This window comes from Roseivivax jejudonensis, assembly GCF_900172265.1.
In the GTDB taxonomy this organism is placed as follows: Bacteria; Pseudomonadota; Alphaproteobacteria; order Rhodobacterales; family Rhodobacteraceae; genus Roseivivax; species Roseivivax jejudonensis.
In genome coordinates, this window is record NZ_FWFK01000003.1 from 170,298 (window position 1) to 282,815 (window position 112,518).

104 protein-coding genes and 2 tRNA genes (2 of these 106 running past the window's edge) are annotated in these 112,518 nt (G+C 68.2%); 53 read left to right on the forward strand and 53 right to left on the reverse strand.

From position 1 onward, the window contains the following. From ROJ8625_RS08740 to ROJ8625_RS08755, 4 genes are all read right to left on the reverse strand, one after another. Positions 1–1,251: the 5' portion of an MFS transporter gene (locus ROJ8625_RS08740; RefSeq protein WP_085791509.1), read on the reverse strand. It extends 84 nt beyond the left edge of the window; only the first 1,251 of its 1,335 coding nucleotides appear in the window; the start codon lies at positions 1,249–1,251; its stop codon lies off the left edge, out of view. Positions 1,252–1,515: 264 nt separating this feature from the next. Beyond that, a complete protein-coding gene (locus tag ROJ8625_RS20635) occupies positions 1,516–3,762 on the reverse strand; it encodes an OmpA family protein (protein WP_143535084.1) in 2,247 nt (748 codons plus the stop codon). A 112-nt stretch (positions 3,763–3,874) separates the two neighbouring features. Further along, positions 3,875–5,131 (reverse strand): vWA domain-containing protein, encoded by a 1,257-nt coding sequence (locus ROJ8625_RS08750; RefSeq protein ID WP_085791510.1) that lies wholly within the window; start codon positions 5,129–5,131, stop codon positions 3,875–3,877. A 93-nt stretch (positions 5,132–5,224) separates the two neighbouring features. Continuing rightward, positions 5,225–6,130 (reverse strand): AAA family ATPase, encoded by a 906-nt coding sequence (locus ROJ8625_RS08755; protein WP_085791511.1) that lies wholly within the window; start codon positions 6,128–6,130, stop codon positions 5,225–5,227. A gap of 466 nt (positions 6,131–6,596) precedes the next feature. On the opposite strand from ROJ8625_RS08755, the gene ROJ8625_RS08760 reads away from it, so the two are divergent. The 14 genes from ROJ8625_RS08760 (at position 6,597) to ROJ8625_RS08825 (ending at position 21,661) form a co-directional block, all read left to right on the forward strand. After that, positions 6,597–7,625, forward strand: a complete 1,029-nt coding sequence (locus ROJ8625_RS08760; RefSeq protein ID WP_085791512.1) for a glycosyltransferase family 2 protein — start codon at positions 6,597–6,599, stop codon at positions 7,623–7,625. After that, positions 7,622–8,269, forward strand: a complete 648-nt coding sequence (locus tag ROJ8625_RS08765; protein ID WP_085791513.1) for a sulfotransferase — start codon at positions 7,622–7,624, stop codon at positions 8,267–8,269. Before ROJ8625_RS08760 ends, ROJ8625_RS08765 begins: the two co-directional genes overlap by 4 nt. 1 nt (position 8,270) lies before the next feature. Beyond that, complete coding sequence (locus tag ROJ8625_RS08770) at positions 8,271–10,613, forward strand: glycosyltransferase family 2 protein (RefSeq protein WP_085791514.1); 2,343 nt, start codon at positions 8,271–8,273, stop codon at positions 10,611–10,613. An 8-nt stretch (positions 10,614–10,621) separates the two neighbouring features. Then, the gene (locus tag ROJ8625_RS08775) at positions 10,622–11,692 is read left to right on the forward strand and encodes a glycosyltransferase family 2 protein (protein WP_085791515.1); all 1,071 of its coding nucleotides are present in this window, start codon (positions 10,622–10,624) and stop codon (positions 11,690–11,692) included. A gap of 179 nt (positions 11,693–11,871) precedes the next feature. Then, the gene (locus ROJ8625_RS08780) at positions 11,872–12,822 is read left to right on the forward strand and encodes a phosphoadenosine phosphosulfate reductase (RefSeq protein WP_234984235.1); all 951 of its coding nucleotides are present in this window, start codon (positions 11,872–11,874) and stop codon (positions 12,820–12,822) included. Between the two features lie 138 nt (positions 12,823–12,960). Then, a complete protein-coding gene (gene pyrC / locus ROJ8625_RS08785) occupies positions 12,961–14,001 on the forward strand; it encodes a dihydroorotase (RefSeq protein ID WP_085791517.1) in 1,041 nt (346 codons plus the stop codon). Positions 14,002–14,089: 88 nt separating this feature from the next. Then, a complete protein-coding gene (locus tag ROJ8625_RS08790; protein ID WP_085791518.1) occupies positions 14,090–14,770 on the forward strand; it encodes an orotate phosphoribosyltransferase in 681 nt (226 codons plus the stop codon). A 214-nt stretch (positions 14,771–14,984) separates the two neighbouring features. Continuing rightward, the gene (locus ROJ8625_RS08795) at positions 14,985–16,499 is read left to right on the forward strand and encodes a replicative DNA helicase (RefSeq protein ID WP_085791519.1); all 1,515 of its coding nucleotides are present in this window, start codon (positions 14,985–14,987) and stop codon (positions 16,497–16,499) included. A gap of 263 nt (positions 16,500–16,762) precedes the next feature. Next, positions 16,763–17,800 carry an alanine racemase gene (gene alr, locus ROJ8625_RS08800; protein WP_085791520.1) on the forward strand — a complete coding sequence of 346 codons (1,038 nt, stop codon included), beginning with the start codon at positions 16,763–16,765 and terminating at the stop codon, positions 17,798–17,800. Positions 17,801–17,805: 5 nt separating this feature from the next. Then, a complete protein-coding gene (locus tag ROJ8625_RS08805; RefSeq protein WP_085791521.1) occupies positions 17,806–18,198 on the forward strand; it encodes a hypothetical protein in 393 nt (130 codons plus the stop codon). Between the two features lie 5 nt (positions 18,199–18,203). Continuing rightward, positions 18,204–18,632: a paraquat-inducible protein A gene (locus ROJ8625_RS08810; RefSeq protein WP_085791895.1), complete on the forward strand. Its 429-nt coding sequence runs from the start codon at positions 18,204–18,206 to the stop codon at positions 18,630–18,632. A gap of 174 nt (positions 18,633–18,806) precedes the next feature. Continuing rightward, complete coding sequence (locus ROJ8625_RS08815) at positions 18,807–19,640, forward strand: DNA repair protein (RefSeq protein WP_085791522.1); 834 nt, start codon at positions 18,807–18,809, stop codon at positions 19,638–19,640. Between the two features lie 41 nt (positions 19,641–19,681). Next, complete coding sequence (gene radA / locus ROJ8625_RS08820) at positions 19,682–21,049, forward strand: DNA repair protein RadA (RefSeq protein ID WP_085791523.1); 1,368 nt, start codon at positions 19,682–19,684, stop codon at positions 21,047–21,049. Between the two features lie 39 nt (positions 21,050–21,088). After that, positions 21,089–21,661: a CvpA family protein gene (locus ROJ8625_RS08825; protein ID WP_085791524.1), complete on the forward strand. Its 573-nt coding sequence runs from the start codon at positions 21,089–21,091 to the stop codon at positions 21,659–21,661. Positions 21,662–21,782: 121 nt separating this feature from the next. Here ROJ8625_RS08825 and ROJ8625_RS08830 read toward each other — a convergent pair whose 3' ends face one another. From ROJ8625_RS08830 to ROJ8625_RS08840, 3 genes are read right to left on the reverse strand one after another with little or no spacing between them, the layout of a single operon-like run. Beyond that, a complete protein-coding gene (locus ROJ8625_RS08830; RefSeq protein ID WP_085791525.1) occupies positions 21,783–21,887 on the reverse strand; it encodes a DUF2474 family protein in 105 nt (34 codons plus the stop codon). Then, a complete protein-coding gene (cydB, locus tag ROJ8625_RS08835; protein WP_085791526.1) occupies positions 21,887–22,915 on the reverse strand; it encodes a cytochrome d ubiquinol oxidase subunit II in 1,029 nt (342 codons plus the stop codon). Before cydB ends, ROJ8625_RS08830 begins: the two co-directional genes overlap by 1 nt. 8 nt (positions 22,916–22,923) lie before the next feature. Then, positions 22,924–24,363, reverse strand: coding sequence for a cytochrome ubiquinol oxidase subunit I (locus ROJ8625_RS08840; RefSeq protein ID WP_085791527.1), 1,440 nt, complete (start codon positions 24,361–24,363; stop codon positions 22,924–22,926). A 201-nt stretch (positions 24,364–24,564) separates the two neighbouring features. On the opposite strand from ROJ8625_RS08840, the gene purF reads away from it, so the two are divergent. From purF to ROJ8625_RS08870, 6 genes are all read left to right on the forward strand, one after another. Further along, complete coding sequence (gene purF / locus ROJ8625_RS08845) at positions 24,565–26,037, forward strand: amidophosphoribosyltransferase (RefSeq protein ID WP_085791896.1); 1,473 nt, start codon at positions 24,565–24,567, stop codon at positions 26,035–26,037. A 140-nt stretch (positions 26,038–26,177) separates the two neighbouring features. After that, on the forward strand, positions 26,178–26,432 hold the full coding sequence (locus tag ROJ8625_RS08850; RefSeq protein WP_085791528.1) for a hypothetical protein: 255 nt from the start codon (positions 26,178–26,180) through the stop codon (positions 26,430–26,432). A 33-nt stretch (positions 26,433–26,465) separates the two neighbouring features. After that, positions 26,466–27,122: an SDR family NAD(P)-dependent oxidoreductase gene (locus ROJ8625_RS08855; RefSeq protein ID WP_085791529.1), complete on the forward strand. Its 657-nt coding sequence runs from the start codon at positions 26,466–26,468 to the stop codon at positions 27,120–27,122. Between the two features lie 113 nt (positions 27,123–27,235). After that, positions 27,236–28,021 carry a 5'/3'-nucleotidase SurE gene (gene surE, locus ROJ8625_RS08860; RefSeq protein WP_085791530.1) on the forward strand — a complete coding sequence of 262 codons (786 nt, stop codon included), beginning with the start codon at positions 27,236–27,238 and terminating at the stop codon, positions 28,019–28,021. After that, the gene (locus tag ROJ8625_RS08865) at positions 28,018–28,662 is read left to right on the forward strand and encodes a protein-L-isoaspartate(D-aspartate) O-methyltransferase (RefSeq protein WP_085791531.1); all 645 of its coding nucleotides are present in this window, start codon (positions 28,018–28,020) and stop codon (positions 28,660–28,662) included. Before surE ends, ROJ8625_RS08865 begins: the two co-directional genes overlap by 4 nt. 103 nt (positions 28,663–28,765) lie before the next feature. Beyond that, positions 28,766–30,013 carry a peptidoglycan DD-metalloendopeptidase family protein gene (locus ROJ8625_RS08870; RefSeq protein WP_234984219.1) on the forward strand — a complete coding sequence of 416 codons (1,248 nt, stop codon included), beginning with the start codon at positions 28,766–28,768 and terminating at the stop codon, positions 30,011–30,013. A gap of 78 nt (positions 30,014–30,091) precedes the next feature. Here the strand turns inward: ROJ8625_RS08870 and ROJ8625_RS08875 are convergent, their stop codons facing one another. Genes ROJ8625_RS08875 through ROJ8625_RS08890 form a run of 4 tightly spaced genes read right to left on the reverse strand, consistent with a single transcriptional unit; the run spans position 30,092 to position 32,486 of the window. Continuing rightward, complete coding sequence (locus tag ROJ8625_RS08875) at positions 30,092–30,931, reverse strand: ATP-binding protein (protein ID WP_085791533.1); 840 nt, start codon at positions 30,929–30,931, stop codon at positions 30,092–30,094. Next, complete coding sequence (gene tatC, locus ROJ8625_RS08880) at positions 30,928–31,809, reverse strand: twin-arginine translocase subunit TatC (protein WP_085791534.1); 882 nt, start codon at positions 31,807–31,809, stop codon at positions 30,928–30,930. The genes ROJ8625_RS08875 and tatC overlap by 4 nt, the downstream gene beginning before the upstream one ends. Beyond that, positions 31,806–32,267 carry a Sec-independent protein translocase protein TatB gene (gene tatB, locus ROJ8625_RS08885; RefSeq protein ID WP_085791535.1) on the reverse strand — a complete coding sequence of 154 codons (462 nt, stop codon included), beginning with the start codon at positions 32,265–32,267 and terminating at the stop codon, positions 31,806–31,808. The genes tatC and tatB overlap by 4 nt, the downstream gene beginning before the upstream one ends. After that, positions 32,268–32,486, reverse strand: coding sequence for a twin-arginine translocase TatA/TatE family subunit (locus ROJ8625_RS08890; RefSeq protein ID WP_043841699.1), 219 nt, complete (start codon positions 32,484–32,486; stop codon positions 32,268–32,270). It lies immediately after the preceding gene. A gap of 225 nt (positions 32,487–32,711) precedes the next feature. On the opposite strand from ROJ8625_RS08890, the gene ROJ8625_RS08895 reads away from it, so the two are divergent. Beyond that, positions 32,712–33,386 (forward strand): helix-turn-helix transcriptional regulator, encoded by a 675-nt coding sequence (locus ROJ8625_RS08895; protein ID WP_085791536.1) that lies wholly within the window; start codon positions 32,712–32,714, stop codon positions 33,384–33,386. Between the two features lie 155 nt (positions 33,387–33,541). Here the strand turns inward: ROJ8625_RS08895 and ROJ8625_RS08900 are convergent, their stop codons facing one another. The 4 genes from ROJ8625_RS08900 to ROJ8625_RS08915 all read right to left on the reverse strand — a co-directional run bounded on the left by ROJ8625_RS08900 (position 33,542) and on the right by ROJ8625_RS08915 (position 37,223). After that, entirely contained in the window at positions 33,542–34,633 is a 1,092-nt protein-coding gene (locus ROJ8625_RS08900; RefSeq protein WP_085791537.1) for an ABC transporter ATP-binding protein, read from the reverse strand. 94 nt (positions 34,634–34,727) lie between these two features. Beyond that, positions 34,728–35,267, reverse strand: coding sequence for an RSP_2648 family PIN domain-containing protein (locus ROJ8625_RS08905; RefSeq protein ID WP_085791538.1), 540 nt, complete (start codon positions 35,265–35,267; stop codon positions 34,728–34,730). After that, complete coding sequence (locus tag ROJ8625_RS08910) at positions 35,264–36,511, reverse strand: RSP_2647 family RNA methyltransferase (RefSeq protein ID WP_085791539.1); 1,248 nt, start codon at positions 36,509–36,511, stop codon at positions 35,264–35,266. Before ROJ8625_RS08910 ends, ROJ8625_RS08905 begins: the two co-directional genes overlap by 4 nt. A 70-nt stretch (positions 36,512–36,581) precedes the next feature. Continuing rightward, positions 36,582–37,223: a DUF6778 family protein gene (locus ROJ8625_RS08915; protein WP_085791540.1), complete on the reverse strand. Its 642-nt coding sequence runs from the start codon at positions 37,221–37,223 to the stop codon at positions 36,582–36,584. A gap of 293 nt (positions 37,224–37,516) precedes the next feature. Here ROJ8625_RS08915 and edd point away from each other — a divergent pair, with 293 nt between their 5' ends. After that, positions 37,517–39,322, forward strand: coding sequence for a phosphogluconate dehydratase (edd, locus tag ROJ8625_RS08920; RefSeq protein ID WP_085791541.1), 1,806 nt, complete (start codon positions 37,517–37,519; stop codon positions 39,320–39,322). Positions 39,323–39,371: 49 nt separating this feature from the next. Beyond that, positions 39,372–40,016: a bifunctional 4-hydroxy-2-oxoglutarate aldolase/2-dehydro-3-deoxy-phosphogluconate aldolase gene (locus tag ROJ8625_RS08925; RefSeq protein ID WP_085791542.1), complete on the forward strand. Its 645-nt coding sequence runs from the start codon at positions 39,372–39,374 to the stop codon at positions 40,014–40,016. Positions 40,017–40,023: 7 nt separating this feature from the next. On the opposite strand, the gene ROJ8625_RS08930 is transcribed toward ROJ8625_RS08925, so the two are convergent. Together ROJ8625_RS08930 and ROJ8625_RS08935 are read right to left on the reverse strand one after the other, a co-directional pair. Further along, complete coding sequence (locus tag ROJ8625_RS08930; protein ID WP_085791543.1) at positions 40,024–40,290, reverse strand: hypothetical protein; 267 nt, start codon at positions 40,288–40,290, stop codon at positions 40,024–40,026. Next, positions 40,287–43,076, reverse strand: coding sequence for a [protein-PII] uridylyltransferase family protein (locus ROJ8625_RS08935; protein ID WP_085791544.1), 2,790 nt, complete (start codon positions 43,074–43,076; stop codon positions 40,287–40,289). Before ROJ8625_RS08935 ends, ROJ8625_RS08930 begins: the two co-directional genes overlap by 4 nt. A gap of 97 nt (positions 43,077–43,173) precedes the next feature. Between ROJ8625_RS08935 and ROJ8625_RS08940 the strand changes: the two genes are divergently transcribed. The 4 genes from ROJ8625_RS08940 to ROJ8625_RS08955 all read left to right on the forward strand — a co-directional run bounded on the left by ROJ8625_RS08940 (position 43,174) and on the right by ROJ8625_RS08955 (position 45,663). Beyond that, positions 43,174–43,650 carry a YbaK/EbsC family protein gene (locus tag ROJ8625_RS08940; protein ID WP_085791545.1) on the forward strand — a complete coding sequence of 159 codons (477 nt, stop codon included), beginning with the start codon at positions 43,174–43,176 and terminating at the stop codon, positions 43,648–43,650. A gap of 107 nt (positions 43,651–43,757) precedes the next feature. Continuing rightward, a complete protein-coding gene (locus ROJ8625_RS08945) occupies positions 43,758–44,213 on the forward strand; it encodes a DUF2852 domain-containing protein (protein ID WP_085791546.1) in 456 nt (151 codons plus the stop codon). Between the two features lie 67 nt (positions 44,214–44,280). Continuing rightward, entirely contained in the window at positions 44,281–44,736 is a 456-nt protein-coding gene (locus ROJ8625_RS08950) for an RDD family protein (RefSeq protein WP_370738471.1), read from the forward strand. Positions 44,737–44,850: 114 nt separating this feature from the next. Continuing rightward, positions 44,851–45,663, forward strand: a complete 813-nt coding sequence (locus tag ROJ8625_RS08955) for an arginyltransferase (protein WP_085791547.1) — start codon at positions 44,851–44,853, stop codon at positions 45,661–45,663. Positions 45,664–45,799: 136 nt separating this feature from the next. On the opposite strand, the gene ROJ8625_RS08960 is transcribed toward ROJ8625_RS08955, so the two are convergent. The 12 genes from ROJ8625_RS08960 to ROJ8625_RS09015 all read right to left on the reverse strand — a co-directional run bounded on the left by ROJ8625_RS08960 (position 45,800) and on the right by ROJ8625_RS09015 (position 58,939). After that, positions 45,800–46,432, reverse strand: coding sequence for an O-methyltransferase (locus ROJ8625_RS08960; RefSeq protein ID WP_085791548.1), 633 nt, complete (start codon positions 46,430–46,432; stop codon positions 45,800–45,802). Next, a complete protein-coding gene (locus ROJ8625_RS08965; RefSeq protein WP_085791898.1) occupies positions 46,423–47,196 on the reverse strand; it encodes a heme ABC transporter ATP-binding protein in 774 nt (257 codons plus the stop codon). Before ROJ8625_RS08965 ends, ROJ8625_RS08960 begins: the two co-directional genes overlap by 10 nt. Continuing rightward, positions 47,193–48,263: a FecCD family ABC transporter permease gene (locus ROJ8625_RS08970; protein WP_085791549.1), complete on the reverse strand. Its 1,071-nt coding sequence runs from the start codon at positions 48,261–48,263 to the stop codon at positions 47,193–47,195. The genes ROJ8625_RS08965 and ROJ8625_RS08970 overlap by 4 nt, the downstream gene beginning before the upstream one ends. Continuing rightward, positions 48,260–49,156: an ABC transporter substrate-binding protein gene (locus ROJ8625_RS08975; protein ID WP_085791550.1), complete on the reverse strand. Its 897-nt coding sequence runs from the start codon at positions 49,154–49,156 to the stop codon at positions 48,260–48,262. Before ROJ8625_RS08975 ends, ROJ8625_RS08970 begins: the two co-directional genes overlap by 4 nt. Positions 49,157–49,230: 74 nt before the next feature. After that, positions 49,231–51,237, reverse strand: a complete 2,007-nt coding sequence (locus tag ROJ8625_RS08980; RefSeq protein WP_085791551.1) for a TonB-dependent receptor domain-containing protein — start codon at positions 51,235–51,237, stop codon at positions 49,231–49,233. A gap of 349 nt (positions 51,238–51,586) precedes the next feature. Beyond that, positions 51,587–53,941 carry a TRAP transporter large permease gene (locus ROJ8625_RS08985; protein WP_085791552.1) on the reverse strand — a complete coding sequence of 785 codons (2,355 nt, stop codon included), beginning with the start codon at positions 53,939–53,941 and terminating at the stop codon, positions 51,587–51,589. Positions 53,942–53,959: 18 nt separating this feature from the next. Further along, positions 53,960–54,889, reverse strand: coding sequence for a TRAP transporter small permease subunit (locus tag ROJ8625_RS08990; protein ID WP_085791553.1), 930 nt, complete (start codon positions 54,887–54,889; stop codon positions 53,960–53,962). 155 nt (positions 54,890–55,044) lie between these two features. Beyond that, the gene (locus tag ROJ8625_RS08995) at positions 55,045–56,133 is read right to left on the reverse strand and encodes a TRAP transporter substrate-binding protein (RefSeq protein WP_085791554.1); all 1,089 of its coding nucleotides are present in this window, start codon (positions 56,131–56,133) and stop codon (positions 55,045–55,047) included. Between the two features lie 213 nt (positions 56,134–56,346). Continuing rightward, positions 56,347–56,853, reverse strand: coding sequence for a globin domain-containing protein (locus tag ROJ8625_RS09000; RefSeq protein ID WP_085791555.1), 507 nt, complete (start codon positions 56,851–56,853; stop codon positions 56,347–56,349). Positions 56,854–56,974: 121 nt separating this feature from the next. Continuing rightward, positions 56,975–57,061 (reverse strand) — tRNA-Leu (locus ROJ8625_RS09005). A 106-nt stretch (positions 57,062–57,167) separates the two neighbouring features. Then, a complete protein-coding gene (locus tag ROJ8625_RS09010; protein WP_085791556.1) occupies positions 57,168–57,968 on the reverse strand; it encodes a metallophosphoesterase family protein in 801 nt (266 codons plus the stop codon). After that, positions 57,965–58,939, reverse strand: coding sequence for a diacylglycerol/lipid kinase family protein (locus ROJ8625_RS09015; protein ID WP_085791557.1), 975 nt, complete (start codon positions 58,937–58,939; stop codon positions 57,965–57,967). Before ROJ8625_RS09015 ends, ROJ8625_RS09010 begins: the two co-directional genes overlap by 4 nt. A gap of 138 nt (positions 58,940–59,077) precedes the next feature. Between ROJ8625_RS09015 and lipB the strand changes: the two genes are divergently transcribed. Continuing rightward, positions 59,078–59,770, forward strand: coding sequence for a lipoyl(octanoyl) transferase LipB (gene lipB / locus ROJ8625_RS09020; protein ID WP_085791558.1), 693 nt, complete (start codon positions 59,078–59,080; stop codon positions 59,768–59,770). Here the strand turns inward: lipB and ROJ8625_RS09025 are convergent. Then, positions 59,767–59,994 carry a hypothetical protein gene (locus ROJ8625_RS09025; protein WP_085791559.1) on the reverse strand — a complete coding sequence of 76 codons (228 nt, stop codon included), beginning with the start codon at positions 59,992–59,994 and terminating at the stop codon, positions 59,767–59,769. The genes lipB and ROJ8625_RS09025 overlap by 4 nt on opposite strands. 318 nt (positions 59,995–60,312) lie before the next feature. Here ROJ8625_RS09025 and ctaD point away from each other — a divergent pair, with 318 nt between their 5' ends. The 3 genes from ctaD to ROJ8625_RS09040 all read left to right on the forward strand — a co-directional run bounded on the left by ctaD (position 60,313) and on the right by ROJ8625_RS09040 (position 63,475). Beyond that, positions 60,313–61,986, forward strand: a complete 1,674-nt coding sequence (gene ctaD, locus ROJ8625_RS09030; RefSeq protein WP_085791560.1) for a cytochrome c oxidase subunit I — start codon at positions 60,313–60,315, stop codon at positions 61,984–61,986. Between the two features lie 95 nt (positions 61,987–62,081). Beyond that, positions 62,082–62,576 carry a DUF2244 domain-containing protein gene (locus ROJ8625_RS09035; RefSeq protein WP_085791561.1) on the forward strand — a complete coding sequence of 165 codons (495 nt, stop codon included), beginning with the start codon at positions 62,082–62,084 and terminating at the stop codon, positions 62,574–62,576. Continuing rightward, on the forward strand, positions 62,576–63,475 hold the full coding sequence (locus ROJ8625_RS09040; RefSeq protein ID WP_085791562.1) for a hypothetical protein: 900 nt from the start codon (positions 62,576–62,578) through the stop codon (positions 63,473–63,475). Before ROJ8625_RS09035 ends, ROJ8625_RS09040 begins: the two co-directional genes overlap by 1 nt. Before the next feature lie 129 nt (positions 63,476–63,604). On the opposite strand, the gene ROJ8625_RS09045 is transcribed toward ROJ8625_RS09040, so the two are convergent. Then, complete coding sequence (locus ROJ8625_RS09045; RefSeq protein WP_085791563.1) at positions 63,605–64,066, reverse strand: GatB/YqeY domain-containing protein; 462 nt, start codon at positions 64,064–64,066, stop codon at positions 63,605–63,607. A gap of 206 nt (positions 64,067–64,272) precedes the next feature. On the opposite strand from ROJ8625_RS09045, the gene carA reads away from it, so the two are divergent. Next, positions 64,273–65,430 (forward strand): glutamine-hydrolyzing carbamoyl-phosphate synthase small subunit, encoded by a 1,158-nt coding sequence (gene carA / locus ROJ8625_RS09050; protein ID WP_085791564.1) that lies wholly within the window; start codon positions 64,273–64,275, stop codon positions 65,428–65,430. An 85-nt stretch (positions 65,431–65,515) separates the two neighbouring features. Beyond that, positions 65,516–67,411: a glycosyltransferase gene (locus tag ROJ8625_RS09055; protein WP_234984220.1), complete on the forward strand. Its 1,896-nt coding sequence runs from the start codon at positions 65,516–65,518 to the stop codon at positions 67,409–67,411. Positions 67,412–67,419: 8 nt separating this feature from the next. Here ROJ8625_RS09055 and ROJ8625_RS09060 read toward each other — a convergent pair whose 3' ends face one another. Beyond that, positions 67,420–68,070: a GntR family transcriptional regulator gene (locus ROJ8625_RS09060; protein ID WP_085791565.1), complete on the reverse strand. Its 651-nt coding sequence runs from the start codon at positions 68,068–68,070 to the stop codon at positions 67,420–67,422. 115 nt (positions 68,071–68,185) lie between these two features. Between ROJ8625_RS09060 and ROJ8625_RS09065 the strand changes: the two genes are divergently transcribed. Further along, on the forward strand, positions 68,186–68,827 hold the full coding sequence (locus tag ROJ8625_RS09065) for a pyrimidine 5'-nucleotidase (RefSeq protein WP_085791566.1): 642 nt from the start codon (positions 68,186–68,188) through the stop codon (positions 68,825–68,827). Positions 68,828–68,928: 101 nt separating this feature from the next. Continuing rightward, entirely contained in the window at positions 68,929–70,122 is a 1,194-nt protein-coding gene (locus ROJ8625_RS09070; protein ID WP_085791567.1) for a UbiH/UbiF family hydroxylase, read from the forward strand. Between the two features lie 107 nt (positions 70,123–70,229). On the opposite strand, the gene ROJ8625_RS09075 is transcribed toward ROJ8625_RS09070, so the two are convergent. Then, positions 70,230–70,499: an usg protein gene (locus tag ROJ8625_RS09075; RefSeq protein ID WP_085791568.1), complete on the reverse strand. Its 270-nt coding sequence runs from the start codon at positions 70,497–70,499 to the stop codon at positions 70,230–70,232. 195 nt (positions 70,500–70,694) lie between these two features. Here ROJ8625_RS09075 and gyrA point away from each other — a divergent pair, with 195 nt between their 5' ends. From gyrA to ROJ8625_RS09090, 3 genes are all read left to right on the forward strand, one after another. Beyond that, positions 70,695–73,439: a DNA gyrase subunit A gene (gene gyrA / locus ROJ8625_RS09080; protein WP_085791569.1), complete on the forward strand. Its 2,745-nt coding sequence runs from the start codon at positions 70,695–70,697 to the stop codon at positions 73,437–73,439. Between the two features lie 166 nt (positions 73,440–73,605). Then, complete coding sequence (locus ROJ8625_RS09085; protein ID WP_085791570.1) at positions 73,606–74,466, forward strand: LysR family transcriptional regulator; 861 nt, start codon at positions 73,606–73,608, stop codon at positions 74,464–74,466. Between the two features lie 125 nt (positions 74,467–74,591). Beyond that, positions 74,592–74,978 (forward strand): hypothetical protein, encoded by a 387-nt coding sequence (locus ROJ8625_RS09090; protein WP_085791571.1) that lies wholly within the window; start codon positions 74,592–74,594, stop codon positions 74,976–74,978. A gap of 207 nt (positions 74,979–75,185) precedes the next feature. On the opposite strand, the gene ROJ8625_RS09095 is transcribed toward ROJ8625_RS09090, so the two are convergent. From ROJ8625_RS09095 to ROJ8625_RS09105, 3 genes are all read right to left on the reverse strand, one after another. Then, positions 75,186–76,670 (reverse strand): carboxypeptidase M32, encoded by a 1,485-nt coding sequence (locus ROJ8625_RS09095; RefSeq protein ID WP_085791572.1) that lies wholly within the window; start codon positions 76,668–76,670, stop codon positions 75,186–75,188. Further along, complete coding sequence (ctaA, locus tag ROJ8625_RS09100) at positions 76,667–77,827, reverse strand: heme A synthase (protein ID WP_085791573.1); 1,161 nt, start codon at positions 77,825–77,827, stop codon at positions 76,667–76,669. The genes ROJ8625_RS09095 and ctaA overlap by 4 nt, the downstream gene beginning before the upstream one ends. A 68-nt stretch (positions 77,828–77,895) precedes the next feature. Then, complete coding sequence (locus tag ROJ8625_RS09105; RefSeq protein ID WP_085791574.1) at positions 77,896–78,642, reverse strand: RNA methyltransferase; 747 nt, start codon at positions 78,640–78,642, stop codon at positions 77,896–77,898. A gap of 302 nt (positions 78,643–78,944) precedes the next feature. Between ROJ8625_RS09105 and ROJ8625_RS09110 the strand changes: the two genes are divergently transcribed. Then, the gene (locus ROJ8625_RS09110) at positions 78,945–79,565 is read left to right on the forward strand and encodes a thiamine phosphate synthase (RefSeq protein WP_085791575.1); all 621 of its coding nucleotides are present in this window, start codon (positions 78,945–78,947) and stop codon (positions 79,563–79,565) included. Positions 79,566–79,629: 64 nt separating this feature from the next. Here ROJ8625_RS09110 and olsA read toward each other — a convergent pair whose 3' ends face one another. From olsA to ROJ8625_RS09125, 3 genes are all read right to left on the reverse strand, one after another. Continuing rightward, complete coding sequence (gene olsA, locus ROJ8625_RS09115; RefSeq protein ID WP_085791576.1) at positions 79,630–80,454, reverse strand: lyso-ornithine lipid O-acyltransferase; 825 nt, start codon at positions 80,452–80,454, stop codon at positions 79,630–79,632. Continuing rightward, positions 80,451–81,212: an L-ornithine N(alpha)-acyltransferase gene (olsB, locus tag ROJ8625_RS09120; protein ID WP_085791577.1), complete on the reverse strand. Its 762-nt coding sequence runs from the start codon at positions 81,210–81,212 to the stop codon at positions 80,451–80,453. The genes olsA and olsB overlap by 4 nt, the downstream gene beginning before the upstream one ends. A 149-nt stretch (positions 81,213–81,361) precedes the next feature. Continuing rightward, the gene (locus tag ROJ8625_RS09125) at positions 81,362–81,541 is read right to left on the reverse strand and encodes a DUF3553 domain-containing protein (protein WP_085791578.1); all 180 of its coding nucleotides are present in this window, start codon (positions 81,539–81,541) and stop codon (positions 81,362–81,364) included. A gap of 44 nt (positions 81,542–81,585) precedes the next feature. On the opposite strand from ROJ8625_RS09125, the gene ROJ8625_RS09130 reads away from it, so the two are divergent. Further along, a complete protein-coding gene (locus ROJ8625_RS09130; protein ID WP_085791579.1) occupies positions 81,586–82,191 on the forward strand; it encodes a histidine phosphotransferase family protein in 606 nt (201 codons plus the stop codon). A 22-nt stretch (positions 82,192–82,213) separates the two neighbouring features. On the opposite strand, the gene ROJ8625_RS09135 is transcribed toward ROJ8625_RS09130, so the two are convergent. The 7 genes from ROJ8625_RS09135 to ROJ8625_RS09165 all read right to left on the reverse strand — a co-directional run bounded on the left by ROJ8625_RS09135 (position 82,214) and on the right by ROJ8625_RS09165 (position 88,493). Next, positions 82,214–83,479, reverse strand: coding sequence for a glutamate-5-semialdehyde dehydrogenase (locus ROJ8625_RS09135; protein ID WP_085791580.1), 1,266 nt, complete (start codon positions 83,477–83,479; stop codon positions 82,214–82,216). Positions 83,480–83,542: 63 nt separating this feature from the next. Next, positions 83,543–84,649 carry a glutamate 5-kinase gene (gene proB, locus ROJ8625_RS09140; protein WP_085791581.1) on the reverse strand — a complete coding sequence of 369 codons (1,107 nt, stop codon included), beginning with the start codon at positions 84,647–84,649 and terminating at the stop codon, positions 83,543–83,545. Further along, complete coding sequence (gene obgE, locus ROJ8625_RS09145) at positions 84,637–85,680, reverse strand: GTPase ObgE (protein ID WP_085791582.1); 1,044 nt, start codon at positions 85,678–85,680, stop codon at positions 84,637–84,639. The genes proB and obgE overlap by 13 nt, the downstream gene beginning before the upstream one ends. Before the next feature lie 125 nt (positions 85,681–85,805). Beyond that, the gene (locus tag ROJ8625_RS09150) at positions 85,806–86,345 is read right to left on the reverse strand and encodes a GNAT family N-acetyltransferase (RefSeq protein ID WP_085791583.1); all 540 of its coding nucleotides are present in this window, start codon (positions 86,343–86,345) and stop codon (positions 85,806–85,808) included. A 160-nt stretch (positions 86,346–86,505) separates the two neighbouring features. Further along, positions 86,506–86,775, reverse strand: coding sequence for a 50S ribosomal protein L27 (gene rpmA / locus ROJ8625_RS09155; RefSeq protein ID WP_085791584.1), 270 nt, complete (start codon positions 86,773–86,775; stop codon positions 86,506–86,508). Positions 86,776–86,790: 15 nt separating this feature from the next. Then, positions 86,791–87,468 carry a 50S ribosomal protein L21 gene (locus tag ROJ8625_RS09160; RefSeq protein WP_085791585.1) on the reverse strand — a complete coding sequence of 226 codons (678 nt, stop codon included), beginning with the start codon at positions 87,466–87,468 and terminating at the stop codon, positions 86,791–86,793. 203 nt (positions 87,469–87,671) lie between these two features. Then, a complete protein-coding gene (locus tag ROJ8625_RS09165; protein ID WP_085791586.1) occupies positions 87,672–88,493 on the reverse strand; it encodes a DUF2059 domain-containing protein in 822 nt (273 codons plus the stop codon). A gap of 179 nt (positions 88,494–88,672) precedes the next feature. On the opposite strand from ROJ8625_RS09165, the gene ROJ8625_RS09170 reads away from it, so the two are divergent. The 8 genes from ROJ8625_RS09170 (at position 88,673) to hmuQ (ending at position 96,270) form a co-directional block, all read left to right on the forward strand. Next, a tRNA-Ser gene (locus ROJ8625_RS09170) sits at positions 88,673–88,762 on the forward strand. Positions 88,763–89,368: 606 nt separating this feature from the next. Next, the gene (locus ROJ8625_RS09175) at positions 89,369–90,388 is read left to right on the forward strand and encodes a TRAP transporter substrate-binding protein (protein WP_085791900.1); all 1,020 of its coding nucleotides are present in this window, start codon (positions 89,369–89,371) and stop codon (positions 90,386–90,388) included. Between the two features lie 134 nt (positions 90,389–90,522). After that, positions 90,523–91,128 (forward strand): TRAP transporter small permease, encoded by a 606-nt coding sequence (locus ROJ8625_RS09180; protein ID WP_085791901.1) that lies wholly within the window; start codon positions 90,523–90,525, stop codon positions 91,126–91,128. 3 nt (positions 91,129–91,131) lie between these two features. After that, positions 91,132–92,418: a TRAP transporter large permease gene (locus tag ROJ8625_RS09185; RefSeq protein WP_085791587.1), complete on the forward strand. Its 1,287-nt coding sequence runs from the start codon at positions 91,132–91,134 to the stop codon at positions 92,416–92,418. A gap of 10 nt (positions 92,419–92,428) precedes the next feature. Next, positions 92,429–92,872, forward strand: coding sequence for a universal stress protein (locus tag ROJ8625_RS09190; protein WP_085791588.1), 444 nt, complete (start codon positions 92,429–92,431; stop codon positions 92,870–92,872). 5 nt (positions 92,873–92,877) lie between these two features. Further along, positions 92,878–93,591: a maleate cis-trans isomerase family protein gene (locus ROJ8625_RS09195; protein ID WP_085791589.1), complete on the forward strand. Its 714-nt coding sequence runs from the start codon at positions 92,878–92,880 to the stop codon at positions 93,589–93,591. 123 nt (positions 93,592–93,714) lie between these two features. Further along, positions 93,715–95,928 (forward strand): anthranilate synthase component I, encoded by a 2,214-nt coding sequence (locus ROJ8625_RS09200; protein ID WP_085791590.1) that lies wholly within the window; start codon positions 93,715–93,717, stop codon positions 95,926–95,928. Positions 95,929–95,952: 24 nt separating this feature from the next. After that, positions 95,953–96,270 (forward strand): heme-degrading protein HmuQ, encoded by a 318-nt coding sequence (gene hmuQ / locus ROJ8625_RS09205; RefSeq protein ID WP_085791591.1) that lies wholly within the window; start codon positions 95,953–95,955, stop codon positions 96,268–96,270. 252 nt (positions 96,271–96,522) lie between these two features. Here the strand turns inward: hmuQ and ROJ8625_RS09210 are convergent, their stop codons facing one another. Beyond that, positions 96,523–97,137 carry a gamma-glutamyl kinase gene (locus ROJ8625_RS09210; RefSeq protein WP_085791592.1) on the reverse strand — a complete coding sequence of 205 codons (615 nt, stop codon included), beginning with the start codon at positions 97,135–97,137 and terminating at the stop codon, positions 96,523–96,525. Positions 97,138–97,328: 191 nt separating this feature from the next. Between ROJ8625_RS09210 and recA the strand changes: the two genes are divergently transcribed. Next, complete coding sequence (recA, locus tag ROJ8625_RS09215; RefSeq protein WP_085791593.1) at positions 97,329–98,396, forward strand: recombinase RecA; 1,068 nt, start codon at positions 97,329–97,331, stop codon at positions 98,394–98,396. An 84-nt stretch (positions 98,397–98,480) separates the two neighbouring features. Here the strand turns inward: recA and ROJ8625_RS09220 are convergent, their stop codons facing one another. Further along, positions 98,481–100,058: an SLC13 family permease gene (locus ROJ8625_RS09220; RefSeq protein WP_085791594.1), complete on the reverse strand. Its 1,578-nt coding sequence runs from the start codon at positions 100,056–100,058 to the stop codon at positions 98,481–98,483. A gap of 157 nt (positions 100,059–100,215) precedes the next feature. Between ROJ8625_RS09220 and alaS the strand changes: the two genes are divergently transcribed. Further along, the gene (gene alaS / locus ROJ8625_RS09225) at positions 100,216–102,876 is read left to right on the forward strand and encodes an alanine--tRNA ligase (RefSeq protein WP_085791595.1); all 2,661 of its coding nucleotides are present in this window, start codon (positions 100,216–100,218) and stop codon (positions 102,874–102,876) included. A gap of 3 nt (positions 102,877–102,879) precedes the next feature. Continuing rightward, a complete protein-coding gene (locus ROJ8625_RS09230; protein WP_085791596.1) occupies positions 102,880–103,167 on the forward strand; it encodes a DUF1330 domain-containing protein in 288 nt (95 codons plus the stop codon). An 18-nt stretch (positions 103,168–103,185) separates the two neighbouring features. Here ROJ8625_RS09230 and ROJ8625_RS09235 read toward each other — a convergent pair whose 3' ends face one another. From ROJ8625_RS09235 to typA, 3 genes are read right to left on the reverse strand one after another with little or no spacing between them, the layout of a single operon-like run. After that, positions 103,186–103,857, reverse strand: a complete 672-nt coding sequence (locus ROJ8625_RS09235; protein ID WP_085791597.1) for a DUF6639 family protein — start codon at positions 103,855–103,857, stop codon at positions 103,186–103,188. A gap of 55 nt (positions 103,858–103,912) precedes the next feature. After that, positions 103,913–104,236, reverse strand: coding sequence for a cupin domain-containing protein (locus ROJ8625_RS09240; RefSeq protein WP_085791598.1), 324 nt, complete (start codon positions 104,234–104,236; stop codon positions 103,913–103,915). Further along, positions 104,233–106,050: a translational GTPase TypA gene (typA, locus tag ROJ8625_RS09245; protein WP_085791599.1), complete on the reverse strand. Its 1,818-nt coding sequence runs from the start codon at positions 106,048–106,050 to the stop codon at positions 104,233–104,235. The genes ROJ8625_RS09240 and typA overlap by 4 nt, the downstream gene beginning before the upstream one ends. A 182-nt stretch (positions 106,051–106,232) precedes the next feature. Here typA and ROJ8625_RS09250 point away from each other — a divergent pair, with 182 nt between their 5' ends. Continuing rightward, positions 106,233–110,582 (forward strand): choice-of-anchor I family protein, encoded by a 4,350-nt coding sequence (locus ROJ8625_RS09250; protein ID WP_085791600.1) that lies wholly within the window; start codon positions 106,233–106,235, stop codon positions 110,580–110,582. Between the two features lie 135 nt (positions 110,583–110,717). After that, positions 110,718–111,638 carry a PHP domain-containing protein gene (locus tag ROJ8625_RS09255; protein ID WP_085791601.1) on the forward strand — a complete coding sequence of 307 codons (921 nt, stop codon included), beginning with the start codon at positions 110,718–110,720 and terminating at the stop codon, positions 111,636–111,638. A 21-nt stretch (positions 111,639–111,659) separates the two neighbouring features. Here the strand turns inward: ROJ8625_RS09255 and ROJ8625_RS09260 are convergent, their stop codons facing one another. Both ROJ8625_RS09260 and ROJ8625_RS09265 read right to left on the reverse strand, forming a co-directional pair. After that, complete coding sequence (locus tag ROJ8625_RS09260; protein WP_085791602.1) at positions 111,660–112,427, reverse strand: ATP-binding cassette domain-containing protein; 768 nt, start codon at positions 112,425–112,427, stop codon at positions 111,660–111,662. Beyond that, positions 112,427–112,518, reverse strand: the 3' end of a protein-coding gene (locus ROJ8625_RS09265; RefSeq protein WP_085791603.1) for a sugar ABC transporter permease. 1,204 nt of this gene lie beyond the right edge of the window; only the last 92 of its 1,296 coding nucleotides appear in the window; its start codon lies beyond the right edge, outside the window — the gene reads right to left on this strand; the stop codon is at positions 112,427–112,429. The genes ROJ8625_RS09260 and ROJ8625_RS09265 overlap by 1 nt, the downstream gene beginning before the upstream one ends.

Here is a 112,518-nt window from a genome sequence, read left to right on the forward strand (position 1 = left end):
CTCTTCGGCCGCTTCCTCGGCGCGGTCGGCGGCCCATTCGCCGGCCGCCTCGACCGCCACGGGCGACGCGGTCGGCACCACGCCGAGATAGCTCTCGGTGTCGCTCGCCGGCGCGCTCATGCGCTGCGTCATCCGGTAGAGCGCATAAAGCGCCATCGCCGCGAAGGTCGCCCCGAGCGTCATCCAGAACCCGCCCGGCCCCGCCGCCTGCATCGCGTAGCCGGTCAGGAGCGGCCCGGCGATCGCCCCGAGCCCGAAGGTGAACACGAGCCCGCCCGAGGCCGCCGGCATGTCCTCGGAGGACAGGAAATCGTTGGTATAGGCCAGAAGCAGCGCGTAGAGCGGCGTCGTCACGCCCCCCGCGAGGAACGCCGCCGCCATCAGCGGCACGAGCGCGTCGCCGGTCAGCCAGCCGAGCCCGCAGGCCACGCCGCCCAGCACCGCCGCCCCGAAGATCAGCTTGCGCCGGTCGAGCCGGTCGGACAGCCAGCCGATCGGGTATTGCAGCACGAGCGCCCCGGCGAACAGCATCGCGACGAAAAGCGCGATCTCGTCCGCCGTCATCCCGATCTGCGTGCCGAACACGGCGCCCATGCCCGATTGCGTGGCGTAGACGCTGCCCAGCAGGAAGATCCCGATCGTGCCGAGGGGCGAGCTGACGAAGAGCTGGCCGAGCGACATCGGCCGCGTCACCTCCACCGACGGCGTGCGTCCCGCCGACAGCAGGATCGGCGCGAACGACACCGACACGAGAATCGACGCCCCGATGAACAGCACCGACGTGGCCGCGTCGCCCAGCGTCAGAAGCCCCTGCGCCCCGATGATCCCCAGGGTCTGCGCGAGCATGTAGGCCGACAGCACCTTGCCGCGCGTCTCGTTGGTCGAGGCGTCGTTGAGCCAGCTCTCCGCGGCGACGTAGACGCCCGACATGCAGAACCCGAGCAGCACCCGCAGGAGCGTCCACGCCCACGGCTCGGTCAGCAGCGGCAGCGAGATCAGCCCCGCCGACATGAAGCTGCCGAGCGCCGCGAACACCCGCACGTGACCCACCCGGCGAATCATCCGCGGCGTCAGCCGCGCGCCCGACAGGAAGCCCAGGAAGTAACCGGAGGTGACGACGGCGAGCTCGCCCGCCGAGAAGCCCTCGATCCCGCCGCGCAGACCGATCAGCGTGAAGTGCATGCCGTTGCCCAGCATGATGAGCACGATGCCGAGAAGAAGCGCCCAGACGCCGGACAGGACCTGAAACACCGCACGCCTCCACGTCACTGCCGGACGACGCCGTGCCGCGCCGCCGGACCATGCCACAGGGCCGCACAATGGCGGTCATGGCGCGTGCGTCAAGCGCACCGGCCGTCGCACCCCCGGCGCGGCGGGCGCGGCGCGGGGATGTGCCGCGGTGCTGCACATCCCCGCGCCAGACGGCGCCGCCCCGACACGGAAACCCGGCACGAAAAAAGGGAGCGCGCGGTCGCCCGCGCGCTCCCCCGGTCCGGTCCAGTCCCCGGTCCCGGTTCAGTTCGAAGCGGTCAGGAGCGGGGTGATCCGGCGCACCGCCGCCCGGCGGTTTGCGCGCTCGGACTCCTCGGTCCGCACCAGAAGGTCGGATTCGCCGTAGCCCTGCACGACCATGTTCTCGGTCGGCACGTCGAAGTACTCGCTGAGCGCCAGCGCCACCGATTCCGCCCGGCGGTCCGACAGCGCGAGGTTCATCGAGGCCGAGCCGGTCGCGTCGGTGTGGCCCTCGATCAGGAAGACTTCGCCCGGGCGCTCGTCGATGATGTCGCGCATCGCGTTGCCCAGCGCCGACAGCGCCTCGGCCTCCTCGGGCCGGATGACGGCCGAGCCGGTCTCGAAGTTGATCGTGTCGACGTTGATCTCGGGCACCTGCTTGCGCACCTCGGCGATGTTGCGCACCTGGTTGAGCGAGAACGACCGGTCGAGCTGGACGCCGGCATTGGCCAGCGCGGTCGCGAGCGCCTGTTCGTCGTCCTGCTGGTACTCGATCACCTGGCGTTGGTCCGACACCCGCGGCAGCTCGCTCACGCTCACCTCCTGGAAGGACCGCGTGTCGTCGAACAGGACCACCTGGTCGCCGCCCGGCAGGTTGCGCACGCGGCGCAGGACGCGGCCGTCGGCGGCACGCACCGTCTCGATCTCGGTGCCGTCCTCGCGGATGACGACCGAACGGGTGGAACCGTCGTCGTAGCGGTAGGTGGTGACGTTCGAGCCCGGCTGGCGCAGCAGCGCGTCGTCGTTGCGCAGCACGCGGTACTGTCCGTCACGCTCGACGACGATCCGGTCGCCGGTGTCGGTCACGACCCGTTCGTTCGGGCGCAGCAACTGCTGCACCGCGACGGTGCCCAACGCGCCGAGCGCGGCACCGCCGAGGATCGAGCGCAGGCGCTCGGCCTCCTCGCCGTCGTCCTCGTCATCGTCGTCATCGCGCCGTGCCCGCTCGACATCCTCGCCGACCTCGGTGGCGAATTCCTCGTTGGAGCTGCGCGCGGTCTCCTCGGTCACGGTCTCCTCGACCACCTCGGCGTCGCCGTCACCGCCCTGAACCGCGGCAGCGCTCTGCGCGGCGCGATCTTCCTCGGCGATCGCCTCGGCATCGGCGGCCGCCTGCTCCTCGGTGCGCTCGGGCGCCTCGCCCTCGGTCTCGGCGGTCGTTTCGGTGTCCGACTCGGCCTCGGTATCCGCACCGGGGGTCTCGGCGGTGTCGCCGCCCTCGGTGCCGGTCTCGGCCTCGGTCTCGGCGGTCGCATCCGCATCCGCGCCGCCCTGCTCGGCTTCCAGCGCCTCGCGCAGGGACTCCTCGTCGGTGCGGCCGTCCTCGGGCGCGTCCTCGGCCGTCTCGGGGGCCTCCTCGGTCTCGGCCGGCGCCTCCTCGGCGGTCTCCGGTGCCTCCTCGGTCGCCTCCGGCGCCTCCTCGGCGGTGTCGGGCGCCTCCTCGGTCGCCTCCGGCGCCTCCTCGGCGGTCTCGGGCGCCTCCTCGGTCACCGCGGGCGCGTCCTCGGCGGCCTGCGGCACCTCTTCGGCCTCGGGAGCCGCCTCTTCCGCGAGCGGCGCGTCGGGCGTGCCGGTTTCGGAGTCGGCCGCCTCGGCCTCTTCGGCGGTCTCGTTCTGCTGCTGTTCCAGCGCCTCGCGCAGCTGGTCGGCGCCGTCCGGCGCCGCCTCGCCCTCGGCCTCGGTCTCGACCTGAGGCGTCGCCGGCGCGTCCTCGGCGGTTTCGGGGGCCGCCTGAGTTTCCGGCTCTGCCGGCGCCTCGGCCTGTGCCGGCGCCTCGGTCTCGGCGGGCGCTTCGGCTGGCGCCGCGTTCTCGGCGGCCGGCGTGTCGGCAGGCGCAGCGTCCTGCGCTGCTTCGGCAGGCGCAGCGTCCTGCGCTGCGGCGGCAGGCGCATCGCTCGCCTCGGGCGCGGCCTCGACCGCTTCGGGTTCGGCCGCGGCGGCGGGCGCCTCTGGCGCGTCCTCTTGTGCGGAGGCGGCAGGCGCATCCCCGGCGTCGTCGGAAGCACCGGCCGGGGTGCCGCCGTCGGCAGCCTCACCGCCCTCGGCCGGGGTGCCGCCCTCGGCCGGTTCGGCGGCGGGGGCCTCGGCCGCGTCGTCCTGTTGCTGTTCTTCCTGCTGGCGGCGCAGCAGCTCCTCTTCCGTCTCCGCCGCGCCGTTGCCCTCGGCATCCTGCGCGAGGATCGGGGCGGGGGCGGACAGGCTCAGCACGAGGGCGAGCGCGGTGGTGGTCTTCAGGATGCCTGACGTCATGTTCGTATCCTTCCAAATCTGCCAAGAGCAGGATCGGAAAGGTAACGCCCGGGGGCATCGGACGGGTTCCGCCGCCGCGCCGTCCCGACCGGCGGCGCACCGCCGATCGCGATCACATCATGTCAATGAGCCGCGCCTTCTCGCCGGCGTCGTCGTCGCGCGAGATCGCCGCGGCCAGATCGCTCAGCGACTGGATCGAATGGCCGGCGCGAAAGCTGTCGACATGCGGCAGCATGGCGCGGATCCCGGTGGCCTTCGGCGCGAATTCCCCCCAGCGAAGCAGCGGGTTGAGCCAGATCAGCCGCCGCGCCGACAGGTGCAGGCGCTCCATCTCGTGGGCGAGCGCGCCGGCATCGTCGCGGTCGAGCCCGTCGGTGATCAGAAGGACCACCGCCCCCTGCCCCATGACGCGCCGCGACCAGTCGCGGTTGAACGCGTGCAGGCAGGCCCCGATCCGGGTGCCGCCCTCCCAGTCCTGCGCCTCGGCGCCGGCGGCCTTGAGCGCCTGGTCGACATCGCGCGTGGCGAGATGGCGGGTGATGTTGGTGAGCCGGGTGCCGAAGGTGAAGGCGTGCACCCGCGCCCAGCCGGCGCCCTTCTGGTTGGCCACGGCGTGCAGGAAATGCAGCACCATCCGGCTGTAATGCGACATCGACCCGGAGATGTCGCACAGCACCACGAGGTTCGGCCAGCGCAGCCGCGGACGCTGCCGCGCGAGGGTCTGGATCTCGCCGCCGGTGCGCATCGAGGCGCGGATCGTGCGCCGCCAGTCCGGCCGCCGCCCGTGCGTCGCGGGCATGCCCCGGCGCGAGGCGATCGGCTTCACCGGCAGGGTCAGCGTGGCCAGCATACGCTTGGCCGCGGCGATCTCGGCGGTGGACATCTGCTCGAAGTCGAGGCTGCGCAGCTTCTCCTCGGCCGACATCGTCTGCGAGGCGTCGATCTCGATCGGCAGCTCGTCCTCGCTCTCGCCCTCCGGCGGCTCGGGCAGATCGGGCGCGGTGCCGTCGAGCAGCGCCTCGGCGGCGCGCTTCTCGGCGGCGTCGGCGGCACGCTCCTCCTGCACGCCGCGCACCGCCGGCAGCATCATCGACATCATGTGCTCGAGATAGCGCGGATCGCGCCAGTAGAGGCGGAAGACCTGGTCGAACACCGCGCGGTGCTCGGGGCGCGACACGAAGCAGGCGTGCAGCGTCCAGTAGAAGTCGGTGCGCGAGGTGAAGCCCGCCGCCTCGACCGCGCGCACCGCGTCGACCACCCGCCCCGGCCCCACCGGCAGCCCCGCCTTGCGCAGCGCGCGGGCGAAGTGGGTGATGTTGTGCGCGAGCTTGGGGTGCTCGGGGATCTCGATCGGGGCGTATTCGGGCATGTCAGCCTCCGCGGGGGCGCCGCCCCCGCACCCCCGGAGTATTTCCGCCAAGAAGAAGACGGCGGACGGGACGCGCGGGACGACGGGAGCCGGTCACGAGGCGAGCCGCTGGCGGGCCTCGTCGAGCAGGCGCTTGGCCTCCGAGCCCTGCAGTTTCTGGATGTCGTCCTGGTATTTTAGGATCGCGCCGAGCGTGTCGGAGATCACCTCGGGCGAGAGGTCCATGACGTCGAGCGCGAGCAGGCACTTGGCCCAGTCGATCGTCTCGGCGACGCCGGGGCGCTTGAAGATGTCCTCGGTCCGCAGGCGCTGGACGAAGGCCACGACCTCGCGCGAGAGCGTCTCGGACGCCTCGGGGGCGCGCGCGGCGAGGATCTCGATCTCGCGCGCGAAGGTCGGGTAGTCCACCCAGTGGTAGAGGCAGCGCCGCTTGAGCGCGTCGTGCACCTCGCGGGTGCGGTTCGAGGTCAGGATCACGATCGGCGGTTCGGGGGCGACGATGGGGCCGAGTTCGGGGATCGTCACCTGGAAGTCCGACAGCGCCTCGAGCAGGAACGCCTCGAAGGGTTCGTCGGTGCGGTCGAGCTCGTCGATCAGGAGCACCGGAGCGCCGCCGGGCTGGGGCCGCATCGCCTCGAGCAGCGGACGCTCGATCAGGTAGTCCTCGGAGAAGAGCTCGGCGCGCAGCGCCTGGCGGTCGGCGCCGCCGGCGGCCTCGGCGGTGCGGATCGCCACCATCTGCGCGGCGAAGTTCCACTCGTAGACCGCGGAGGCCGCGTCGAGCCCCTCGTAGCATTGCAGCCGGATCAGCCGGCGGCCCAGCGACTGCGCCAGCGCCTTGGCGATCTCGGTCTTGCCGACGCCGGCCTCGCCCTCGAGAAAGAGCGGCCGGCCGAGCCGGAGCGCGAGAAACACGACCGTGGCCAGCGACCGGCCGCAGACATAGCCCGCCTCGCCCAGCCGTGCCTGCACCGCGTCGATGGATGTGACCTCGCTCATGCGCTCCTCCCGTCTGGCCGTCCCCGTTGCTCGCGCGCGATCCGGGACGGGTCAAGTGGGCTTAGGTCGCACGCGCGGGCCACGACGTCGCCGGCGCGGGGCGGGGACGTCGCCGGCGCGGGGCGGGACGGCAGCGCCACGCCACCGTGGCGGGACCACAGCGCCACGCCGCAGCCGTGGCGGGACGGCAGCGCCACGAGGCCGTGGCGGGACTGCAGCGCCACGCCGCAGCCGTGGCCGGGCGGCAGCGCCACGCCACCGTGGCGGGACCAAAGCGCCCCGCCGCGGCCGTGGCCGGGCGGCAGCGCCCCGCGCCCGGGTCCCGGCGCGGCGATTGACGGCGCACCCGCGCGCTCCGTATCCTCGCGTCGAGGCAGCGGCGGGGCGGCGGACGGGTGCCGCACGTCCCGGATCCGAAAGAGGCACAGGGCATGACAGGCCGGACCGACCGGGCGCGGGGCGCGACATGCGCGTGACCGCCGTCACATGCGTCAAGAACGAGGGACCGTTCCTGCTGGAATGGATCGCCTGGAACCGGCTGATCGGGGTGACCGACCACCTGATCTATTCCAACGATTGCGACGACGGCACCGACACGCTGCTCGATGCGCTCGCCGCCGCCGGGCTGGTGGCGCACCACGCCAACCCCGCGCGCGGGCGCGCCTATCAGATGGAGGCGCTCAAGGACGCGCGCCGCCACCGGATCGTGCGGCGCGCCGACTGGCTGTGGATCGCCGACGTGGACGAGTTCCTCAACATCCGCGCCGGCGCGGGCGACATCGCGTCGCTGGTCGCCGCCTGCGGCGATCCGCACGCGATCTCGGTGAGCTTCCAGTTCTTCGCCAATGGCGGGGTGGAGCGCTTCGTCGACGCGCCGGTGATCGGCCAGTTCGACCGCTCGCACAATCCCGACATCTGGTGCGGCGACACCGCGATCGAGGTCAAGAGCCTGGTGCGCGCGGATTTCCCCTTCGGCTACCTGGGCGCGCACCGCCCGTTCCACGACCCCGACGGACCGGCCGACCGCTCCCTGGTCTGGACCGACGGGTCGGGCCGCAAGGTGCCGCGCGCCTTCCGCCGGCACGCGCGCAAGCGGCGCATCCGCGCCTTCCCGGCGCAGGGTGCGCGCGTGCACGCGACGCTCAACCACTACGCGCTGCGCTCGCTCGAGAGCTACCTCGTCAAGACCGACCGCGGCGACGTCAACCGCGAGAACCGCGCCTTCGACGACACCTACTGGCGCGAGCGCAACGACGCGGCCTGGACCGACCGGTCGATCCAGGCGCGGCTGCCGGCGCTCGAGGCGGCGATCGCCGAGCTGAAGGCGCTGCCCGACGTGGCGCGGCTGCACGATGCGGCCGTGGCCGCGCACCGCGCCAAGGCGGCACGGCTGATGGCGGCCCCGGCGGGCCGCGCGATGGCCGAGGCGCTGCGCCGCGCCGACCCGCTGCCGCCGGCGGAGGCCGCGCTGCGCGCCGAGCTGGAGGGGCCATGATCCTCAATCTCGGCCTGCCCAAGACCGGCACGACCACGCTGTCGCACGCGCTGCGCAGCGCCGGGCTGCGCACCGCCGACTGGAAGCTCCGGCCGGCGCAGACCGACGATCCGGACCTGCGCGACGTCTTCGTGGGCGAGATCCTCTACGGCGACTATTTCGCGCATGGGGATCCGCTGCGGCGGCTGTCGGGGTTCGACGCGATCACCGAGATGAACGCGCTCGGTCCGCACGGCAATTACTGGCCGCAGACCGACTGGGCGCTGCTCGACGCGATCCGCACGCGGCACCCGGACACCCTGTTCGTGCTGTCGCGGCGCGACCCGGCCAGCGCGGCCGACAGCATGATGCGCTGGCGCTCGCTCGGCACCCGCCGCATGCCGCGCCACACCGTACCGGGGCTGCCGAAGGGCTGGGGCGGCACCACCGCCGAGCTCGCGCGGTGGGTCGACGGGCACCAGCGCTTCTGCGACGCGATCTTCGCGGGCTCGGACCGCTATCTCGCCTACGACATCGAGGATCCCGAAGCGCCGCAGCGGATCGCGGCGTTCATCGGCCGGCCCCTGCCGTGGTGGGGCGTTGCGAACGCCAACCCGGCGCCGGACGCGGCCGTGGCGTCGGATGCGCCGAGCGACGGGGACTGAGATGCGCGTTCACCTGTTCATCGGCCCCTCGGAGCGCGCGATCGCGCGGCTGCGCGCGGTGGCCAGGGACTGTGCCCAGCCGCTGCGCCGCGCCGGCGTCGCGCTGCCCGACTGGAACCCGATCCGCCTCTACCTCGGCTGCTCGGACCCCGAGCGTACCGGCGTGCTGCGCTTCGCCCGCGGGTATCGCAGCGCCGGGGCGCAGGCGCGGCTTCTGGCCGAACTCACGGGCGAGATCGACGCGCTCCGCGCCAGCGGCGCCGACGCCGTCCTGATCGCCTCGGCGCATCTTGGCCGGCTCCTGCCCGGCCGCGAGGAACTGGAGCGGGTGCGCACGCTGCTGTCGCGACTGGGCGACGACATCCGTGTCACCGCGCACGTGGAGGAGCAGGCCCGCCACCTCGCCCGGCTCTATCCCGACCGGGTGGCCGAGGGACGCATCACCCCGCTCGGGCGGGAGCTGGCGCTGGCGCGCTCGGGGGCGCCGTGGTGGGAGGGCGCGCTCGGGTCGCTGCCGGACGGGCGGCCCTACCTGGGGCACCACCCGCTGCTCGACGGGGCGCCGCACTGGCTCGACTACGCCGCGCTGCTCGCGCAGTGGGAAGAGGTGTTCGGCACCGGCGCGGTGACCCTCGCGCCGCTCGATCCCGACCGCCTCTTCGGACCAGAGGCGCCCGCCGTCCTGTCCGGGGCGCTGGGGCTCGACGCGGATCTCGGACGGGCCGATCCGGCGCGCATGCCGGAGACACCGGGCGCGGCCACGACCACGCGGCTGCGGCGCTTCAACGAGGTGCTTCTCGCGTACCAGGCACGCCGCGGGCTGCACGTGCCGCGCGACCTGCGCCGGCGCATGGCCGGGCAGATGGCGGTGGCGGGCCCGCCGATCGCGGCCGGCAGCCTGTCGCCCGTGTCCGGGCGGTTCGCCGAGATGAACGCGGCGCTCGCCGCGCGTTTTCCCGCGCTCGCCGGTCACCTCGACCCCGATCCGCCCGCGCCGGACTGGACCGAGGCGGATCCGCTCTTCGGGTTCCGCGCGACGCAGTACCTCACCGCCTTCCGCTCGCAGATCGATCGCAACGCCCAGCCGATCGCCGAGATGAAGGCCGCCGACCGGGCCGAGGACGACGCGCTCGCCGCCGCCCGCGCTCCCGCGACGGCCGATCCGGACCGGTCCAATCCGGCGTTGCCGCCGCTCGCGCAGCTCAACCTGGCCAAGATCGCGGGCTCGCCTTACGCGCCGCACAACCGCCTCGGCTCGGTCAACGAGGAAGAGCTGGCGGCCGCCTTTCCCGAGCGGGCGCCGCGGCCCCTGCCCGCGGGCTCTTCGGGCCGGGTCATCGTCGGCTGCATGAAGAACGAGGCGCCCTACATCGTCGAGTGGGTCGCCTATCACCGCGCGATCGGGGTCGACCGGTTCCTGATCTACACCAACGGCTGCACCGACGGGACCGACGCGATCCTGCAACGGCTCGATGCGCTGGGCGTCGTCGAACACCGCGACAACGACGACTGGAAAGGCAACTCGCCCCAGCAGCACGCGCTCAACAGCGCGCTGAAAGAGCCGGTCATCCGCGACGCCGAGTGGATCCTGCACATCGACGTGGACGAGTTCGTCAACGTGCGCTGCGGCGACGGCACGCTCGACGCCTTCCTCGATCGCGTGCCCGACGCCACCAACGTCGCGATGACGTGGCGGCTCTTCGGCCACAACGGCGTCACCCGGCTCGAGGACCGCTTCGTGATCGATCAGTTCGACAGCTGCGCCCCGCGCTTCTGCCCCAAGCCGCACACGGTCTGGGGCTACAAGACGATGTTCCGCAACATCGGCGCCTACGCCAAGATCTCGTGCCACCGCCCGAACAAGCTCGATCCCGCGCTCGAGGACCGCGTGCGCTGGGTCAACGGCTCGGGCGAGGACATCACCCGCCATGCCGCGCGCAACGGCTGGCGCTCGTCGAAGGCGTCGATCGGCTACGACCTGATCCAGCTCAACCACTACGCGCTGCGCTCGGCCGAGAGCTTTCTGATCAAGCGCCAGCGCGGGCGCGCCCTGCATGTGGACCGGTCCATCGGCCTGAATTACTGGATCCGCATGGACTGGTCGGGCAACCGCGACATCACCATCAAGCGCAACCTGCCGCGCCTGCGCGCCGAGTACGACCGCCTCATGGCCGACCCCGAGCTCGCGCGGCTCCATGCCGAGGGGCTCGCCTGGCACCGCGCCAAGGCCGACGAGCTGCACGCGATGCCCGAGTTCGAGGAGCTCTACCAGCAGGCGCTCGCGCTCGAGCTGACCGAGACCGAGCGCGTGGCCTACGCGCTCGCCCTCGATATGGAGAGCTGAGAGCGCCCATGGCGGAGCCGCCGCGCATCCTCGCCATTCTCTGCGTGCGCAACGAGGGCGCGTTCCTGCTCGACTGGATCGCCCATCACCTCGCCTGCGGCGTCAGCCACGTGCTCGCGTACTCGAATGCCTGCGACGACGGCACCGACGCGATGCTCGACGCGCTCGCCCGGCAGGGCCGCGTCACCCATGTGCGCAACGACGGCCCGCACGACTCGCAGGGCATCCAGTTCACCGCGCTGAACCATGCCGCAGGCACCGACGCCGTCGCCGGCGCCGACTGGATCCTTGCGCTCGACATCGACGAGTTCGTCAACGTCCATGTCGGCGACCGCACCTTGCCCGCGCTTCTGGACGCGCTGCCCGACGCGGACGCGATCACGCTCACCTGGCGGCTCTTCGGCAATGCCGGCGCGGCGCGGTTCGAGGACGTGCCGGTGCCCCGGCGCTTCACCGCCGCCGCGCCCGAGATCCTGCACTGGCCGTGGCGCGCGTCGATGTTCAAGACGCTCTACCGCAACGACGGCACCTACCGGAAACCGGGCGTGCACCGCCCGCGCCGCCCCGATCCCGCCCGGGTCGACGCCGCGCGCTGGGCCGACGGGCACGGCCGCACCCTCGGGCCCGCGTTCCGGCGCGGGCGCATCTTCTCGGATTTCGGCCGCCCGAATTTCGGCCTCGCGCAACTCAACCATTACCCGCTCGGCGACGCCGAGAGCTTCGTGCTCAAGTCCGATCGCGGCCGCGCGGTGCACGACGCCGACCGCCTCGGCCTCGATTACTGGACCGAGCGCAACTTTTGCGCCGTCCGCGACGACAGCATCCTGGCGCTCGCGCCGCGGGTCGACGCGATCCGCGCGGAGCTTGCCGCGGCCCCCGATCTCGCGGCGCTGCACGCGGCCGCCGTCGCATGGCGCCGCACCCGCTTCGACGCGCTGATGGACCACGAGGAGATGCGCGCGCTTTACGGCCGATTGCTCATGTCGCAGCCCAGTATTCCCCTCTCGCGCGAAGCCGCTGCGCCGCTTCTCGCGCATGCGCTGCGCGCGCGCCGCTTGCATCGTTCGGACACCTCCTAAATACCAAGACGGAGGCGCATTTTTGCCCGAAACCGGCGCCATGTTCACCAACCGAAAAGGCGCCCATCCGACCATCCCGGGCGCAAGCAAGGACGAGTGAAATGCAGGACTCCGCGCCCGATCCCGACAGCGCGCCAGAGCCGCGGCAAACGCCCGACTACCCCGAGTGGCGCACCGCGATGAAGGCCCGCGCCGAGGAGGCGGGATTCTTCGAACCGCTCGGCCCCGACCATCACGCCCATTTCCTCGAAACCGACGGCGACGCGCTGCTGGTCACGTTCGAAAGCCACCCGGCGATCAGCATGCTGTCGCCCGACGACCGCCCGCTGGGCGAGGCGGTGGCCGAGGCGCATGGCTGGTCGCACCTCGCCGTGATCGCGCGCGGCGACACGTGGTTCCGGGAGGGGCGGGTCTACGGCTTCTTCGATCAGCTCAACGACGACGGATTCTTCGACGAGTTCGAAACGATCCTGTTCTACGGCGCCGGCCCCTGCGGCTATGCCGCCTGCGCATTCTCGGTCTCCGCGCCCGGCGCACGCGTCCTTGCGCTGCAGCCGCAGGCCACGCTCGATCCGCGCATCACCGAATGGGACGACCGCTTCGTCGGCATGCGCCGGCGCTCCTTCACCGATCGCTACGGTTTTGCCCCCGACATGCTCGACGCGGCGCAGGCGGCGTGGATCGTCTACGACCCGCGCGAGCCGCTGGACGCGATGCACGCCGCGCTCTTCGCGCGCCGCAACGTGACCCGCTTCCGCCTGCCCTCGATGGGCAACGCGCTGCAGGCGGACCTTCTGGGGCTCGACATCCACGACCCGCTCATGGCCGCGGCGATGGACGGCACGCTCGACACCGAAACCTTCGCGCGCCTGGCACGCCGGCGGCGCGACTACGTGCCCTACCTGCGCCGCCTGCTCTCGCGGCTCGAAGCCGACGAACGGCTCGACCTCGTGCGCCTGCTGTGCCGCAACGTGACCGGCCGGATGCGCGCGCCGCGCTTCCGGCGGCGTCTCAAGGCGCTCGAGGCTGCCGACGCGACGGGCGCCACCGCCGACACGGCATCGGACGGGGCCCCCGACAGCGACGATCCCTCCGACAACGCCGAACCGCGCCGCGCGACCGGCCTCTAGCGCCGCCCCTGCAGTCCGCCCCGCGCTCGCGCCGGCTCACCGCCGCAAGCACCGCGACACGCGGCACCGAACACGCGGCCACCCGCGCGCCGCTCAGGCCTCTGGCGCGCTTCTCGCGGCTCTGCTAACGCCGCCGGCATGACCACGCGCCTGACCCTCCGCCGGCCCGACGACTGGCACCTGCATCTGCGCGACGGCGCCATGCTGCGCGCCGTCCTGCCGGAAAGCGCGCGCCACTTCGCGCGCGCCATCATCATGCCGAACCTCGTGCCCCCGGTGGTGACGGCCGACGACGCGGCCGCCTACCGCGACCGCATCCGGGCCGCCCTGCCCGAGGACGCGGATTTCACGCCGCTGATGACCCTCTACCTGACCGAAGAGTCCGACCCCGAGGATGTCGCGCGCGCTGCCGAAACCGGCCTCGTGACCGCGGTCAAGCTCTACCCGGCGGGCGCCACCACCAATTCCGCCTCTGGCGTGCGCGACATGGATCGCGTGCGCCCGGTGCTCGAACGCATGGCCGCGATCGGCCTGCCGCTCTGCGTGCACGGCGAAGTCACCGATCCCGAGGTCGACATCTTTGACCGCGAGGCCGTGTTCATCGACCGCGTTCTCGATCCGCTGCGTCGCGCGGTGCCCGGCCTGCGCGTGGTGATGGAGCACCTGACCACGTCCGACGGCGTCGACTATGTCCGCGAGGGCGGCGAGGATCTCGGCGCGACGATCACGACGCACCACCTCGTCATCAACCGCAACCACCTGCTCGTGGGCGGCATCCGGCCGCATTACTATTGCCTGCCGGTGGCCAAGCGCGAACGCCACCGGCTCGCGCTGCGCGCCGCTGCGACCTCGGGCGCCGGGCGGTTCTTTCTGGGCACCGACAGCGCGCCCCATCCCGACCACGCCAAGGAGACCGCCTGCGGCTGCGCCGGCTGCTTCACCGCGACGAACACCCTGTCGATTCTCGCCGAGGTATTCGAGGCCGAGGGCGCCCTCGACCGGCTGGAAGCCTTCACCTCCCTGAACGGACCGGACTTCTACCGGCTGCCGCGCAACACCGGGACGATCGCGCTCGAAAAGGGCGACGCCGTGGAGTATCCGGCGGCGATCCAGGCCGGCGACGATCGGGTCACCGTGTTCGATCCGGGCATGCCGGTGCACTGGCGCGTGGTATCCTGAGACAGCGCCGCCGGATCGTACGATTTCGCGGGCAAAGCGTAATTTCGGCGTACGAAAGATCGCCGCGATTGGAAGAAAGGTACGAACCATGATCCCCACCGCCTACCCGTCGCGCGACGAGATCGCCCGCCTGACCGCCCGCTCCCTGCTCGAGGTCGGGGCCGTCCACTTCAACGCCGAGACCCCGTTCACGCTCGCCTCGGGCCTGCCCTCGCCCACCTACGTCGATTGCCGGCGGCTCATCTCGTTTCCGCGAATCCGCGCCACGCTGATGGACTTTCTCACCCTCACCGTGATGCGCGACGCCGGTCTCGAGGCCTTCGACAACGTCGCCGGCGGCGAGACCGCGGGCATCCCCTTCGCCGCGCTCGTGGCCGAGCGCATGGCCCTCCCGATGACATATGTTCGCAAGAAACCAAAGGGTTACGGACGGAACGCCCGGATCGAAGGAGTCATGTCCGAAGGCGATCGCGTGCTGCTCGTCGAAGACCTGACCACCGATGGCGGCTCCAAGCTCTCCTTCGTCGACGCGATCCGCGAAACCGGGGCGAGCTGCGCCCATACCGGTGTCATCTTCTACTACGGCATCTACCCCGAGACGATCGAAAAGCTGCGCGACCACGGCGTCACCCTGCACCACCTCTGCACGTGGTGGGACGTTCTCGCCGAGGCCCACGCCCAGGGCGCGTTCGCCCCTGACACGCTCGCAGAGGTTGAACGCTTCCTGAATGACCCGCGCGCTTGGCAGGCCGCCCGCGCACACGGCTGAGCAGAAATAAGCTGCCGCGACGTCAAGCAGCGCACGAATCAGGTCTGCATGTAGGTTCCTTTTCGCGCTCGGGCGCCAGATATAGGTATTATTGTACCAAATATCGGTTATACAAAGGTATCCACAGAAAGATACATTTTGCCATTCCGCGGAGGTTAACGGTATCTCCACGACCCAAGCAGACAGCAGCGGAATCGACGGGAGGGGGCAGATCATGTCGCAGGTCACTGCGTTCGATCCCACGGGCGGAAAACAGGCCGAGGACTCCGCAGACACCAGCGTCGACGCCCTGCCGCATTCCATCGAGGCCGAACAGCAGCTGCTCGGCGCGATCCTGACGAACAACGACGTCTACGACCGCGTCGCCTCGATCCTCGCCGCGCGCCACTTCTACGATCCCGTGCACGCCCGCATCTACGAGGTCGCGGCCGCGCGGATCGCCAAGAATCAGCTCGCCTCCCCCGTCACGCTCAAGGCGTTCATGGAGGAAGAGCCCGGCCTGAAGGAACTCGGCGGCGGCGCCTACCTCGTGCGCCTTGCCGGTGCGGCGGTTTCGTCCTTCGCGGTGCGCGACTATGCCCAGATGATCTACGACCTCGCCGTCCGGCGCGAGCTGATCTCGCTCGGGCGCGACATCTCGGCCAAGGCGGCCAAGGTCGACGTCGCCTCCGAACCGCGCGAACAGATCGTGGAGGCGGAACAGGCGCTCTACACGATGGCCGAACAGGGCCAGGGGGAAAAGGGCTTCGTCAGCTTCCTCAGGGCGGTCACGGACGCGGTGAACGTCGCCAACGCCGCCTACCAGCGCGAGGGGCAGCTCTCGGGAATATCCACAGGCCTCGTGGACATGGACAAGAAGCTCGGCGGCCTGCATCCGTCCGACCTTCTCATCCTCGCCGGGCGACCCTCGATGGGGAAGACCTCGCTCGCCACGAACATCGCCTTCAACATCGCCAAGGCCTACCGCAGGGGCACGCGCCCGGACGGCACCGATGGCGCGGTCGAGGGCGGCGTCGTCGGGTTCTACTCGCTCGAGATGTCGGCCGAGCAGCTTGCCGCGCGGATCCTGTCCGAAGCGTCGGAGGTGCCCAGCGAACAGATCCGCCGCGGCGACATGACCGAAGAGGAGTTCCGCCGCTTCGTCGAGGCGGCGAAGTCGCTCGAGGCGTGCCCGCTCTACATCGACGACACGCCGGCCCTGCCGATCGCGCAACTCGCCGCCCGCGCGCGGCGTCTCAAGCGGACGCACGGGCTCGACGTTCTGATGGTCGACTACCTTCAGCTGGTCCGGGGATCGGGCAAGTCGGGCGAGAGCCGGGTCAACGAGATCGCGGAAATCTCCATGGGACTCAAGGCCATAGCCAAGGAACTGAACATACCGGTGATCGCGCTGTCGCAGCTGTCGCGGCAGGTCGAGAGCCGCGACGACAAACGCCCGCAACTGTCGGACCTGCGCGAATCGGGCTCGATCGAGCAGGACGCCGACGTCGTGATGTTCGTGTTCCGCGAGGAATACTACGTGGAACGCGAGAAGCCGTCCGACGACCGGCTGGAGGAAATGGCCGCTTGGCAGGAGCGGATGGAGCGCCTGCACGGCAAGGCAGAGGTCATCATCGGCAAGCAGCGCCACGGTCCGATCGGCACGGTGGAACTGAGCTTCGAAGGCCGCTTCACCCGCTTCGGCAACCTCGTGAAACCGTGGCAGAACACGCAGGTCGAGCAATTCTGAGAGACAAGAAGCCCGAGCAGGCCCGACGGGGCCGGAGCCCGGGCCGGACCGCGCGCAGCACACGACCCCCGACACGGCTGCACCGATCCGGCCCGGGCTCCGGCCTCATATTGGATGGACGCGAAGATCGCTCCCCCGAGTTGTCCACAAGCCCGCGACGCGCGTGAGGCGCTGCGCGCCCCCAGACTTGTCCACAGCCCGCAGAGCGGGACCCGAGGGCGAAAACGGCTTGACCCGGCCGGTCGCCATGCCAAACAGCGCGCATGGCTCGACCGCTGCTAACCATCGACCTCGACGCGCTGAAGACGAACTGGCGCAACCTCGACCGCCAGATGAGCGGGGAGACCGGCGCCGTCGTCAAGGCGGACGCCTACGGGCTCGGCGTGGATCGCGTCGCGTTGGTGCTCGCCCAGGAAGGCGCGCGGACCTTTTTCGTCGCCACAGCGGAGGAAGGCGCGGATCTGCGCGAAATCCTTGGCGCAGGCGTGGAAATCTGCGTCTTCAATGGCCATATGGATGGCGACGCCCGACTGATTTCCGGGGCGCGCCTCGTGCCGATGCTCAATTCGATCGACCAGATGGTGATGCACGTCGAAGCGCTGCCCGACCATCCGTTCGGCATACAGCTCGATACCGGGATGAACCGGCTGGGCATGGAAGAGGCCGAGTGGTCCGCCCTGCGCGACATCGCCATGGCGCAGACCCCGCGTCTCATCATGAGCCACCTCGCCTGCTCCGACACCCCGGCGCACGAGATGAACCTCGCGCAGCTGCGCCGGTTTCACGAGATGACCGACGGGCTTTCGGCGCGGCGGTCGCTCTCGGCCACGGGCGGCATCCTGCTCGGGCGCGAGTACCAGTTCGACGTGGCGCGGCCCGGGATCGGTCTCTACGGCGGCATGCCCTTCATCGACGCACAGCCGGTGGTGCATCTCGACGTGCCGGTCATCCAGACCCGGGACGTCGCGCCCGGCGAAAGCGTCGGCTACGGCAACGCCTGGATCGCCGAGCGTCCGTCCCGCATCGCGACGATCGCCGCCGGCTATGCCGATGGCATCCACCGCATCATGGCGCCGGACGCCTGGGTCTATGCCGGCGAGACGCGGTGCAAGGTCGTCGGGCGGATCTCGATGGATCTGATCGGCGTGGACGTGACCGACGCACCGGCGCCGCCGCCGAGCATCGAGGTCCTCGGGCGCCACCAGTCGATCGACACGGTGGCCGACGCCGCCGGCACCATCGGATACGAAATCCTGACGGCGCTCGGCGACCGCTACGCGCGGCGCTACGTCGGCGGCTAGCGCGGATGAGCCCGCTTCTACAGACCAGCTGGCCGGTGGCGTCGCTGTTTCTCGCCCAGAAATTCGTGCTGCCGGAGGCGGTGCTCGTGCTCGCGCTGCTGCGCGTCGTCTTCGGGCGCGGGCTCGCGCGCGTGCTCGCGCTGCTCGCCGCGCTTCTGGCCGCCGCGATCACGCTGACCGTGTTCGCCCCCGCGCTCGGGCTTGCCGGCACGGGGCTCTACCGCTGGGCAGCGCGCAGCCTGACCCTCGGCGGCGGGCTGGGTCTGCCCCTGACGGCCTCGGCGCTCCTCGTGCTTTCGGCAATCGCCCCGGGCGTGCGGGCCCGCTGGATCGACGTGCTCCACGGGCTTCTTATTCTGGTGCTGCTGGGCCTCTGGCTCGCGGCGCAGATCGCGTGACGGCTCTGCGCGTTCGGCTCGGTCTGATTGCGGTCCTGGCTCTGCTCTACCCGGTTGCCTGGACGGCGCCGCTCCTGCGGGCCGGATTTCTGCCGCTCTTCGGGCTGTCCGAGATCAGCGTCCTGTCCGGCCTCGCCGCATTGTGGGAGACGGATCGTGCGCTCGCGCTTCTCGTGGCACTTTTGGCGATCGTCTTGCCGTACCTGAAGCTCCTCGGGCTCGCCCTGGTGACGGTCCGGCCGCTCGGCTCGCGCGCGCACGCCACGCTGCAGCTTGTCGGGCGCCTCGCCATGGCCGATGTCTTCCTGATCGCGGTTTACGTAGCGGCAGTGAAGGGAATCGGTGTCGGCCGGGTGGAAACCGCATGGGGCCTCTACCTCTTCACGATTTGCGTCCTGGCCGCGCTCATTCTGGGCTGGACCCGGGTCAAATAAGCGCGCCGGCACAACATTGTGCGCAAACGCGCAACAGACGCCGCCGAATCTGTGTCCGCGGCGCGTCACAGAGAGTTCAATCCCCCAAGTTAAAGAAACCTTAGGAGATTTGGCGCGTTCGGCATAAAATCGCGCATGTTGATTTATGCGCGACCAGCAGACGAGGGCGCGAAAATGATTGCTACCGCACGAACCAGCTTTCTCCTGGTGCAATATCTCATGCAGCGGCTTGCGATGATTTCGCTCGTGCTGCTGGCCCTCGGCCTCGCCGGCTACACCGCCGCTTGCGCGCTCGGACTGGCCGCGTGGCTTGAGCTTCCACTGACCTTCGGGACGACGACCTACGCCGGTGCCGGCGTCACGCTGCAAATCGGGATCACGGTCCTTGCCATCGCGCTGTGCTTCTGGCTGCCGTCGAACGCGCGGATCATGGCACTCGAGACGTCGCATCGCCGCTTTCACATCGGCATGCACGACGTCGCGCAGGCCTACCAGGTCGCGCACCATGCCGACCGCGAGGGCGTGTTCACGCTGAAGTCCGAGTTCGACTCGATCCGCGAGCGCATGGCCTTCCTGCGCGAGCATCCCGACCTGTCGGACCTGGAACCCTCGGTGCTCGAGATCGCGGCACAGATGAGCCATCTGTCGCGCGACCTTGCGCATGTCTACTCCGATCGCAACGTCGCACGCGCGCGCGACTTCCTCATCCAGCGCCAGCAGGAGGTGGAAGACTTCAACCGTCGCCTGGCGCATGCCAAGTCGGTGGCGACCGACATGCGCGGCTGGCTCGATCGCGTCGAGCTTGACGAGGCGGTCGCCGAATCGCAGCTTGCGCGGCTCTGCGACGAACTGACGGAGATCCTGCCGGAGTTGAACGGACGCGACGATGCCCCGACGCTGCGCGAGGTCGACAGCGTCGATCCGCAGGTCGCCGCACAGCGGGAAGCCGAACCACATCAGGACGACGCGCGCATCGTGTCGATCCTGAACCAGCGCGCGGCCGAGTGAGCGCTTGAAGCCCCGCCTCCGGGCGGGGTAAGGCGCCGCTCATGGCCCGATCTTCTGCCGTCTTCGTCTGTTCCGCCTGCGGCAACACCACATCCAAGTGGTCGGGCCGCTGCGAGGCGTGCGGCGAATGGAACACCATCCAGGAAGAACGCGCCGCCGCGGCCGGTCCGCCGTCAAAAACGCTCGGCGCGTCGAAGGGACGAAGCGTTCCGCTCACCGATCTCGGGCACGCAGAGGCACCGCCACCGCGCACGGCGAGCGCGATGGCCGAACTCGATCGCGTGCTGGGAGGCGGGCTCGTGCCCGGCAGCGCGATCCTCGTCGGCGGCGACCCCGGCATAGGAAAGTCCACCCTGCTTCTGCAGGGCGCGGCGGCGTTCGCCGCGGCCGGCCTGCGGGTCGTCTACATCTCGGGCGAGGAAGCCTCTGCACAGGTGCGGATGCGGGCCGAACGGCTCGGCCTGGGGAATGCGGCGGTTCAGCTCGGAGCCGAGACGAACCTGCGCGACATCCTCGCCACGCTCGACACCGAGCGGCCGGATCTCGTGGTGATCGACTCGATCCAGACCATGTGGGCCGACAACGTCGACAGCGCGCCGGGCAGCGTTACGCAGGTTCGCGCGGCCGCGCACGAGCTGACCTCGTTCGCCAAGCGGCGCGGCGCCGCCGTCGTCCTGGTCGGGCACGTCACGAAAGAGGGCCAGATCGCCGGACCTCGCGTGGTGGAGCACATGGTCGACACCGTGCTCTACTTCGAGGGTGAACGCGGCCATCAGTTCCGGATCCTGCGCGCGGTGAAGAACCGCTTCGGCCCCGCGGACGAGATCGGCGTTTTCGAGATGACGGGCGCCGGATTGGCCGAAGTCGCGAACCCCTCCGCCCTTTTCCTGTCCGAGCGCGGGACGCCGGCGCCCGGCTCGGTGGTCTTCGCCGGGATCGAGGGCACCCGCCCGGTCTTGTGCGAGATGCAGGCGCTCGTCGCGCCGACGCCACAGGCACAGCCGCGCCGCACGGTCGTCGGTTGGGACGGGGGGCGGCTGGCCATGATCCTTGCCGTTCTCGAGGCGCGCTGCGGGATCCCGTTCGCCGGTCTCGACGTCTACCTGAACGTGGCCGGCGGCATGAAAGTGTCCGAGCCGGCCGCAGACCTCGCTGTGGCCGCGGCGCTGCTCTCGGCCCGCGAGGACAGCGCCCTGCCCGCCGAGACCGTCGTTTTCGGCGAGATCTCTCTCTCCGGTGCGCTACGCCCCGTCGCCCAGACCGAAAACAGGTTGAAAGAGGCGCGGAAACTTGGTTTCACCGCTGCGATCGCGCCGAGGGGCGGCAAGTCCGGCGACGCGGCGGGGATCGCGCTCACCGAGATGGGCGACCTCGCTGCTTTCGTGGGCGAAATTTTCGGCGCCGGCTGATACAGGCGCGATCCGAGCAGAGGACGGATAGGCAGGACCATGGAAGGCTTCACCGCACTCGACGCCGTGGTGGCTGTCGTCATCGTTCTGTCAGCGCTTCTCGCCTATTCTCGCGGCCTGGTGCGCGAGGTTCTGGCGATCCTCGGCTGGGTCGCCGCGGCCATTCTCGCCTTCATGTTCGCGCCGCAGGCACAGCCGCTTGTCAAGGAGCTGCCGGTCGTCGGCGAGTTTCTCGCGGACAGCTGCGAGCTGTCGATCATCGCGGCCTTCGCTGCGGTCTTTGCGCTGGCGCTGATCGTGGTTTCGCTATTCACGCCCGTCTTCTCGAGCCTCGTGCAACGCTCCGCCCTCGGTGGGCTCGATCAGGGCCTCGGGTTTCTGTTCGGCGTCGCGCGCGGCATCCTGCTCGTGGCGGTCGGCTTTTTCGTCTACGAAACGGTGGTGACCACCCAGACGGTCGAAATGGTCGAAAACAGCCGCTCGGCCGCGGTCTTTTCGCAGTTCACCGACCGGATCGAGTCGCAGAACCCCGATCAGGCCCTCGGCTGGATCACGACGCAATACGAGGAACTGGTCGGTGTCTGCGCCGTGCCGGGTCCGAGCGACGCCTGATCCGGCTCCTCTGCATCTTTACCAATGCTAGCCGGAGGCGCGTCTCGGCGGCCGTCTGATCGGACTGTCGGGAAGCTCTTTGGCACGAGACGCGCCGGCCACGACGGGCCGGCGCCCTGCCTCACAGGATCATCAGCCGGATGCCGTAGGCGACGATTGCGAGCGACCCTACGGAGAGCGCCCAGATCAGAACGAACCAGCCCAGTCGTTTCGCGCGGTCGGACATCAGTGATAGCCCTCCCCGACCTTCAGCTTGCCGCGGAACACCCAATAGGCGTAGCCGGAATAGGCAAGGATGATCGGGACCAGAACGATCGCGCCCACGAACATGAAGAGCTGCGACTTGGCCGGGCTGGCCGCGTCGTAGATCGAGACTGCCGGCGGAATGATGTAGGGCCACATCGACACGCCCAGTCCGACGAAACACAACCCGAAGAGCGCGATCGTCAGCACGAACGGCAGCCAGTCGCGACCGTCACGGGTGATCGTGGTCCAAAGCGCCCATGCCAGCACGCCGACCATGATCGGCACCGGCGCGACGACAAGCGCCGCCGGGAAGCTGAACCAGCGCGAGAAGTATTCCTGTTCGAGGAATGGCGTCGCGAGGCTGACCGCCACGATGCAGGCCACGGTCGCGATCCCGAACAGCCGCGCCATGTTGCGGATCTTGAGCTGGATGTCACCCTCGAGCTTCATGTTCAGCCAGCACGCCCCCATGAACGCATATCCCAGCACGACCGACACCCCGGTCAGAATCGAGAACGGCGTCAGCCAGTCCCACCAGCCGCCGCCGTAGCTCCGGCCGTCGACGTCGATGCCCTGAAGCAGCGCCCCCAGCGTGATACCCTGCGCCAAGGCGGCGACCGTCGAGCCGCCGATGAATGCGCCGTCCCAGAACCACTTGCTGAAGCTCGACGCGGCCTTCCAGCGGAACTCGAACGCGACACCGCGGAAGATCAGCGCCAGCAACATCGCGATGATTGGCGGGTAAAGCGCCGGCAGGATGATCGCGTAGGCCAGCGGGAAGGCCGCGAACAACCCGCCGCCGCCAAGGACCAGCCACGTCTCGTTGCCGTCCCAGACCGGGGCGACCGAGTTCATCATCAGGTCGCGATCCTCCTTGTTCCGAAAGAACGGGTAGAGGATCCCGATCCCGAGGTCGAAGCCATCCAGCACGACGTAGACGTAGACGGCAAAGGCGAGCAGGAGCGCCCAGGCGATGGTGAGATCGAAAGAAGTCGCAAGTCCGTCCATTTCTCAGATCACTCCGCAGGCTGCTGGTCAGTCCGGCCCTTGGGCCGCGGCATCTGGGTACCGGGAACGATGCCCGCGCTGCGAATCGGCCCACTCTCGATATCGTCCTCGTAGGCGGCGCGATCCGGCGTCTTGCGCATCAGCTTGATGAGGTATCCGACGCCCGCCCCGAACACCGCGAAATAGATCACGATGAAGGCGAGGAGGGACGCACCGACGGCATCGGCCTCGATCGGCGACACGGCCTCGGAGGTCATCATCTCTCCGTAGACCACGTAGGGCTGACGGCCGACCTCGGTGGTGATCCAGCCGGCGATCACGGCCACCAGGCCGGACGGTCCCATCACCAGCGCGGCGCGGTGCAGCCACGTATCGTCGTAGAGCTTGCGCCGGTAGCGCGACCACAGCGACCACGCCCCCACGCCGACCATGAGCATGCCGATGCCGACCATGATGCGGAACGACCAGAACACCATCGCCACCGGCGGCTCCTCGTCGTCCGGCACGGCATCGAGCCCTTCCATCGACGCGTTCCAGCCCTTGCCGAGGATCGGCCCGCCGATCTTGGGGATTCCGACCGCGTAGTCGAGCCGGCCTTCCTCCTGGTTGGGGATCCCGAAGAGGTAGAGCGGGATACCGTTCTCGTGCGTTTCGAAATGCCCCTCCATCGCCAGCACTTTGGTCGGCTGGTACTCGTAGGTGTTCAGGCCGTGCTCGTGTCCGAGGACGATCTGCAGCGGCGCGACGATCGCGGCCATCCACATCGCCATCGAGAACATCTTGCGCACGCCCTTATTCTGGCGCCGTCCGTTCAGCAGATGCCATGCTCCGACACCGCCGACGATGAATGCCGTCGTCAGGTACGCCGCGGTGAGCGTGTGCGCGAGGCGGTACGGGAAGGACGGGTTGAAGATGACCTCCCACCAGTTCTCCGGCACGAACTGCCCGGCGTCGTTGATCCCGAAACCGGCCGGCGTGTGCATCCACGAATTGACCGACAGGATCCAGGTGGCCGACACGGCCGTGCCGATCGCGACCATGAGCGTCGCCACCATGTGCAGGGTGTTGCCTACCTTGTCGCGCCCGAACAGCATGATCCCGAGGAAGCCGGCCTCAAGGAAGAAGGCGGTCAGCACCTCGTAGGCCATGAGCGGGCCGAGGACCGGGCCTGTGCGGTCCGAAAAGACCGACCAGTTGGTGCCGAACTGGTAGGACATGACAATCCCGGACACGACGCCCATCGCGAAACTGATCGCGAAGATCTTTACCCAGAAATTGAACAGGTAGAGATACGCCTCGTCCTTCGACCAGAGATACCAGCCGTTCAGCACCGCGAGGAAACTAGCGAGGCCGATGGTGAATGCTGGAAAGATGAAATGGAACGCGACGGTGAACGCGAATTGGATGCGCGCGAGCATGACGGCATCCATGCCAAGAAACGTTTCCATGTCCGAACCTCGTGGCGATGCTGTTGTTTCGGCTTGGACTTAGGCGCTTGGATGCGCAAGTCGCCCGTTATGCGCCAACTGGCCGCAGTTTTTTTGGCCGCGCGCCCGACGTGTCCGTGACAGAGGCGTGACAAGCCGGCCGCCTTCCCCTAGATAGCCGCAGTAACGAGACGGATCGGAGTCTCTCACTTGACCCCTTCACTGCCGCCTTCCCATCCCTTCGATTTCGACGCAGTCGAGGCCGACAAACTGCACGAGGAATGCGGGGTGTTCGGTGTCGTCGGCGTGTCGGACGCGGCCAATTTCGTCGCGCTCGGTCTCCATGCGCTGCAGCATCGCGGACAGGAAGCCGGCGGCATCGTCACCTACGCCCCCGATCACGGCTTCAGCTCGGCGCGCCGGTTCGGCTACGTGCGCGATACCTTCACGAGCCAGTCGGTTATGGAAACGCTGCCCGGCACTCTCGGGATCGGACACGTGCGCTACTCGACCTCCGGGTCGAAGGGGCCGACGCAAATTCGCGACGTGCAGCCGTTCTTCGGCGAGTTCTCGATGGGCGGCGCGGCGATCGCGCACAACGGCAACATCACCAACGCCGACTCGCTGCGGCGCGAGCTGATCGATCGCGGGTCGATCTTCCAGTCCTCGTCGGACAGCGAGTGCATCATCCACCTGATGGCACGGTCCCTGCAGCGCGACATTCCCTCGCGGATGGAAGATGCGCTCCGGCGCGTCGAGGGCGCGTTCTCGGTCGTGGCGATGACCCGTACGAAACTCATTGGCGTACGTGACCCGCTGGGCGTACGCCCGCTGGTTCTCGGCCGGGTCGGCGACGGCTGGGTCCTGTCGTCCGAGACCTGTGCGCTCGACATCATCGGCGCGGAGTTTGTGCGCGAGATCGAGCCCGGCGAGATGGTGGTCATCACCCCCGAAGGCGGCGTCGAGAGCCTGCGTCCCTTCCGCCCGCAAAGGGCGCGGTTCTGTATTTTCGAGCATGTCTACTTCTCGCGCCCCGACTCGATCATCGGCGGGCGATCGGTCTACGAGACGCGCCGCCAGATCGGCGTCGAACTGGCGCGTGAAGCACCGGTCGAGGCCGACCTCGTCTGCCCCGTTCCCGACTCGGGCACGCCGGCGGCCATCGGCTACAGCCAGGAATCGGGCATTCCCTACGCGATGGGCATCGTCCGCAACCAGTACATGGGCCGGACCTTCATCGAACCGACCGAGCAGATCCGGAACATGGGCGTGCGGCTCAAGCTCAACGTCAACCGTGCGCTGATCCGCGGCAAGCGGGTGATCCTCGTGGACGACTCGGTGGTGCGCGGCACGACCTCGCGCAAGATCAAGGAGATGATCCTCGATGCCGGCGCGGCCGAGGTGCATTTCCGCATCGCGTCGCCGCCAACGGCATGGCCGTGTTTCTACGGGGTCGACACGCCACAGCGCGAAAAACTTCTTGCCGCCACGATGTCCGAAGACGAGATGTGCGCGCATCTCGCGGTCGACAGCCTGCGTTTCATTTCGCTCGACGGTCTCTACCGCGCAGTGGGCGAGGCGAAGGGCCGTGATCCCAACCGGCCACAATACTGCGACGCGTGTTTTTCCGGGGAATACCCCGTCGAACCGTCGGACCAGATCGAGAAGGGCTTCCGTCTGAAGGCGGCCGAGTAACCTCCGGAAATCCGGTGGTTATCAGCACCGGCGCCACTCCGCCGATGCCCTTGCGTCCGGCTGCGGACCGCCTTCCCGACGACATCGAGAGCGGCTAAGCGACGGGTCTCAACCCAGCTTTCGACTCGAGCTTTCCGACCATGTCCGACACCCCTGCCACCGTCGCCCGCTCTGCCACTCGGCCCGCGCAGTTCTCGCGCCGCGAGACCATCCTCCTCGGTGTCTTCGGCAGCGAAGAGGCGCGCCAAGCGCTGATCCGCCTGCCGGACGGGCGCACCGCCCGGGTGACCCGTGGCACCCGGATCGGGCGCGACCACGTCGTGTCGATCGATGCCGATCGCATTGCGCTTGCCCGCAACGGCCGTTCGCGCTGGATCGAAATCCCCGGCGATTGACATCCGCGCGGCGACCCGCCAAAGGCGCGGTCCATGTCTGATCCCGTCGCACTCGTCACAGGCGCCTCGCGCGGCCTCGGCTTTGCCCTCGCAGAGACGCTGGCGCCCACGCATCACGTCGTCGCCGTCGCACGGACGGTCGGCGCGCTCGAGGATCTCGACGACAGGATCAAGGCGGCCGGCGGCGCGGCGACCCTCGCGCCGATGGACGTGACAATCCCCGAGGCGATGGCGCAGCTCTGCCGGTCGATCCACGACCGCTGGGGCGGAGCCGCGCTTTGGTGTCACACCGCGATCGAGGCCGGCCCTCTCGGCCCGGCGGACCACATCGCGGCCAAGGACTGGCAGAAGGCGATCGCGGTCAACGTCACCGCGATGGGTCATCTCGTCCCCTACATCGCCCCCCTGCTCGGCCCGTCCGGCCGCGCCGTGTTCTTCGCCGACGATTCCGCGACCGGTGCCAAGTTCTTCGGCAATTACGGCGCGACGAAATCCGCGCAGATCGCCCTTGCACGCTCGTGGGCCGCCGAGACGGCAAACATCGGCCCCCGCGTCGATGTCGTGACGCCGCGACCCATGCCCACGGCGATGCGGGCGCGCTTCTTTCCCGGTGAGGACAAGTCCGCGCTGGCCGACCCACGCGAGGAGGCGCGCCGCCTTCTGTCCGACATCGGTGTGCTCGCCGCCTGATCGGAACGCCCGACAGCCGCTCGATCCGCCATAGCGGCCAGACGGAACCGGCCCCGATGCTTGCCCCCTGCCCGCGCATTTTCTAGGAAGTGGCAAAACCCGGGCAGGACCTCATGCGCATTCTCATCACCAACGACGACGGCATCAACGCGCCGGGACTGGAGACGCTGCACGCGATCGCGTCCGAACTGGCGGGCGGCGACGGCGAAGTCTGGACGGTTGCCCCCGCGTTCGAGCAGTCGGGCGTCGCCCATTGCATTTCCTACACGCGACCGATGATGGTCAGCGAACTGGCGCCGCGTCGCTTCGCCGCGGAGGGCAGTCCGGCCGATTGCGTGCTCGTCGCCATCCATGACGTGATGAAGGACGCGCCGCCGGACCTCGTGCTCTCCGGCGTCAACCGCGGCAACAATTCGGCCGAAAACGCGCTCTATTCCGGGACGCTCGGCGGGGCTATGGAGGGCGCGCTCCAGGGCCTGCCGGCCGTCGCGATGTCGCAGTACTACGGCCCCGCCAATTTCCGCGCCGAGGATCCGTTCGAGGCCGCGCGATACCACGGCGCGGCGCTCCTGCGCCGGCTGCTCGACTTCGGCAGCGAACCCGGGCCGGACTACCGGCTGTTCTACAACGTCAACTTTCCCCCTGTCCCCGCAGCGGACGTGAAGGGGACGCGCGTCGTGCGGCAAGGCCGCCGCGACGGCACCGGTTTCGCGGTCGAGCCGCAGCTGTCGCCCGCCGGACGGCGCTTTCTGTGGATCCGCGGCGGCGACCAGCAGCGCCCGACCGGCCCCGACACCGACGCCACCGTCAACCTCGACGGCTGGATCAGCGTGACGCCGATGCGCGCGGACCTGACCGCCCATGACACCATCTCCACGCTCGGAGAGCTGCTCGAATGAGCGACGAGGCGGAGCGCAAGATGCAGTTCCTCTTCGCGCTGCGCTCTCGCGGAGTGACCGACCGCGCGGTGTTGACCGCGATGGAAAAGATCGACCGCGCCGCCTTCATACGCCACTATTTCACCGATCGCGCCTACGAGGACACGCCGCTGCCCATCGCCTGCGGACAGACGATCTCGCAGCCCTCGGTCGTCGGCCTGATGACGCAGGCCCTGCAGGTCACGAGCCGCGACAAGGTGCTCGAGATCGGGACAGGCTCGGGCTACCAGGCCGCAATCCTGTCGAGCCTTGCCCGCCGGGTCTACACGATCGACCGGCACCGGCGGCTGGTGACAGAGGCGCGCGAGGTGTTCGAACGGCTGGGTTTCGTGAACATCACCGCGCTGATCGCCGACGGCAGCCGGGGCCTGCCCGACCAGGCGCCGTTCGATCGCATCGTGGTGACAGCCGCGGCAGAGGATCCGCCCGGCCCGCTCTTGGCCCAGTTGAAGATCGGCGGTATCATGGTGCTGCCGGTTGGGCAGTCCGACGCGGTGCAGAGCCTGATCCGGGTGACACGCACCGAAGACGGATTCGACTATGACGAGTTGCGCCCGGTCCGCTTCGTCCCGCTGGTCGAAGGGCTGGGCAACGAGCCGTGACAGCCACGCGGCGGAGAGGAACGGGGGTCGCAGCGCGACGCAGGCAAGTCGCACGATCTCCATGACGTCCCGGAGACAAGGGGCGCACACGAGGATGGACAGGATGCGCCAGAGCAGTCTCAGACCCGACGGAGTCCGTCTGCCGCGCCTCGCGCTGGCCGGTAGCGCCCTGATGGTGCTGGCCGCGTGCCAGGGCCCGATGGACCTCGACATGCGCGGCCGCCTCGGCGGATCGGTCGATACGTCGATGGCCGCCGTGAGCGCGACCGCTGACCGACCCGAGCCCGACGATCGCGGCGTGATCTCCTACCCGAGCTACCAGGTCGTCGTGGCCCGGCGCGGCGACACGGTGACCGACGTCGCCCGGCGCATCGGGATGCCGCCGCAGGAGCTTGCCGATTTCAACGGCATCCAGACCGGCGACACCCTTCGCGAGGGCGAAATCCTCGCTCTGCCGCGGCGCGTGGCCGAACCCTCGGCCGCGACCGGCGCCGTGTCCACCGCGCCGCTCGGCTCGCCCGGGTCGGTCGACATCACGACGCTGGCCGGCAACGCCCTCGACCGCGCGCCGCAGACGTCGGCATCGCAATCGCCCCGGCCGACTCCGTCCGCGTCGAACCAGGACGGAGTGGAACCGGTCCGGCACCAGGTCGAGCGCGGCGAGACCGCGTTTACCATCGCGCGCCTCTACAATGTCACGCCCCGCGCGCTGGCCGAGTGGAACGGGCTCGACCAGAACTTCACGCTCCGCGAAGGGCAGTACCTGATGATCCCGGTGGCGACCGAACCGCGCCGCGAGGCGAGCGCCAGCGCCGCGGTCGCGACCGAACCGGTTACGGAGCCGGGTCGCGGCTCGCCCACACCGACGCCGCCATCCTCCGCACAGCCGTTGCCGCAGGAGACGCCGGAGCCGCGCACCGCCGCTGCCGCTCCGCCGCCGCCACCCGACACCGAGGCGCCGGATATCGGGGAGACCACGCGCGCCAGTGCGTCGGAAGGCGGCGAATTCCTGATGCCGGTTTCGGGCAGCATCATCCGCGAATATGCCAAGGGCCGGAACGACGGGATCGACATCGCGGCGTCTGCGGGCACCCCTGTGAAGGCCGCCGCGGACGGCACGGTGGCCGCGATCACCACCAATACCGACGATATCCCGATTCTCGTGGTCAAGCACCCGGGCGACCTTCTGACGGTCTACACGCATATCGACGGGATCAGCGTCTCGAAGGGCGACAGCGTCAGCCGCGGCCAGTCGATCGGGCGCGTGATGCAGGGCGATCCGGCGCGGATGCACTTCGAGGTGCGCGACGGCTTCGAGAGCGTCGATCCGATGACCTACCTGCAAGGCTGACCCGAACCGGGCCGCGCGGGCGGCCCTGCAAAGCAGGAGCCGTCAAACTGGCAAGTGAGACCCGAGACGCGTCCGCGTCTAGACGCGGACGCCGTGGCGTCCCGCCAGATCGGTAAAGAACTGCCAGGCGACGCGGCCGGACCGCGCGCCCCGCGTGGCCTGCCATTCGATCGCCTCGGCGCGCAGCGTGTCTGCATCCATCGTCAGGCCGTGCGCCATGCAGTAGCCCTCGATCATCTCGAGGTATTCGTCCTGCGTGCACGGGTGAAAGCCCATCCAGAGCCCGAAACGGTCCGACAGCGACACTTTCTCTTCGACGGCCTCGGAAGGGCTTATCGCGGTGGAGCGCTCGTTCTCGATCATGTCGCGGGGCATGAGATGACGGCGGTTCGAGGTCGCGTAGAACAGCACGTTGTCCGGACGACCCTCGACCCCGCCGTCAAGAACAGCCTTCAAGCTCTTGTAATGCTGATCGTCGTGACCGAACGAAAGGTCGTCGCAGAACAGCAGAACGCGATGAGGTGTCTCGCGCAAATGCCCCAGGAGCCGCCCGACCGTGGGCAGATCCTCACGCAGAAGCTCGACCAGCTTCAGCGCTTCGCCCGATGCGCGAACCTCCGCATGCACCGCCTTGACGACGCTCGACTTTCCCATACCGCGAGCGCCCCACAGCAACGCGTTGTTGGCCGGGAGCCCTCGCGCGAACCGCAGTGTGTTGTCGAGCAATGTCTCTTTCGTCCGCTCGATCCCGATCAGCAGGTCCAGCGGAACGCGGTTCACCTGCGCCACGGGCGAGAGTCTGTCGGGCTCGGTGTGCCAGACGAAGGCGTCCGCCGCGTCGAGGTCGGGTGCGGCGGCGGGCGGCGGCGCAAGACGCTCCAGCGCCGCCGCGATCCGGGCGAGGGTCTCGTCGCTCACTTCGCGGCGTCCTCGTCCTCGTCTGCCTCCGGGTCCTCGTCCTCGAACCACAGGCCCTGCGCCTTGAGTTCTGCGATCCGCTTGCGCTCGACCCGGGCCACCAGGAAGATCGAAATTTCGTAGAGCCCGTATACGACCACGAAAAGGATGATCTGCGTGATGACGTCGGGCGGGGTCACCAGAGCGGCGAGCACGAGGATGCCCACGACCGCGTATTTCCGCACGTCGCCGAGGCCTTTCGCCGAAACAAGCCCGGCCTTGCCCATCAGCGTGAGCAGCACCGGCAGCTGGAAGCACATGCCGAAGGCGACGATGAACTTGATGGTCAGGTTGAGGTATTCCTGAGCGGAGCCCTGGAACACCACCGACAGGCCCTGGCGGACTTCCTCGCCGACCACGGCCTCGCCCTCGGCACCGAATTGCTGGAAGCCGAGAAAGAAGTCGTAAGCGAGCGGCGTGACCACGTAGAATGCGAAGGCCGCGCCCGCGAGGAACATGAACGGCGACGCGACCAGAAACGGCAGGAACGCGCCCTTTTCGGAGCGGTAGAGCCCCGGCGCCACGAAGCGCCACATCTGGTTGGCGATGTAGGGAAAGGCGAGCATGAAGCCGCCGAGGAGCGACACCTTCACCGCGACGAAGAAGCCCTCTTGCGGAGAGATGAAGATCAGGTCGCAGTTCTGGCCACGCTCGGACAGCACCGAACAGAGCGGCGCCGTCAGGAAATTGAAGATCGGGGTCGCCACCGTGAAGCAGATCACCATGCCAACGATGAACGCCACGACGGAGTGGATGAGCCGGGTCCGCAGTTCCGCCAGATGCTCGATCAGCGGCGCGGAACTGTCTTCGATCTCGTCGTGGTCATCGCGGACGCTCATGCGTCACCCGCCTTGTCCTCGGACGGTGCGGCCCGTCCTTCCAGTTCGTCCGCCTTGCGAGCGGCCTCGTCCGCCTCGCGGCGTTTGCGTTCTGCGGCGGCACGCGCGCTCGCGGCCTCGATCTTGCGCCGCTTCGCTTCCGCCTCCGGATCCGAAGGCTTGGCCTTCTTCTTGTCGCCGTCCTCGTCCAGCGACCCGAGGTCGCGCGCCGCGGATTTTACGCCGTCCATCGCCGAACTCATCGGTTTGGTCGCGGATTTGAAGGTGTTGGCCGCGTCCTTGAAGCCGGACTCGTCGGCGGCGTCGTTCATCGCGCGGCTGAACTCGCGCGCCATTCCCTTCGCCTTGCCGATGAAGCGGCCGACATTGCGGAAGAGCACCGGCAGGTCCTTCGGTCCCACGACGATCAGCGCCACGATCCCGATGACCAGAAGCTCGGTCCAGCCAAGGTCCAGCATTTAGGCGTTGTCTTTCTTTTCCTCGGGCGTGACGTCACGGGCGCTCTCTGCCTTCTCGTCGTCGTCGAGCTCCTTCTGGCCGTCCGAGACGCCCTTCTTGAAGGCGGTGATGCCCTTGCCTACCTCGCCCATGAGGCCCGAGATCTTGCCGCGTCCGAAGAGCACGAGCACCACCACGGCGATGAGCAGAAGGCCCGGCAGGCCGATATTGTTGAGCATGGTCTCTCTCCCCGATGCTGGCGGGACGGCGCGATCGGCGCCGACGCCACCGGAACTCACTCCGCGTATTTAGAGAACTCCGGCGCTCCGTGAAAGCGGGCGGAGAGGCTTTTGCCGGTTCAGCGGTCACGTTTTTCGCAAGTTGTTTGTCACTATCTTGTCAGCTGTCAGCTTTTTGTCAGGATGCCTGCGAACGCACAGGCAGACCGGAGCGAATCACAGCTCATGAAACGGGCCGACCGCCTCTACCGATTGATGAGCCGATTGCAGGACGGCCGGATCCATCGAGCCGAGGATCTGGCGCGCGAGACCGGCGTGTCGCTGCGCACGATCTACCGCGACATGGAAGTGCTGGCTGCCTCCGGCGTGCCGGTCGAAGGCGCACGCGGCGAAGGCTACAGCGCCAGAGCCGCGATCACGCTTCCGCCGCTCAACCTGACGGAAACCGAACTCGAGGCGCTGCACCTGGGTCTGGCGGCCGTCGGCGCATCCGACATGGTCGAGATGGCCGAGGCCGCACGCACCCTGTCGGCCAAGATCGAGGCGGTCCTGCCCGAGGATACGGGCATGGCCGCGGAGCGTTTCGGCTTCGCCACGTATCCCTTCGCGGAGGCGGCCGAGGGGTTTCGGCACATGCCGGCGATCCGTCGCGCGATCCGCGCGCGTCAGAAGTTGCGCGCGTCCCTGCGGGACGAGTCGGAATGGCGCGACCTACGGCCGCTGCATGTCGACTACTGGGGACGGGTCTGGACGTGCATCGCGTGGGACGAGGGCGCAGGCGACTTCACCCGCTTCCGCATCGATCGCGTCGTGTCGCTGGTGCCCTTGCCAGGGCTGTTCGTCGACGAGCCGGGCAAGGGCCTGGCCGATTACCGGGCGCGCGACGCTCAGTCGGTGTAGGCCACCGCGTGCGACAACCGTGCGACGATCACGACAGAGACGACGATCATTCCGATGAGTTCGAACATGGCTTCCCCCGCAATTGACATCACCAAGCCACGCGGTGGCCCGGGCGCAGGTTTCGCATGTTCCGGAAACACTCCGTTTCCGTACTGTCACCCAGCCTCGCCGACCGGAAAGACAAAGCAGCGGTCGCGCCGCACGGTCAGCCACATCGGCGTGCCTTTCGCCGGCAGGAAGACGTTCGGCACCGTCGCGCGCAGCACCTCGCCGTCATGCTCCATCCGAAACTCGACGAGGCTTTCGGAGCCCATGAAGCGCGCCCGCTCGACGTGTCCGCGGGCCGGCGTTCCGGCCAGCCGCGTCGGGTTTGGCCCGCGTCCGTTGCGGTCGAAGTCGATGGAGACATGCTGTGGCCGGAACACGATCTCGACCCGCGCGCCGTCGGCATAGCCCGGGGCGAGGAACTCGCCGAACGGCGTCGTCGTCAGCGCATTGCGAACGACGCCCTCCAGAACGTTGATATCGCTAAAGAACGCAACCGCCTCCTTGTCGACCGGAGCGTTGTAGATGTTGTAGGGCGCGCCCTGCTGCACGATCCGCCCGCCGCGCATCAACGCGATGTCGTCGGCCATGCGCATCGCCTCTTCGGGTTCGTGCGTGACCAGAAGGACGCTCGTATCCTCCTCTTTCAGCACTGCGAGCGTCTCGTCCCGGATCCCGTCGCGCAGGCGGTTGTCGAGGCCAGAGAAGGGCTCGTCCATCAGCATGATCCGCGGCCGGGGCGCAAGCGCGCGCGCCAGCGCGACGCGCTGCTGCTCGCCGCCTGACAACTCGTGCGGATACGAATCGTGATAACCGGCGAGGCCCACGCGATCGAGAAGGTGACGGACGCGCTCGGTCCGCTCGCTCTTCGCCCCGCTCAGGCCGAAGGCGACGTTGGCGCCGACGGACAGGTGGGGAAACAGCGCGAAATCCTGGAACATCAGGCCGATCGATCGCCTCTCCGGCGGCACGCGATAGACCGTGTCGCAGATCAGCGCGCCATCGACGGAGATCGTGCCGGCATCCTGCATGTCGACGCCGGCGATCATTCGGAGCGTGGTAGATTTGCCGCATCCCGACGGCCCAAGAAGGCACGTCACCTGGCCCGGTGCGATGCGCAGCGACAGATCGTCGACCACCGTCTTGCCGGCGAACCGCTTTGTCAGGTTGCGGGCTTCAAGCCGCGGGGGAGCCTCGCTCACGTGCCTGCGCCTCGCGCGCTGTTTCCGATCAAAACTCTCAGCGATCGGCAGGTAACAGCGCCGGACGAGAACGGCAAGACGGCCCCGACCCGCGTCAGCCGAGCGCCTTGGCCAACCGTGGCAGCCGCGCCTTCTTCAGAAGCGGCCGCATCTGCCACTCCTCGCCCGACAATTCGCGCGCCCGGGCCAGCACGGCCTCGGCGACCGCGCGAACCCCGTCGTAGTCCGCTTGCAAGAGGCCGATCAGGAAGGCGTCCGGATCGGCGCGCGACAGCCCCTCCTCGGCCAGCGTGCCGCGTGGGAAGTCGGAGGCGTTCAGGGTCAATATCATATCGGCCGAGCCAGCGATCGCCGCCGCGAGAACGTGCACGTCGTTGCCGTCCGGCAGCCAGAGACGCGACTCGAGCGACGGCGGCCAGTCGACCTCGGCGGCGGGCCAGCGCCCGCGCAGTTCCGCGATCTCCTGCCGCGCCTGCGCCTCGCCCCCGGGGCCGAGCTTGCGCGCCGCGCGCGCCCACTCCTCGAGGATCCGCGCCGACCATAGTGGCGTGAACGCCCCTGTCGCGGCGACGCCCAGCACCACTTCGCGCATCACTGTCGGAAAGAGCACGCAGGTATCGACGAGCACCTTCACAGCCGGAAGACGAGCGCCTTGAGATACCCCGATTCCGCGAGCTGCGGCAGCAGCGGATGGTCCGGTGCCGCCTGCCCGGTATGGATGAGCTGCGCCTTCCGGCCGGCCCTGCCGATCCCGCGCAGACATGCCCCCTGAAAGGCGGCGAGGTCCGCGGCGTGCGAACACGAGCACAGCACGAGGTATCCGCCCGGCGCCACGCGCGGCGCCGACAGTCGCGCGACCCGTTCGTAGGCGCGAAGCCCGGCCTCCAGCGCCGGCTTGGCCGGGGCGAAGGCCGGCGGATCGCACACGACGAGGCCGAAGCGGCGGTCTTCCTCGGCCAGCGCCTCGAGCACCGAGAAGGCGTCACCCTGCCGCGTTTCGAACCGATCCGCGCTGCCCGACGCCGCCGCTCCGGACGCGGCGAGTTCGAGCGCCGGGGCGGAGCCGTCGACGGCGAGGGCCGAGGTCGCGCCGTTGGCCAGCGCCGCGAGCGCGAAGCCTCCCACGTGGCTGAAGACGTCGAGCATGTCCTGCCCCCGGGCGAGACGCGCGGCGAAGGCCTGGTTCTCGCGCTGGTCGTAGAAGAGCCCGGTCTTCTGCCCTCCGGTGAGGTCGGCCATGTAGGTCGCGCCATTCATCTCCACCGGCACGGGCGCAGCCGGCGCCTCACCGAGCAGGACCGCGTCCTCGGCATCGAGCCCTTCGAGGCTGCGGCCGCGTCCCCCCGCGTTCTTGAGGATCGTCGTGACCCCGGTCACCTCGGCCAGAGCGTCGGCGAGCGGCTGAAGAAGCACGTCCGCCCACGCGGCGTTGGGCTGGATCACCGCGATGTCGCCGAACCGATCCACGATCACGCCGGGCAACCCGTCAGCCTCGGCGTGGACGAGCCGGTAGAACGGCGCGTCGAAGAGCCGCTCGCGATGCGCCAGCGCGCGGCGCAGCCGGGCGACGAACCACGCGTGGTCGGGCACGCCCCGGCCCTCGCGGTCGATCACGCGGGCGATAATCTTGGACTTCGGGTTGACCGCGACCCGCGCGAGAGGCTTGCGCTCCGCATCCTCCAGCCGGGCGATCGTGCCGGGCGCCAGCGCCTTGGTCCGCCGGTCGGTCACCAGTTCATCGGCATAGACCCACGGAAAGCCACGGCGGATCGCCTGCGGCTTCGACTTCGGTTTCAGCCGCACGACCGGCAGGTCGTCCGGCGTCTGCGGTGCGGGGGAATCGGGAGCGCCGTCGGGCGCGTCATCGGGGAGCGTCATGTCGCCCCTCTTAGTCGCGCCATTGGTCGAGGGGAAGCGGGCGTGCGGCCCGCCCCCGATCGTTCTGACTTCAGAGACCGCGGTTCATCGCCTGGATCAGTCCGAGCCGCGCATTCTGGTGGCCGCCGGGCTGCGTGAGCTCTTCGGTGACGGCTTGACCCAGATGCCGCGTGATGCGGACCTTTTGCGTCTCGCCGCGGGCATCGGCCTTGATCGCCTTGTTGCCGCCAAAGGCCACGAGATCGGTCGTGACCGTGCGCACCGGGCCGAGCGGGACGCCCGTGGCCGGATCGGTCAGCGCGATGTCAAAGACCATGTGATGCACGCCGCCGGTCGTGTAACGGGCCTTTTCGGACAGCGCATGAAAGCGGCGGACAGTCACCGTGGCCGCCACCGGCGTGCCTGCGGCCATGCGCGCCTGGGCCTGCGAGAGCCCGGCTTCGAAGATCGCCTTGACCTGAGCGTGTCGATCGCCGGCCGGATCCCCGCGCCACACGATGTCGCCGGACGGCAGGTAGGCGTTGAGTTCGGAGACGCGCAGATGCTCCGGCACCTCGACGCGGAACTGGGTGAGGGACAGCGCCCGCGGCTGTATTGCCGCGCTAGTGGCGAGGTCGTGGTTGACCGACGCGCGGCTTGCCGTCTCGACGCTGCCGCAGGCCGCGACACCGAAGCAGAGCACGAGGGCCAGGGATTTGAGCACCGTAGACATATTGGCAACTCCATCTTTGCAGAGTTTCTTGATGCGCTCCGGTATCCGCAACGAATCGGGCGGGATTGCGGCTCATTCGGTTCCAATCTGCGGTTGTGCCAAGGGCGTTGCGGCCCTGCATCGCCTGCCCGATGTCGCCGGCCATGTCCGCGGCGCGGCAGGCGCCGCGCGTGTTCCCGTGCCGACCGCGGCAGATCGCGGCGGGGGCACCTTTACTGTTAGCGCTAACCAATGTAGATGGTTCGAAAGAGCAACGGCCGTTCACCCGCCGCACCTGGGAGAGGAGCCCCGCCATGACCCTCGACACCACCATTGCCGCCGTCACCGACCGCATCCGCGCGCGGTCCGAGGAGACCCGCGGCATTTACCTCGACCGGATGCGCCGCGCCGCCGAGGAGGGGCCGCGCCGCGCCCACCTGAGCTGCGGCAACCAGGCCCATGCCTACGCGGCGATGGGGGATGACAAGGACGCGCTGGCCGGCGCGCGGGTGCCCAATGTCGGCATTGTGACAGCCTACAACGACATGCTGTCGGCCCACCAGCCGTTCGAGCGCTTTCCCGACCTGATCCGCAAGGCGGCGCGCGCGCAGGGCGCCACCGCGCAGGTCGCCGGCGGCGTGCCGGCAATGTGCGACGGCGTCACCCAGGGCCAGGTGGGGATGGAACTGTCGCTCTTCTCGCGCGACGTGATCGCGCTCGCCGCCGGTGTGGCCCTGTCGCACAACACGTTCGACTCGGCGCTGTATCTCGGCGTCTGCGACAAGATCGTGCCGGGCCTCGTCATCGCCGCTGCGACCTTCGGCTACATCCCGGGCATCTTCCTGCCCGCCGGTCCGATGACCAGCGGCCTGCCGAATGACGAGAAGGCCAAGGTGCGCCAGCAGTTCGCGGCCGGCGAGGTCGGACGCGACGCGCTGATGAAGGCCGAAATGGAAAGTTATCACGGTCCGGGCACGTGCACGTTCTACGGCACCGCGAACTCGAACCAGATGCTGATGGAGTTCATGGGGCTGCACTTGCCCGGCGCCTCGTTCGTGAACCCGAACACGCCGCTGCGCGACGCCCTGACCGTTGCCGGCACCGAGCGCGCCACGCAGATCACAGCGCTCGGCAACGACTATCGCCCCGTCTGCGACGTTCTCGATGAACGCGCCTTCGTGAACGGCATCGTCGGGCTGATGGCCACGGGTGGCTCGACGAACCTCGTGCTGCACCTGCCCGCGATGGCGCGCGCCGCGGGCGTCGAGCTTCGGCTGGAGGATTTCGACGAGATCTCGAACGCGGTCCCGCTGATGGCCAAGGTCTATCCGAACGGACTGGCCGACGTGAACCATTTCCACGCCGCCGGCGGATTGTCCTACATGATCGGAGAGTTGCTGGACGCGGGTCTGTTGCACGACGATGTGACGACCGTCGCCGGCGACGGGCTGAACCGCTACCGCGAAGAGCCCAAGCTCGAGGGCGAGCGGGTCGTCTACGGTCCCGGCGCCGGCAAGACCCAGAACGACAAGATCCTGCGCCCGGTCTCCGATCCCTTCCAGAAAACCGGCGGCCTGCAGCAGCTCGACGGAAATCTCGGGCGCGGCATGATGAAAACCTCGGCCGTCGACCCATCGCGCCACCGGATCGAAGCCAAGGCCCGGGTGTTCCACGACCAGCAGCAGGTCAAGGACGCGTTCAAGGCCGGAGAGTTCACCGAAGACACGATCGTCGTCGTGCGCTTCCAGGGTCCGTCGGCCAACGGCATGCCGGAACTGCACTCCCTGACGCCGACGCTCGCGGTACTGCAGGATCGCGGTCTCAAGGTCGCGCTGGTGACCGACGGGCGCATGTCTGGCGCGTCCGGCAAAGTGCCGTCGGCCATCCACGTGTCGCCCGAGGCCGCCAAGGGCGGTCCGCTGGCGCGCTTGCGCGACGGAGACCGCGTGGTGGTCGATGCCGTCGCCGGCACGCTCGATTGCCTCGAGGCCGATTTCGACCAGCGCGATCCCGTCGCGGCGGACCTTGCGGACAACGGCCACGGAGTCGGACGCGAGATCTTCGAGGTCTTCCGCCAGAATGTCGGCCTGTCCTCCAACGGGGCGGCGGTGGTCGTATAGGCCGCCCCAACCCACTAACCGACTTAATCAACGCGCAAGGAACCGCCCGATGACGCCCGCCGATGCCAGCAGCCGGACCGAAGCACTCTGCCGCCTCGCTCCGGTCATCCCCGTTCTCGTCATCGACGACGCCGCGCAGGCGCGTCCTCTCGCAGAAGCGCTGGTGGCCGGCGGGCTGCCCGTGCTGGAGGTGACGTTGCGCACGCCGGCGGCGCTCGACGCGATCCGCGAGATGGCCAAGGTGGACGGTGGCCGGGTCGGTGCGGGTACGCTCCTGACCCCCGACGACGTGAAACAGGCTGTCGCCGCCGGCGCCACCTTCGGCGTTTCGCCCGGCGCGACCGACCGTATCCTCGACGCGGCCGAGGCCGCCGACCTGCCGATGCTGCCGGGCGCCGCTACCTCGACCGAGGTGATGCGCCTATTGGAGCGCGGCTACACCGTTCAAAAGTTCTTTCCCGCCGAAGCGAACGGCGGCGCCTCGGCGCTGAAGGCGATCGGCGCGCCGCTGCCGCAGGTGCGCTTCTGCCCGACCGGCGGCGTGTCGCTCGGCAACGCGGGGGACTACCTCGCACTGTCGAACACGCTATGCGTGGGCGGCTCCTGGGTGGCGCCGAAGGACAAGCTCGCCGCGGGCGACTGGGACGGGATCACCGCTCTCGCCCGGGAGGCGGCAGCTCTCGGCACCGGCTGAACGGCACTCAGCGGCCACGTCTGCCCTGCGCCCCGCCGCGCCGCTTCGGCAGCGTGCGTCCGAGCCCTTCGCGAAGCACCCCCGTCATCGGATGGCCGGTGTCGCCATGACGCGCTAGGAGCGTATCGATCGCGGCGCGCGTGTCCGTATCGGCAGGCAACCCGAGCGCCCAGTCTAGGAAGATCGAGCGGCACTCGGCCTCGCCGATGCCATCCATGCGATACGCCTCGGCGATGACACCGCGCGGATCGGCCGGATCGCCCCGGCCCCTCATGCGGCGTCCGCCTGTCCGAGCGCGGCATCCACCGCGCGGCCGGCGCGCTCGGTGGCCGCGCGCAGACGCCCGGCGAGGTCGTCCATGCTCTCGGTCCGGGTGAGCCGCGTCAGCACCTCGGCCGCGCCCTGCCCCAGATCGTCCGGCGAAACCGGCCCGTCGCTCAGGAGCCGAGCGCCGATTTGCAGCGCCCAGAGCAGGCGATGCGCCGTGGCCAGCTCCGCGGCGTCGTCGGCCACGAGCCATCCGCAGGCGACGCCCGCCTCCAGCCCGCCGGCTACATCGCGCGTGTCGGCGCCGGCAACGAGCGTGCCGGCCTGCGCGAGAAGCTCGATTTCCTGCATCCGTCCGCGACCGATCTTCGGATCCCACAGCGCGCCCTGCCCCTTGGCCGCCTCGATCCGGGCGCGCATCCGCGCGACCTCGCCCAGCGTATCGGATCGGTCGCGCGTGGCCGCGAGAACGTCGAGGCGCACGGCCTCCGCCTCCGCGCCGATCTCTGCCGTGCCGGCGACCGCGCGGGCCCGGGTCAGCGCAAGATGCTCCCACGTCCAGGCCTCGCGCGCCTGGTAGTCGCGGAAGGACGCGAGGCTCGTCGCCACGGGGCCCTGGTTGCCCGACGGTCGCAGCCTCATGTCGACCTCGTAAAGCTTGCCCTCGGCCATCGGCGCGGTCATCGCCGTGACCAGCGCCTGCGTCAGTCGCGCGTAATAAACCCGCGAGGACAGCGGCTTGCGGCCCTCCGACGCCTCGACCCCGTCGGCATCGTAGATCACGATCAGGTCGAGATCGGAGCGCGCATGCAAGCGTCGCGCCCCGAGACTGCCCATGCCGAGCACCGCCGCTCCGCGCCCCGGGGGCGCTCCGTGCTTGGCCGCGAACTCGTCGACCACCACGGGCCAGAGCGCAGCCAGCGTCGCCTCGGCCACGTCGGCGTATTGCTCGGCCGCTTCTTCGGGGTCGGTGAGCCCGCGCAAGAGATGCACACCGGCGCGGAAATGCCATTCCTTCCCCCAGCGCCGCGCCGCGTCGAGGCGCCGCTCGTAATCCTCCTCGCGCGCGAGCATGCGCTCGAACTGCGCCACCAGCGCCGCGCGGCCCGGCCATTCCGCGAAGAAGTCGCCGCCGATCACGGCATCGAAGACTCCGGCATTGCGAGACAGGTAGCGCGCGAGATCGGGCGAGACCGACACGATGTCGACCAGCAGGTCGACAAGCTGCGGGTTCGCCTCGAAGAGCGAGAAAAGCTGCACGCCGGCCGGAAGCCCCGCCAGGAACCCGTCGAAGGCCGCCAGCGCCTCCTCCGGGCGGCTCGAACGCTTCAACCGGGCGAGGATCTCCGGCTTGATCCGGTCGAAAATCTCGACCGCGCGCGCGGAGCGCAGGGCCGGATAGGCCGGCCAGCGGCGCGTCGTCTCCTCTCCGAACTCGGCCTCGTCGCTCGCGGCCGCGCCGGCGCCACCCCCCTCGCGGTCAAAGAAGTCCTCGGTGATCTCGTGCACCCGTTCGAGCCGCTGGTGCAGCTCGCGCTCGAGCGTGCCGCGATCGGTGTCCATGAGACAGGCGAGGCGGTCCATTTCGTCCCCCGACCCGGGCAGCGCGTGGGTCTGGGCGTCGCGGATCATCTGAACGCGGTGCTCGACCTCGCGGTGCGCCCGGTAGGCCCCGGTCAGCTCTCGGGCGATCTCGTCGGGCACCCAGCCCTTTTCGGCCAGGACGCGCAGGCCGTCGACCGTGCCGCGCACCCGCAACGCCGGGTCGCGCCCGCCGGCGATGATCTGGCGGGTCTGCGTGAAGAACTCGATCTCGCGAATGCCGCCACGGCCGAGCTTCATGTCGTGGCCAGGCAGCGTGATCGCGCCGCCGCGACCCTTCTGCGCGCGGATCCGCAACCGCATTTCGTGGGCGTCGCGGATCGCGGCGAAATCGAGGTGCCGGCGCCAGACGAAGGGTGTCAGCGTCTCCAGAAACCGCTCGCCGGCCTCCACGTCGCCGGCGGCCGCGCGCGCCTTGATATAGGCCGCGCGCTCCCACGTGCGCCCAAGACTTTCGTAATAACGTTCCGCCGCCTCCATCGCCATGCAGACCGGCGTGACCGCGGGATCCGGGCGCAGCCGAAGATCGGTGCGAAAGACGTAGCCCTCGCCCGTCAGGTCGCTGAGCATCGCGCACATCTTTCGGGTGGCGCGCACGAGCGCCGCGCGCGCCTCGTGATAATCGTCGCGATCAAAGCGGGTCTCGTCGAACAGGCAGATCAGATCGATGTCCGAGGAATAGTTGAGCTCGCCCGCGCCCATTTTGCCCATGGCAAGGGCCACCATGCCGCCGGCCGCGGAAACGTCGTCCTCGGTCGCGCCGGGCAGCTTGCCGCGCCGGATCTCGTGCCCGACCGTCGCCTCGAGCGCCAGCTGCACCGCGAGATCGGCGAAATCGGTCAGCACGCCCGTGACCGTCTCGAGCGGCCAGACGCCGCCCAGGTCGCACAGGCCGGTGAGGAGTGCGACCCGGCGCTTGGCCCGTCGCAGATCGTCGGCCCGGGTGTCGGGCGCGCCCGTCCGCAGATCGTCGCACAGCGCGGCAACCGCGCCGTCCGGATCGTCGGCCGCGCCTTCGAGCCACCCCGCCTCTTTGCCTAGCAGCGCGTGCAGGTGCGGGCTCGAGCCGCCCGCGCCGGTCAGGAGGTCGCGCATCGAGCCTTCGGCCCAGGGCGCGTGCGCCGCGGCATCGGCGCCCTGATCGGTATCGAAGGAACGAGGAAGGCGGGTCAGGCGTGAGGCGAGCGACATGCGCCGACAAGGCCACGCTTTTGGACGACGTGCAACGGTTGCGGCGGCTTGCGGATCGGTGTTCCCTCGCGCACGCCGTCAGCCCCGGAGGATCACGATGAGCAAGAGCCTCAAGCGCGTTCGCGCCGCGCTCGTCGACGCAGGCATCGACTTCGAGATCGTCGAGGTCGGCCAGGCCCGTACAGCAGCAGAGGCCGCGGCCTCGGTCGGGTGTGCGCTCGACCAGATCGCGAAGTCGATCATCTATCGCGGCGGCGACAGCGGTACGGCACTCCTGTTCCTGACTGCCGGTGGAAACCGCGTCGAGGATGCGCGCGCCACGGCGCTGGCCGGAGAGCCGCTCTGCAAGGCCGACGCGACGCTGATCCGCACCCAGACCGGCTTTGCCATCGGGGGTGTTGCGCCTGTCGGTCACCTCAACCCGATCCGGGCATGGCTCGACCCGCGTCTTCTCGACTTCGACGCGGTCTGGGCGGCCGCTGGCACGCCGCGCCACGTGGTCCGGCTCGATCCGCACATGCTGGCGCCCCTGACAGGTGCGGTTGCCGCGGCGTTCGCCGAACCGGCGCCCTGATGTAAAAGAAATTCACATCGATCCCTTGAAGCCGGCCCGGGTCATGCCGATCTAGGGGATGTGAACGACATTCACATCAAACAACACGGCAACGACGGAGACCGACAATGACCCCCTCGACCTCTGCCACGCTTCCCGCAAACGCCGGGTGGTTCGCCCGCGCGGAAGCCTGGCTCGACGACCGCGGCAAAGGCGCCTGGATCGCCACCATGGTTGTCGGCTTCATCCTCTTCTGGCCCATCGGGCTGGCCCTTCTTGCCTACATGATCTGGAGCAAGCGCATGTTTTCCTGCCGTTCGTCCAAGCGCAGCTGGACCCCTGCCGGGATGGGGACGATGACGTCCTCCGGCAACACTGCTTTCGACGCCTACAAGGCCGAAACGCTGCGCCGGCTCGAGGAAGAGCAGGAGAACTTCCAGGCCTTCCTGAAGCGCCTGCGCGACGCTCGCGACCAGGCCGAGTTCGACCAGTTCATGGAAGAGCGTAACCGGCGGGACGACACCGCGGCGCGCAGCGACATGCGCACCGACACCGGCCCCGACCTCCCCGAAGCCGGCCGCTGATCCCCGATCCCGATGCCGGGGCCGCACCGCGCGGCCCCGTTTCCCTTTGCCCGGTACGAGCCCTACGATGAGCGACATGTCCCTGCATCCCGACCTTCACCTTCCCGACCCGGACACGCAGCCCGAGTTCTACCAAGGCGTGACCACGAAGCGCGCGATCGCCTGGGTGATCGACGTGATGCTGGTGACGATTCTCGTCGTGCCCGTCGTGATCCTGACCGCGTTCATCGCGCTGTTCTTCCTGCCTGTCGTGATGCTCGCGGTCGGGTTCCTCTACCGGTGGTTCACGATCGCCGAGGGGTCGGCAACGTGGGGCATGCGCCTGATGGCCATCGAACTGCGCGATGCCTACGGGCGCAGGCTCGATAACGGCACCGCGCTTCTGCACACGGCCGGCTACACGATCTCGATGTCGACATTCCTGATCCAGCTGGCTTCGGTGCTGCTGATGTGTGGCTCGCCGCGGGGTCAGGGGCTGAGCGACTACGCGCTCGGCACGGTGATGATCAACCGGCGCGCCTGAGGGCGCACAACGCCTGCGCCGCCCACCCCGTACGGTGGGGTCACGTCCTTTGGGGTCTTGGCGGCGCAGGCTGGCATTGCTACCTTTTGGCCAACGGCTTTTCGAAGGATGTCAATGCGCCACGCGCTTCCCCTCGCCCCGCAGTTCTATGTGACGGCGCCGCAGCCCTGCCCCTATCTGCCGGGCCGGATGGAGCGGAAGCTGTTCACCGCCTTGCAGGGCGACCAAGCCGAGAAACTGAACGACTCGCTGTCGAAACAGGGCTTCCGGCGCTCGCAGAACGTGCTTTATCGCCCCTCGTGCTCGGATTGCGCGGCTTGCCTGTCGGCGCGGATCTCGGTCGCCGATTTCGCCCCGTCAAAGAGCCAGCGCCGCACGATCAACCGCAACGCGCACCTGCATCGCCGCGCCACGAGCCCCTGGGCGACCGAGGAGCAATACGCGCTGTTTCGCCGTTACCTCGACCGGCGCCACGCGGATGGCGGCATGGCCGACATGGACGTGTTCGAGTTCGCCGCGATGGTCGAGGAAACACCGATCCGCAGCCGGGTCGTCGAATACGTCGACCGCGACACCGGCGGCTTGACCGCGGTATGCCTGACCGACGTTCTCGATGACGGGCTGTCGATGGTCTATTCGTTCTACGAGCCAAACATGCCGCGGCAATCGCTGGGCACGTGGATGATCCTCGATCACGTCGAGATCGCGCGCGAGGCCGGCCTTCCCTACGTCTACCTCGGCTACTGGGTGCCGGGCTCGCCCAAGATGGGCTATAAAGCGAATTTCGAGGGCCTTGAGATCTTCCGGGGCGGCGCCTGGACGCGCAAGACCCCACGAGACGACTACTCCGAAGAGATGAACCCGGCCTCGACCGACCCGATCGCAGAACAGGTCGCCAACATCTCGCTCCCCGACAGCCGCAGCTGAATTCTGACGGCACCGCGCTTCCCGCGTTCTCTGGGCCGTTCCGGAGCCCGGACGACGCAAGTTCGAGGCAAATGGCGCTCGACGTGGCGCGCAACGGCCTGTCCGGGTCGCCCGGTGACCGCACAACCGTCGGCGGTCAGGCCCGGACCGAGAAACTCATGCCGCCCTTCTCGAATTCAAGGATGGATGTCGTCCACTCTTCCGGCACGTTGATCGCTGCAAGAAAGTTCGCGATTTCAGGCCTGTCCGGCGCGATGTTGTCGGCCACGACGACCGCGTGGTCCGCCAGCCCCGGCGCCAGAAGATCCAGCATCGGCCGGTATAGATCTTTCGCCCCGTCGAGAAACAGCAGGTCTATCGGCCCCGACAGGTCCGCCAGCGTTTCGCGGGCATCACCGTGACGGATGTCGGCCTCAGCGAGGCCCGCCTCCGCAAGCGTTGCGCGGGCGCTTTCCGCCTTCTCGGCGTGGTATTCGGTGCCGGTGAAGGTGCCGCCGGTCGCCCTGGCCGCGCTCGCGAGATAGAGCGCCGAGATGCCGAAGGACGTGCCGAACTCCACGATGGTGCGCGCGCCGGTGGCGCGGACGAGTCCATGCAGCCAGCGCCCCTGGTCCCGCCCGATGGAGAGGTAGGAGGTGCGCTGCCTGTCCGACACGCGAAAATCCGTCCGCCCAGCCTCCCGGGCTGCATGGGGGACCGCGCGCTGCGCGGCGGCGGCGGCATGCTCTCGCTCGAGGATGGCGGCGAGACGGGGATCGGTCAGACGCATGCGTCCTCCTTTGATGTGGTGAGCACGACCGGACAGCCGCGCTCGGGATGCCGAATGACGCAGACCGGCTGACGATAGACCGTCGAGATGCGCTCGGCCGTCAGCACGTCCCAAGGCGCGCCTTCGCCCACGATACGGCCCCCGGACATGAGAACGATACGGTCCGCGTAGGCCGATGCGAGATTGAGGTCATGGAGGACCGCCAGAACCGTCGCGCCGGCCCGTGCCATCTCCGACGCGGAAGCGAGGACGCGCTCCTGGTGGCGCAGGTCGAGCGCCGCGGTCGGCTCGTCGAGAAGGACGACCTCGGTTTCCTGGACGACGACACGCGCAAAGGTCGTGCGGGCCTGCTCGCCGCCCGACAGGGTTTGCGCGTTGCGATAGGCCATGTGCGCGATTTCAGACCGCGCCATCGCGGTGTCTATCGCCGCGCGGTCTGCGTGCGGGGGCAGATCCCGGAATGCGCGACCCATGGCAACGACCTCTTCCACCGGGTAGCCGAACCGGATTTCCGATCCTTGCGGGAAGACGGAGCGAACCTGCGCAAGATCGCGCACGCGGGTCTGGCCGAGCGGGCGGCCAGCCAGCGCGACCGCGCCGGTATCGGGCGCCATGTCGCCGGCAATGACGGAAAGGAGCGTCGACTTGCCCGCACCGTTCGGGCCCACGAGGACCGTCAGCGACCCGGCCGCGCAGGCAAGCGAGACATCTTCGAGCAGCGCCTTGCCACCAAGGCGCAGCGTGACATCGCGAACGTCGATCATGCCGCGCGCCCCTGCCCCGCGCCGCGCCAGATCATCCACAGGAAGAACGGCCCGCCGAGCGATCCCATGATGACGCCGATGGGGATCTCGTTCGGCGGATCGAGCGTGCGCGCCGCCATGTCTGCCAGCATCACCAGAAGGCCCCCGCCGAGCGCGGAGAACGGGATGAGCCGCCGGTGTCCGGGGCCGATCATCAGCCGGAACAGATGCGGCACCACGAGGCCGACGAAGCCGATCGTCCCGTTGAACGACACCGCCGCGGCGACGAGGAGCGCCGTGACGAAGATGAGCTTGCGGCGAAGAACGCGCACGTCGACGCCGAGGTGACGCGCCTGCCGCTCTCCGAGAGCGAGGAGGTCCAGCGGACGCGACCAGACCACGAGGAGAGCGATCCCCACCACCGCCGGAACGATCGTGATGCCCACGGTCAACCAACGCGCCGAGGACAGCGACCCCATCGACCAGAAGGCCAGGCTCTGAAGCTGATCGGCCGTGGCGAGATACGTCAGGTAACCCGCGACCGACCCGCCGATGGCGTTGACCGCGATCCCGACCAGAAGAAGCCGCGCGCTGTCCGTTCCTTCGCGACCGGGGCGGGCCAGCGCGTAGATGACGAAGGTGGTGCCAGTGCCGGCGATGAAGGCGCCGACCGGCAGCGTCCAGATCCCGAAGGTCGAGATCTGCAGCACGACCACGGCGATGGCACCGAGCGATGCGCCCGACGACACGCCGACGATCCCCGGATCGGCCAGCGGATTGCCGAAGAGCCCCTGCATGGCGGCCCCGCAGGTCGCGAGGCTCGCCCCGACGATGATCGCGGTGATGCTGCGCGCGAGGCGCAGATCCCAGACGACCGCGGCGTTCAGCGTCTCGTCCGGCGAAAGCGCGGCATTTCCGACCCGCGACCAGAGCGCGGACCACAGGTCCGGCAGCGAGAGTGACACGGCGCCCACCGCGACGGAGGCAACGAGCGTGGCGACGAACAGGGTGCCGAGCGCCGCACCGAGGATCGGTGTCCGATCGACGGGTCTGCCGCGACGCTGCGTGCTGTCCGGCACGGCGGTCATTCGAACATCTCGCTTAGCGCCTCGCTCAGCGCGACCGTCGCGATTCCGCTGGAGGCCGCATCGTTTCTCACATGCATCTCGCGCATGACGATCAGGCGTTCCTGCCGGCCCGCCGGCGTCAGCGCGAGGCCCGGATAGTCCTGCCACACCCCACCGATATCGCCGAAGGCCGGCAATTCGGCCTCAGAGATGATCACCACATCGGGTGCCATGAGGATCATTCCTTCGGGAGTCACGGGACGATAGCGGTCGCGCCCAATCTCGGCGGCGGCGTTGAGTGCGCCGACGCGCGCGATGAGGTTGTCGACCGCCGTCTGCGCGCCGCCCGCGGAGAAGTTGCCGCCCGCTCCCTGCTTGGAGGCGTGCAGGATACGCAGCGGCGCGCCGTCGTCCCGCGTGACGGTCTCTGCTTGCGTGTAAGCGCTCTCGATTTCCGCGATCAGCGCCTCGCCGCGTTCCGCGAGCCCGAGATGGGCGGCGAGACGGCGGACTTTCTCGGGCGCGGGAAGGATGCGGTCGATCAGGTCGGTCTCCACGCCAACGCGTTCGAGCCCGGCCAGAAGCGTCTCGAACCGCTGGTTCGAACCGATGACGAGACCGGGACGCATCGCGACGATGCCCTCCACCCCGGCCCAGTCGCGCACGACATGCGGGGTGTCCTCGAGACCCGGAAGGTCGATGTCCGCGGGCCGCGCGAGGATACGATCCGCCGCGCCGAGAGCGACCGCGATCTCGACCATGTCGTCCCCGAGGAGCACGAGGTCGCGCCGCTCGGCCGGCGCGCTATCGGGTGCGAACAGGTCTGGGTACGGGGCCGCGTTCGAGACGTCGATGACATCCGCGGCGGCGATCGACGGGACGATCAGCAGGGCGGCAGCGATGCAGCGCAGCATGGGTCGGGCTCCTGAGATATGAGGTGGCGCGCGGGCGGTCCGGCCCCTCCGCGCCGGGTGGGGCCGGTTCGGATTCAGAACCGGCTGGTCAAACCGACGTAGAACCGGCGGCCCTCAAGGATCTGGCCAAAGGTCTCGCTGTCCATCTGCTTGTCGAAGACGTTGTAGACCGCGAACGCCCCTGCGAAGGTCCGGTTGAAGTCGTAGGTCATGCCCGCATCGACCAGCGTGTAGCCGGGCACGCGGTCGTCTTCGGCGACGACGTTGGTCTCGCTGCGATACCGCACGTCGCCCCAGGCGCCGAAATCGCTCGCCTGCGGTTTCCAGTCGAGCCCGAGATTGACCTTGTGCATCGGCGTGTTGGTGAAAGGATCCCCCTCGGCATCGCCGCTGGTGATCTCGCTGTCGGCGTAGGTGTAGTTGCCCGACAGGTCGAAGTCGCCGAGCGGCATGTCGAAGGTCAGTTCGACACCGCTCAGCCGCGCCTCTTCGCGGTTCACGTACTCGCTGGTGAAGACGTAGTTGTCGATCCCGCCGTAGGAGCAGGTGCCAGCGGTCTGCCCTCCCAGCGTGAACCGGTCCGCCTCGGGCGTGTCGCAGACCGTTTCCCGGTCGATCTTGTTGCGGAAGGTCGTGTGGTAGATCGTGCCGCCGAGTTGCAGGCCCGACGGCGCGTTCCAGACCGCGCCGATCTCGTAGTTCGTGCTCTCTTCCGGCTCGAGGTCGGTGTTGCCGATGTCGAGCGCGTTGTTGCGCGGTCCGCCGGAGGGTTCGGCGATCAGATCGTCGGCCTGCTTGAGCTCGGGCACCTTGTAGCCGCCGCTCACCCCGCCCTTGATGGTCAGGTTGGGCGACACCGCATAGACGCCGTAGACGCGCGGAGTGATCTGGCTGCCGTAGTTCTCGTTCTCATCGTAGCGCAGGCCGAAGGTCACCGCGAATTCATCGGTCAGCTGGACCTCGTCCTCGGCAAAGAGCGCGTAGTGCCAGCGCTCGAGGCCGGTCGCGACAGAGGGACTGAACCGCGCCTCGTCGTGTTCAGTCGTTTCCTCGGTGTAGTCGGCGCCGAAGGTCAGCGTATGCCGGCCGAGCGCCATCGTTGTCTTGGTGTTGAACTCGGTCTTGCCATAGCTGGACTCGAGATCGCCGTTCGTGATGTCGACATCCTCGTCGATCAGGAACGTCGTGGTTTCGAACCCGGCGCCCCAACGGAGCGTATGGGTCAGGCCATAGCTCAGGAATTCGTTCTGCACGTCGCCGGTGCGCGTCGCGTTGTCCTCGGTCGTTTCGAAATCCTGCCGCGTGCGGCGCACTTCGAAGTCCAGGTCGTTGTTTTCGTTCAGCGACCAGCTGAGCTTGCCGCCGAGCGTGCGCCGCTGGCCCTCGGGCAGGCCCGGAACGAAGCTGTCCGCCTCCCTGTCGTGGGCCTGGCCATAGAGTGTCAGTCCGAGCGCATCTTCGACGATCGGACCGCTGAGGTAGAAACGTCCCTCGCGCGAATTGCCTGCATCTTCGTCCTGCGGGACCGTGGTGCCGAGCGTCAGGCTGCCGTCCCACGTGCCCGGCACGGGCTTCGTGATGATGTTGATCACACCACCGGCTGCGTCGGTCCCGTAGAGCGAGGACATCGGACCGCGGATGACCTCGACGCGATCGATCGCGGAGGCGGGTGGCAGGTAGCCGGTCTTCTGGCCCGAGCCCCAGCCATTGTAGAACGCCTCCTCGGTCGAGCCCACAGGCTTTCCGTCCACGAGAAACAGCACGTATTCCTCCGGCAGCCCGCGGATGCTGACGGTCGCGCCGCTGAGCTTGCCGCCCTGCTCGATCGTGACCCCGGCGACGTCCTCGACAATGTCCACGACGGTCTCGTTCGAGCGTCCCTCGAATTCTTCGGCGCCGATCACGGTGATCGACGCGGGCGCATCCGCAATCCGTTGCTCGAAGCCCGACGCGGTGATGACGAGCGTATCGAGATCGTAGGCCCCGTCGTCTGCGGCCTGCGCGTAGGCCAACGGTGCGGCGAGGCTCGTGGCCAGAGCTCCGGGGACAACGAAATAACGGAAATGGATGGAAAAAAACATCGAACAGGAACCTCCTGGCCCGCCGGATGTGCCGCGGGCGAATGACAGCGGATCGGGCGCCGGAGGACCGGCGCAACGGATATCGCTGGGAAGAACCTGGCTGATTGGATGGGCGACGCATCGCCTCGGGTCACGCTGTTACCGGAGCCGCGCGACCATCGCAATCCCAAACCTTTGCATTATTGTCAGGTTTTTCGGAGAGGTGTTTCCGGCGCAATCTGCGCGGTGCAGGGTCGCGACCCTGGCGCCCGCGCGCCAGCCAATGATGGCCAAGGCGACAAGTCGGCCCGGCACACGGTGGGGCGCCTACCGATGCGCGCGGCGACAGCGTCCACGCGCCTTTGCCGGCTCAGTTCAGCAGATCTGGCACGATCGTGACGATGCCCGGGAAGAACCACAGGATGGCGAGCCCGACGACCTGGATCACGACGAAGGGCGCCACACCGCGATAGATATGCCCCGTCGTCACCGACGCCGGCGCCACCCCCCGCAGATAGAACAGCGCGAAACCGAACGGCGGAGTCAGGAACGATGTCTGAAGGTTCACGGCGATCATGATCGTCACCCAGCTCGGATCGAACGAGCCGCCGTAGATCACCGGCCCGACGATCGGCACGACGATGTAGATGATCTCGAGGAAGTCGAGCACGAAACCCAGCACGAACAGCACGAGCATCACGATCAGGAAAACCTTGAACTCGTTGTCGAAGCTCTGGAGGAACTGCTGGATGTAGTGCTCGCCGCCAAAGGAGATGACCACGAGGTTCAGCAACTGCGATGCGACAAGGATGGTGAAAACCATCGACGTGACCTTCGCGGTCTCTCGCACCGCGGGCGTGAGCACGCGCGCGCGCAACAACACCCAGCAGCAGTAGACGAGGCCGAACAGCGCGAAGAGGAACGCGCCGTAGGCCGCGAGGAACGCGATCCAGGTGACCGCTCCGACACCCGAGATGTTGACCCGCAGATCGAAGTTGATCCCGATCAGGAGCATCGCGATCAGCGCGAACGTGGACCATGTGACGATCCAGGGCGAACGTCCCTCTTCCCGAAGCTTGCGATAGGCCGCGAGCATGATCGCCCCCGCCGCGCCGAGGGCCGCCGCGGGCGTCGGGTTGGTGATGCCCCCAAGGATCGAGCCGAGGACCGCGATGATCAGCACGAGCGGAGGGAAGACCACGCGGATGAGCTCGTTGCGGCCCATCCGGGCCGCCGCATGACGCACGCCCCAGAGCGCCAGCGCGCTCGGCAGTGCCATCCACAGAACAGTGGCCGCCGGCGACGTGAACGGGGTGATGAACAGGATATCGACCGCCAGAAGCGCCAGAACGCCGATCGCCCCGCCGATCAAAGGCAGTGGCTCCGCCATCGGCGCGACGCCGCGCCCGATCGCGAGGGCCAGCGCGAATAAGACGGCGAAGGTCGCGATCCCGGTGCCGATCGGCGCGGCGGTCGCGGCCTTTCGGGCGCGGGCCTCGGCGATCTCTTCGGGGCTCAGACGCTCCGCACTCTCGACCCCGCCCTGCGCCTCGATCTCGGCCTGTTCCGCCACGGCGGCATCCCACGCGGACTGGCCGTGCAGCTCGATCATCGAGGCCTGGCACTCCGCGCTCACGTTCGTGCGCAGCGAGGCCGTGTCGCCGGCCTCGGAAAAGCTGTCGACGGCGAGCGACTGGTTGCCCACGATGTTGACCTGCCCGGCGAGGAGCACGCCGGCGATGATGGCGACTGGCACGAACAGATACCACGTGAGCGCTTCGCCCCGGGTCACCACCTCTCCGCCCGCGCCGTCTTCGAGCGCGACGGGCGGCGCCTTGGACGGATTGAAGAGCGCGAAGCCGAACGCGTAGGCGGCGTAAAGCCCGGCGAGGAGGATGCCCGGCAGCAATGCCGCCTGGAACAGCGTGCCAACGGACACGACCGCCGGTTCGCCGAGATAGGTCAGCGCATCGGAACAGCCGGCGAGTTGCGCGCGTGTCTCCTGGCTGGCGGAATAGAGATCGCCGGCAAGCGTGCCGAGAAGGACGATCACGATCGACGGCGGGATGATCTGGCCCAGCGTTCCCGAGGCAGCGATCACGCCGGTCGCGAGTTCGGGCGAATAGTTCGCGCGCAGCATCGTCGGCAGCGCCAGAAGCCCCATCGTCACAACGGTCGCGCCGACGATACCGGTCGAGGCCGCGAGGAAAGCGCCGACCACGACAATGGACACCGCGAGACCGCCGGGCAGCGGGCCGAACACCCGCGCCATCGTGGTCAGAAGATCATTGGCGATGCGCGAGCGTTCCAGCACGATCCCCATGAGAACGAACATCAGCACCGCCAGAAGCGTTTCGATCGACGGACCGGCGAGGACGCGCTCGTTGATGCGGTTGGTGATGAAGGACACGTTTCGGTCGAGCGCCGTCTCCCAGCCCAGCGGGAAGACGGATTCGCCCACGCGCGGCAGGTCAGGATATCGGAAGATCGAGATCGTTTCGGACCGGATCCCGTCGGCGACGAGGGCGCGGTAGGCCTCGGACGTCGTATCGATGGCCTGGTGGATCAGCAGCCCGGCGCTGTCGAGCGCGGCGATGATCGCGAACGAGATGACGCCTGCGCCGCCGATGGCGAAGGCCACCGGAAAGCCCGACAGGATCGCCGAGAAGAGGCAGACGAAGACGATGATGAGGCCGAGCTCAACCCCGTCGAGACCGAATAGCATGGAACCTGTCCTCGCCTGTCAGATTTCGGCGTGCTCGTGACCGCCGGTGTCCGGCGCGTCGAGCACGTCCAAATCGAGATACTTGTCTTCGCTCTCGGGGCCTTCCTTCCACTCCAGATACGAGCGGAAGAGGAAGGCCCATGCCTGCAGAAAGATCAGGCCGGTCATCGCCACGAGCAGGACCTTGAACAGGAAATATGCCGAGAACCCGTTGGGCGAGAAGCCGATCGTCTCCACGTTCCAGCGCAGGGCGCGGGCCTTGAGCAGCAGCCTCTCGAGAGGCTCGGAGGCCGACGGATTGGGCACGATCAGGTGGCGCCACATGAAGAACCACGAGTAAAGCCAGATCAGCACCGCCATCGGCATCATGAAGAAGACCGAGCCGACCATGTCGATCACACGCTTGGTGCGGAAGCTCACGGCGGAATAGACGAGGTCGACCCGCACGTGGCCCTTCTGCACGAAGGTGTAGGTCAGGCAGAGCGCGACGATCAGCGCGTTGTAGAACTTCAGTTCCTCGGACCACCACGAGATGTCGAACTCGACCGGAATGCCGAGCCCGAGCGAGATCGAGGGCCGCGCGAAGATCCGCTGCATGAAGACGATGACGACCTGCTGCAGCACCATCAAGAGCCCGGCCCAGCACATTATCCGGCCGAGCCCGTTGGCGAAGCCTTCGAGCCCCCGCACGACGCCCCACAGAAACCCGTTGCGCCAGAGCCCGACAGCCCCGATCACGAGGAAAAGCGTGAACACAACGAAGAAGAACTCGACCGATCCGCCGTAGTAGACGAACCGCATGATCGCCTCGTTCGACGACCAGTCGAGCCACAACCCCGGATGCGTCAGCGCGTATCCGAGATTCCAGAAGGCCATGACGAAGTTCTGCAGCACCCACAGGATGCCGTCGAAGAGCCAGAAGCCGCCCGCCGCGCCCTGCTCGTCCATGTCTCTATCCCTGACACCGTTTCCCGGGTTCCGACCCTTCGGCCGGCACTTGGCCGGGCCCGTCCGCCCGGCAGGGTTCCGCGTCGCGCCACGATCGGACACGTGCGGGAGGCCGGGGCGTACAGTTGCGCCCCGGCCCCGTCCTCACGTGACGATCAGGCGCTGCCGAGCACGCGGTCGCGCTGCGCGGTGTAGGCGCCCGACGAGGTCTTGATCCAAGCCGACGAGGCCTGCATCGACGCCATCGCGCTGTCGTAGACGCGCTTGTAGATGTCGTCGCCCATGTTCTCGTCGTGAACCTGCTGGCTCGCGTCGCCGAAGGCGTCCCAGACGCTGTCGGGGAACTCGCGAAGCGTCACGCCGCCCGACTGCAGACGCTGAAGCGCCGCGCCGTTCTCGGTGAGGAACTGCGCGAGGTTCCACTGGTGCGCCTCGGCTGCCGCGATCTCCACGATGCGTTTCTGTGCCGGGGTGAAGCTGTCGAAGACGTCGCGGTTGAAGGCGAGCGACAGGCCGGCGCCGGGCTCGTGGAAGCCGGCAGTGTAATAGATCTTGGTGATCTCCTGGAAGCCGGCCTTCTCGTCGGCCCAGGGCCCGATCCATTCGGTGCCGTCGATCGCGCCAGAAGACAGGGCCTGGTAGACCTCGCCGCCGGGAATGTTCTGAACCGAAGCGCCGAGCTTGCCGAGCGCCTGCCCCCCGAGACCCGGCATGCGGAACTTCAGGCCATTGAAATCCTCGGGCCCCGAGATCTCGTTGCGGAACCAGCCACCGGCCTGCGCACCGGTATTGCCGCCGAGGAACGACTTCAGGCCAAAGATCTGTCCGAGCTCGTCGTGCAGTTCCATGCCGCCATCATGGTAGTACCAGTTGGCCAGCTCCTGCGCCGTCATGCCGAACGGCACGGCAGTGAAGAAGGCGTAGGCCGGGTGCTGGTTGACGAAGTAGTAGTCGGCACCGTGATACATGTCGGCCTGGCCGGACGTGACGGCGTCGAACACCTCGAACGCGCCGACGAGTTCGCCTGCGGCCTTCAGGTCGATGGTCAGCTGACCGTCGGTCATTTCGGTGATCGTGTCCGCGGCGCGCTGCGCCGCGTCGTGCACACCGGCGAGGCCGCGGCCCCAGGTGGTCACGAGCGTCAGCGTGCGGTTGCCCTGGGCGTAAGCCGGCGCGGCGAGCGTGCTGGCGGCCGCGGCAGTGCCGCCGAGCGCGGACGTTCTGAGAAATTTGCGACGATCCATGTGTCCTCCCTAGATTTTATTGTGCCGGCGACGTCCACAAACGCGGCCGGCACGGATCGTTGAGTGCGGGGAACCTAGCCGCGCAAGAAACAGAGCGGAAGAAGATTTCTGCGCGCAATAAGCGAAAAAAACGCGCGCGTGGCAGCGCGAGCGACCCTATGACGCGGCTTCCCCTACGTCACCCTCCCCGGCCTGCCCCGGCCAGCCCGCCAGCTACGATCCGCGAGCCGCCCGCTGGCGATCGCGCACGATCGCACCCGGTGGCAATGTCGGCGCCACACCGGCCGAGCGCGCGGCTTCCCGCCGCTCAAATTCGTCGGCCATCGCCGGCGCCATGATACCGCTGATCCATGCGAATGCAGCGCGCCATGCCGCCTCCTCCGCACGGGACAGCCCGCCGGGCGTTTCGGCTACCAGAGCGTCAACAAGCGCGTCGCCAATTAGTGGAAGGTGCTCCGGCAGAGCCTCGTAATACACGTGCCGGCGCGCGAGCGCATCGAGCGTCTCACCCAGGATCGGCGCGCGGTGCATCTCGCGCACCAGCGTCGCGAGCGTTCCGTTCAGCTTTTCCTGCTGCAGGCCCATCTCCTCGGGGAAGATGGCGCGCAGATGCGGCGCCCGAGCGAAGAGACTGTCATAGAAACGTTGCGCGATGTCGCGCTTGGCCGCGAAGGCCCGCGCGAAACTGCGCGTCACGTGCTGGATATCGTCGGGTGTCATCGTGCGGGCTCCGTGGCTCCGCTCCGGTCTATCCCCACCGGGTTGTGCGATCCTTAAGGGTCACAGCCCCGCGCGCACCGACGAAGGCGCACGGCATATTTCCGTCGGGAAGAAAGGGATATGGTGCGGTCGAGAAGACTCGAACTTCCACGGGAGTTACCCCACAGCGACCTCAACGCTGCGCGTCTACCAATTCCGCCACGACCGCACTGTCCTTGGCATTGGGTAGCGGGCGTATAGACGGAGCGTTTGGGGATGTGAAGGGGGCGCGCGCAAAAATTTCACGCCTCCCGCGACGGCAAGTGAGGGCTGGCTCAGCGACGCGCCGACCAGCGTCCGTCGCACTTCTCGAAGTGGGTCCGGGACAGGGTCCGAAACCGCGTTCCGCCCTCCTCCGCGCCGCATCGCTCGACGATGACGCGACGCGGCTCGAGCGTCAGGATGTTGAAATCGTTGGGCTCGCCGCGCACCCGGCTCGAAAGGCCCGTCCCGGCCTGCACGAGGAGCAGGCCCGCCGCGGCCTGGACCGGTGTCGCGCGCCAGACGTGAAGGTGCCCGCAGAGCACGACGTCGGCGCCCTCCGCCGACAGCGCCCGCAACCCGGTCGCCGCGCCCCGCATGCCGCGCTTGCCGCTGTCGGGAAGCGTCTCGGGCGGATGGTGCATCGCAACCACGCCGAGCAGGCCGCTGGCGCGCGCCGCGCGCAGGCGCTCGCCCGCCCGGGCGAGCCCGTACCACCGCAACCGACCGCGCTGCCACGCCTTCGGGTCGGCGGTGTTCAGCCCGCAGACGACATATCGCTCACCCTCGTGAAACGGCTCAAGGTCGCGGGCGATGTGGCGGCGGAAGCGGCCCCATGGCCGGAGCATCCGAACCGCGAGGTTGTCGAGCGGCGTATCGTGATTGCCGGGCACGCACAGCACCGGCGGCGACAACTTGTCGATGAAGGCGCGCGCGGCGCGAAACTGCGCAGTCCGGGCGCGCTGCGTCAGATCCCCGGAGATCACCACGAGATCCGCGCCGGCCGCGTTGACCGTCTCGATCAGCGGACCGGCAAGCTCCGGCCGGTCGCGACCGAAATGCAGGTCGGACAGGTGAACGATCCGTCCGGTCATGCCACCGCGGTTGTGTCGGTCTCGTCCTGCTGCGGCGCGATGACGTGCAGAGCCTCGGGATGCATCCGGAACCGGAACGGCGCCTCGAGCCGGAACCGCTCGCCATCCATCGCCAATGTCTGCCACCGGCGCGATGTTTCGATCACGATCTCGGTACCGGTGAAGAGCTCGAAGTCGCGATTGAGCACCATCCCCTGCGACGCCAGCCGCAACGCCCGGAGCAGCAATTGCCAGCGCGAGGAATCGGGGGCGAGGAAGAGGGCGAACTCACCGGCCTTTACCGCCTCGCTCCCCTCGAGCCCGTAGCGCTCGAGCTGGAACGCGCTCCGGCCTACGAAAGCGAGCGGCGTCTTGCGGCGGATCGCCGTGCCACCGACGGACACCTTCATCCGGACCGGACGGCGGAAGGTCAGGAACGCAACGAGCACCGACCAGTGCGCCGCGATCCGCGACCGCCCCCAGCGCTTGTACGTGCCCTCGCGCTCCTTCAGCACGTGGGGATAGACGCCGAGACTGGCATTGTTGAGAAAGACCTGCCCGTTGACTTCGCCCACCGCGACGGCGCGGGGCTCGCCCTCGGCCAGAAGGTCGACCGCCTCGTCGAGGTCCTCGGGGATGCCGAGCCCGCGGGCGACGAAGTTGAACGTGCCCATCGGCACGATGCCCAGTCGCCGACCGCTGCCGGCCACCTGCCCCGCGACTCCGGCGATGGTGCCATCGCCACCAGCCGCCGCGACGGTGCCGAAGCCGTCCTTCATCGCGCGTTGACAGGCGTCGGCGATCCCGTGGCCGGGCGTGATCCGGCGCAGTTCGAACCGGCCGGGATGCCGCGCGAAGGCGGCCTCGAGCCGCGCGGTGCGCCCGTCCGAGTCGCCGTTTCCGGACCCCGTGTTCATGAGCACGCAGATTCGACGATCGGTCGACATGACGATCGCGCTCTGGTCGCTGTGAGGGTTGGTGAGAAAGCTCATGTTCTGGGCGGTCCGGGAGGGGTGCGAGTGTGTCCCGGTCAACGCCGCCGCGACACGGCGGTTCCGGCAAGATGCGGCGCCGCGGCAGGCCGTCGCCCGCAGTTGACCACGACGCGCGCCGGACCTACTCCCGAAACCATGGTAGAGTGGCGGATCGAACCGGGCCTGACCGACTACGCGCGGGCGGTCCAGGAGATGGAAGCGCGGGTCGCGGCGATCGCCGACGGCACGGCCGACGAACTGGTCTGGCTCGTCGAGCACCCGCCTCTTTACACAGCCGGAACCAGCGCACGGCCGGCGGACCTGCGCGACCCCGACCGCTTTCCGGTCTTCGAGGCACGGCGCGGCGGGCAATACACCTATCACGGGCCCGGGCAGCGCGTCGTCTACGTGATGCTCGATGTCGGGCGCCGCGGACGTGACGTGCGCCGCTTCGTCGCCGATCTCGAAGCCTGGGTGATCGCCGCACTCGGCGAATTCGGCCTGACGGGCCACATTCGGCCCGGCCGCGTCGGTGTCTGGATCGAGAGGCCCGACAAGGCGCGCACGCCCGCCGGCGCCATGGCCGAGGACAAGATCGCCGCGATCGGGATCCGCCTGCGCCGCTGGGTGAGCTTCCACGGTCTGTCGATCAACGTCGAACCGGATCTCGATCATTTCGACGGCATCGTGCCCTGCGGCATCACCGATCACGGCGTCACGAGCCTCGTCGATCTGGGCCTGCCGGTGACGATGGCGGACCTCGACGTCGCGTTGGCCCGCAGCTTCGAGGACACGTTCGGCGATCGGCGGAGCGAACCGCGCGCCGAAACCGTCGCGACTGGACCCTAGCGCCGCGACGTCATCAGGACATGGCGCACGATGTCGGCGCGGCTCAGCCCGCGCGCGGCCAGCTCCGCGTCGTCGCACGCGCGCAGATGTGCGATTCGCGCGCGGATCGTCCGGGCGCGGGCGTCGAACGGTGTGTCCATGACTGTCTTGAACCGGTCGAGCGGGCGGAGCGCCGGCAGTCTTGGCAGGCGCGGCGACGAGAATACGGTGTCGAAAAAGGCCATTTCGGGCACTCCCCGGAAGAAAGGGACAAATGAAAAAAGTGGCGGCAGCCGAGTTCAGGATACATCATGAGCGAGATTCTGCCCAAACAGGAAATGCATCGCATTGCATCTTGACCATGCAAGATCTGTTTCCCCGCAAGGGGTCGCGGTCGCCGCTGCACGGCTCCGGTGCACCGCCTTGATCTGCGACATTTTTCCGAGACGTGCGGCAAAACCGATCATTGCCGCTCGCGCCGGGTTCTCCTAGAACACCGCCACACAATGACCGGGTGCGGGTGGCGAGCCTCGTGCCCCCCGACCTACATTCAGGAGGCTTACATGGCAGACGCCGCCGTACACGGCCATGACCACGAAGACGAACGCGGGTTCTTCACCCGCTGGTTCATGTCCACCAACCACAAGGACATCGGCATCCTCTATCTGTTCTTCGCGGGACTGATGGGGTTCGTGTCCGTCGCCTTCACCGTGTACATGCGGATGGAGTTGATGAACCCGGGCGTGCAGTACATGTGCATGGAGGGCGCCCGGCTCTTCCCGACGGCAACCGAGAATTGCACGCCGAACGGTCACCTGTGGAACGTGATGATCACGGCGCACGGCATCCTGATGATGTTCTTCGTGGTGATCCCGGCGCTGTTCGGCGGCTTCGGCAACTACTTCATGCCGCTTCAGATCGGCGCGCCGGACATGGCGTTTCCGCGGCTGAACAACCTGTCGTTCTGGCTGTTCGTCGCAGGCTCGACGATGGCGGTCGCCTCGGTCTTCGCGCCGGGCGGCAACGGGCAGCTCGGCTCGGGCATCGGGTGGGTTCTCTATCCACCGCTGTCAGTGCGTGAGGGCGGCTATTCCACCGATCTCGCGCTCTTCGCGGTGCACATCTCGGGCGCCTCGTCGATCCTCGGCGCGATCAACGTCATCACGACGTTCCTGAACATGCGCGCGCCGGGCATGTCGCTCTTCAAGGTTCCGCTCTTTGCCTGGTCGATCTTCGTCACCGCATGGCTGATCCTGCTGTCGCTGCCAGTCCTGGCGGGCGCCATCACCATGCTCATCACCGACCGGAACTTCGGCACGACCTTCTTCGACCCGTCGGGCGGCGGCGACCCCGTGCTCTACCAGCACATCCTGTGGTTCTTCGGTCACCCAGAGGTCTACATCATCATCCTGCCGGGCTTCGGAATCATCTCCCACGTCATCGCGACCTTCTCGCGCAAGCCGATCTTCGGCTACCTGCCGATGGTCTGGGCGATCATCGCGATCGGCGCGCTCGGCTTCGTCGTGTGGGCGCACCACATGTACACCGTCGGCATGTCGCTGACCCAGCAGAGCTACTTCATGCTGGCGACGATGGTCATCGCGGTGCCCACGGGCGTGAAGGTCTTCAGCTGGATCGCGACGATGTGGGGCGGTTCGATCGAGTTCAAGACGCCGATGCTCTGGGCGTTTGGCTTCCTGTTCCTGTTCACCGTGGGCGGTGTCACCGGCATCGTCCTGTCGCAGGCGGGCATCGACCGTGCCTACCACGACACATACTACGTCGTGGCGCACTTCCACTACGTGATGTCGCTCGGCGCCGTATTCGCCATCTTTGCGGGGATCTACTTCTACTTCCCCAAGATGACGGGCCGCATGTATCCCGAATGGGCGGGCAAGCTGCACTTCTGGGCCATGTTCATCGGGGCCAACCTGACGTTCTTCCCGCAGCACTTCCTCGGCCGTCAGGGCATGCCGCGCCGCTACATCGACTATCCGGAGGCGTTCGCCCTCTGGAACCACGTGTCGAGCTGGGGCGCGTTCCTGTCCTTCGCCTCGTTCCTGTTCTTCATCGGGGTGATGGCCTACGCGCTGTTCAAGGGCGAGCGGCAGACCGCCAGGAACCCGTGGAACGAGTATGCCGACACGCTCGAGTGGACGCTGCCGTCCCCGCCGCCGGAGCACACCTTCGAACAGCTCCCGAAACGCGAGGACTGGGACAAGTCGCCGGCGCACTGAGCCAGGCCCGACCATCACCGAAGGGCCCCGCATGTCGGGGCCCTTCTGCGTTACGGCCGCGGCGTCACGCGGCCCTCCGCCGAGTGCGCCGCTTCATGCCCTATCGCTGGACAGATGACCGCCCCGACCGCGCCGCCGAGCTGACGCTCTGGCCGCACAATTCCCTGCCGCCGGCGGGATTCGCGGCCTTCATCCTCGCCACGTTCACCATGGCAACGCTGCCGCTCTACGGTCTCCTCGGCACGACGCTTCTCTGGGGATTGCTGCCCTTCATGCTGATCGCGCTCGGCGGCATCTACTACGCGCTCACGCGGAACCGTGACGATCGCCGAATCCTCGAGGTTTTGACGCTCAACCGCGACCGGATGCATCTCGTGCGCCACAACCCGCGCGGCACGGCGCAGGAATGGGAAGGCAATCCCTACTGGACGCAGGTCACCCTGCACCCCAAGGGCGGACCGGTGCCGAACTACGTCACCCTGTCGGGCGCCGGCCGCGAGGTCGAGATCGGCGCCTTTCTCTCGGAGGACGAGCGCAAGGCGCTCTACGACGATCTGGCCGCGCGGGTCCGCGCCCTGGCCGCGTCCTGATGGCGCAGGCCCCGGCCACGCCGAAGACGCGCCGCCTCGCGCTCGCGGCGCTGGCGCGCACCGCGCCCGTGCGGGCCGCCGCCCGCACCGACCTCGTTCCGGCCGAACGGGCCGCGCTGGCGCTGCGGGCCGCCGCGGCGCACCGGCCGCTTCCCCGCGCCGAAGAGGTGGTGTTTCTCCTGCCTCTGGTCGGTCCCGGGGATGTCGGCGACTGGCCGGCGGTGACGCGCCGCCTCGCGGCCACGCTCGAAAGCCTGCGCGCCCAGGCGCCCGGCACCTGGCGCGCGACGATCTGCTGCCAGGAGCGTCCGCCCCTGCCCCACGACCCGCGCATCGGCTTCCTGCCCTTCGACGATCCCACCCCGGGCAACGACAAGTGGCGCAAGCTGCGCGCACTCGTGAACGACATGGCCGCGCGTACGGACCGGCCGGCCTACGTCATGACGTTCGACGCCGACGACCTGCTGCGCCGCGGCACGGTCGAGGAGATGCTCGCGCGCCAGGGGCCAGGCTTTCTCGCCCAGACCGGGTTCGTTCGGGACGTCGCCACCGGGCACGTGGCGCTGGCCGGTCCGCGCACGGCGCGAGCCCCCCTGCGCAAGCCGTTCTGGAAGCTCTGCGGCTCCTGCGCCGCGCTCCTCCACGATCCCGCCCTGCCCGAGAGCGCCGCGTTCCTCGCCGAAATGACCCAGCACGAACACCGGATGTTTCCCCATCTCGCCGCGCTCGCCGGCCGGCCGCTGGCCCCACTCTCGCGGCCCTCGGTCCTCTACGAGATCAATCACGGTGAGAATTTCGGCGCGCGCCGCGGCCGCGTCGGATTCAAGACCCGGTTCGTCGCGCGTTACCGCGTCACCGACGCGGCGACGCTGCGCGAGGTCATCCGCGACTTCCCCTGAACGGCGCGCCATGGCAGCGGTCCGGCACCGGACGCAGCAGGCCGCATGCCGGTGCGCCACGTCGATCCTTCATCTTGCCGGAAACCCCGGGGGTGTGGGGGCAGAGCCCCCACGCACGTGGCAGCACCGTCAGCCCGCCAGGCGTGCCTTAACCTTCGGACCAACGGCGCCGAAGTCCATCTGGCCCGAATGCTTCGCCTTCAGCACGCCCATGACCCGGCCCATGTCGCGGATCGAGGTGGCGCCCACCTCGTTGACGGCCGCGTCCACGGCGGCGTTGACCTCGGCCTCCGACAGCTTTCGCGGCAGGAACTCCTCGATTACCTCGATCTCGGCCTGCTCCTGTTCGGCGAGGTCGAGCCGCCCGCCCTCCTCGTAGCTGCGCGCGCTTTCCTGCCGCTGCTTCACCATGCGGCCGAGGATCGAAAGGATCTCGGCGTCGTCAACGCCGGTTTCGGCACCGTCGCCGCGCGCGGCGATATCGCGGTCCTTCACGGCGGCGTTGATCAGGCGCAGAGTCGACAGGCGCAGCGCGTCCTTCTCCTTCATGGCCTGTTTGGTCGCGGCGGTGAGGCGCGCTCGAAGGTCCATATGCTTGTCCATCCCCAATGGTCGCAGCCGGCACCCTAGCCCGGCCCGCGACCCGGCGCAACGCCCGCCACCCGGCCGGACATTCCGCCCTGAATGTCGCGATTTCAATAGCTTACGTCAAATACCGCGGACTTGACCCCGCCCGCGCAACCGCATATCTCCGGGTCGATTTACCCGCAGGTTGCGATCGTTCGAGGAGTGATGCCATGGCCCCGTCCCAGACAAACGTGCCGACCGCGTGCCTCGCCCTGGCCGACGGCACGATCTTCTACGGTCGCGGCTTCGGCGCGACCGGAACGACCACCGCGGAACTCTGCTTCAACACCGCGATGTCAGGCTACCAGGAGATCATGACCGATCCCTCGTACGCCGGCCAGATCGTCACCTTCACCTTCCCACATGTCGGCAATGTCGGCGTCAATCCCGACGACGACGAGACGCTGGATCCGGTCGCCGAAGGCATGGTCGTGAAATGGATGCCGACCGAGCCGTCGAACTGGCGCGCGGCCGACCGGCTGTCTGACTGGCTCGCCCGGCGCGGCCGCATCGCCATCGGCGGCGTCGACACCCGGCGGCTGACCCGCGCGATCCGGCAGCAGGGCGCGCCCCACGTGGCGCTTTCGCACGATCCCGACGGGCAGTTCGATGTCGCCGCGCTGGTCGAGAAAGCCCGCGGCTTCGCCGGCCTCACCGGCCGCGATCTCGCCCGCGACGTCACTTGCGCGCAGAGCTATCGCTGGGACGAGATGCGGTGGGCCTGGCCCGACGGCTACACGCGCCAGACGGAGGCGCGCCACCGCGTGGTCGCGATCGACTACGGCGCCAAGCGCAACATCCTGCGCTGTCTCGCCTCGGCCGGCTGCGAGGTGACGGTGCTGCCAGCCACGGCCACCGCCGACGACGTGCTCGCGCTCGCGCCCGACGGGGTATTCCTGTCGAACGGACCCGGCGACCCGGCCGCGACAGGCGAATACGCGGTACCGACGATCCGCGGCGTCCTGGACAAGGACGTGCCGGTCTTCGGGATCTGTCTCGGCCACCAGATGCTGGCGCTCGCCCTCGGCGCGCGCACCGTGAAAATGAACCACGGCCATCACGGCGCCAACCACCCGGTCAAGGAGATCGAGACCGGCAAGGTCGAGGTCACCTCGATGAACCACGGGTTCGCGGTCGACACGCAGTCTCTGCCGACCGGCGTGCTCGAAACGCACGTGTCGCTCTTCGATGGGTCGAATTGCGGGATCCGCATGGCCGACAAGCCGGTCTTCTCGGTCCAGCACCATCCCGAGGCAAGCCCCGGGCCGCAGGACAGCTTCTACCTGTTCGAGCGCTTCGCGGCCGCGATGGACCAGGGTCGCGCCTGACCGCGCTCGACCGGGTTTCGCCCCGGCGTTAAGCCCGACTTAACCAAGCGCCCGCATCCTCGCCGCCATCACGTGGCGAGGATGCATGACCGAACAGCCCGAGGACTCCGCCCGCCTGATCGCCCTGACGCGCGCGCGGCAGGCCGACCACCGGCCTCCCGGCGGGCGGTTGCTCGATCAGGGCGAGATGCCAGCCGACGCGCTGCTCGCGGCCTTGGGCGAAGCGCACTTCGCCGGCCAGCCACTCGATCGGGTGGTGGGGGCACGCGAAGATGTGCGTCCAGACGCGGCGCTGCGGCTTCGGGGCCGAGCGTCCGGCCTTCCGACGCTCGACCGGACGAGCGTGCCGCCCGACCCGGCGCTCGCGCAACTCCTGAGGCCGGAGACCTGCCTCGCCCTGCGGGTGCTGCCCTGGCGGATGATCGGCGACACGCTGCTCCTCGCGGCAGCGGACCCCGCCGCGATCGACAAGGTGACGCCGCTCCTGGCCGAGCGGGTCGGACGGATCATGCCGGCCCTCGCCAGCGAGGGGGATATCGAGTCCGAACTCGCGGAGCGCCACGCCGCCCGCTTCGCGCGCGCCGCCGAAACCGACGTGGCCGCCGACCAGAGCTGCCGCGATCTCGGCGTCGGCACGCCGCTCGGGCGCGCCACCGCGGCGGCGGCGACGCTCGGCTGCACAGCCGGGCTCGTGCTCGCACCCCAGGTCTTCTTTCTGGCGGTCCTGGCCCTTGCAGGGATCGCGATGTTCGCCAGCCAGGCCCTGAAGCTCGCCGGCGCGCTCGCCGCGCCGCGCGGCTCGGGGGCCGGCATGACGCCGGTCGCGTCGATCGACACGCCCCGTCCGGTCGTGTCGCTCCTCGTCCCGCTGTTCCAGGAGGCCGAGATCGCCGCGACACTGGTCTCGCGGCTGCGGCGCCTGAGCTACCCCAAGTCGGCCCTCGACGTCCTGCTGGTGCTGGAGGCCGGGGACGACGCGACGCGCCGGGCGATCGCCCGTGCGACCCTCCCGCCGTGGATCCGCGTGATCGAGGTGCCGCCCGGCGGCGTCACAACTAAGCCGCGCGCTTTGAACTACGCCCGGCGCTTTGCACGCAGCAGCATCCTCGGCGTTCTCGACGCCGAGGATGCACCGGCGGCGAACCAGGTCGACCGTGTGGTCGCGCGCTTCGCCGACGCCGGGCCCGATCTCGCCTGCCTGCAGGGGGTGCTCGATTTCTACAATCCGCATGCCAACTGGCTCAGCCGGATGTTCGCGATCGAGTACGCGACGTGGTTCCGGCTCGTCCTGCCGGGCCTCGCGCGGCTCGGCCTCGTCGTGCCCCTTGGCGGGACCACCGTCTACTTCCGCCGCGCGGCGCTGGAAGCGGTCGGCGGCTGGGACGCGCACAACGTCACCGAGGACGCCGATCTCGGCGTGCGCCTTGCACGGCATGGCTTCCGCACCGAACTGGTCGCGACCGTCACGCTCGAGGAGGCAAACAACCGGCTGTGGCCCTGGGTGCGCCAGCGCTCGCGGTGGCTGAAGGGCTACATGATGACCTGGGCGACCCACACGCGCCGGCCCCGCCGGCTCCTTCGTGACCTCGGACCCGTGCGCGCGCTCGGGGTTCAGGCGCTGTTCCTGGGCGCCATCCTGCAGGCGCTGCTTGCGCCGCTGCTCTGGAGCCTCTGGATCGTGCCATTCGGTCTGCCCCACCCGGTCCTGTCCACGCTCTCGGCAGAACAGATGGCCGGCCTCGTCGCGCTCATGCTCGGATCGGAGGCGATCACCCTCTGTGTCGGCTTCGCAGCGGTCGCCCGGACCCCGCATCGCGGACTCACGCGGTGGGTGCCGACGACACTCTGCTATTTTCCGCTGACCGTCGCTGCCGCCTACAAGGCTTTGTGGGAGGCGCTGCGCACACCGTTCTACTGGGACAAGACCGCACACGGCGCCTCGCCGCCCGATCACCGCGCGGCGGATTGCGCGCCGGAGTGAGCCGGCGCTCAGGCCTCGTCGCGCGCCATGCTGTCGAGCTTCAGGCGCGTCACGAAGGCCACCGAGATATGATCGCGCAGCGCGGTCGACGCGCCCGCCTCGTCGCGCCGGCGGATCGCATCCACGATCTTGGCGTGCTCGCGAAGGGCGACCGCGCCCCGACCCTGCGCAGCCAGCGACGTCGTCGCCATCAGCGCCATCGATCGGTGAACGAGATCCAGCTGCTGAACCAGGAACCGGTTGTGCGACGCGAGATGGATCTGGGTGTGAAACCGGCGGTTCGCCCGCGCCAGCGCGGCCGGGTCGTCGAGCAGGGCCCGATCGGCCTCGACCATCTCCTGCAGCACCAGCACCTCCTCTTCGGTCGCGTGCCGCGCGGCGAGACGCGCCGCCAGCCCCTCGAGTTCCGTACGCACGGCGTAAAGCTCGGCCATCTGGTTGTGATCGAGCGACGCCACGATCAGCGACCGGCCGTCCCGCGTCAGCAGCGACTGCGTCTCCAGCCGCTGCAGCGCCTCGCGGATCGGCGTCCGGCTCACCCCGAAGCGTTCGGCCAGATCGCTTTCGACCAGTCGGTCTCCCGGACGGTAGGTTCCCGTATCGATGGCCTCGAGGATCAGCGCATAGGCATCCTTCTGGCCGTTGCGGGGGCTGGTCATGCGCTGTCCTTCCATATCGCTGACCGGCACGATAGCCGCGAGGCGCGCGCACGATCAAGCGACCGGCCCCGTGCGGCTCTTGGCACGGGCCCTCCGCCACACTAAGCCGCACCGCATGCAGACCCGATTTGCCCATGTCGACACCTGGGTGTTCGACCTCGACAACACGCTCTACCCGCCCGAGGCGCGGCTCTTCGATCAGATCGAAATCCGGATGCGCGATTACATGACCCGCGCGCTCGGCATCGACGCGGCCGAGGCCGACGTGCTGCGCCGCCGCTACTGGGCCGAGCACGGGACCACGCTGGCCGGGCTGATGGCGTGGCACGCGCTTGATCCCGACCCGTTCCTGGCCGAGGTTCACGACATCGACGTCGGCGGCCTCGCGCCCGCGCCGGATCTCGCCGACCGCATCGCTGCGCTGCCGGGCCGCAAGATCGTCTACACCAACGGCACCGCGCATTATGCGCGCACCGTTACCGCGGCGCTCGGGCTCGACGGCCTCTTCGATGCGCTCTACGGCGTGACCGAGGCCGGGTACCGTCCCAAACCCGAACGCGACGCCTTCGAACGGGTCTTCGGTCTCGACGGGCTCACGCCCGGCCGCGCCGCGATGTTCGAGGACGATCCGCGCAACCTCGCCGTGCCCCACGCGATGGGCCTCGCCACGGTCCACGTGGCGCCGGACCCGCAACCGGCCGATCACATCCACCACCACACCGACGATCTCGCGGCCTTTCTCGGCCGGATCGTCTGAACCGCGAACGCGCGCGGCACCGTGGCTGCCGACTGCGGCGATCTCGCGGTGGCGCCCGGCGCCCGACACGCCTAGGTCTTTGGTCAACAGTGGAGGCACAGATGGACCACGACATCCTGATTTCGGGGGGCGGGATCGCCGGGCTGACGGCAGCGGCGGCTTTCGGTCGCGCCGGCTTCCGCGTGCTCTGCGTCGATCCCGCGCCGGCCGTGACCGAACGCGACGCCGATGGCTCCGACCTGCGGTCCACCGCCTTCCTTCAACCCGCGCAGGCCTTTCTCGACCGGGCCGGGGCATGGACGCGGCTCGCGCCGCACGCCACCCCTCTGCAAGTCATGCGCATCGTCGATGCCGGCGGACCGGAGCCCGAGCCCCGCGTGGTGCGGGATTTCGACGCCGCCGACATCTCCGGACGACCGTTCGGATGGAACCTGCCCAACTGGCTCATCCGGCGCGAATTGATCGCGACGCTCGAGGGGCTCGACACGGTCGACTACCGCCCCGGCACGGCCACGCGAAGCCTGTTGGCCAGAACCAGCGCGGCCAAGGTCGGCCTGAGCGACGGTACGTCGGTCGAGGCCCCGCTGGTCGTGGCCGCCGACGGGCGCGCCTCGCCGATGCGCCGCGCCGCGCGGATCGACGTGCGCACCAAGCGTTTCGGCCAGAAGGCCCTGGCCTTCGCCGTCACCCATCCCGAACCGCACGGCAACGTGTCGACGGAGATCCACCGCACCGGCGGCCCGTTCACCCTCGTGCCGCTGCCCGATCACGAGGGCCGGCCCTCCTCGGCCATCGTCTGGATGGAGGACGGGCCCGAGGCGGAGCGGCTCATGGCGCTCGACGGCCCCGATTTCGAGGCGGCGATGACCGCCCGATCCTGCGGCCTCTACGGCCCGCTGACCCTCGCCTCGCGGCGCACGATCTGGCCGATCGTCGCGCAGGAAGCCACGCGACTGACCGGCGAGCGTCTCGCGCTCGTGGCCGAGGCCGCGCACGTCATGCCGCCCATCGGCGCGCAGGGCCTGAACATGAGCCTCAGGGACCTGGCGACCCTGCTCGACCTCGCCGAAACCCACCGCGCCGATCCCGGCACGCCGGCCGTACTCGATGCCTATGCCCGCGCGCGCCGGCCCGACATCGCGCTGCGGGTGGGCGGCATCGCCGCGCTCAACCGGATCAGCCAGATCGCCACACCGGGCCTGCGCGACCTGCGCGCGGTCGGCCTCGGCGCGCTCCACGACCTGCCGCCGGTCCGCCGCGCCCTGATGCAGCTCGGTCTCGGCGCCCGCACCTGACGCCGAAGCGCCCGTCGTCCAGGCTCCGCGCCCGCCCTTCTTCTTGGCATCAATACTCCGGGAGCGCGAGGGCAGCGCCCTCGCACCTCTGGCGCCGGTGACGGCCCTCAGTGGTAGGTCAGCTCGCCCACCACGCTGCGCCACTCGCCCGACGACAGCATCGTGCGATGCGAATACCGGATAGAGTGCAGCGGCCCCTCGATGCTGTCCTGCCAGAACTCGATAAACTCGAAGAGCCGCGGGTGATCGGGGGCGAGATCGTATTCTTGCCAGACGAAAGTATTGAGCACGTTCTGGTAGTCAGGCATCCGGTAGAAGATCTCGGCCGTGGTCAGGCCATACCCCTTCAGCAGCAGTTCGGTCTCGCTCATGGGCATGCGCGATGCTCCTTCATGACGTTTGCATGACCAAAAGCATGCCGGACTTTTCTTCATTTTCAACGAAAACAGTGTGTTAGCCACCATGGGGCGCGGCTGCCAGCGCAACCGGTACGGGCGCCATTGCACCCCATATCGAGGCTCTGATATAGAGACAGCAACAAGATATAGCACAGGCACAGGCGGACTGAATTCGTGAACGATACGCCCGAACCCCCTGAAAACGCGGACGAAAATGGCGGCTCGGGCCGTCCCCTTCCGGCCGGACCCACGGTCTCGATCCTCGAGGAGATGAAGTCCTCCTACCTCGATTACGCGATGAGCGTGATCGTGAGCCGGGCGATCCCCGACCTGCGCGACGGGCTAAAACCCGTGCACCGGCGCATCCTCTACGCGATGCATGAGACCGGCAACACCCACGACAAGGCCTACCGCAAGTCCGCGCGGCCCGTGGGCGACGTCATGGGGAAATACCATCCGCACGGCGACAGCGCGATCTACGACGCGCTCGTTCGGATGGCACAGGATTTCTCGATGTCGCTGCCGCTGCTCGACGGCCAGGGCAACTTCGGCTCGATGGACGGGGACAACCCGGCCGCCATGCGCTACACCGAGGTTCGCATGGACAAGCCGGCCGCCTACATGCTGGCGGACATCGACAAGGAAACCGTCGATTTTCAGGACAACTACGACGGCAAGGACCGCGAACCGTCCGTCCTGCCGGCGCGGTTTCCGAACATGCTGGTCAATGGCGCGGGCGGCATCGCCGTCGGCATGGCCACCAACATCCCGCCGCACAATCTCGGCGAGGTGATCGACGCCACGCTCGCGCTCATCGACGAGCCCGACCTGTCGTCGGAGCAGCTGATCGAGTACGTGCCGGCGCCCGATTTCCCCACGGGCGGCCTGATCCTCGGCCGCTCCGGCGCGCGCAAGGCGTATCTCGAGGGCCGTGGCTCGGTCATCATCCGTTCCAAGACCCGGATCGAGGAGCTGCGCAAAGATCGCTATGCGATCGTCATCGACGAGATCCCCTACCAGGTGAACAAGGCCGCGATGATCGAGAAGATCGCGGAGGCCGCGCGCGACAAGCGGATCGAGGGGATCGCGCATGTGCAGGATGAATCCGACCGCTCCGGCGTGCGCGTCGTCGTCGAGCTCAAGCGTGACGCGACGCCGGACGTGGTGCTGAACCAGCTGTTCCGGTTCACCCCGATGCAGACCTCGTTCGGGTGCAACATGCTGGCGCTGAACGGCGGCAAGCCCGAGCAACTTACGCTGCGCAAGTTCCTGACCTCGTTCATCGACTTCCGTGAGGACGTCGTCGCCCGGCGCACCGCCTACCTTCTGCGCAAAGCGCGCGAGCGCAGCCATATCCTGTGCGGCCTCGCCGTCGCGGTGTCGAACGTCGACGAGATCGTCGCGACGATCCGCGCCTCCGCCGACGCGAGCGAGGCGCGCGAAAAGCTGATGACCCGCCGCTGGCCGGCCCACGAGATCGCCCCGTACATCCGGCTGATCGACGACCCGACGCACACGATCAACGACGACGGCACCTATAACCTCTCCGAGGCGCAGGCCCGCGCGATCCTCGAGCTTCGGCTCCAGCGCCTCACCCAGCTCGGCGTGAAGGAGGTGACCGACGAGCTCGAGGAACTGGCCGGCAAGATCAAGGAATACCTCGAGATCCTCGGCAGCCGCGAGCGCATCATGGGCATTATCTCCGACGAGCTGCGCGAGGTTCGCGATCTCTTTGCCGTGCCGCGCCGCACGGAAATCGCCGACTGGGCCGGCGACATGGACGACGAGGACCTGATCGAGCGCGAAGACATGGTCGTGACGGTCACGCAGTCCGGCTACATCAAGCGCACGCCGCTGTCGGAATTCCGCAGCCAGCGGCGCGGCGGCAAGGGGGTGTCCGGCGGCGGCCTGAAGGAGGACGACGCGGTCACCACGCTTTTCGTGGCGAACACGCACACGCAGCTTCTGTTTTTCACGACAGACGGGATGGTCTACAAGCTCAAGACTTGGCGCCTGCCGGCCGGCGGGCGCACGTCCAAGGGAAAGGCCATCGTCAACATCCTGCCGATCCCGACTGGCGTGTCGATCGCCGCGATCATGCCGGTCGACCGCGAGGAAACGGACTGGGACGACCTGCAGATCGTGTTCGCCACATCCGCCGGCGACGTGCGACGCAACGCCCTGTCGGACTTCACCAACGTCAAGCGCAACGGCAAGATCGCGATGGAACTGAGCGATGGCGTGTTCCTCGTGAACGCGCGCATCGCGTCCGAAAGCGATGACGTGATGCTGGTGACCGATTCCGGCCGGGCGATCCGTTTCCCGACGACGGACGTCCGCGTCTTCAAGGGCCGGAAATCGACCGGCGTGCGCGGCATTCGCCTGCACAACGGCGACCGTGTCGTATCGATGTCGATCATCCGCCACTTCGAGGCGACGCCGGACGAGCGTGCGGCCTATCTCAAGATGCGCCGGGCGGTGGCCGGACTGACCGACGAGACGGCAGAAAGCGACGACGAGGAAGGCAACGCCAACATCACCATCGGGCAGGAACGCTATGCCGCGATGTCGGCGGCCGAGAACCTGATCCTCACGATCACCACCAACGGGTCCGGCAAGCTCAGTTCCAGCCACGACTACCCCGTGCGCGGACGCGGCGGTCAGGGCGTGATGGCGATGGACAAGGCGATGCGGGGCGGAACCGTCGTCGCGTCCTTCCCGGTCGAGATCGACGATCAGATCATGCTCGCGACATCGCGCGGCCAGTCGATCCGCGTGCCGGTCGAGGGAATCTCGTTCCGGTCGCGCAGCGCCGGCGGTGTCCGCGTCTTCAACACCGGCCCCGACGAAGAGGTGGTGAGCGTCGCGTGGATCGCCGATCAGAGTACCGAGGATGATCCTCCGGAACCCGAGGCGTGATCCGAGAGTTGGTCACCCGACGACGATGCAACAACGCAATTGCAGGTACGCAAGAACCTGCCTACCGTTGAAACGTGTGCAGCCGGTCTCGAATAGAACGCGCCGGCAACGCTTTTCGGTTCCGCGCAGGTGGCGCGCCTCTGAAATGATTGGATCATGAGCCGTCATGGACAACTGGGACGATCTTCGTTTTCTCGTGGCGCTGTCGAAAACCGGCACGATGACTGCCGCCGCAAAGCATCTCGGAACCAACACGGCGACGGTGTCTCGCCGGATCGAGCGGCTGTCCGAGCAGCTCGGCACGCCCGCCTTCGTCAAGACGACGGAGGGCTGGAAGCCGTCCGAGGCGGTGATGCACCTCATCGAAATCAGCGAGACCTTCGACGGCACGTTGCAATCGGCGCTGAACTCGCAGGCGGCGCGGATGTCGAACGAGCCGGTCAAGATCAACATCGGGTCGATCCCCGTGGTCACTTCGCAGGTCCTGATCCCCGGCCTGCAGCGTCGAAGCTCGCAGCTTTCCGGAATTTCCCTAACCTTCACGGATCGCGTGTTCCGCGAGGGACTGGGCGAGAATGACGTGGTGGTGATGTATGGCCAGCCCGAGAGCGGTCGCATCGTGACCCGCAAGGCCGGCCACCTTTCCTTCCGGCTCTACCGCAACAGCGATCGGGAACTGGACGACAGTTGGGCCGGCCTGGGCGAAGCGCATGACCAGTATCCGCCGATGCGCATGGGGTTCGATCAATTCGCCGGCCCGCCCAAGGTCCGCGTGGACTCGTTCCTCGCGCTCTACGGCCTGATGCAGAGCACCGGGCTGCCCGGCCCCCTTCCCGATCTACTGGCGGCGCAGGACGTGAACCTCGTGCCCGTCACGCCCGGACGCCCGCCCTTCCTCGCGGATTTCTGGTTGATGTTCCACGAAACACGGCGAAGCGATCCGGCCATGCGCTCCGTGGTGGAGTGGATCACGGCGTGTTTCGAAGACATCACTGCGCTCGAGGCGAGCCGGACCAGTACCGGCTAAACTTCGCGTACGGGATTCCCCCAGTAGGCGAATTTTTGCAAAGTCGTTATTGATCTGTTAACGCTTGCTGTCGCGTGTACGTTGTGAGCAAGCTCTCGAAAAGCGAACAGTGAGCAGCGAAACCAATGACTTCCACACCGATCGTCCAGTGCGTTATCCGGATCGCCCTCGCGGCGTGCCTGGCCTACGCCGTCATCGAAACCATGTCGGCCGGGGCCGGTGTGGCTGATCGCATTCTTCCCTTCGCCGGCGTGTCCATCGCCGCCGCGCTTCTCGCCGGACTGATGTCCGTCGTCGCGATCTGGCTCGCCTTTGGCGTCCGCACGCGGGTCGTGGCTCTGCTCGGCCTGGCCCTTTACACCGGACATCTCGTCGCTCTTCCGGGGTTCACCACGGTCGGCACGGACGAAATCGTCCAATTGGCGGTCGTGGCGGCGCTCGCTCTCCCTCTCATCGTCTTCGGCGGCGGCCGCTACAGCATGGTCCGCGCCGGCTGGCACAACGTTATCTGACGCACCGCGCGTCATCACGGGGCACACCGTAGACTTGCGCGGCCTTCGGGCCGCGCTTTTTTATGCGGTCCCGAATTCGTCCTGCACAATGATTTATCAAGCGGTAGACGTTATGACAAATCATTATTTGCCAAAACTCCTACGCATGCCCGCTTGTGGCCGGTCCGACACGGTGCCAACCGGCGTCACACAGCGCTGCTGCCGGCGTCAAAGCGCGTAGAGATCGCGGAACTTCGTCTCGAGATAGCGCATCAACGGTTCCTCGCTCGGCGCCGCCCCGGTCGCGGCCTCGATGGTCTCGCGCGGTTCTCGCAGCCCGCCGTGACGCTGGACAGTGTCGCGCAGCCATCCTGTCGCTCCGCTCAGGTCTCCGGCGGCCAGCGCCGCGTCGAGATCCGGCAGAGCCGCGCGCATCGCGTCATGCAGGCACCCGGCATAGACGTTGCCGAGCGTGTAGGTCGGAAAATAGCCGAAGAGGCCGACCGACCAATGCACGTCCTGCAGCACCCCGTTCGACGGCCGGTCCACAGGGTAGCCGAAATCCGCCTCGAACCGCGCGTTCCACGCCTCCTCGAGATCTGCGACCTCCAGGTCACGCGTTACCAGCGCGCGCTCGAGATCGTAGCGCAGCAACACGTGAAGGTTGTACTGCAGCTCGTCGGCCTCCGTGCGGATGAACCCCGCATGCACGCGGTTCACGGTCCGGTAGAACGCCTCCGCGTCGGCCGGGCCGAGGTCGCCAAAGCGCTCCCGCATCTGACCGAACAGCCACGAGGTGAAGGCGCGCGAGCGGCCGAGCTGGTTCTCGTAGATCCGGCTCTGGCTCTCGTGCACGCCCATCGACACCCCTGCGCCCAGCGGCGTCAGCAGATAGTTGGGATCGATACCCTGCTCGTAGGACGCATGGCCGACTTCGTGGATTGTCGAGTAGAGGCAATTGAACGGATCCGTGGGGCTGGTGCGCGTGGTGATGCGCACGTCGTTGCCCGACCCCGATGAGAACGGGTGCACCGCCTTGTCGATGCGCCCGCGCGCCATGTCGTAGCCGAACGTCTTGGCCACCTCGCGGGTCAGGCGCATCTGCTCGCTCTCGTCGAACGTGCCCGACAACGCCGGCGGCGCATCAGCCCCGCGCACCGCGTCGATCAGCGCGACGAGCCGCGGGTGCAGCGCATCGAACATCGCCGACAGCTGTGCCGCACTGGCACCCGGCTCATAGTCTTGCAGGAGCGCATCGTAGACATCGCCCTCCTGCGCCAGCGCCGCGCCCTCCTCGCGCTTGAGTGCCAGCACCTGCCCGAGCGTCGGCGCGAAGGCGGCGAAGTCGTCCTTGGCGCGCGCCTCGGCCCACACGCCCTGCGACACGCTCGTCACGCGCGCGATCTCGGCAGCCAGCCGGGCCGGCACCTTGACCGCGCGGTCGTGCGCGCGCCGCGCATGCCGCACCGTCGCCGCCGCGACGGGCGTCAGCGCCTCGGGCGCAGCCTCCAGCGCCGCCAGCCATTCGGACAGCCGGGGATCGGCGCGGCGGGCGTGCAGGATGCCCTCCATCGCCGCCATCTCCTCGCCGCGCTGTGCCGCGGCGCCCCGCGGCATCACCGTTTCCTGGTCCCAGGACAGCCGGCCCGCGACCTGCGCGATCGCGGCGGTTTCGCGTTCGTGGGCGGCCAGCGCCTCGAAAGCGTCGGTCATGCGGCACCTCTGACAGAGCGGAAGACGGGATAGCGCGCGGCAAAGCGGGCCCGCAGGATCAGCACCCAGAGCGCGACCGCGCCCAGTTGGTGAATGATCGCGATCTGCCACGGCGCGGCATAGAGGACCGTGACAACGCCGAGGACCATCTGCACCAGCAGCATGGCCATGACCGCGTTGAAGCGGAACCGCGTATCGCCGTGCGGCGAGCGGCGCGCGCGCCACCAGACGACCGCCCCGAAGACAAAGAGAAGGTAGCCCGTCACCCGGTGGATGAATTGCACGAGGCCCGCATTCTCGAAGAAGTTCCGCCAGGCCGGCTCGAGGTCGAAGGCCATCGGCGGCAGCACGTAGCCCGACATCAGCGGCCAGTCGGTATAGCTGCGACCGGCGTCGATCCCCGCCACCAGCGCGCCGATCAGGATCTGCAGGAAGGCGAGATGCATCAGGCCGGTGCCGAGCGAGAACAGCCGCGCCTCTCGCGCACGGCGCGCCTGCATCAACTCCCGCTCCTCCCGCGAGAGCTGGAAGACGAACCACGCGATCAGCCCGAGGATGACGAAGGCAAGGCCCAGATGCGTGGCCAGCCGGTAGCTCGCCACGTCGATCATCTCGCCGCTCAGGCCGGAGGCCACCATCCACCAGCCGATCGCCCCCTGCAGCCCGCCGAGCGCACCGAGCGACAGCAGCCGGAAGGTCCAGCCCGGCGGGATCTTCCGCATCGCGAGAAAGACAAGGAAACCTGCGGCCCAGACGAGCCCGATGACCCGGCCGAGCTGGCGGTGACCCCATTCCCACCAGTAGATCGTCTTGAAGTCGGCGAGGCTCATGCCCGAGTTGACCAGCCGGTATTCCGGGATCGCCCGGTACTTCTCGAACTCCGTCTCCCAGGCCGCCGCACTCATCGGCGGCAGCGCACCGGTCAACGGACGCCATTCGGTGATCGACAGCCCGCTGTCGGTCAGCCGGGTCAGCCCGCCCACTGCGATCATCACGGTCACCAGCGCGAACAGCACCAGGAGCCAGGTCCGCACGGCGCCTCGTGCGCCGCGCCGGCCCGCGTCGATCATGCCGCCGGTCGGCGTCTCGGACCGCGGCCCGATCCCCTCCGACACGTCTTCGAAAAGCTTGCGATTGCCCGCCGGTTTCCGCGCCATCCGTCGCTCCTGTGGTCTCGCGCGACACTATGCGCGGCGCCGGAGGCCTTCAAGCCGGCGGCCGCGCCTCAGCGCTGACGCCCGGCCCACCGGACCATCTGCCGCAGGATGCCATGCAGGATCTGCGCGTCCGACCGGGTGAGCGGCATCCGGCTCCAGAGATTGCGCAGGTTGCGCTTCATGCTCTCGGCCTTCTCCTCGGGAAAGAAGAACCCCGCCTCGTCGAGCCGCGTCTCGTAGTGCCGGGCGAGCGCCTCGACCTCCGCCTGGCTGGCCCACGCCGTCCCGGCGAGCTCGACCCGCTCGGCGGCCATCTCGGTCGTCGCGCGGCGCCACTCGTAGCCCATGAGCAGCACGCACTGCGCGAGGTTCAGCGACGGGTAGTCCGGATTGACCGGCACCGACACGACGGCGTTCGCCCGCGCGATGTCGGCGTTCTCGAGCCCGGCGCGCTCGGGCCCGAAGAGAACGCCCACGCGCGCGCCGGACGCGATGCGCGCGCGCGCCTCGCGCATCGCCGCCTCGGGCGACAGGACCGGGATCGTCATGCCGCGCGGCCGTGCGGTGGTGGCCAGCACCCAGTGGCAGGAGGCCACGGCCGCCGCGGTATCCTCCGCCACTTGCGCGCGGTCGAGCACCCGGCCCGCACCGCTCGCCATCGCCCGCGCGGCCGGGTTCGGCCAGCCGTCGCGCGGCGCCACGAGTTGCATGTCCTCGAGGCCGAAATTCAGCATCGCGCGCGCGGCGGCGCCGATGTTCTCGCCCATCTGCGGGCGCACCAGCACCATGCGCGGCTGCCCCGGTCGGTCCGTCATCGGTTTCCCTCGCTCGGATCGCCGCCGCTCTAGGCGCTCGCGCCGCCGTAGGCAATGGCCGGCGGCGCGCGGGCGTGCCGCCCCGCCCCGGACAGGGCGCCCGGCCAGCTCTTCATCTTGCCGAAAACCCCGGGGAGCGCGAGGGGCAGCGCCCCTCGCACGGCGGGTTGGGCGCGCGCGAAGGGTCCTCGAGTGCGCGCACGCGGCGCGTGTGGCAGTCGGCCCGGACGGTGGCGTTGCGTCCGCTTTCCAATCCCGGCCACCTTCGCTATCACCGCGCAAACGTCCTCCGGAGCGCATGAATGGCCGATACAGAAGAGCCGCAGATCTACCTTCTGACCCCCCCGAACCTCGATCTCGGCACGTTTCCGGACCGCCTCGCCCGACTTCTCGACGCCGAACCGGTGGCGTGCCTGCGCCTCGCCCTGGCCACCCGGGACGAGGATACGATCCTGCGCGCCGCCGACGCCATCCGCGACGTGGCCCATGCCCGCGACGTGGCGCTGGTGATCGACACCCATGTGGTGCTGGCCGAGCGGCTCGGGCTCGACGGCGTGCATCTGGGCGATGGCGTGCGATCCGTGCGTGCGGCCCGCAAGGCGCTCGGCGCGGACGCCATCGTCGGCGCCTTCTGCGGGGCCTCGCGCCATGACGGCATGAACGCGGGCGAGGCCGGCGCCGACTACGTCAGCTTTGGCCCGGTCAGCGCCGGCGCGCTCGGCGACGGCACCGCGGCAGAGACCGACCTCTTCCGCTGGTGGAGCGAGATGATCGAGCTGCCCGTCGTTGCCGAGGGCGGTCTCGATGCGCACGCGGTGCACGAGCTTGCCCCGCTGACCGATTTCTTCGCCTTCGGAGAAGAGATCTGGGCCGCCGACGACCCCGTCGCGGCTCTGCGCGCTCTGCGCGCGACCATGACCTGAGCCGGCAGAGCCGACTGTGGAACAGCCAGCGCGTCGGCGGTGGCCTGCGCAATCGGGCCAGCTGTCAGGTTGTCGTCGGGCGATGACCGTCGCGCACCGCCGCCTCGAGCAGGTGCGCCAGCGTCTTGCGGTTGGGCGCGGCGTCGACCGAAACGGGCGGGTGAAAGACCACCTCGACGACCCCGTGCCCGGGCGCGGCCAGCATGGCCAGCAGGTGCGCCCCGAACGCCATCTCGCCCCACCACCCGTAAAAGTCCGCGCGTCTGTCCGCCGGCGCGAAATAGCTGACACTCACCGGCTGGATCCGCGCGGCATGGCGCAGCGCGTCGGAAAAGAACGCCTGGAACAGCGTCGTCTTGAACGGCAGCACGCGCTGTCCGTCGCTCGACGTGCCCTCGGGAAAGAACAGCAGCCGCTCGCCCCGGGCGAGCCGCGCCTCGAGTGCCGCGGCCTGCTGCGCCGCATCGCGCGGGTCCCTGCGGATGAACATCGTGCCGGTCGCCCGCGCAAGCCATCCGATACCCGGCCAGCCCGCGACCTCGGCTTTCGACACGAAGACGAGCGTCGCCCGCGCGTTCAGAACGAAGATGTCGAGCCAGGACGCGTGGTTGGCAACCATCGCGCCGATGCCCCGCATAGGCGCGCCGCGTTGCAGGACGCGCAGACCGAGGATCCAAAGCGCGCCGCGGCAGACGGCGCGGGTGATGTGCGGCGTCGCCGGCCGGCGGGGGCCGCAGAGCGGCGCCTCGATCAGGCGAACGGCCAACAGGATCGCAAGCCCGCCGAAAACGAGCGTGCCCATCGCCGTGCCGCGCAGGGCCACGCGCAGCCAGCCGCGGATGTCCGGCCGCTCCAGCGCCGGCTCCCGCGTGCCGCGCCAGGTGCTCACGTGGCGGGGCGGGCGTAGATCCCGCGCGCGCGGGCCGATAGCCGGGCCGTGTCCATGATCAGGCAGACATCGACGGTGTTGAACGCATGGTCGATGAAGGCGCCCTCGCCCACCACGCCCCCGAGCCGCAGGTAGCCCTTGATCAGCGCCGGCGTCTCGAGCACCGCGCGGTGGCGGTCGGTCTCGTCCGCCGGCAGGAGGTCCATCGGCTGGAAGGCGCGGCTGCGTACGCGCAGCTCGGGCGGCGCAAGATGCCGGTGATGCAGATTCGACAGCGGATGCGCCAGCGCCGCGGGATCGGTCCCGTGAAAGCTCGCTACTCCGAACAGGATCTCGCTGCCGTGGCGGGTCACGTAGTCGGCCAACGCCTGCCACATCACCATCATGCCCGATCCGCCGCGATAGTCCCGGTGCAGGCAGGACCGCCCCAGCTCGAGCAGCCGGCGCCCCGACGCGCGCAGCGGCGCGAGATCGTATTCGGCATCCCCGTAGAAGCCCCCCGCCGCATGCGCCTGATCGTCGCGCAGAAGCCGGTAGACCCCGACGACCGCGCCATCCCGGGCGTCGTCGGTCAGCAGGAGATGATCGGCGACGCCGTCCCACGCGTCGGTCTCGTGCCGCGCCACATGATCGACGCCTGCGCCGTCGCCCCCGAGCTCGGCCACGAAAACCTCGTAACGCAGGGCCTGGGCCGCGCGCAGATCCGCTTCGCTCTCGGCCAGACGGACGGCAAGAGAGGGCAACTGGGTCGCTGTCATCGCTCCTCGGCAGATCAGGGCGGATCGGTGCGGGCTCGTCGCGCGGACGGGACCCACGCGCTTTCCGGTGCTTAGGCAAGCCACGCGCCTTTTGCAAATCCGGCGCGGTCGGATCCGTTAACCCTTGCGTAACGACGTGGCTCTAGCGTCTACTCGAACACGGGAACGAGGACGATGCGCGCACCATCTATCACGACCTTGCCTTCCTCGCGGAAGTTCACGGTGATCCGGCCGCCGATGTTGGACTGCACCTGGCCCGTGCCCCATTCCGGGTGGTCCGGGTGCTGCACCAGCATGCCGGGCTCTAGCATGGCGTTCAGTTCATCCATACGCGCTCCCTCCGTTTCCCGACGAAGCGGTCGTCGGGGGCCAGATGCCGGAACCTAGCTCCGAGCTTGCCCGGTTGGTAGGGTCGCGGATCTGCCACGACCTGATTTCGCCCATCGGGGCGATCTCGAACGGGCTCGAGTTGCTGTCGATGGTCGCGCCGCCCGGCACCGAACCCGAAGAACTCGCATTGATCGAGCATTCCGCCCGTGCCGCCGCCGCGCGGATCCGGCTCTTCCGGCTCGCGTTCGGCGCGACGCGCCAGGCCGGGAAGGTCGCGGCGGACGAGCTGCGCGCGATCCTGGCGGACGTGACCGCCGACAGCCGGCTCGACGTGGCGCTTCGGGCCAGTGGTGACGTGCCGCGCGTCGAGGCGCAGTTCTGCTGCCTCGCCATCCTGTGTTTCGAAACCGCGCTGCCGCGCGGCGGCCTGCTCACGGCGGACTGGAACGACGCCCGGTGGCGGATCGCTTCGACCGCCGAACCGCGCCACGCGGACAGTGACCTTTGGCGTCTTCTCACCTCCGGCGATCCGGTGCCCGATGTCACGCCGGCGCAGGTACAGTTCCGTATCCTGGCCGACTGCGCGCACGCCGAGGGCCGCCCGGTGCAGATAGACGATGACGCGGACGCCCTCGTGATGACGATCTGACGCCGCGAGGCTATCCGCCGCGTCAGGGTCGGACGGTGCCGTCGCCCTCCACGATATACTTGAAACTGGTGAGCTGTTCGGCCCCCACCGGTCCCCGCGCATGCAGCTTGCCCGTGGCGATGCCGATCTCGGCCCCCATCCCGAATTCCGCGCCGTCCGCGAACTGTGTCGACGCGTTGCGCATCAGGATCGCGCTGTCGAGTTCGGTGAAGAAGCGGTCGGCCGCGGCGTTGTCCTCGGTAACGATGCAGTCGGTGTGCCCCGAGCCGTACTGGCGAACGTGCGCGATCGCGGCATCGAGATCGTCGACCACGCGTGCGGCGATGATGCTGTCGAGGTATTCGCGCCCCCAATCATCCGCCTCGGCGGCGGTGACGCCTGCGATGGCCTGAAGATCCCGGTCGCCGCGCACCTCGACCCCGGCGTCGATCAGCGCGCGCACGACGCCCTGCCCGATGGTGTCGAGCGCATCGCGGTGGATCAGCAGGCACTCGGCGGCGCCGCAGATCCCGGTGCGGCGGGTCTTGGCGTTCAACACGACGTCGAGCGCCTTGACCGGATCTGCCGCGGCATCGAGGTAGACGTGCACGATCCCCTCGAGATGCGCAAAGACCGGAACCCGCGCTTCCTGCTGGACGAGCCCGACAAGGCCCTTGCCGCCGCGCGGTACGATCACGTCGATGAATTCTGTCATCTTGAGCATCTCCGACACCGCGGCCCGGTCCCGCGTCGGCACGAGCTGGATCGCGTCCTCGGGCAGGCCGGCCTCCGCCAGGCCCGCGACGAGGCAGGCATGAATGGCCGAGGATGTGTGAAAGCTCTCCGATCCGCCGCGCAGGATGACCGCGTTTCCCGACTTGAGGCACAGCGCCCCGGCATCGGCGGTGACGTTCGGGCGGCTCTCGTAGATCACGCCGATCACGCCGATCGGCGTCCGCACCCGACGGATCCGCAGCCCCGATGGTTGCTCCCATTCGGCGCAGGTGGCCCCGACCGGATCCTCCTGCGCGGCGACTGCGCGCAGGCTCGCGGCGATGCCCGCGATCCTGTCAGCGTCGAGCCGGAGGCGGTCGAGCATGGCCGGAGAAAGGCCCTTGTCAGTGCCGAAGGCGACGTCCCGTTCGTTGGCCTCCTGCACTTCTGCGACCTGCGCCTCGAGCCTGTCGGCCGCCGCTTCGAGCGCGCGGCGCTTGGCCTCGGCCGGCGCGGTGGCAAGGCGTTCCGATGCGGCCCGCGCGCGGCGACCAATTTCATGCATCACCGAAGGAATGTCACTCAAATCGTTCATCTGAAACGCTTTCCTTTCAGGGTCGCACAGAACATGCGGAGCATCGGGACGACAGGGTCCGCACTAGACCGCCATGTCGTCGCGATGTATTAACACGGCGCGGCCGGGATAGCCCAGAACCTCTTCGATCTCGTCAGAGCGTCGGCCGGCGATGGCACGCGCTTCGTCGGAGGTGTAGCGGACCAGGCCCTGGCCGAGCGCCCGGCCCGTCACGTCCCGGATCGCCACCGGATCCCCGCGGCCGAAGCGCCCGTCGACACCGACGAGCCCCGCCGGCAGGAGTGACTTGCCCGATCCGAGCGCACTGGCCGCGCCCGCGTCGACGGCCAGCGTGCCGCGCGGCTTCATCGCGGAGATCCAGCGCTTGCGCGCCGCCTGCGGGTCGAGCCCCGGCGTGAACCACGTGGCCGGGGCGCCGTCTTCGAGCGCAGCCAAGGGGTTGAGGCGCGATCCTTCGGTGATCGCCATGGCACAGCCCGCGGAGGTCGCGGTTTTGGCGGCCATCAGCTTGGTCTTCATGCCGCCTTTCGACAGGCCGGAGCCCGCGTCGCCGGCCATCGCCTCGATCTCCGGCGTGATCTCCGCGATATGGTCGTAGCGACGCGCCGCCGGGTCCGCCACGGGGTTTGCGGAGTAAAAGCCGTCGACGTCGGACAGCAGCACGAGCTGATCGGCACCCACCGTGACCGCCACCTGGGCCGCTAGCCTGTCGTTATCACCGTAGCGAATCTCGTCCGTCGCAACGGTGTCGTTCTCGTTGACGATCGGCACGACGCCAAGCGACAGGAGCGTGCCGAGCGTCGCGCGAGAGTTGAGGTAGCGGCGACGGTCCGCGCTGTCCTCAAGCGTCACGAGAACCTGCGCGGTGGTTATGCCGTGCGGGGCAAGGTGCTCCTCCCACGCACGCGCGAGCCGGATCTGGCCGACCGCCGCGGCGGCCTGACTCTGTTCGAGCGGCAGGTCGCTCGCTCCGAGGCCCAGAACGCCCCGCCCGAGGGCGATCGAGCCGGAGGAGACGAGCACCACGTCGGTGCCCCGCGCCCGCAGCCGCGCCACATCCGCCGCCATCGACGCGAGCCAATCCGCGCGCAGCGCTCCGCTGGACCGGTCCACAAGCAAGGCGGAGCCGATCTTGACAACCAGACGCGCGGCGTCGCTCAGGGCTGCCACGGCGTATCCTCGTCCGCGCCGTCCGCCTCGGCGCGACGCCGAAGCCGGGTTTCGTCGATCAGGTCGCGCAGGGTGCGCAAGACGTCCGTCAGGCCTTCGCCGGACACGCCCGACATCAAGTGGACCGGTCCGGCCACCGCCTCGAGCTCCTCCTTGAGGAACGCGCGCTCCTCGTCGTCGAGGGCATCGATCTTGTTGAGCACCGTGACCCGCGGCTTGTCCGAAAGCCCTTCGCCATAGGCCTCGATCTCTTGCAGGATCGTGCGGTGATCCTCGAGCAATGTGCCGGACGTGCCGTCGACGAGGTGCAGCAGCGCCGCGCACCGCTCCACGTGACCGAGAAAGAGATCGCCCAGCCCACGGCCCTCCGAGGCGCCTTCGATCAGACCGGGAATGTCGGCGACAACGAACTCGACGTCGTCCACCCCGACAACGCCCAGATTGGGATGCAGCGTGGTGAACGGATAGTCGGCGACCTTGGGCCGCGCGTTGGAGGTGGCCGCCAGAAAGGTGGATTTGCCCGCGTTCGGCAGGCCCAGGAGCCCGACATCGGCGATGAGCTTGAGCCGGAGCCAGATCGTGCGCTCGACGCCGGGCTGACCGGGATTCGCCCGTCGCGGGGCCTGGTTCGTCGACGACTTGAAGCGCAGGTTGCCCCATCCGCCGTTGCCGCCCTGAGCGAGGCACACGCGTTCGCCCAATGTCGACAGGTCGGCGATCAGCGTCTCGCCGTCCTCCTCGAGGATCTCGGTCCCCACGGGCACGCGCAGAACGATGTCGTCACCGGTAGCGCCGGTCTTTTGCGACCCCATCCCGTGCTGGCCGGAGCGCGCAAAGAAATGCTGCTGGTAGCGAAAGTCGATGAGGGTGTTCAGCCCGTCGACCGCTTCGGCCCACACCGACCCGCCATTGCCGCCGTCGCCGCCGTCGGGTCCGCCGTACTCGATGTACTTCTCGCGCCGGAACGACACGGAGCCGGCTCCGCCGCCGCCGGATCGGATGTAGACCTTGGCAAGGTCGAGGAATTTCATCGCATGCGTCCCGGATCAGATGGTGCCCCGCCGATAGTGCGGAACGGGCGGCGGCTCAAGCGTCGGTCTCTGCCTGTCCGCGCGCAGTGGCCGCAAACGGACCGGTCCGATCTGCAGATCCGCTCTCAGCCGAGGCGCTTTAAGTACGTCCATGTCGGCACGGTTGTGCCACGCGCTACGGACATCGCCTCGGCATCGCCGACATATTCGAAGCCCGCGTTCAGAAGAACCCGCGCGGACGCCGGGTTGTCCTGAAAGACGGAGCCGAAGATCGTGCGGTTGCCGAGCGGGTTGGCCTTGACCAGCGCCGCGACGGCATCGGACGCAAGACCCGTGTTCCACGCCTCCGGCGCGACCCAGTATCCGATGGCGGACTGGTCATCGCCCATGTCCTCGAGCGACACGACCCCGGCCAGCGGTGCGCCCCCGAACCGGCGGGCATCGAGCGCCCACACGTCTTCGGTTCGATCGGGCGCATGCGCGCGCGCGTAAAACGTTTCTCCCGCGCCGGGCGGCAGCGGGTGCGGGATCGAGGTGGTCATGCACGCCACCCGGCAATCGCCGGCAAAGCGAGTGATCCACGCGATGTCGGTTTCGGCCAGCGGGCGCAGGTCGAGCTTGTCTCCCGCGATCCAGCGATCGAAGCGCACATCATCGAGGCTCATACTCGAATCCTCCCACATTTCGTGTCTGACCCGACATTTCGTCGTCCGCGCATCTAACTGTCCGAGATGACAGTCGCGTGGCACGCCGACGCTCCCCCTCCGAAAAAGCGAAGGGCCGGCGATTACCGGCCCTTGCGTGTCTCAAATCGCGTCGGTCCGGTTATTCTGCGGCATCCGTCACGGGCAGTACCGAAATGAAGGTGCGTCCCTTGAGGCCCTTGTGGAACGTCACCGAGCCTTCTTCGGTCGCGAAGATGGTGTGATCCTTGCCCATGCCGACGCCCTGGCCCGGCCAGAACCGCGTGCCGCGCTGGCGGACGATGATGTTGCCCGGAATGGCCGACTGACCACCGTAGAGCTTCACGCCCAGCCGGCGGCCGGCGGAGTCGCGTCCGTTGCGAGAGGAACCGCCTGCTTTCTTGTGTGCCATCGGTCGTGTCTCCTGTTACTTCTGAAGGTCGGCCGCCTGCGCGACCCAGCCTTCTTTTTCCGCCTTGTTGCGGATCGAGTCGTCGAGCGCCTCGAGATCCGCATCGGTCCATGCCGCGATCTGCGCAAAGGTCGTGATGCCGGCCTCGTGCAGCTTCTTTTCGAGCGCCGGGCCGACGCCCGACAGCTTCTTGAGATCGTCCGCGGCGCCCTCGGCCACACCGGACTCGGCGGTGCGCTTGGCGGGGGCTTCGTCTTCGGCGACGCGCGCCTTCATGTCGGACTGCTCGTCGCGGTTCGTGGTGTGCACCGAAACGCCGAGCCCTGCGGTGCCCGCGGCGCCCGATCCGATCGCGGCCTTCACGCCAGTCTTGTCACCGCCCGACGCCAGGATGTCGGTCACCCGGATCGTCGTCAGTTGCTGGCGGTGGCCCTTCGTGCGCTTCGAGCTGTGCTTGCGCCGGCGTTTCACGAAGTGGATGACCTTGTCACCCTTAACCTGTGCGACCACTTCGGCCTGCACAGCGGCGCCGGCCACGAAAGGCGCGCCAACGGTCATCTCGTCGCCGCCCAGCATCAGGACGTCGTTGAACTGGATCGTCTCTCCGGCATCGGCGGCCAGCTTCTCAACCCGGAGCGTGTCGCCCGAGCGAACCGTGTACTGCTTGCCGCCGGTTTTCATCACCGCGAACATGGCGTGTCGTCCTTGTCGTCTCCCGCGTCCTGCGGCCCCCGGGTTCGGGTGTTTCGGGGCTCGGCCCCGCCTTCGGACAGCGCGCCCCCGTGGGGCGAATGTTTGTGTCAAACGAGACAGGGGCGCGTTGCGTCACGCACCCCCTGTCCACGAGTGCGCGTGTATGCGCAGACCCGGGGCTGCTGTCAAGCGGCGATCGCGCCTCAGAGCTCGGTTCCGGCCATCTGCCGCGCCGCCGCGAGGCCCATGGCGTAGGACAGGTCGTTGTACATGTCGTTGAAGCCTGCGAACAGCGCCCGGTTGAGCGCCCGGCCATCTTCGGATTCACCGAAATCGACGTAGGTTTCAAGCGTGTCACCCGACAGCGGCTCGTAGGCGAGGAGCAGGTAGGCATAGAGCCATTCCTCGGTGTCGGCGCGGGTCTCGCCCTCCTGCGCCCAGACATCGCGCAGGATCTCGTCTTCGGACATCTCGAGCGCGCCGCCGTCGACGAGACCCTCGTAGAACGCGAGGCTCGCGTTGAGCGCACCGGTCACGTTCTGCTCCACGAGATCCCCAGCCGCAACGAACCGGTCGATTTGCTCCAGCCGGTCGCCGCCCTCCTCGGCGCGGGCGCGGTAGGCCTCGCGGGCCGCCTCTTCGGCTTCGGGCGCGACCATGGCCTCGCGCGCCTCGATCTCCAGTTCGACGATGCGATCGCCCGGCGCCTCGTTGAAGAACGACACCAGCGGCCCGAGATCGCGGTCGCCGAGGCTCTCGGCAAAGCCCGCGCGCATGCTCTCTTCCATCCGGTCGGTGTCGTAGATCCGCCCGGCCACGCTCGCCCAGTCGCTCCCCGAACCGGCAAAGCCCATGTCGGCGCCCATCGTTTCGGCGTAGTTGAGCCCCTCCTCGCGCATGATCTCGATCACGCGCGGGATCCCCAGCGCCGCAAGAAGATCATCGACCGGGGCCGCATGGGCTGCCGGCGCGGCGAACAGGATGGGCGCGGCAACGGCCACGGCGATAGCGGAGCGAATGAACATGGCGGGGCGTCTCCGGATCAGGGTGTTGGCCGAGAAGTAGACCCCGTGCCGCACGGCAACAAGCACCGGCAACGGAATCCGGGGCTTGCGATGCGACGCCGCCGCGCAAGATTTCGCGATTTCGCGGGTTGCGCGCCCCTGCCGGCCACGTTACATCCCCGCCGCACGACGACCCCCGCGGAGAGGTGCCGGAGTGGTCGAACGGGGCGGTCTCGAAAACCGTTGACCCTTCACGGGGTCCCAGGGTTCGAATCCCTGTCTCTCCGCCAAACCTGCCTTCACGCGCCAAGGCGTTGTCCTCCACGAGGAAGCAAGGCGGCGTTGCGCGGCTCCCAAAACGAACCAGCAACACACGCAAACCGATCGTGGCGATGGGCTTCGTTCGAGCGTACGCGATGTCACGCACGGCCTTATCGGGTGAGGCGAGGTGTGACAGGCCGGGTCGGTCAGCTGCGTGGCAGGTCGGCAAGTTTCTGTTTTCTTACAGTCCCTCTGAAAGCGAGCGCACGGCGACGCCGAAGCGAAAGAGGCCGGGCAACTTGACAGGGGCCCGGAGCATTGCGGGCGGCGGTGGCGCTGCGCTGCGCGCTCGATGCCCGGGTTCGCGGACTCAGCGTTGTCGTCTAACCCAGCGGCGTTTTCCGCCCCGCCGACCTCAGTCCTTCAGCCGCGACGGGGGCTCTTGGACGGGTCATTCCGCGGGCGCGGGCGCTGGGAGCGCCCGGCGGATCCGCGCGAAATGAAACAAAACGTTGACATTGGTGCAGTCCGCGCCGGACGCTTGGGACACTCCGTGCGGGGTCCGGCCCCGCCAAACGAAAAGAGCATGCGCCGGCAGAGATGCCGAGCGTCGCTCAAGGCTGGGAGACATGATCATGACACATCGCAAGACCCTCGCGGCGAGCATCCTCGCGCTTGCGGCCGCGACGAACGCGGCGAGCGCGGACACGTGGCGCTACGCCTTCGAAGAGGCGATGGACGAGGTGCAGGGCATCTTTGCCCAGAAGTTCAAGGAAGAGGTCGAGGCCAATTCCGACCACACCGTGCAACTCTTTCCGTTCGGCACGCTCGGGGAATCCGCCGACATCATGGAGCAGGCCCAATCGGGCATCCTGCAGTTCGTCGACCAGTCACCGGGCTTTACCGGCGCGCTGATCCCCGAGGCACAGGTTTTCTTCGTGCCCTACCTGCTGCCGCAGGACGAGGAACAGCTGGCGACCTTCTTCGAGGAGTCCGAGGCGATCAACGAGATGTTCCCGCCGCTCTACGAGGAACAGGGGCTCAAGCTGCTGACCATGTTCCCCGAGGGCGAGGTCATGATGACCACGCAGGAGCCGGTCACGTCGCCTGAAGACCTCAACGAGGTGAAGTTCCGCGTGATGACCAACCCGCTTCTCGTCGAGAGCTACCAGGCCTTCGGCGCGACACCGACGCCGCTGCCGTGGGGCGAAGTGTATGGCGGCCTGCAGACCGGCATCATCCAGGGCCAGGAAAACCCGGCCTTCTTCATCGAGTCGACGAAGATGTACGAGGTGACCGAGCACATCACGCGCACCGGCCACAACAACTTCACCACCGCTGTCATGGCCAATCTGGACTTCTTCGAGGGTCTTCCCGAGGAAGAGCAGACAATGATCCAGGACGCGATCGACGTCGCCTTCGATCACATCATCGACTACCAGGAAGGCCTGACCGAGGAGTCGCTGGAGAAGATCAAGGAAGCCAAGCCCTCGATCACCATCACCACGCTGAGCGAAGAAGAGCGCCAGCCCTTCATGGAAACCGCCGACGAGGTGGAACAGGAGTTCCTCGAGATCGGCGGCGACCAGGCCGAGGCGATCCTCGAGCAGATGAAGGAAGACCTCGAGGCCGTGGCCTCCTCGTCGGGCAGCTGACCGACATGAAGGGACGTCCGGGCCGCGGTGACCGCGGCCCGGCGCTCCGCATCTTCGGCCCCTCCCCCGAAAAAAAAAGGACGTCAGCCATGTCAGCGGACGACGACCGTCGCGCCGAGCGTGACCCTCACATGATGGCCGAGGTGCAGGTGCCGGCGGCCGATGACGACATCGACGATTCCCGGTACGTTTCGGGCCTTCCGGGCATCCTCGGTGTCGTCGATGTCGCCATCGCCCGGATCGAGGCGATCCTGCTCGCGATCGGCGTTCTGCTGATGGCTTTGAACACCATCGCCAACGTTGTCGGGAGATACGTCTTCGGCAACTCGCTCTATTTCTCGGAGGAGCTGAATCAGGCGCTGATCATCCTGATCACGTTCGCAGGCATCTCCTACGCCGCGCGGCACGGCCGGCACATCCGCATGTCGGCGATCTTCGACGCCATGCCGCCGCCGGCGCGCAAGCCCCTGATGATCCTGATCGCGGTGGTGACCGCAGCGGCGATGTTCCTGCTGACCTGGTATTCGATCGAGTACGTCCAGACCCAGGCGTCGCGCGGGCGGCTCCTGCCGGCGATGCAGATCCCGGTCTGGTGGATCATCGTCTGGGCGCCGCTCGGGTTCTTCCTGACCGGGCTGCAATACACGCTGACCGCGATCAAGAACGTGGTGCACGAAAATATCTGGCTCTCCACCTCGACGATGGAAGGCTACGACGACACCCGCGAAGAGGAGGTCTGAGCCATGAGCATCGCGATCTTCGGGACCATGATCCTGTTGCTTCTGCTGGGCTTCCCGATGATGATTCCGCTGATCGCGGGCTCGCTCATCGGGTTCGTCACGCTTTTCGGCGGGCTGGGCCAGCTTGACACGATGGTGCAGCAGATCCTCGCCGGCATCCGCCCTGCGAGCCTGATCGCCGTGCCGATGTTCATCTTCGCCGCCGACATCATGACGCGCGGACAATCCGCCGGACGGCTCATCGACCTCGTGATGGCCTTCGTCGGGCACCTCAAGGGCGGTCTCGCGGTGTCGACGGCGACGGCCTGCACGCTGTTCGGGGCGGTCTCGGGGTCCACCCAGGCAACGGTGGTGGCGGTCGGCGGACCGCTGCGCCCGAGAATGCTGAAGGCGGGCTACAAGGACAACTTCGTGCTCGCGCTGATCGTCAACTCCTCGGACATCGCGTTCCTGATCCCGCCCTCGATCGGCATGATCATCTACGGCGTCGTCTCCGGCACGTCGATCTCGGAGCTGTTCATCGCCGGCATCGGGCCGGGGATCCTGATCCTGATCATGTTCTCGATATACTCCTACATCTACGCGCAGCGTCACAACGTGCCGGTCGAGGCGAAGTCGAGTTGGGGCGAGCGCGGCAGCGCGATGCGCCGGGCGCTCTGGCCGCTGGGTTTTCCGGTCATCATCGTCGGCGGCATCTACGGCGGCATCTTCTCTCCGACCGAGGCCGCGGCGGCCTGCGTTCTCTACGCGCTCCTCCTCGAGATGGTCGTGTTCCGCGAGATGACCGTGAGCCAGCTCTACGCGACCGCGAAATCCACCGGGCTGATCACCGCGGTGGTCTTCATCCTCGTGGGCGCGGGCGCCGCGTTTTCCTATGTCATCAGCTTCGCGCAGATCCCGCAGCAGGTGCTGGGCGCGATCGGCATCGACGACATGGGCCCCTATGCGATCCTGTTCACGATCTCGATCGCGTTCTTCGTGGGCTGCATGTTCGTGGACCCGATCGTGGTGATCCTCATCTTCGTGCCGATCTTCGCGCCCGTGGTCGAAAGCGCCGGGCTCGACCCGGTGCTGGTGGGCGTGATCATCACGCTGCAGGTGGCGATCGGCAGCGCCACGCCGCCATTTGGTTGCGATATCTTTACCGCCATCGCGGTATTCAAGCGGCCGTATGCCGAGGTCGTGCGCGGCACCCCGCCCTTCATCCTGATGCTGGTGACCGTGGCGGTGTTGCTGATCTTCTTCCCGCAGATCGCGCTGTTCCTGCGCGACCTCGCCTTCGCGGAATAGGAGCACGGTCATGTTCGCATCCATCCTCGCGGCCTATGACGGGTCCACCGGCGCGTTCGCGGCACTGGAAAAGGCGGCCGCGCTCGCCAAGCTCACCGGCGCGGACCTGACTGTGCTGACCTGCTACCGGCACCATTCGATGCTCGAGGCGTCGCTGTCGATGGTGCGCGGTGCGGGCGAAGGCTCGGCGAACCTCGACGACATCATGCGAGAGGTCTCGCGCGAGGCCGCCGAGGAAGCCAAGACGCGGGCGAAGGATCTCGGAGTCGAAAGCGTTTCCGCGTTCATCAAGAACGGCCCCTCCGCGCGCACCATCGTGTCGTTTGCCGGCGAAAAGGGCTGCGACCTGATCGTCATCGGATCGCGCGGGCTCGGGTCGACCGAGGGTTACCTGCTCGGATCGGTCAGCCACAAGGTCACGAGCCTAAGCGACGTGCCCGTTCTCGTGGTGTGACACCGATGGTCCGGCCCGACCACCTGCGCCGGTTCGGCCTGATCGCGCTCGCCACGGACCTCACGATCGAGGGCGACGCCGCGCGGCTGATGCCCGAGGGCACGCAGCTCCATGTCACCCGGATCGCATTCGAGAACCCGACCACGCCCGAGAGCCTGAGGCGCACCGGGCCGCGGCTGCGGGCTGCGGCTGACCTGATCGTGCCGGGAGTGCCCCTCGACGGAATGATCTTCGGCTGCACCTCCGCGGCGGCGGTCCTCGGCGATGCCGTCGAGGCCGAGATCGGCGGCCGCGCGCCGCTGGTCACGCCGGTGGGAGGGCTTCTCCGCGCACTCGCAACGCTCGGCATCTCCCGCATCGGTCTCCTGACGCCGTACCTGCCCGAGACTGCGGATCTCGTCGCCACCTACCTCGAGGCGCACGGCATCGATATCGTGTCGCGCCATGCGATGGGCTACGGCGACGATCGGGACATGGCGCGGCTGATGCCGGGCGAGATCATCGAGGGCGTGACCGCTGCGGACCATCCGGAGGCGGACGCGCTGTTCCTGTCCTGCACGGCACTGCCGGCTGTCCCGCTCATCGCCGAACTCGAGGCGCGGCTCGGAAAGCCGGTCCTCAGCTCGAACCAGGTGGTGTTCTGGGCCACGCTCGATATCGCGCGGATCCCCGGCGACCGGCCCGGTCCCGGACGGCTGTTCCAGATCTGCAAGTGGTGACCGTGCGCGGCCGGACCCGCGCTGCGGCACGGCGGCTGCTGGACATCGTTCGCGGCGCACGAATATGGTCGCGCCGGACACGGCCCGGACGGACCGCGCGCCCCGCAGGAGACCGACACCCCGATGGACCATCAGACCCGATTTGAAACCGTCGAGATCGCCGCCCCCGGCGGCCGGAGCCTGGCGGTCGAGGCCCGGACCGGTGTCGCCGAGACCGGCGCGTTCGACCGCATCATCGGCGAGCTCGACGAGGTCATGGGCCTCGCACTGGCATCGAACTACGAATACCCGTCGCGCTACTCGATCTGGAACTTCGGCTTCACCAACCCGCTGCTGATGCTCGAAGCGCGCGACCGCACGCTGGCGATCCGCGCTTTCTCGGAGCGCGGCGCCGGCCTTCTCGCGTTCTTCCGGGATGTCCTGGACGCGGCCGACGGCATCACGCTCGACCGGACCGAGCCGCTGCGGATCGAGGCGCATGTCGATCCCCTGCCCGACGGCGCGGTCATCGCCGAGGAAGACCGCACGCGAAAGCCGTCGATCTTCACCGCGATCCGGGCGCTTTGGCAGGCAGTGCAGCATCCCGGGCTCGGCGATTTCGGCCTCTACGGGGCCTTCGGCTACGACCTGATCTTCGGCTTCGACGATATCGAGATGCGGATGCCGCGGGACGACGACCAGCGCGACGTCGTCCTCTTCGTGCCCGACCGGCTCTTCAAGTCAGCCGTGGGCTCCGACCTCGGCGTCGTCGTGGATTTCACTTTCTTCTACGACGACCACCGATCCGAGGATCATCCTCGACTCGATGTGCCCGCCCCGTTCGCGCCGGCGCGCGCTGGCTCGAACGACATCTCTTGTGACCATGCGCCCGGCGAGTACGAGGCGGTGGTCGAACGCGCCCGGGCCGAGTTTCTGCAGGGCAACCTGTTCGAGGCGGTGCCCGGCCAATGCTTCTCCAAGCCGATGTCGTCGAGCCCCGCGGCCGTCTTCCGCCGGCTGATGAAGACGAACCCCTCGCCCTTCGCCTTCCTCATGAACCTCGACGGCGGCGAGTTCCTGATCGGCGCCTCGCCCGAGATGTATGTTCGCACCACGGGCCGAACGGTCGAGACCTGCCCGATCTCCGGCACGATCCCGCGCGGCGCCGATCCTCTCGAGGACGCCGACCAGGTGCTGAAGCTTCTGTCGTCATCCAAGGACGAGGCCGAGTTGACGATGTGCACCGACGTGGACCGCAACGACAAGGCGCGGATCTGCGTGCCCGGGTCGATCGAGGTGCGCGGCCGGCGGCAGATCGAGTTCTACTCGCGGCTCATTCACACAGTGGATCACGTGGTCGGCACGCTGGCCGAGGGATATGACGGGCTCGACGCGTTCATCTCGCACATGTGGGCCGTGACCGTGACCGGTGCGCCCAAGACGTGGGCCGTGCGCTTTCTCGAGCGCGAAGAGAAATCGCCCCGGCGTTGGTACGCGGGGTCCATCGGCGGGCTCATGGCCGACGGGTCGCTCAACACGGCGCTGTCGATCCGCATGGTGCAGGTGCGTGACGGTATTGCGCATGTCCGCGCCGGCGCGACGACGCTCTACTATTCCGATCCGGCCGCGGAAGAGCGCGAGACCCGGGTGAAGGCCTCGGCCTTTCTCGCGGCGCTCGATGCCGAACCGGTTGCGACCGCGGCCCCGGCCCTGCCGCGACGCGCCGCCGATGGCTACGAGCAGCGCGGCCTCAACGTGCTGATGGTCGATCACGAGGACAGCTTCGTGAACACGCTCGGCAGCTATATCCGCACCTTCGAGCCGCGGCTGCGCACCTACCGCGCGGCGCCCGCCCGGTCGATGCTGGACGAGAGCATCGATCTGCTCGTGCTGTCGCCCGGGCCCGGCAAACCTTCCGATTTCGACATGACCGCGACTCTCGAGAGGGCCGTGGCGCTCGGCGTGCCGGTCTTCGGCGTCTGTCTCGGGCTGCAGGGCGTGGCCGAGCATTTCGGCGGCACACTCGGCGTTCTGAACGAGCCACGCCACGGCGTGCCGACGCAGGTCCGCCATACGGGAACGGGGCTTTTCTCGGGCCTGCCGCAGGACTTCGACGTGGCGCGGTACCACTCGCTCTATGCGCAGGCGGACGCGGTGCCCGACGCGCTGGAGGTCACCGCGCACGCATCCGACGGGGTCATCATGGGGTTGTCGCACCGCGCGTTGCCGATCCACACGGTGCAGTTTCACCCGGAATCGATCATCACCTCCAAGGCGGACATGGGCATGCGCCTCGTTCGCAACCTGATGGATCTCGTTCCGGCGCGGGACAGCACCCGCCGCCGCTCGACCGGCTGATCAAGACGACGAGGAGACACGGCCATGTACATCGCCATGAACCGCTTCACTGTGCCCATCGAGAATGCGCAGGCGTTCGAAGACCTGTGGCTCGGCCGGGACAGCCACCTCAAGGAGGTGCCGGGCTTCGTCGAGTTCCACATGCTCAAGGGGCCGGAATCGGACGGCAAGGTTCTCTATGCCTCGCATACGGTGTGGGAAAGCGAAGCGGCTTTCCTCGGCTGGACGAAGTCCGAGGCCTTTCGTGCGGCGCACAAGGATGCCGGTACGACCAAGGCGCTCTACGAGGGCGCGCCATCCTTCGAGGGCTTCGCACCGATCCAGCACATCGCGAAGGACTGACGCGCCTTCGCGCGATAGATGAGGCGCAGCCTCCAAGGGCATGATGTGAATCGTTTTTTGGCGCCGGCGCGTCTAGGCATCGCGCGAAAGCGGACAGCCCAAGCGTGCTTTGCCGAAATCGAGCGCTTTTGGACGTGACGGTCGCGGCGAACTGACGCGCCGCTCCGCTCGGACTCCGTCAGTTTCGACTCGGGATCGTTTCGACTCGGGATCAATGTGTTGCCGGAAACGGCTCACGTGAAGCCGGATCACTCACTCCGCGACCCGCGTTCCGCTTTCGATCCCCTCCCACAAGGCGAACTCCGCCGCGCCGACCTGACGCAGGAGGGCCTCGGTCTCGCGCGAGATCTCCTGCGCCGCCGCAGGCGAGACGTTGGCGCGCCCGGGTGCGACATCGACGCCCAGCCGGTTCGACAGGAACGCGTCGAGTGCTTCGCGCTCCTCGTAACGAAAGAGGTACGTGACCGCCGTACCGTTGGGCCGCGGCTCCACGAATTTCGATTGGGCGCCGACATTGGCATGGGCGGGTCGGCTTTTGGCGCACCAGTCGCGCACGAATGCATCGAACGTCACGCCCTTGGTCGAAACCGCGCGGCCGTCGAGAAACGGCCTCTGCCTGTACCGCCACCAGGATCCGAGCCACGAGACCGGCTCTCGGATGACGGCCGCCACGTCCATGTTCTCCGCGCCCATCTTCTCGAACATCGGGCGGAAGAACCGGTTGTAGCGGTAGATCGGGGCATGCTTCAGTTCCGGTGGATCGGACACCACCATGCCCGCGTGCGGCGCGAGCGCCTCCGCATAGGCCGACGTGCCCGTCTTCGGCACCGCGAGCAGCACCAGCCGCGCCTTCCAGAATACCAGCATCCGCCTTCCCGCCCCCGTGATCCGCGTATTTCGGGTCCCTGATAACCGGTCTTTAACGATGTTGCCAAATGCTGGGGCACGAAAGAACGGACTTGATATGTTCTCCTTTTGACCCCATAAACAGGGGAACAAGAGGCGAACAAAGCAGCGATTGCCGTACGACGGCACGTATGAAATAAGGGCGGAAACTCATGGCAACGGCAGACCTCCTGAACATGGATCAGAAGCGCGACGCGAACAAGCAGAAGGCGCTGGACTCGGCGCTGGCGCAGATCGAACGGCAGTTCGGCAAGGGCTCCATCATGAAGCTCGGTGGCGACAATCCGTTCAAGGATATCGAGGCGACTTCGACGGGCTCGCTCGGGCTCGACATCGCCCTCGGCATCGGCGGCCTCCCCAAGGGCCGCATCGTGGAAATCTACGGCCCGGAAAGTTCTGGCAAGACGACGCTGACGCTGCATTGCGTGGCCGAGGAGCAGAAGAAAGGCGGCGTCTGCGCCTTCGTCGACGCGGAACACGCGCTCGACCCGCAATACGCCAAGAAGCTCGGTGTCGATCTCGACGAACTGCTGATCTCGCAGCCCGACACCGGCGAACAGGCGCTCGAGATCACCGACACGCTGGTGCGCTCCGGCGCGGTCAGCATGGTCGTCGTCGACTCGGTCGCGGCCCTCACGCCGAAATCCGAGCTCGAAGGCGACATGGGCGATTCGAATGTCGGCGTTCAGGCCCGGCTGATGAGCCAGGCGATGCGCAAGCTGACCGGATCGATCAGCCGGTCGAACTGCATGGTCATCTTCATCAACCAGATCCGCATGAAGATCGGCGTCATGTTCGGCTCGCCCGAGACCACGACCGGTGGCAACGCGCTCAAGTTCTACTCGTCGGTCCGACTCGATATCCGGCGCATCGGCTCGATCAAGGACCGCGACGAGGTCGTCGGCAACGCAACCCGCGTGAAGGTCGTGAAGAACAAGGTCGCGCCGCCGTTCAAGCAGGTCGAGTTCGACATCATGTACGGCGAGGGCATCTCGAAGACCGGCGAACTGCTCGATCTCGGCGTGAAGGCGGGCGTGGTCGAGAAATCGGGCGCCTGGTATTCCTACGGCGACGAGCGCATCGGCCAGGGCCGCGAGAACGCGAAGGGCTTTCTCAAGGAAAACAGCGCCATCGCCTACGATATCGAGGACAAGATCCGCGCCGCGCACGGGCTCGACTTTCACATGTCCGAAGAGGACGGCGAGGTCGTCGAGGGCTGACGCTCCGCACCATCACCCGTTTCAGGGGCGCGCCGTGAGACCGGCGCGCCCCTTTTCGTATGACGGAACCGAAACGGAACCCGATCAGAACTCCAGCCCGAGCGCGACGCCACCGAGCAGATAGGCGAAGGTGGTCACCAGGACGATCCCCACCACGTTCAGAACGACGCCACCGCGGGCCATCTGGCCGATCGTGACAGCGCCGGTGCCGAAGACGATCGCGTTCGGCGGCGTGCCGACCGGCAGCATGAAGGCGCATGTCGCTGCGAAGGCGGCCGGGATCAGCAGGGTGAGCGCGTCCATGTCGAGCCCGACCGCGACACCGCCGAGAATCGGGATGAACGTCGCGGCCGTTGCCGTGTTCGAGGTGATCTCGGTCAGGAACAGGACAAGCGTCACAACCGCCGCCACGATCGCCAGTGTCGGCAAACCGCCAAGCGCCGTAACCTGATCGCCGAGCCAGCCGTCGAGTCCTGTCGACGCCACCGCGCCGGCGAGGCTGAGCCCGCCGCCGAACAGGAGAAGCACACCCCACGGCAGACCCTTCTCGGCATCCTGCCAGTTCAGAACCATCTGCGAACGTTCCTTGCCGGGCAGCAGGAAGAGCGCGATGCCGGCCGCGATCGCAATCGCCGTGTCGTCGAGCTCACCCAGCCAGGGCAGTGCGCGGTCGATGGCGCCGATCTCCGTCAGCAGCCCGGGCACGATCCACAGCACGGCCGCGGACACGAACACCGCGAGGACCATTTTCTCGCCCTGGCTCAGGGTCCCGAGATCGGCAAGCCTGTCCTCGATCATCTGCTGGCCGCCCGGGATCTCGTCCAGCGCGAAGCGATAGAGCACCTGGGTCATCAGAACCCACCCGAGCAGGATGAAGACCAGCGCGAGCGGAAAGCCGATGATCATCCAGTTCAGAAAGCCGATGTCGCGGCCAAGCTCGTCCGACGCGTATCCGGCAACGATGGCGTTGGGCGGCGACCCGAGAAGCGTGCCCAGCCCACCCATCGACGCCGACCACGCGATGGCGAGCACGAGACAGATGCCGAAGCGGCGGATCTGGGGATCGTGCACCGCCTCGCTCACGGTCTTGCCCTGCGCCACCTCGTCGCCGACCTCGGCGCCCTGATCCGACGCGGACCTGTCGACGACCAGCGACAGGATCGAGATGCCGATCGGCAGCATCATCAGCGTTGTGGCGGTGTTGGACACCCACATCGACAGGAATCCCGTCGCGAGCATCAACCCCAGGACGATCCGCGAGGGGGACACGCCCACGCGCGCCAGCGTCATCAGCGCGATCCGGGTGTGTAGGTTCCATTTCTCCATCGCAATGGCGATGAGGAAGCCACCGAGGAACAGGAACACGACCGAGCTCGCATAGGGGGCGGTCGCGTCGCCCACCGCGACGCCTGCGAGTGCCGGCAACAGCACGATGGGCAAGAGCGCGGTGGCCGACAGCGGCAGCGCCTCTGTCATCCACCAGATCGCCATGAGCATGCCGATGGCCGCAACCCGGCGCGCCTCCTCGGACAGGTTCTCGGCCCCGCCGAGTAGGAGATACACCAATAGCGCCGCGATCAGCCCGAGCGCACGTAGGCCCCAGAGCCAGCGCGGATCCCGCGCCGGCTCGTCGGTCGTCACCGTGTCGGTATCGCTTGCCATGGGGCGCCTCCCTCGCGAAATCCTGGCTTCCGTTGCGGGAACAACGCCGAACCGCTTGCGGCCCGGCAAGGTTCCGCCGGGCGCTTCGTCTTATGGACACCCTCCGGGTGCGTGGCTACACCGGCGGGGATCACGCCGTAGGAGACACAGGACTTCCATGCCGAGCCTCAACGACATCCGCTCGACCTTCCTGGGCTATTTCGAGTCGCAGGGGCACACCGTCGTGCCGTCCTCGCCGCTCGTGCCGCGCAACGACCCGACGCTGATGTTCGCGAACTCGGGCATGGTGCAGTTCAAGAACCTCTTCACCGGGACGGAAACACGCGACTACACGCGCGCCACGACCGCGCAGAAATGCGTGCGTGCCGGCGGCAAGCACAACGACCTCGACAACGTGGGCTATACCCGCCGGCACCACACGTTTTTCGAGATGATGGGCAACTTCTCGTTCGGCGACTATTTCAAGGCCGAGGCCATTCCCTTCGCGTGGGAACTGGTGACCAAGGAACTCGGCATCGACGCTTCGCGGCTTCTGGTTACCGTCTACCACACCGACGACGAAGCCGCCGACATCTGGAAGAAGGTTGCCGGGCTGCCGGACGAGCGGATCCTGCGCATCCCGACCTCGGACAATTTCTGGCAGATGGGCTCCACCGGCCCCTGCGGTCCCTGCTCCGAGATCTTCTTCGACCATGGTGACCAGTACTGGGGCGGCCCGCCGGGCACGCCCGAGGAGGACGGCGATCGTTTCGTCGAGATCTGGAACATCGTGTTCATGCAGAACGAGCTGTTCGAGGACGGCACGATGCGCGAACTCGACGCCCAATCGATCGACACCGGAATGGGCATCGAACGGGTCGCGGCGCTGCTGCAGGGCACCAACGACAACTACGCGACCGACCTGATGCGCGCGCTGATCGAGGCGTCGGCCAACGTGACCTCGTCCGATCCCGACGGCCCGGGATCGACGCATCACAGGGTGATCGCCGATCACCTGCGCTCGACCTCATTCCTGATCGCCGATGGCGTGATGCCGTCGAACGACGGACGCGGATACGTCCTGCGCCGGATCATGCGGCGGGCCATGCGCCACGCGCACCTGCTCGGCGCGAAGGATCCCGTCATGCACCGGCTGGTGCCCGCGCTCGTGCAGAAGATGGGCGCGGCCTATCCCGAACTCGGTCGCGCCCAGGCGCTGATCGAGGAGACGCTGCGGCTGGAGGAGACGCGGTTCAAGGCGACGCTCGACCGGGGGCTGAAGCTCCTCGACGACGAGCTGTCGGCCCTGCCCGACGACGCGCCCCTGCCCGGCGCCGCGGCGTTCAAGCTCTACGACACCTACGGCTTCCCGCTCGACCTCACGCAGGACGCGCTGCGCGAGCGCGAACGCAGTGTCGACACCGAGGGCTTTGACGCCGCGATGGCCGAACAGAAGGCGCGCGCCCGCGCGGCCTGGTCGGGGTCGGGCGAAACGGCGGATGCGGAGATCTGGTACGACATTGCCGACGAGCACGGCGCGACGGACTTCCTCGGCTACGACACCGAAACCGCCGAGGGCGTGGTGCAGGCCGTCGTGCGCGACGGCGCGTCGGTCGACAGCGCGGCCAAGGGCGACAGCGTGCAGCTGGTGCTGAACCAGACGCCGTTCTACGCCGAAGCGGGCGGACAGGTCGGCGACACCGGCGAGATCGTGACCGACGGCGGCAAGGCTCGCGTGACGGACACGAAGAAGACTGCCGGTGTCTTCATCCACTTCGCCGAAGTGACCGAGGGCGATATCGCCGCCGGCGCCGCCGCCAAGCTCGAGGTCGATCACGCTCGCCGGACGGCGATCCGGGCCAACCACTCGGCAACGCACCTGCTGCACGAGGCGCTGCGCCGCGCGCTCGGCGATCACGTCGCGCAGCGCGGCTCTCTCAACGCGCCCGACCGACTGCGTTTCGACTTCTCTCACGCCAAGGCGCTCAGCCCGCAGGAGCTGTCGGAGATCGAGGCCGAGGTGAACACCTACATCCGGCAGAACACGCCGGTGACCACGCGGATTATGACGCCGGACGACGCCCGGGCGATGGGCGCGCAGGCGCTCTTTGGCGAAAAGTACGGGGACGAGGTGCGTGTCGTGTCGATGGGCACGCAGGATGGCTCCGGCAAGGGCGCCGACGGCGTGACCTACTCGATCGAACTCTGCGGCGGCACGCATGTGAGACAGACCGGCGACATCGGCGTCTTCGTCACCACCGCCGACAGCGCGTCGTCCGCCGGGGTGCGCCGGATCGAGGCGCTGACCGGTGAGGCTGCGTTTGCCTATCTTGCCGAGCAAGACCGCACGGTGGCCGACCTGGCGCTCGAGCTGAAAACCTCGCGCGCCGATCTGCACGACCGGGTCCGGAGTCTCGCCGAGGAGCGTCGTGCTCTGCAAAACGAGGTCGCACAACTTCGCCGGGAACTGGCGATGTCGGGCGGCGGTGGCGCGGCGGCGCCCGAGGCGCGCGATATCGCCGGCGTGCCGTTCCTTGCGCAGGTCATGGCCGGCGTCACGGGCAAGGACCTCCCGCCGCTGATCGACGAGCACAAGGCGCGGCTCGGCTCCGGCGCGGTCCTGCTGATCGCGGACGCGGGCGGCAAGGCCGCGGTCGCGGCCGGCGTGACCGAGGATCTGACCGGCCGCATCTCCGCGGTCGACCTGGTCAAGGCCGCGGTCGCCGAACTCGGCGGCAAGGGCGGCGGCGGACGCCCTGACATGGCGCAAGGTGGCGGCCCATCCGCTGACAACGCCGAAGATGCAATCAAGGCCGCCGCGGCGGTGATCGGAGGATAGACCATGCCCGCACTCTGGATCGCCCACGTGACCGTGACCGACGAAGCCGCCTACAAGAAATACGCCGAGCTGGCCGGCCCCGCCATCGCCGCGCACGGTGGCGCGTTCATCGCCCGCGGCGGCCGCTACGTGCAGCTCGAGGGCAAGGACCGGCCGCGCAACGTGGTGGCAAAGTTTCCCTCGGTCGAGGCAGCCGAAGACTGTTACCACTCGGACGCCTACCAGGAGGCCCTGAGCCACGCGCGCGGCGCGTCGGAACGCGAGCTTCTGATCGTCGAAACCTCCGAGTGAAGAGCCGACCGGGGCTTTTCAGAAGTGCTCCTGGTCGAAAAACACTGCGCCGTCCATGACCTGGCCGATCAGTGCGCACCCGTCCTCGCGCTGCGTGAAGTGAAGCCATGCCTTTTGCGCGAAACGGTCGGGTGCAAAGGCATAGTACATCGCGTTCAGCTCGTCCCGCGCGATGTCGTGATCGATCTCCGAGGCTGCTTCGAAGGCCGCGCGCGCCCCGGGCGGCAGCGACCGGATCTGCATGGCATAGGCGACGTATTCGGTGGTCGCGACACAATGCGTGAAGGGGCATGGCACGGCGTCATAGGCGGCGTGCGTCAACTCGTGCACGATGACGCTGTCGAAATACGCACCGTCCGGCACGGTCGCGAAGGCACGGTCGGGCCTGCGTCGCTCGCTCATCAGATCGGGCGGCAGCAGCTGGATCAGGGATTTGCCGCAATGGAAAAGGCCCATGCAGTCCGGCGCGAGATCCTTCTCGATACGCAGCGTCAGATCCGCGGGAACACGTACGTTGCAGGAGGCCAGCTTCGGGACTTCGCGCGCCACCACATCGCAGATGCGCTGGCGGACGGCGGCGCTCCCGCCCTCGACCGTCAGGGACGCGTCATCGCAGAGCAGTCGCGGCTCTCCTCCCGCTTCGCCGGCGGTTGCCGCCAAGAACGCAAGAAGTCCGAACCACCTGAGCATCGCGAGTATTCCGCCGCTTTACGGGTCGCAGTATACCACGCGATCTGCCGGCAGGTCAGTCCTCGATGTCGGTCTGGATCCACTCGGGTGACAGGTGGATGTCCTGCGCCTCGTAGGGCGCCTCCAGCACCTCGAAGGTGTGCGGCACGCGGGCCGGCCCGTGGATCACGTCGCCGGCCGCGCCCTCTATCGTATCGTCGCCGATGGTGAACCGGGCGCGGCCACGGCGGATCACGAACAGCTCGTCATAGGGGTGCCAGTGCAGCTTCGGCCCCTGCCCCACGGTGTCAGCGGTGACGAACAGAACGGTGATGTCGACCCCGAGATCGCGCCCCTCGACGTGGCCATCGAGACCGGGGCTGACCTTCAGCGTGCTCACGACGCCTTCGCCATGCGCTTGCGCTCGTGCGGATCGAGGAACCGCTTGCGCAGCCGGACGGAATTGGGCGTCACCTCGACCAGTTCGTCGTCGTTGATGTAGGCGATCGCCTCTTCGAGGCTGAGCGTCGTCGGCGGCGTCAGGCGCACCGCGTCGTCGGACCCCGACGCGCGCACGTTCGTCAGCTTCTTGCCCTTGAGCGGGTTCACCTCGAGATCGTTCTCTCGGCTGTGCTCGCCGATGATCATGCCCTCGTAGACCTTCTCTTGCGGTCCGATGAACATGCGTCCGCGCTCTTCGAGGTTCCACAGCGCGTAAGCCACGGCCTCTCCGGCCTCCATCGAGATGAGAACGCCCGCGCGGCGGCCGGGGATCGGGCCCTTGTGCGGCGTCCAGCCCTGGAACACGCGGTTCATCACGCCTGTGCCGCGCGTGTCGGTCAGGAACTCGCCGTGATACCCGATGAGCCCGCGCGCCGGGACATGCGCGATGATGCGCGTCTTGCCGGTGCCGGCGGGCTTCATCTCCACCAGATCACCTTTGCGGGTCCCTGTGAGCTTTTCGATCACCGCGCCGGAATAGTCGTCGTCGACATCGATGGTGACTTCCTCGACCGGCTCCTCGAGCCCGTCTTCGCCGTCACGCATGATGACCTGCGGGCGCGCGATGCTCAGTTCGAACCCCTCGCGGCGCATGTTCTCGACCAGCACGCCCATCTGAAGCTCGCCGCGGCCCGAGACCTCGAACGCCTCGCCGCCCGGCGTGTCCTTGACCTTGATCGCGACGTTCGATTCCGCTTCCTTCATCAGTCGCTCGCGAATGACGCGCGATTGCACCTTCTTGCCGTCGCGGCCGGCGAGCGGGCTGTCGTTGATGCCGAATGTCACGGTAATGGTCGGCGGATCGATGGGCTGCGCGTCGAGCGGTTCATCCACCGCGAGGGCGCAGATCGTATCGGCCACCGTGGCCTTCGACATTCCCGACAGCGTGACGATGTCGCCCGCTCGGGCCTCGTCGATGTCCTGATAGTCGAGCCCACGGAAGGCGCGGATCCGCGCGACGCGGAACTGCTCGACCTTCTGGCCGATGCGCGACAACGCCTGCACCGTCGCGCCCATCTTCAGCCGGCCGGATTCCACGCGGCCGGTCAGCAGGCGGCCGAGGAAAGGATCGGCGCCGAGCGTTGTGGCGAGCATCCGGAAATCCTCGTCCACGCGCTTGACCTGCTTCGGCTCGGGCACGTGATCGACGATCAGCTTGAAGAGCGCCGACAGATCCTTGCGAGGGCCGTCCAGCTCGTGATCGGCCCAGCCGGACCGGCCCGACGCATACATGTGCGGAAAGTCGAGCTGGTCGTCGTCCGCGCCGAGATTGGCAAACAGATCGAAACATTCGTCGAGCGCGCGGTCGGGCTCCGCGTCGGGCTTGTCGACCTTGTTGAGCACCACGATCGGCCGCAGGCCGAGCGCCAGCGCCTTCGATGTCACGAACTTGGTCTGCGGCATCGGCCCCTCGGCCGCGTCGACGAGGAGCACGACACCGTCGACCATCGACAGGATGCGCTCCACCTCGCCGCCGAAATCGGCGTGGCCGGGCGTGTCGACGATGTTGATGCGGGTGCCCTTCCACTCGACGCTCGTCGCCTTGGCGAGAATGGTGATGCCGCGTTCACGCTCGAGGTCGTTGCTGTCCATCGCGCGCTCGGCGACGGCCTGGTTCTCTCGGAAGGCCCCCGACTGCTTGAGCAGTTCGTCCACGAGCGTGGTCTTGCCGTGGTCCACGTGGGCGATGATCGCGACGTTGCGCAGGTCCATATCCGTCATCCTTCGGGAGGTGTTGCGCGCGCACTAACCGCCACGCGGCCAAAAGGCCAGAGGCCATCGCCGCAGCGCGGCGTCGTTCCGCGCGCGCCGATTGTCTCCGGATCCATGACAAAACTGACACATAAGCGTGCTAGCGCCTCAATCATTAACGCTCTCAGAATTCGGGGACTTCAATGCCGTATACGCTTCAGCTGCTGCACGCCAACGATCTCGAAGGCGGAGTGGACGCACTCGAGAACGCGCCCAACTTCGCTGCAATCGTCGACACCTTCGACGACGGATCGCAGAATACCGCGATCATCTCCTCGGGCGACAACTACATCCCCGGCGTGTTCTTTTCGACGGCAGCCGATTTCGCGTTCGGCGGCATACTGACCGACGCATATACGCGCTACTACACCGAGGTCGTCGGCCTCGACGCGGACGACCTGTCTGCCCTCGACCTCGCGCGGGGCGGCGGCCGGGTCGACATCTCGATCATGAACTTCATCGGCTTCGACGCCTCGGCGATCGGCAACCACGAGTTCGACGCCGGCACCTCCGCGTTCTCCGAGATCATCGGCGCCGCCGTCGACGAAGGCGCCATCGAGTGGACCGGCTCGTGGTTCCCCTACCTGTCGTCGAACCTCGACTTCTCGGGCGACGGCAACCTTTCCGGGCTGTTCACCGACGAAATCCGCACCTCCGACAGCTATGACGAAAGCCTCGAGGACATCCTCGCTGGCGAGGCCGACGCTTCCGTCGCGCCTGCCACGATCATCGAGGAAGGCGGCGAGCGCATCGGCGTCGTTGGCGCCACCACGCAGCTCATCGAATCGATCTCCTCGGTCGGCGGCGTCGAGGAAACGACCGGCAACGCAAACGACATGGCGGCGCTGGCCGCCGCGCTCCAGCCGCAGATCGACGCGCTGATCGACGACGGCGTGAACAAGATCATCGTGACCTCGCACCTGCAGCAGTTCTCGCTGGAACAGGAGCTCGCCGGGCTGCTGTCGGGCGTCGACATCATCATCGCCGGCGGCTCGAACACCCTGCAGGCCGACGACACCGACGATCTGCGCGACGGTGACGAGGCCGAGGAAACCTATCCGTTCGAAACCATGAACGCCGATGGCGAGCCGACCCTCATCGTCGGGACCAACGGCGAATACAGCTATGTCGGCCGCCTCGTCGTGACCTTCGACGACGACGGTGTGATCGAGCTCGACAGCATCGACGACGCGGAATCGGGCGTCTATGCGACCGACGAGGCCGGCACACTCGCCGTGACCGGCGCCGCGACCATCGAGGACGCGATCAACGGCTCCCCCACGGCCGATATCGTCGAAGACCTGACCTCCGAGGTCGCCACGATCGTCGAGGAGCGCGACAGCGTCATCTTCGGTGCGCAGGACGTCTACCTCGACGGCCGCCGCGAGTCGGTGCGCACAGAAGAGACCAACCTCGGCAACCTGACGGCCGACGCGAACCTCGCCGCGGCCCGCGCCGTGGACGACAGCGTACTGGTGTCGTTCAAGAACGGCGGCGGCATCCGGTCGGATATCGGCTCCGTCGATATGGACGGCCGCCTGACACCGGGCGACGGCCAGATCAGCCAGCTCGACATCGAGAATTCGCTGCGCTTCAACAACGGCCTCACCGTGTTCTCGGTGACCAAAGAAGGTCTCCTGCAACTGCTCGAGCACGCGGTCGCCGCGACCGACACCGAGGCCGGCGACACCCCCGGCCAGTTCGCCCAGATCGGCGGCCTGCGCTTCTCCTTCGACGAGACGCAGCCCGCGCAGGTCTTCGCCACCGAGGACGGTGATTACATCCCGGCCGAGAACGGCACCGTCGAGACCGAGACCGCCGGTCAGCGCGTCCAGACCGTCGCGATCATCGACCCGGAGACCGGCGAGGACATCGTGATCTATCGCGACGGCGCCTTCACCGACGCCGCGCCGGAAGAAGTCCGCGTCGTGTCGCTCGACTTCCTCGTCAACAACAACGGCGACAGCTACCCTTTCCAGGAGATCGCGACCGACCAGGTCTTCCTGACCGATGGAGGCGGCACCACGACCGATCCCGACGCCGACGATATCCTCGGAGAGCAGGCGGCGTTCCAGGACTACCTTCAGGCCAACTTCGCGGACGAGGACCCCGCCTTCGACATGGCCGAGACGAGCCCGTCGAACGATACCCGGATCGTCCAGCTCGCCCAGAATGGCGGCCAGGATTTCATCACGCTCGACACGCCCGACCGCACCATCCGGATCGTCCGCGAGACGCAGTTCGACTCGGGCGAGACCGAGCTCTTCACCGGCGGCTCCGAGGTCGTTTCGGTAGACAGCGACCGCGTCTACACAACCAACGCCGCTCAGGACCAGATCGACGTGTTCGACGCCGCGAGTGGCGTGAAGGTCGCGGCGTTCGACCTGTCCGCGGTCGAGGGATACGCCGGCGTGCAGTCGGTCGCGGCGCGTGATGGCCTGATCGCGGCGGCGATCAACATCGAGGACGAGGACGGGAACGCCACCGATGGCGTGGTCGCCCTGTTCGACGCGACCGGCACGCTGCTCAACACCGTGACCGTCGGCAATCTGCCCGACATGGTGACCTTCGACGAGGCCGGCACACGGATCCTCGTCGCGAACGAGGGCGAGCCGACGGATGCCGGCAACCCGCGCGGCTCGGTATCGATCATCGACGTTTCGGGCGGCGCCGCGGCGGCCACCGTGTCCAGCCTGAACTTCATTCCGTTCGACGGTCAGGAGGCGGCGCTGCGCGCCGACGGGGTCCTGCTCGAACCCGGCGTGCCGGTAAGCCAGGACCTCGAGCCCGAGTACATCACCGTCCTGCCGGGCGGCGAGGAAGCCTGGGTGTCGCTGCAGGAGGCCAACGCCTACGCGGTGATCGACCTGACCACGAACTCGGTCACGGCGATCCGCTCTTTCGGCCTGACGGACCGGTCCGAAGTGCCGCTGGACGCGTCGAACGACGACAACGCGATCAGCCTGCAGACCTACCCCAACCTCTTCGGGATGCGTCAGCCCGATGCCATCGCCTCCTACGAATTCGACGGCGAGACCTACGTGGTGACCGCCAACGAAGGCGACGCACGCGACGACACGGAAACCGAGGTGGGCGACGTCACGCTCGACGCCACGGCCTTCCCGAATGCCGAGGTGCTGCAGCGCGACGAGAATGCCGGCCCGCTCGGCATCCGGTCGGACCTCGGCGACACCGACAGCGACGGAGAGTACGAAGAACTCTACACCTACGGATCGCGGTCGTTCACCATTCTCGACACCGACGGCAACGTTGTCTTCGACTCCGGCTCGCAGTTCTCGCGCCTGATCGCCGAGATCCGCCCAGAGCTCTTCAATGCCGATGACGGCGAGTTCGACGGCCGCTCCGACAACAAGGGCGTCGAGCCCGAGGCAGTGTCGGTCGGCATCGTCGACGGCCGGCCGCTGGCGTTCATCGGGCTCGAGCGCGACAACGGCATCTTCGTCTTCGACCTGTCGAACCCGGAGGATCCGTCCTTCGTCAACTACATCGACAGCGAGGCGAACGGGAACCTCAGCCCCGAAGTCATCCAGTTCGTATCGGCCGAGGACAGCTTCGACGGCACGGCAAAGATCTACGTGTCCTACGAAGGTGACGGCAACACGGTCGCCTACGCCGTGTCGGGCATCACCCCGGGCGTGTCGCTGGTCGCGGACGAGGACGGCGAACTGCTCGTCGGTGGAACCGACGACGACGATCTGACCGGCGGCGCCGGGGACGACCTGCTGTTTGGCGGAATCGGCGCGGACCTCATTTCCGGCAACGGCGGCGACGACAACATCGGCGCCGGCGCAGGCCGCGACGTGGTTTCCGGCGGTGACGGCGACGACAGCATCGGCGGTGGCCTCGGTGACGACACGATCACCGGCGGCAACGGCGACGACCAGATCGGCGGCGGCGGCCGCAACGACCGGATCGACGGCGGCGACGGCAATGACCTTGTCTACGGCGGCACCGGCGAGGACACCATGACCGGCGGTCAGGGTGCCGACACGATGGGCGGCGGGTTCCAGGACGACGTGATCTCGGGCGGCACCGGTGCGGACAGCATCGGCGGCGGCAACGGGATGGACACGATCGACGGCGGCGTCGGCGCCGATGTCATCGGCGGCGGCCTTGGCAGCGATGTCATCACCGGCGGCAGCGGCGACGACTTCCTCGCCGGCGGCGGGCGAGACGACGTCCTGTCGGGCGGCACCGGGGACGACACGCTGAATGGCGGCACCGGCGACGACACCCTGACCGGCGGCGAAGGCTCCGACCTGTTCGTCTTCCGCGACATCGAGGACGAGGATGCCGACCTCATCACCGATTTCGAGGACGGCACGGACCAGATCCGGATCGTCGGCGGCGACTTCGACGAACTCGAGATCGACGATGGCGACGACGGTGCGGTCATCACCGTGGACGGCGCCACGATCACGCTGACCGGCGTTTCGGCTGACGCTCTCGGCGCGGACGACTTCCTGTTCTGATCGCCACGGCCAAACGGTCTTGCGCGGAGCCCCCCTTGCGGGGCTCCGTTGCGTTCGGGCATCTGCCGTCACGAGATCGTCGCACTGCCGGGTGACACCGGGCATGCCCCCTTCCCCGCGCCGGAGTCCGCGAACATGACCCTCGCCGCCTTTACCGCGCCCGGACGTTTCTGGCGCGGCAACCTGCACACCCATTCAAACATGTCCGACGGCGCGCTCCCGCCCGAGGAGGTGTGCCGGCGCTACCGTGCTCAGGGCTACGACTTCATCGCGGTGACAGATCACTTCGTCGGGCTCTTCGGCTACCCGATCACCGATACGGTGCCGTTCCGCGGCAACGGCTTCACCACGCTTCTTGGCGCCGAGCTGCATTCGGGCCGGATGGAAAACGGCGAGCTCTGGCATTTGCTGGCGGTCGGACTGCCGCCGGACTTCGCGCCCTCGAACAGCCCGCACTTCACGCCCGTCGAGGGGCAGGAGAGCGGGCCGGAGATCGCGCGGCGCGCGCGGGACGCCGGCGCCTTCGTCGCCATCGCGCACCCGCACTGGTCCGGGCTGACCCCGAGCGACGCGATGAGCATCGACGCCACCCATGCCGTCGAGATCCACAACCATTCCTGCCACGTCGGCGCGGATCGCGGCGCGGGCGGTCATATCGCCGATCTGATGCTGGCGGCTGGCAGGATGCCGTCGCTGATCGCGACGGACGACGCGCACTTTTCCGAGCCGGATCACTTCGGCGGCTGGGTGATGGTCAAGGCCGAGGAGAACACGCCGGAGGCGCTTCTCTCGGCGCTCAAGGCCGGCGCATTCTACGCCTCGGAGGGGCCGGAACTGCGCCACATCGAGATCGAGGGCAAGGTTCTGCGCGTCGCCAGTTCGGCCGTCGAGCGTGTAATCGTCCAGGGCCACGGCTCCGCCGCAGCGGTCGCGCACGGCCCTGCGATGACCGGGACCGAGATCAAGCTGGCGCGGCTGGGCGACAGTCCCTGGCTGCGCGTCACGGTCGTCGACGCCGCCGGACGGCGCGCGTGGTCGAACCCGATCAGGCGCTGAGCGACGCCGCGCCCGGCCGCGTCAGGCCGCGAGGTGCTCCGGCGTCTTGCCCGCGATGATCATGCCGAGCAGGTCGTCGGTCGAGACCTTGTCGACATCGACGACGCCGCCCACGAGTTCGCCGTTCTTCATCACCGCAGCCCGGTCGCAGAGCCGCTTCACCTGATGCACGTCGTGATCGATCAGGAAGATGCCGATCCCCTGCCGCTTCAACTCGCCGATGATCTCGGCCACCATCTGCGTCTCGGCGGGGCCCAGGGCGGCGGTCGGCTCGTCCATGATCAGGATCTTCGCATTGAAGTAGACCGCCCGTGCGATCGCCACCGACTGCCGCTGCCCGCCGGACAGCGCCGAGACCGGCGCGTTGAACTTGCGGAAGTTGGGGTTGAGACGGTTCATGATCTTGCGCGTCTCGGCCTCCATCGCCGACTCGTCCACGAGCCCGAGCGGCGTCACGATCTCGCGTCCGAGAAAGAGGTTGGCCGACGCGTCGAGATTGTCGGCCAGCGCGAGCGTCTGGTAGATCGTCTCGATGTTGTAGCCGCGCGCGTCGCGCGGATTGTCGATCTTTGCCTTCTCGCCATTGATGAAGACGTCGCCGCTGTCCTGCCGGTAGGCCCCCGACAGGCACTTGATCAGCGTCGACTTGCCGGCGCCGTTGTGACCCAGAAGGCCCACGACCTCGCCGGGAAACAGGTCGACCGATACGTGGTCCACGGCCTTGATGCCCCCGAAGGCGATCGAGATGTCGCGAAGTTCGACGAGGGGCGTTCCGCTGCGATCGACCATCATTTCGCTCCCGTGCGCTTGCGGTAGAGGATGTCGACGAGAACGGCGACAACGAGCACCGCGCCCACGACGATGTTCTGAAACGGCGCGT

Bases quoted from the DNA above. Each gene is read 5' to 3' on its own strand.
- ROJ8625_RS09250 (WP_085791600.1), top strand. From the start codon at position 106,233: ATGCCGTATACGCTTCAGCTGCTGCACGCCAACGATCTCGAAGGCGGA.
- ROJ8625_RS09105 (WP_085791574.1), bottom strand. From the start codon at position 78,642: ATGACGGACCGACCGGGGCAGCCGCGCATGGTGCTGGTGCGCCCGCAG.
- ROJ8625_RS08945 (WP_085791546.1), top strand. From the start codon at position 43,758: ATGACCCCCTCGACCTCTGCCACGCTTCCCGCAAACGCCGGGTGGTTC.
- ROJ8625_RS09255 (WP_085791601.1), top strand. From the start codon at position 110,718: ATGACCCTCGCCGCCTTTACCGCGCCCGGACGTTTCTGGCGCGGCAAC.
- ROJ8625_RS09260 (WP_085791602.1), bottom strand. From the start codon at position 112,427: ATGGTCGATCGCAGCGGAACGCCCCTCGTCGAACTTCGCGACATCTCG.
- pyrC (WP_085791517.1), top strand. From the start codon at position 12,961: ATGACCACGCGCCTGACCCTCCGCCGGCCCGACGACTGGCACCTGCAT.
- ROJ8625_RS09165 (WP_085791586.1), bottom strand. From the start codon at position 88,493: ATGTTCATTCGCTCCGCTATCGCCGTGGCCGTTGCCGCGCCCATCCTG.
- ROJ8625_RS08795 (WP_085791519.1), top strand. From the start codon at position 14,985: ATGTCGCAGGTCACTGCGTTCGATCCCACGGGCGGAAAACAGGCCGAG.
- ROJ8625_RS08775 (WP_085791515.1), top strand. From the start codon at position 10,622: ATGGCGGAGCCGCCGCGCATCCTCGCCATTCTCTGCGTGCGCAACGAG.
- ROJ8625_RS08930 (WP_085791543.1), bottom strand. From the start codon at position 40,290: ATGAGGGGCCGGGGCGATCCGGCCGATCCGCGCGGTGTCATCGCCGAG.
- ROJ8625_RS09235 (WP_085791597.1), bottom strand. From the start codon at position 103,857: ATGCTCAGGTGGTTCGGACTTCTTGCGTTCTTGGCGGCAACCGCCGGC.
- ROJ8625_RS08950 (WP_370738471.1), top strand. From the start codon at position 44,281: ATGAGCGACATGTCCCTGCATCCCGACCTTCACCTTCCCGACCCGGAC.
- ROJ8625_RS08870 (WP_234984219.1), top strand. From the start codon at position 28,766: ATGCGCCAGAGCAGTCTCAGACCCGACGGAGTCCGTCTGCCGCGCCTC.
- ROJ8625_RS08965 (WP_085791898.1), bottom strand. From the start codon at position 47,196: ATGATCGACGTTCGCGATGTCACGCTGCGCCTTGGTGGCAAGGCGCTG.
- ROJ8625_RS08755 (WP_085791511.1), bottom strand. From the start codon at position 6,130: ATGAGCGAGGTCACATCCATCGACGCGGTGCAGGCACGGCTGGGCGAG.
- ROJ8625_RS09125 (WP_085791578.1), bottom strand. From the start codon at position 81,541: ATGGATGAACTGAACGCCATGCTAGAGCCCGGCATGCTGGTGCAGCAC.
- ROJ8625_RS08970 (WP_085791549.1), bottom strand. From the start codon at position 48,263: ATGACCGCCGTGCCGGACAGCACGCAGCGTCGCGGCAGACCCGTCGAT.
- ROJ8625_RS08980 (WP_085791551.1), bottom strand. From the start codon at position 51,237: ATGTTTTTTTCCATCCATTTCCGTTATTTCGTTGTCCCCGGAGCTCTG.
- surE (WP_085791530.1), top strand. From the start codon at position 27,236: ATGCGCATTCTCATCACCAACGACGACGGCATCAACGCGCCGGGACTG.
- ROJ8625_RS09090 (WP_085791571.1), top strand. From the start codon at position 74,592: ATGACTTCCACACCGATCGTCCAGTGCGTTATCCGGATCGCCCTCGCG.
- olsB (WP_085791577.1), bottom strand. From the start codon at position 81,212: ATGACAGCGACCCAGTTGCCCTCTCTTGCCGTCCGTCTGGCCGAGAGC.
- ROJ8625_RS08960 (WP_085791548.1), bottom strand. From the start codon at position 46,432: ATGCGTCTGACCGATCCCCGTCTCGCCGCCATCCTCGAGCGAGAGCAT.
- ROJ8625_RS08765 (WP_085791513.1), top strand. From the start codon at position 7,622: ATGATCCTCAATCTCGGCCTGCCCAAGACCGGCACGACCACGCTGTCG.
- ROJ8625_RS08895 (WP_085791536.1), top strand. From the start codon at position 32,712: ATGAAACGGGCCGACCGCCTCTACCGATTGATGAGCCGATTGCAGGAC.
- ROJ8625_RS08990 (WP_085791553.1), bottom strand. From the start codon at position 54,889: ATGGACGAGCAGGGCGCGGCGGGCGGCTTCTGGCTCTTCGACGGCATC.
- ROJ8625_RS09085 (WP_085791570.1), top strand. From the start codon at position 73,606: ATGGACAACTGGGACGATCTTCGTTTTCTCGTGGCGCTGTCGAAAACC.
- ctaA (WP_085791573.1), bottom strand. From the start codon at position 77,827: ATGGCGCGGAAACCGGCGGGCAATCGCAAGCTTTTCGAAGACGTGTCG.
- typA (WP_085791599.1), bottom strand. From the start codon at position 106,050: ATGGACCTGCGCAACGTCGCGATCATCGCCCACGTGGACCACGGCAAG.
- ROJ8625_RS09190 (WP_085791588.1), top strand. From the start codon at position 92,429: ATGTTCGCATCCATCCTCGCGGCCTATGACGGGTCCACCGGCGCGTTC.
- ROJ8625_RS08825 (WP_085791524.1), top strand. From the start codon at position 21,089: ATGGAAGGCTTCACCGCACTCGACGCCGTGGTGGCTGTCGTCATCGTT.
- ROJ8625_RS09015 (WP_085791557.1), bottom strand. From the start codon at position 58,939: ATGAGCTTTCTCACCAACCCTCACAGCGACCAGAGCGCGATCGTCATG.
- ROJ8625_RS08935 (WP_085791544.1), bottom strand. From the start codon at position 43,076: ATGTCGCTCGCCTCACGCCTGACCCGCCTTCCTCGTTCCTTCGATACC.
- ROJ8625_RS08865 (WP_085791531.1), top strand. From the start codon at position 28,018: ATGAGCGACGAGGCGGAGCGCAAGATGCAGTTCCTCTTCGCGCTGCGC.
- ROJ8625_RS08890 (WP_043841699.1), bottom strand. From the start codon at position 32,486: ATGCTCAACAATATCGGCCTGCCGGGCCTTCTGCTCATCGCCGTGGTG.
- carA (WP_085791564.1), top strand. From the start codon at position 64,273: ATGGCCCCGTCCCAGACAAACGTGCCGACCGCGTGCCTCGCCCTGGCC.
- obgE (WP_085791582.1), bottom strand. From the start codon at position 85,680: ATGAAATTCCTCGACCTTGCCAAGGTCTACATCCGATCCGGCGGCGGC.
- alr (WP_085791520.1), top strand. From the start codon at position 16,763: ATGGCTCGACCGCTGCTAACCATCGACCTCGACGCGCTGAAGACGAAC.
- ROJ8625_RS08995 (WP_085791554.1), bottom strand. From the start codon at position 56,133: ATGGATCGTCGCAAATTTCTCAGAACGTCCGCGCTCGGCGGCACTGCC.
- ROJ8625_RS09135 (WP_085791580.1), bottom strand. From the start codon at position 83,479: ATGAACGATTTGAGTGACATTCCTTCGGTGATGCATGAAATTGGTCGC.
- ROJ8625_RS08770 (WP_085791514.1), top strand. From the start codon at position 8,271: ATGCGCGTTCACCTGTTCATCGGCCCCTCGGAGCGCGCGATCGCGCGG.
- ROJ8625_RS09220 (WP_085791594.1), bottom strand. From the start codon at position 100,058: ATGGCAAGCGATACCGACACGGTGACGACCGACGAGCCGGCGCGGGAT.
- lipB (WP_085791558.1), top strand. From the start codon at position 59,078: ATGGTAGAGTGGCGGATCGAACCGGGCCTGACCGACTACGCGCGGGCG.
- ROJ8625_RS09010 (WP_085791556.1), bottom strand. From the start codon at position 57,968: ATGACCGGACGGATCGTTCACCTGTCCGACCTGCATTTCGGTCGCGAC.
- ROJ8625_RS09095 (WP_085791572.1), bottom strand. From the start codon at position 76,670: ATGACCGACGCTTTCGAGGCGCTGGCCGCCCACGAACGCGAAACCGCC.
- ROJ8625_RS08940 (WP_085791545.1), top strand. From the start codon at position 43,174: ATGAGCAAGAGCCTCAAGCGCGTTCGCGCCGCGCTCGTCGACGCAGGC.
- ROJ8625_RS08815 (WP_085791522.1), top strand. From the start codon at position 18,807: ATGATTGCTACCGCACGAACCAGCTTTCTCCTGGTGCAATATCTCATG.
- tatB (WP_085791535.1), bottom strand. From the start codon at position 32,267: ATGCTGGACCTTGGCTGGACCGAGCTTCTGGTCATCGGGATCGTGGCG.
- ROJ8625_RS09035 (WP_085791561.1), top strand. From the start codon at position 62,082: ATGCCCTATCGCTGGACAGATGACCGCCCCGACCGCGCCGCCGAGCTG.
- ROJ8625_RS09055 (WP_234984220.1), top strand. From the start codon at position 65,516: ATGACCGAACAGCCCGAGGACTCCGCCCGCCTGATCGCCCTGACGCGC.
- ROJ8625_RS09060 (WP_085791565.1), bottom strand. From the start codon at position 68,070: ATGACCAGCCCCCGCAACGGCCAGAAGGATGCCTATGCGCTGATCCTC.
- ROJ8625_RS08975 (WP_085791550.1), bottom strand. From the start codon at position 49,156: ATGCTGCGCTGCATCGCTGCCGCCCTGCTGATCGTCCCGTCGATCGCC.
- ROJ8625_RS08840 (WP_085791527.1), bottom strand. From the start codon at position 24,363: ATGGAAACGTTTCTTGGCATGGATGCCGTCATGCTCGCGCGCATCCAA.
- ROJ8625_RS09195 (WP_085791589.1), top strand. From the start codon at position 92,878: ATGGTCCGGCCCGACCACCTGCGCCGGTTCGGCCTGATCGCGCTCGCC.
- ROJ8625_RS08850 (WP_085791528.1), top strand. From the start codon at position 26,178: ATGTCCGACACCCCTGCCACCGTCGCCCGCTCTGCCACTCGGCCCGCG.
- ROJ8625_RS09110 (WP_085791575.1), top strand. From the start codon at position 78,945: ATGGCCGATACAGAAGAGCCGCAGATCTACCTTCTGACCCCCCCGAAC.
- ROJ8625_RS20635 (WP_143535084.1), bottom strand. From the start codon at position 3,762: ATGACGTCAGGCATCCTGAAGACCACCACCGCGCTCGCCCTCGTGCTG.
- ROJ8625_RS09065 (WP_085791566.1), top strand. From the start codon at position 68,186: ATGCAGACCCGATTTGCCCATGTCGACACCTGGGTGTTCGACCTCGAC.
- hmuQ (WP_085791591.1), top strand. From the start codon at position 95,953: ATGTACATCGCCATGAACCGCTTCACTGTGCCCATCGAGAATGCGCAG.
- ctaD (WP_085791560.1), top strand. From the start codon at position 60,313: ATGGCAGACGCCGCCGTACACGGCCATGACCACGAAGACGAACGCGGG.
- ROJ8625_RS08760 (WP_085791512.1), top strand. From the start codon at position 6,597: ATGCGCGTGACCGCCGTCACATGCGTCAAGAACGAGGGACCGTTCCTG.
- cydB (WP_085791526.1), bottom strand. From the start codon at position 22,915: ATGGACGGACTTGCGACTTCTTTCGATCTCACCATCGCCTGGGCGCTC.
- ROJ8625_RS09130 (WP_085791579.1), top strand. From the start codon at position 81,586: ATGCCGGAACCTAGCTCCGAGCTTGCCCGGTTGGTAGGGTCGCGGATC.
- ROJ8625_RS08955 (WP_085791547.1), top strand. From the start codon at position 44,851: ATGCGCCACGCGCTTCCCCTCGCCCCGCAGTTCTATGTGACGGCGCCG.
- ROJ8625_RS09180 (WP_085791901.1), top strand. From the start codon at position 90,523: ATGGCCGAGGTGCAGGTGCCGGCGGCCGATGACGACATCGACGATTCC.
- ROJ8625_RS09040 (WP_085791562.1), top strand. From the start codon at position 62,576: ATGGCGCAGGCCCCGGCCACGCCGAAGACGCGCCGCCTCGCGCTCGCG.
- ROJ8625_RS09200 (WP_085791590.1), top strand. From the start codon at position 93,715: ATGGACCATCAGACCCGATTTGAAACCGTCGAGATCGCCGCCCCCGGC.
- ROJ8625_RS09210 (WP_085791592.1), bottom strand. From the start codon at position 97,137: ATGCTGGTATTCTGGAAGGCGCGGCTGGTGCTGCTCGCGGTGCCGAAG.
- rpmA (WP_085791584.1), bottom strand. From the start codon at position 86,775: ATGGCACACAAGAAAGCAGGCGGTTCCTCTCGCAACGGACGCGACTCC.
- ROJ8625_RS09230 (WP_085791596.1), top strand. From the start codon at position 102,880: ATGCCCGCACTCTGGATCGCCCACGTGACCGTGACCGACGAAGCCGCC.
- ROJ8625_RS09160 (WP_085791585.1), bottom strand. From the start codon at position 87,468: ATGTTCGCGGTGATGAAAACCGGCGGCAAGCAGTACACGGTTCGCTCG.
- ROJ8625_RS08790 (WP_085791518.1), top strand. From the start codon at position 14,090: ATGATCCCCACCGCCTACCCGTCGCGCGACGAGATCGCCCGCCTGACC.
- ROJ8625_RS08805 (WP_085791521.1), top strand. From the start codon at position 17,806: ATGAGCCCGCTTCTACAGACCAGCTGGCCGGTGGCGTCGCTGTTTCTC.
- ROJ8625_RS09000 (WP_085791555.1), bottom strand. From the start codon at position 56,853: ATGACACCCGACGATATCCAGCACGTGACGCGCAGTTTCGCGCGGGCC.
- ROJ8625_RS08750 (WP_085791510.1), bottom strand. From the start codon at position 5,131: ATGCCCGAATACGCCCCGATCGAGATCCCCGAGCACCCCAAGCTCGCG.
- ROJ8625_RS09150 (WP_085791583.1), bottom strand. From the start codon at position 86,345: ATGAGCCTCGATGATGTGCGCTTCGATCGCTGGATCGCGGGAGACAAG.
- ROJ8625_RS08985 (WP_085791552.1), bottom strand. From the start codon at position 53,941: ATGCTATTCGGTCTCGACGGGGTTGAGCTCGGCCTCATCATCGTCTTC.
- ROJ8625_RS08855 (WP_085791529.1), top strand. From the start codon at position 26,466: ATGTCTGATCCCGTCGCACTCGTCACAGGCGCCTCGCGCGGCCTCGGC.
- ROJ8625_RS09185 (WP_085791587.1), top strand. From the start codon at position 91,132: ATGAGCATCGCGATCTTCGGGACCATGATCCTGTTGCTTCTGCTGGGC.
- alaS (WP_085791595.1), top strand. From the start codon at position 100,216: ATGCCGAGCCTCAACGACATCCGCTCGACCTTCCTGGGCTATTTCGAG.
- ROJ8625_RS09025 (WP_085791559.1), bottom strand. From the start codon at position 59,994: ATGGCCTTTTTCGACACCGTATTCTCGTCGCCGCGCCTGCCAAGACTG.
- ROJ8625_RS08910 (WP_085791539.1), bottom strand. From the start codon at position 36,511: ATGACGCTCCCCGATGACGCGCCCGACGGCGCTCCCGATTCCCCCGCA.
- tatC (WP_085791534.1), bottom strand. From the start codon at position 31,809: ATGAGCGTCCGCGATGACCACGACGAGATCGAAGACAGTTCCGCGCCG.
- ROJ8625_RS08830 (WP_085791525.1), bottom strand. From the start codon at position 21,887: ATGTCCGACCGCGCGAAACGACTGGGCTGGTTCGTTCTGATCTGGGCG.
- ROJ8625_RS08915 (WP_085791540.1), bottom strand. From the start codon at position 37,223: ATGTCTACGGTGCTCAAATCCCTGGCCCTCGTGCTCTGCTTCGGTGTC.
- radA (WP_085791523.1), top strand. From the start codon at position 19,682: ATGGCCCGATCTTCTGCCGTCTTCGTCTGTTCCGCCTGCGGCAACACC.
- ROJ8625_RS09045 (WP_085791563.1), bottom strand. From the start codon at position 64,066: ATGGACCTTCGAGCGCGCCTCACCGCCGCGACCAAACAGGCCATGAAG.
- edd (WP_085791541.1), top strand. From the start codon at position 37,517: ATGACCCTCGACACCACCATTGCCGCCGTCACCGACCGCATCCGCGCG.
- ROJ8625_RS09075 (WP_085791568.1), bottom strand. From the start codon at position 70,499: ATGCCCATGAGCGAGACCGAACTGCTGCTGAAGGGGTATGGCCTGACC.
- ROJ8625_RS08925 (WP_085791542.1), top strand. From the start codon at position 39,372: ATGACGCCCGCCGATGCCAGCAGCCGGACCGAAGCACTCTGCCGCCTC.
- ROJ8625_RS08780 (WP_234984235.1), top strand. From the start codon at position 11,872: ATGAAGGCCCGCGCCGAGGAGGCGGGATTCTTCGAACCGCTCGGCCCC.
- ROJ8625_RS09175 (WP_085791900.1), top strand. From the start codon at position 89,369: ATGACACATCGCAAGACCCTCGCGGCGAGCATCCTCGCGCTTGCGGCC.
- recA (WP_085791593.1), top strand. From the start codon at position 97,329: ATGGCAACGGCAGACCTCCTGAACATGGATCAGAAGCGCGACGCGAAC.
- ROJ8625_RS09070 (WP_085791567.1), top strand. From the start codon at position 68,929: ATGGACCACGACATCCTGATTTCGGGGGGCGGGATCGCCGGGCTGACG.